This is a genomic window from Nonomuraea glycinis (assembly GCF_014646515.1).
GTDB lineage: Bacteria > Actinomycetota > Actinomycetes > Streptosporangiales > Streptosporangiaceae > Nonomuraea > Nonomuraea glycinis.
This window is the reverse complement of record NZ_BMNK01000015.1, coordinates 111,154-223,335: the sequence shown is the minus strand read 5'-3', so window position 1 is coordinate 223,335 and position 112,182 is coordinate 111,154. Positions and strand designations below refer to the sequence as shown.

Below are 112,182 nucleotides of genomic sequence, written 5' to 3'. Positions count from 1 at the left end.
CGGCAACAGCGCCCCCACCCTGCCGCAGGAACGCCTGCTGGCCGAAGCCGTCCACAACGAGATCTTCGCCCTGGGCCGCCTCCAGCCGTTCGTCGACGACCCCGAAGTGGAGAACATCGACGTCAACGGCTGCGACCAGGTGTGGATCACCTACTCCGACGGCCGCAAGGTGCTCGGCCCGCCCATCGCCGACAGCGACGAGGACCTGGTGGCCAACGTCCGCCGCTGGGCCGCCTACCAAGGCCAGACCGCCCGGGACTTCTCCATCGCCCGCCCCCGCCTGCACCTGTCCGTCGGCCGGACGCGCATCGCCGCCCTGATGGGCGTCACACCACGCCCGTCCCTGTCGATCCGCAGACACGGCATGCTCCACGCCGACCTGGACGACCTGATGGCCTCCGACACCCTGGACAAGAGCTGCCGCGCGTTCCTGGCCGCCGCCGTACGCGCCCACAAGGACATCGTGATCACCGGCGGGATGGGCGACGGCAAGACCACCTTCGCCCGAGCCCTGGCGGCCGAGATCGACCCCGACGAGCGGATCGCCACCGTGGAGAAGGAGTACGAGCTCTTCCTCCACGCCCAGCCCGACCGCCACCGAGACGTACTCGCCCTGGAGGCCCGCGAGGGCAACACCGAAGGCTTCGGCGCGCTCACCCTCCACCAGCTGATCGAGGACGCCCTGCGCTTCAACGCCCGCCGCATCATCGTCGGCGAGGTCCGCGGCGACGAGCTGGTCCCGATGCTGGAGGCGATGAACACCGGCGGTGCCGGCTCCATCTGCACCATGCACGCCGACTCCGCCGACCAGGTGTTCTCCCGCATGCTCATCCTGGCCGGATCGGGCGGCCTGTCGATCGCCCCGGAGACGCTGTTCCGCACCATCGGCATGGCCGTGGACTTCGTCATCCACCTGCGCCACGAACTCCGCCACGACCTGGACGGCCTGGTCAACCGCCGCTACGTCGCCGAGATCCACGAAGTCCTGCCTCCCGCCGATGGCCTCGAACCGGCGGTCAACCGCGTCTACGTCCCCGGCCCCGACGGCCGCGCGGTGCCGAACACCATCCCGCAGTGCATGAACGAGCTGGTCGCAGCCGGCTTCGACCCCAGCCTGTTCACTGGAGGCTGGGCATGACCGGCTGGCTCGCCGCCCTCTCCGGAGCCGCGCTGATCGCCGGACCCCTCCTGACCGCCGCCGGATCACGCCAGGTTCCGGTACAGCCACCCCGCCCACCAAAGCGCCGGATACCTCGCTCTGCGGCCATGCCGGTGGCGTACGGACTGGGAGCGTTCTGCGTGATGTGGTGGCTGACCGGCTGGCCGGTCGCTGCCGCCGGGGCCGCGGTCGGCGCCGTCGCGCTGCCCCGCATGCTGACCAGCCGCGACACCGTCCAGCGGATCGAACAGCTCGAAGCATTGGAAGCCTGGATCCGCCACCTGGCCGACGTGCTCGGCGGCAGTGCGGGCATCGAGGAGGCACTACGCTCCAGCGCCGACCACCCACCCGCGCCGATCGCCACCGAGGTCCGGGCCCTGGCCCGGCGCCTCACCTACCGCACCCCCACCGAGCAGGCCCTACGAGCGTTCGCCGACGACCTGGCCGACCCCACCGGCGACATGATCGCCGGTGCGCTGATCCTGGCCTGCCGGGCCCGCGGCCAAGGGCTGCGCGAGGTGCTGCAACGCCTGGCCCGTACGGTCGCCAAGGACGTCGCCGCCCGCCGGGAGATCAACGCAGAACGCGCCACCCACCGCGTCACCGCCCGTTGGGTCGTCGGCGCGCTGCTCGGCTACACCGCCTTCGCCCTGCTCAACACCACCTACGTCGCCCCGTTCGGCACGATCGGCGGGCAGCTCGTGCTCGCGATCGTGATCGGCCTGTACGCGGGCGCGTTCGCCTGGCTGCACCGCCTGGCCCGGCCGCCCAAAGGGCACCGCTTCCTCAACACCGCAGGTGAACGTACATGATCGAGATCGTGCTGGCCTGCGGCGCGGTCAGCGGCCTCGGCGTCGCCCTCGCCCTGTCCACCGCCTTTCCCTCCCCTCCGGCGCTCGCCCCCGCGATGGAACGTCTGCGGCCCGGCGCACGGGCCGAACCCGCGCAAGACTGGAAATCACGCCTGGTCACGAGACTCTCCGGGACGGAGATCGGCGCGCGGGTCCCGCACTCCGATCTGGCCTTGCTCGGCAAGACGTCCCACGACTACCTCGCCCAGAAGGCGTTGATGATCGCCCTAGGAGCGGCGGGGCCGTTCGTGTTCTGGGCGTGGTGCGCGCTGCTCGGCGTCGTCCTGCCCTGGCCGGTCTCGTGGGCGGGGTGCCTGGCGTTTGCCGTCGCGGTGTTCTTCGCCCCCGATGCCGCCGTCCGCGGCCAGGCGGCCGAGGCGCGTACGGCGTTCCGGCAGGCCATTGTCGCCTACCTCGACCTGGTCGCGCTCGCCCGCGCCGCGGGAGCGGGCCCGGCCGAGGCGCTGGAATCCGCGGCGAAGATCGGCCATGGGTGGACCTTCCAGCGGCTGGCGCAAGCCCTGGACCCGGCGCGCCGGGGCACCGGCAGCGCGTGGGACGAGCTCACTCGGCTGTCTCAGGAGGTCGACGTCCCCGAGCTGGCGGACCTGGCAGCCATCGCCCAGCTCGCCGGGACGCGGGGAGCGAGCATCCTCGACACCCTGATGGCCAAGGCCCAGTCCCTGCGCGAGGCCGACCTGTCGGCCGAGGTCGCCAAGGCCCGCTCCCGTACCGAGACCATGACCGTCCCGATGGCCCTGTCGGTCCTCGGATTCCTGCTGCTGCTCGGCTATCCCGCCTTCGCGCGGATGACCGGCGGCTGACCCCTTTTCCGGAGGTACCCATGATCCGTAATCGCGTGCTCTCCCTCGCCGTGCGGCTGGTCAACCGCTGTGCCGTACGACGAGGGCTGGACCCCGAACGCGGCGCGTCGACCGTGGAATGGGTGATCATCGCGGCGGTGGTCTTCCTGCTGGCCATCACCGTCGGCACGAAGATCACCTCCGTTGTCAACGAACAGCTCGCCAAGATCAAATGAGTAGACGCGAGCGGGGATCGGCGACGCTGGAGGCTGCCCTGGTCTATCCGGCGGTGCTCCTGCTCGTCATGCTCACCATGAACACCGCGCTGTGGTATCACGCCAGAACCCTCGCCATGGCCGCCGCCCAGGAGGGACTACGCGCCGGCCGTGCCCACGGCTCCAGCCTGGCGGCAGGGCAGGCGACCGCCGAACGGTTCATCCGCGAAGCGGGCGGATCGTTCCTCACCCATGCCAAGGTCGCCATCAGCCGCGACGCGAACACCCTCGAAGTGTCGGTCAGCGGCCAGGCCATCACCCTGGTCCCTCTACTCACGCTCCCCGTGACCCAGGTCGCCTGCGCTCCCATCGAGCAATGGACCACCCGATGACGCGCGAGCGCGGATCCATGGCCCTGGAGATGGCGATCGTCGCACCGGCGCTGATCGCCCTGCTGGTGATGGTCATCGGGCTGGGACGCGTCTCCTTCGCCCACAACGCCCTCGACGCCGCCGCCCGAGACGCCGCCCGCCAAGCCTCCATCGCCCGCGACCCGGCCACCGCGCGATCGGCCGCCGTGACCAGCGCACGGGCGGCGCTCGCCCGCGAAGGGCTGGCCTGCGCGCCGTCGGTGACCGTGGACACCACGGGCCTGTCCGCCCCGCTCGGCAGGCCGGCCGTGGTGGTCGCCCGCGTCTCCTGCGAGGTGAACCTGGCCGACCTCGCCGTACCGGGCATCCCTGGCACCAAGAACATCACCAGCAGCTTCACCAGCCCGATCGACCCATACCGCGCCAGAAAGCTCGGACTCGCGCCATCAAAAGGCTTCTCGGCAGTGAATTTGAAGCGCTCAGGCGAGGCGCAGCTGTGAGGAGGCACGTGGGCCGGCGAACCGGAGCTTGGCCGGATCGGAATAGCCGTGACTCAGCGAGTGGCCTCGAGGTGGCGGCGGGCACGATGCCAAACGCTCTCGAAGTCGCTCAAGGTCAGGCGCTGGGGATCGTAGCCGTCCCATTCTTGGACCGGAGACTCGGCAGTCAGACCATAGATCGCCTCGTACTGCCTGAGACGTCCTGCGCTCTGGGCCTCCTGCCATTCGGCCAGCGATGCCGCGGCGACAGGCGTGCTGTCGAGACCGCGGAGCTCGATCTGCCGGATAACCCAGCCCTCGGAGTCGACCTCGAAGTAGAACCAGATGTCCTCTTCGTCCCAGTAGGCGCGAAACCAATGCGTCACCTACCCATGATGCCTGCACCAGCCGGAACATCAGAGCCCAGGTGCCATTCGGCCGGAATGATCGAGGATGCCGAGTCGCGGCCGGTCGTGGACGATGAGCGAGGTTCGATCACGGTCTTCACCGCTGTGATCGCGTTCGCGCTGCTGCTGTGCGCCGGGCTCATGGTGGACGGCGGCGCCAAGATCCGTGCCTTCCGCGAGGCGTACGCCGCCGCCGAGGAGGCGGCCCGTGCCGGAGCCGGACAGATGGACACCGCACGCGCTTATGCCGGCGGCCGGTTCGAGGTCGACACTACCCAGGCGCCCGCCGCCGCCCGCGCGTACCTGTCGGCCGCCGGCCACACCGGCACCGTCTCCACGACCGGCAACCAGGTACGGGTCACCGTCACCGTGTCCCGGCCCACCTTCCTGATCTCCCTGATCGGCATCGACACCGTTACCGCCACGGCTACCGCCACCGCGCGGATGTTCCACGGCATCGAACAAGGACAACCATGACGATGTACGGGCTGCGTCATCCACTGCTCGCCAGAACCGCCGCCGGCACGGCACTCACCGCCCTGCTGGCCGGCATCCCTGCCGTCCTGTTGATCTTCTTCTGGCCGATCGACCTGCCCACGCTCGACGATCTGGCCACCCCGGGCGAGCCCATCGTCATCCGAACCTTGCTGCTGGCCACGGTGTGGATCTGCTGGGCGCTGTTCGCCTTCGCGGTGACGGTGGAGTTGGTGGGCACCGTCCGTGCCCAGCGCAGTCAGGTACGGCTGCCGTTCCAACGGCTGGCCGCGTACCTGATCACCACGATCACCGTCGCCGCGACCGCCCCCATCGCCGCACCCCGAGCCCTGATCCCGGCCGCAGCGGTCACCCTGGACGTATCCGATCACGCTCCGGCCGCCGAGCCCGACCAGCAGGAGGGCAGGCAACCGTATGTGACCTACGTGGTCCAGCCTCGGGACACCCTCTGGACGATCGCCGAACAGCAGCTCGGGGACCCGATGCGCTACCGCGACATCATCGCCCTCAACCAGGGCCGCACCCTGACCGACGGGCAACCCTTCACCCGAGGCGAGTGGCTGCAGCCCGGATGCGTCCTGCGGCTGCCCGCCGACGCCGGCAAGCCCGAGCACGCCCGGCCACGGACCCATACTGTCGCCTCCGGCGAAACCCTGTGGGGGATCTCCGAACAGCACCTCGGGAAGGGCACCCGCTACAAGAAGATCTTCAAGCTGAACAGGGGGCGTCCGCAACCGGGCGGGGCCCGGCTGACCGACCCGGACGTGCTGGAACCGGGCTGGCGACTGATCCTGCCCCGACATGGGCATGACGCTCAGAAGGCCAAGCCGGTCCACCGCCGCACCCTTACCCAGCATGTGATCAAGACGGCGCTGTACCCAGCCGATCACCACCCCGCGCACCCGGCCACCACCGGGGCCAGCTCGCCCCGTCCCGTCGCCGAGCCGGGTTCGTGCCGCTCTACCCCCAGCCCCGCTCCCCCAGCGCCAGCGCCGGCCGCCGCTGACGTGGTCGTCCTGCCCCAGGGCGGGATGATGGCGCTCTCCTTCGCCTCCGGCGTCGCCGTCGCCCTCGCCGCCACCCGCCTGCACCGCCGACGCCGCCTGCCCGCCCCGTCCATCGACGAACCCATCAGCGTGCTCACCCCCGAGCCACAACATCCAGCCGTACGGGCACTGGAACAGGCACACCGCCAGGCCAACCCAGAAACGGAACCAGACTTCGACCTGGTCAGCTCCGCGTTCGAGATCGACCCACCTGTCACCCTCAAAGCCGGAACCCGCGACGACAAGCCCGTTTACCTCACCCTGTCCGGGCTGAACCTGGCCCTCACCGGCCCAGGAGCCGACGACTGCATCCGCGCCACCGTCCTCGACCTGCTCACCCAGGCCGACGCCTACCGCGCCGACGTCATCATCCCCATCCCAGACGCCGAACGCTGGTTCGGCGACACCATCACCACCCTGATCGACCACCTACCGGGGCTCCGGCTGACCACCACCCTCGACGAAGCCATCAACCACCTCGAAGAACAGCTCCTCAGCCGCCGGGTGATCCTCCAGGACTACGAAGCCGACGACATCCACCAACTCCGCCAAGCCGAACCCGGCGAACCCCTGCCCGCGCTCCTGCTGGCCGCCTCCTCCCCCGACGGCCACCCCTACCTGAGCAACCTCCTGACCATGGCCACCAACCTGGGGATCGGCGCCGTCCTGGCAGGCCACTCCCCCTCAGGAACCACCTGCGAACTCGACCAGACCCACCACATCACCGAAGCGACCGGCCCACTGGCCGCAGACCTCCGCGACGCCACGCTCTTCCACCTCCCGCCCGAAGCCGCCACCTCGGTGCTCCACACCCTCGCCACCGGCAACGGCCTGCCCACCGACCACCCCGAACAGCCCGCTGACCTCCCCATCCCCTCGCCCAGCACGACGCCCCAGCCCGTGCGCTTCACCCTCCTGGGAGAACCCGCCATCGATGTTCGCGGCACACCCGTCGACCTGTCCAAACGCACCAAAGCACTCGAACTGTTCGTCCTGCTCGCCCTCCACCCCAAGGGCCTGGACCGCGAGGAGATCTGCGAACACCTCTGGCCCGACCTAGAGGAAACCCTGGCCGGCTACCGCTTCCACGCCGCACTCAAAGACCTGCGCATCGCCCTGCGCGACGCCTCCGCCCCCGACGACAAGAAAGCCCACTTCATCGAACGCGCCGGCAAGACCTACCGCATCGAAGCCCAGCACATCCACATCGACCTGTGGACCTTCCACCAAGCCCTCGCCGACGCCCGCACCGCCACCACCGAACAGGCCAAACTCGCCGCCCTGGAAACCGCCGCAACCCTATGCCGCGGACCACTCACCCGAGGCCTCAAATACGACTGGCTCGACCAGGACCACCGCTGGCCCCTCACCATCGCCAGCGTCAAGGCCCTCCTCCAACTCGGCGCCCTCCACGAACGCGCCGGCCACCACGAACGCGCCCTGGAGACCTACGACCAGGCCTGCGCCCTCGACCCCGATATGGAAAGCGCCACCCGATCCGCCATCCGCCTCCTGACCACCCTCGGCCGCACCGACGAAGCCCGCCAACACGCCCGCCACCTCAAAACCCGCCTCAACGCCCTCGGCGCCACCCCGTCACCCGAAACCCAAACTGTCCTGCAGCAACTGAACGCCCCTCGAAACGCGCCACGCATGCTTTAGTACGCCCACCCCAGGAACCGCTTCATGATCACCGACCAACAGCGGCCGCAACCGAAATCGCGTTGCAATCCCTCCAGGATGATGAGCGGCAGGAACAGGCGCATCGAGCCGAAGCACCACAGGTTGCGATCCCTCCAGGGTGACGAGCGGCCGCCACCACCACCAGTGGGCCAGCACGGAGCACGCGTTGCGATCCCTCCAGGGTGATGAGCGGCGTGTCAAGCCTAATTGGCAGACCATGTGGGACATGGCGTTGCGATCCCTCCAGGGTGATGAGCGGCTGGGGCATGGGGCGGGACCTGATCGGCGTGTACGCGTTGCGATCCCTCCAGGGTGATGAGCGGCCGTCCTGCGGCCCGGAGTGCAAGCCGGTCAAGGCGTTGCGATCCCTCCAGGGTGATGAGCGGCTGGCACGTTATGGCCCTCGTTCCCATCCGTCTGGGTTGCGATCCCTCCAGGGTGATGAGCGGCGGCACTGGCCGCCGCAGCCCGGCGACGTGTGGGAGTTGCGATCCCTCCAGGGTGATGAGCGGCCCGCGGCCCTCGAACACCTTGCCGTGCGGGCACGCCCGTTGCGATCCCTCCAGGGTGATGAGCGGCACCAAGCTGAACACGCTGTTCTCGGAGGCGGGCATCAGGTTGCGATCCCTCCAGGGTGATGAGCGGCCGGAGATGGGCAGCGAGTAGCCCACCTTCCTGACCTGTTGCGATCCCTCCAGGGTGATGAGCGGCCCGAGGAGCGTGCCCGATGAGCGCCACCATGGAGCCGACGTTGCGATCCCTCCAGGGTGATGAGCGGCCCGAGGAGCGTGCCCGATGAGCGCCACCATGGAGCCGACGTTGCGATCCCTCCAGGGTGATGAGCGGCGTCAGCCGGTCCTCGTCCAGCCGCCGCCACAACCGTTGCGATCCCTCCAGGGTGATGAGCGGCGGGCTCCACGCCGTGGTGGCTGGCAGCTCGCCTAAGTGTTGCGATCCCTCCAGGGTGATGAGCGGCTGCCGGGGCCACGACCCCGAACTCTGGTTCCCCGTCAGGTTGCGATCCCTCCAGGGTGATGAGCGGCCAGATCGCCAAGCAGAATCCCGGCAACCTGATCGTGTTGCGATCCCTCCAGGGTGATGAGCGGCCCCCAGGCTGCGCCTAGGGCAGTTGATGCGAGGTTGCGTCCACGGAAGTGGTGTACGAGTTTGACCTGGTCAGCAGGTGTGGCGCCGTGAAATGAGAACGGTCATCGCGTGATCCTTCGTAGCAACGATTCCAAGAAGGAGAACGGCGATGACCGCAGACAACAGTGTGACGCCTGCCCGGTGGCTGGCGCAGCAGATCGAGACCGGCGACCCTGACATGTTGCGATCCATGGTGAAGACCATGGCCGAGACGTTGATGTCGGCCGAGGCCGACAGCCTGTGCGGGGCCGGCTACGGCGAGCGCAGCAGCGAGCGGACCAACTCCCGCAACGGCTACCGCAACCGTGAGTGGGACACCCGCACCGGCACCATCGACCTCGCCATCCCCAAGCTCCGCACTGGCTCCTACTACCCGGACTGGCTGCTGGAGCGCCGCCGTCGAGCCGAGCAGGCGCTGATCAGCGTGGTCGCCACCTCCTATCTCCTCGGGGTCTCGACCCGGCGGGTGGACAAACTGGTCGAGCAGCTCGGCATCAAGCACATCTCCAAAAGCCAGGTCTCGCAGATGGCCAAGACGCTGGATGAGCAGGTCGAGGCGTTCCGCACCCGCGCCTTGGACGCCGGCCCGTACACCTTCGTCTGGATCGACGCCCTGACGCAGAAGGTGCGCGAGAGCGGCCGCACGATCAACGTGCACTGCCTGCTCGCGACCGGTGTCAATGCCAACGGCCAGCGCGAGGTCCTCGGCCTGGACGTCACCAGCGCCGAAGACGGCGCCGGCTGGCTGGCCTTCCTACGCGCTCTCGTCGCGCGCGGCCTGTCCGGCGTCCAACTCGTCGTCTCCGATGCCCACCGCGGCCTGGTCGAGGCCATCGGCGCCAGCCTGCCGGGCGCGGCCTGGCAGCGCTGCCGCACCCACTACCTGCGCAATCTGCTCACCACGGTGCCCAAATCGGCGCAGCCGTGGGTGGCCACGCTGGTGCGCACCATCTTCGACCAGCCCACCACCGACGCCGTCCGCACCCAGCATGCCTGGGTCATCGACGCCCTGGAAGCCAAATACCCGGCCGCGTGCGAACATCTCGACGCCGCCCGCGAAGACCTGCTCGCCTTCGCCACCTTCCCCCGCGAGACCTGGCGCCAAATCTGGTCCAACAACCCCCAAGAACGGCTGAACAAGGAGATCCGCCGCCGCACCGACGTGGTCGGCATCTTCCCCGACCGCGCCGCGATCATCCGGCTGGTCGGCGCGGTACTGGCCGAACAGACCGACGAATGGACCGAAGCCCGCCGCTACATGGGCCTGGACATCCTCGCCAAAGCCCGCGTCCGGCTCATCACCGGCGACACACCGGCCCACAACCCGCTCCCGCAGACACTCACCGCTTAACCTGCAGAAACAGGATCACGCGAAGATCGATTCATACACCACATCCGTGGACGTGACCTGATGCGATGCGTTGCGATCCCTCCAGGGTGATGAGCGGCCCTCGTATTCACACTGCCACTGATGGCGAGGGTTCTGGTTGCGATCCCTCCAGGGTGATGAGCGGCCTGCTCGAAACTCTGGCCACCGAGCAGGAGATTCTGTTGCGATCCCTCCAGGGTGATGAGCGGCCGTCGTCGAGGGCATGACCCTTGAACACCTGGTGTTGTTGCGATCCCTCCAGGGTGATGAGCGGCCTGATACCCGGCGTGGTCATCCCCGTGACGTCGTCGTTGCGATCCCTCCAGGGTGATGAGCGGCCCGAGAGTAAAGCCGCAGGTCAGAGGCATGTGATGGCGCTTCCACGTGAGGTGTTTTGCAGCAGTCCGCCGGTAGTGCAGATGCCCAGGTCAGAAGGGTAGTCACAGGACGGGATCGGTGTTACCGAGGGCCTGGCCGATGAGGTCGGTCTGGATGTTGTGGGGACCCTGGGCACGGTAGATGAGGATGCTGTCGTAGCTCGGGTCGATCTGGCCTTTGATGGCACTGATGAACTTACGGTGTTGCGCGGTGGAGAGCTCGCCCTGGAAGACGCTCCGTTGAACCCAGTGCAGGTACTGGCGGCAGGTTCGCAGGACTGCGGGATTACGTTCGGCAAGGGTGTCGTAGACGACGATGACGAACATGATCACCACCAGGGCCGGAACGGCTTGTATGCGGCGTCCTCAAGGCAGAGCCGCACCAGTTTGAGGGCTTCGAGGTGGATGAGTTCCTCGTACGAGACTTTCCGACGTAGCGCCCGATGGTAGACAGTCGTGGCCAGTTCGGCGCGGATGAGTTCGGAGACCTTCTTGCGGCCATCCTTGCTAAGGGAAGCATTGCCGACATCGGTTTCAAAATCACTGGGACGTAGCGTCTTCTGGGCCGCGGCGCGCTTGAGCAAGCGTTCGGCGAACAACGGCTTGAAGGGTTCCGCGAGGTCCAGCGCGAGGGTGTTGCGGCGTCGGTCGGTGTCAGCGTGAAGGAAACCGACGGCCGGATGCAGAGGTGTGCAGCGGAGCGCAGTCAGGACACGAGCGTACGTGATCGCGTTGGCGTAGCTGATGAAGGCGTTGCCGGCGTTCGCGGGCGGGCGGCGGCTGCGTCCTTCGAGGCGGAGCCACGTGGGGAGAATGGTGTCCAGCACGCCCCACGCAGTGCGGCGGAAGTTACCCTCGGCGCCCATGAGCTGCTCGCTTGTCTGGCAGGTGGCGAGTTGCTCGGTCAGCCGGGCGAGCGGGGCGTCGAGGAGGTCCGTGTCCAGCGCCCAGCGAATGTTGGCGGCGGTGGCGGCGATGAGGGCCCGGCCGACCTCCAGGCGTTTGTCGTCCGTTCCGGCAAGGGTGACCTGGCGGCGCAGCACGTGAGCTGAGCTGGTGTCTTCTGCGGGGGCGATGGCGCCGGCGTAGTTTCCGTAGTGGTCGAGGATGTGCACCATGACGCCATGGCGGCTGAGCAGCGAGATCGCCGAGGTGTTGATGTCGACATGGTCGAAGACGACCAGATCGCGGATGTCGGTGATGGGAACCCGTACGGGTGTCCGGTCGGGGCGTTCGATGCGGACGCTGTTGTCTTCGCGGCGGATACGGCAGGGCTGGGTGAGCCAGTAGGTTCGGGAGGCGGCGGTCATGAGTCTCCCCAGCAGTAGTCGATGTACGAGCAGCCGCGGCAGCGTGGACGGTCCAGCCGGGGCGGCGTCTCCGGCTGACTGACCACGGCCTGGGCCTGGCGTTCGGTGTCCTCGGCAAGGGCCCGGGCTTGCGAGTTCCAGGCGACGGTCGCAGTACGGCGGACGAGCGGATAGTGGATGACACCGTGCTGAACGGTCACGCCTCGCCGTTCCAGCAGCAGGCAATAGTGACGGACCTGGGCCTCGTGCTGTTCCGACGGCGCTCGGGACGACTTCGTCTCATGGATGACAGCTCCGGTCGTGACCCAGTCGATCTTCGCCTCACCGAGATCGATATCCCGTCGTCGCGTGTAGGTCGTGTCGTCAATGGCCTCGCCGTAGGCGACTGCGTCGCTGCGCTGCTCGGGACGGTAGCCGCGCATGTACAGCCAGAGCTGACGAGGGCAGTGCAGCAGGTACTTGATATGAACCCCACCGATGTCGCTCACAGGACGGTCTCCGGTACAGCTGCGGGCCGAAGGCTCAGATCCAGTCCCAGGACGGGATCGTAATCAGCGTCAATGACCCAGAGACGTAGATCGCGTTTAATGAATTCCGCTCGTCCTGCAGCACGTAATGCGGCGAGCTGGGTGTAGCGGACCGGGATGAGGAAGCCCGCGGCCAGTAGGGGATCCTTCTCGGCCTCGATCCGGTACTCGTCCACGTCGGCCCGGCGCAGCACTTCAACGGTGTCGAAGGCCGCGTCAAGCTTGTCGGCGAACTCGCTGCGGTCGTGAAAAGGGTCGGGAAAGGTGAGGAAGTCCCTGCTGAATTCGTCCCTGTGGCGTTCGGCCTCAACCGCCCAGTTGAGGCCCCATTCGGTGCTGTAGGCGATGTCGAGCCAGATTTCGATCGTCTCTTCTGAGAGCTCCGGCCCAGGTGCGGTCATCAACGCGGTCAGCGAGGCATTCAGCGCGCCCTCGTCGTACGGCCGGTTGGGGATGACCTCGGTGTGGACGCGGAACTCGACCAGCCCATCAGGGTGCCGACCTCGCCGGTTGATGCGGCCGGCTCGTTGAGCGATCGCTTCGATCGGCGCCAGCTCGGTGGCCCCTCGATCGAAATCCAGACAGAGCGAGACCTCTACGGCTTGTGTGGCCACGACCAGCCCGCCTCGCGGCGCTGTCTCCCCCGGCTCCCGTTCCGGGTACCGCTGCAGAATGCGGCGTTCGATCTCGGCGCGGTCCCGGGAGCGAAAGCGCGAGTGCAGCAGCAGCGCGCCGGGATGGTCGAGCCTCTTGAACAGCTCCTGCGCCATGGCGACCGTATTGGCGATCACCAGGACGCTCTGCCCCTCGTCCAGCCACCCAAGAATGCGCCCCAGGCTGGCATCAGAGTCGATCGGATCTTCGTCGAGTGTGAGCCGATGTCGAGCAGGCGCTGTGCCTGCCGGGGCGCGACGGACCTCAACCGAGCCGAGCGTGTCTCGGATCAGTTCGATCATCGGCTTGGCGAGAGTGGCGGACAGGACCGCTACCCGGCTGCCAAGCCGCTGCCACAGCCGCATGCACGCGCAGATCCGGCCGAAGGTCGCGGGATCGTAGGCGTGCAGTTCGTCCAGCACCATCAAGGCGTTGGCCTGTTCGAGCAAGACGCTGGAGTAGCGCGTCCCGGCGATGGCCGCACGCAGGAGCTGGTGGGGAGTGGCGACCCTGACGCGCTGGCTGAACAGGCGCATCGCACCGGCTCGGGCACGAGCTCTGCGAGCGTCGACAGGGCCGGGCGTACAGTCGTCGGCGATCGCCCGCGCCAGCAGCGTACGGGCCGCGGTGGCATGGAGCACGCCGATGTCCGGGTGTTCCTGTCCAGGGGCAGGGTCGAGATGCTTGATGAAGCGATCACGGGCCGCGTCGATGGAGGCTCGGTATGGCAGAAGCCAGACCAGACGCGGCTGGCCGGGCAGATCGTCGAGCTGACGCGAGGCCCAGGACAGTCCTGCTTCGGTCTTGCCGCTCCCCGTCGGAGCCACCAGGACGAGATGTTCTGCTATGTCGGCGGCCTGTCGTTGATGCGGGTACGGCGTCGGTAGCCGACCCAAGAAATCCCGCGGCAGCGGCATGTGCGTCTGCAAAGGCACGTGCGCGGATCCGGAGTGGTCCGCGAGGGTGACCGCGCCTTGCAGCAGTACGGCGACAAGACCGTCCTCGTCGTCAACAGGATTGATCCATTCGGCGGACAGCCAGGCGAAGACGTCTCGGGCGAGCTCCCACAGACGGCGGTCGTTAGCGGGCACCGGGGTATCCAGCTGATGCGCGAGCCAGCCCAGCCAGGCGCGATGGCGGGCAGCCGGCACCTGTATGCGGGGACGCCCGAGAACCGGAGATGGATCGCGGCCGAACTTACGCTCCCATGCTGCCACCGGCGGGTACATGGAGCGCAGATCACCGCTGCGGTGCGAGGTCAGCGGCCGGTGGTGGAAGGCCACACCAGCAGCGATCATCTTTCGCTCTTGGACGTCCAGCTCGCGGGTGAGCAGGTCGACGTAGGCCAGAGAGAGCACCTCGTGCCGTTCACCCCAGCTTTCTCCGCCAGGACGGAGCTGACGTTGGAAACCCTCGGCGACCTTCCCGGCGTCGTGCAGCAGGGCGGCCGTCTCCACCCAGGACCAGAACCTCGGATGGGATGCCAGAACCCCGGGAGAGCCGATCCGGCACGCGATCGTACGGGTGGCATCCCGGACTGCGAGGCTGTGCTCCGTCAGCAGTTCCGGCCGGCCCAGCCCTGATCCGCTGGCGGACTTGGCCAGCACCTGGGACAGTTCCGCGTCGTGCTCATCTGCCGAGGCAGGTGAGCTCAGCCAGACCGCCTGATCGCCGTCACGGTACGCCCCCACGACGGCGTGCTCGCCGGCCGGTTCGGAACACCACTGGTAGCTGCGGTATTCGGTACGGCCGCGGTCCAGGCTGATCGATTCCGCCAGCCGCAGCGTGCTGGCCAGCGGTGCCTCGTGACCCCCCACCGGCGCTAGAGCGTGCCCTACCCTGGCCCGCTCGGTCGGGTGCAAGGTGACCTCGCGGATGGAAACGACATGTACGAGATCTTGCGAGCGTCCCAGCCGCAGCCCCCACACGGGGCGGCGCAGCGCCTGTGCGATCCGGTCCCCCTCGGGAGCGGGTATCCAGATCGTCAGCCGAACGCCGATGAGGAAGGGCCTGTCCCGGATGGTCATTCCGCCCTTTCCGGGCGCTACTCGTCCTGCGACCGCGGGGTTGGAGCCGTCGGCAGCGATGGGGTGATAGGTCTCGGCGTCCAGGCCGCGTCCTTCGGCGAAAGCTGCCAGACCGAGCTGGATCGGCTCGCTGGCGCGACCGGTAGCCGCAGCCAGCATGCCGCGCACGGTGGAGGGCGGCGGCACCGGCAGGCACCGACTGACACCGGGGAACATCGGATCGCGGAAGGAGGCGACGGGCGCGTACAGATCAACCCGGACCGCCTGAACCGGGCCGGGCACGCTGCTCATCAGGCTCACCGGGCCGGGTCGTCGAACCAGGCGTCGTGCTGCCCGGTACGGATCTCCTCCGCCAGACCTCGGAGCATCGAGCGCGGGTGGTCGATGACGACCTGCCCTTCGTCGATCAGGCCGGCGACGTCGTGATCGAACTCTTTCCGGGCTCTCTCCTGGAAGCCGGGCCGCCAGCCCAGCCGCACGGGCGCCTCCCACTGGCCTTCCCAGGCGTGCAGTTCTTGCCGCAGGGCTTTGCCGCTCACCAGTAGGCCACTGCCGTCGGGAGCACCGTCGATCACGAATGTCAGGGGGTTCACCCCGCCTGCCATCGGCAGCGCAGCCACCAGAGCCGGCGTGCGATCGCCGTAATGCAGCGCCTTCTTCGCCCCGCCGGTCAGCTCGGCGAGCGCGTCCAGCAGCATCGCGACTCGTTCCCGGCGTACCTCCAGCGGCAGCCGGACTGCTGGGTGACCGCGGAAGGTGATCGCCTCGGCGCCCATGCTGACCGCCTGCGCCACGCTCATCGCCGCATCCGACGACAGGTAGTTGGCCCGTCCGCTGCCGTTCTTGGCCGGAAGGGTGAAGGTGCCCACTCGGGGAAGATCGAGCAGGAACGGCGCGACCAGGTCAGCGGTGTAGAACTCGTGCCCGTGCAGGACTGGGTCTTCGATGCCCCGGGACATCACGCCGAAGTCCTCGGTCGGGCGGGCCGGCTCGACCGACATGAACGTACCCACCATGAACGGCGTGTCCCGCAGGGTCGTGGCCTCGTCGGCGCTCTTGGCTCCCGCCTTCATGTAGCCGAACAGGTCGTCATCGGCGTACCGGATGGGATCGGCCGCCGTGTTCGCCTTCTGGGCCTTGCCCTGCGCCTTGCCCACTCGCTCGGTCGGGGAGGCGACCATGCCCATGCCGGTCATGGTGTCGCGCAGCCACCGGCGAAACGCCTGGGCCGACACGTACGGGTACCACTGGCCTCGGATACGAGCCTTCTTGACCGGCGTCGTCGTGGTGTTCTCGCCGCGTCCGTTGTTCGGTGCGCCCGCGTTGACGGCCAGCGCGATCTTCCCTGCCAGATAAGTCATCAGGCGTACTCCTCGACCTCATCGTCGCTTGTCTTGCCGAACCCGATCTCGCCCTCCGATTCGTCATCGCTGTCGTTCTTTTTGGCGCCAATCGGCACCCGCTTCGCGTCCAGCTTCGCGCTGACCTCGAAGAAGAGCAGCGCGCGATCAAGCCAACCCTTCGAGCCGTTCGCCAGCAGGTCGGTCAGCGTTGTGGCGTCCAACGCCTTCTGCGGCACACCGCGCAGACGCAAGCTGGCGCTCGTCGTCATCAGCAGCCGGTGTAGTTGATATCCGCTGCCGGCGGCGCGGCAGTAGTCGTTGAACCTGCCACGATGTGATTCTTGGGCGATCCAGCTCGCCAGCAGTTCCGCGACAGGCTCGAGCCGATCGGGGTCCATCTCGTACATCACCTCCGCATACAGGCGGCACAAGGCCCGCCACCTCACCCGCGTGAGCCGTGAAACCTTCTCCCAATCCCCCGACTGCGCCCACAACTCTCTAGGCAGGCGATCCGGCTGCTCCCCCTCGCGGTCGAACAGCAGCCGAGCAGCTACTGTCGCCCCGTCCACCGCCGTTCTGCCTTGCCGGTCGCGGCGCTTCAGCACCCGGCATAGATCCCGCCAGCCCTTCGCACAGTCAGGGTCAGCCAGCATTCGATGCACGAACCGGGCCACACCCGTCCGTGTCCCGGACACCCGAAGCCACGGCTCCTGGTTGTCGTTCTTGAACATCCACAAGCTGGTCGCCGCCGGTGTGTCCGCGGCGTATTCCCGCAGTGCCTCCAACGTCACCGCCTCGGGCCCAGCCATCGCGGGCAGCCCGTTGAAGCCCAACTGTCGGATCTGGCCTGCTCGCCGTACGTTCCGGGCCGTGAACTGCCGCTCGACCTGCGGGATATCACACATCAGCACCGTCGCCGAGCCCGCCGTCAGCCCCGCGCCGTACGGGAGCGCCCACAGCGCCACGCGGCATCCTCGGCACACGGGCCACCCCGTCGTCCCAGGCGGCAACGTGTTCAGCGACCGGATCGAATCGAACATCGGAAGCGTCGACTTCGCCCACAACATGGCGCACTGCTGTCCACAGAACGTGCAGGTTCGTTCGGCACCCTCGGCGTCGTCTGGCAGGAACAGCTGGACCATCTCGCGGGTCAGTGCCGTGCGGTCTTTCTCACGCTTGGCGTGAGTAGGCTTCGAGTTCGGATAGAGCGCGAACAGGACCTTCCACCAGTCGTAGGCGCCCGTGTCCGGGCGGGCGATCGCCGCCTCGACCACGTCGCCCACGATTTGCCGGACCACGCCGTCGAGTAGTTCGGCTGTGACATCCTCAACCCGGTCGCATCCGGCAAGTGCTGCCGCCGCCCATGCCCCGCACCGCTGCAACGGGTGCTCGGTAAGGCGTAACGACGATGCCGGAGCCTGGACGGTGCTTACCTGATCCACCCGAATCCCTCCACAGTGGATAGGCCGAGCCCCCATTCGTACAGGGCATCCAGCAACTGTGGCGCCGCCGCAACCCGAATCCGTGCGGTGGCTCCAATGCGAAACCCTTTCGCCACATCGAAGCGGCGTCGAGGGCCGGAATTCAGCACCTCCACTTCTACTTCATTCGACAGGCCGAGAAGGTCCGCCTTGTGTCGAAGGTTATGCGTCAACCCTGTCTGAAAATTAGCGTCTTCCGGAAGAATGTACCTGTCGTCATATTTAACCAGTACCGGCGAAACCGTATCAAAAACCGCAACCCCGTCTGAATGACTCACGACGCTATCCAATTGGATACCTTTGACCGACAGAACCACCGATCCCCACCGGATCTCACCGCGTCCCGCCAGCGCTGCCAGCAGGCACGCCGCGATCCGGGGCACCGGAGAGCCCATCGAGATCACGCCATTCGGCGAGGTCGAATACATGCGTGGACGCGGTGGTGCCCCTGGAAACAGCGGTGGAGAAACCCCCACCGGCCGAAGAGAACTGCCCTGCCAGCCGACATCGTGAAGCTCTTCAGCCACCCCTGCGTCCTGACCATCAATCAGGCCATAAACCACTGCCCTGGCCGGACCGTGAACATCTCCCCAGGGCATAACCGGTACATCTGGGGTGACATCAACACGAAACCGCACTAAACCTCTCCTCATTGTCCGTGTCGAACGTGGACCTAGTAGTAGCAGCAGACCCTGACGATTTCTGAGTTACCGCCAAAGTGATACCGATATGGCTGGAGGCAGCCAAGGTCTACGCTTCGTCGGTTGATCCCTCCAGCGTGATAAACGACCCATCGACGAGTCTGCTGCCGCTGCGGTCCCGCAGGCCTTGCGGTCCTTCCACGGGAATGAGCGGCATCTGTGCTATCCCTTCTGCTTGGTACAGATGGACGAGCTACGATCCCTGCAAAGTGATCAGCAGCGCGATCATGGTCGGCGGCAGCACCGCGTCGATCACGTTGCGATCCCTCCAGGGTGATGAGCAACTCCCGGGCTGCCCCGGCTGGTGAACGGTCAATCCGTGTTGCGATCCCTCCAGGGTGATGAGCAACACATACGCGCTGATCGTGACCACGCCGAACAAGGCGTTGCGATCCCTCCAGGGTGATGAGCAACTGGGGTGATTCCGGGACAGGAATCGTGGAAATGGCAGTTGCGATCCCTCCAGGGTGATGAGCAACTCCTGGGACTGCCGGAGTTCCGGTCGCACACGATCGTTGCGATCCCTCCAGGGTGATGAGCAACTCTGTGATCACTTCTACCAACGCGACCTATCACGGTTGCGATCCCTCCAGGGTGATGAGCAACCTGGTGGCCGGACAGGTGTTGGTCGCGCACCGGCACAACGGGTTGCGATCCCTCCAGGGTGATGAGCAACGCTGGCCTTCGCCGTCGACGGGCCGCTTGTCTTCGGGTTGCGATCCCTCCAGGGTGATGAGCAACTTGATCTTGAGGGTCTTGCGGACGGTCAACGTCACGTTGCGATCCCTCCAGGGTGATGAGCAACTTGGCCGTGAGTGCGGGGCGGCGGCCGGTTCACCCCATGTTGCGATCCCTCCAGGGTGATGAGCAACGCCAAGGTAAAGCTGCAGGTCAAAGGAATGATTCAGCTGGCTCCGAGCATGTATTTTGCAGCAGTCCGCCGGTAGTGCAGGAGGCCAGGTCAGAAGGGGTGTCGTCACTGGATCCTCCGCAGTATGAACGGCACTCTAGCTCCGGACAGCCACCTGGGCGAGGGCAGCCTCGTCCGGTCCAAGCCCGGTGAGGATTAAGACGTGTTCGCGGTGAACGCGCGTGGCAACGATCGAATCGATCGAACATCGCGCCTCAGACCAGTCCGGACCTGCGGCGGCGACCAGAGAGACCAGCGTTCGGACTAGCCGTCGCGCGGAAGGGCGCGCGAGGTCCATAGATGCCATAGCGAGACCGACAGGGTCTGCGCAGTCCCCGTGTCCGGCTGCGCAGATGCCGGCGATAACAGCCTCGTAGGCGCGACGGCACGTACGGCCAGGCGTGGTGAGTTGACGCAGCGTCTCTTGCGCGGCTTCTCTTTCGAGGCCGTGAGCCGAGTGCGCGTACCCGGCTGCCCAGGGAATCCCGGTGAAGGGTTCGACGTCGAGGTTGGCGGTGTAGAAGGCGGGGTTGAGGATACGCAGGCGCAGGAGGGCAGCGTCCATCTGTCTGCGGGCTTCGTACGGACTCAGGCCATGACGTTCGCACAGGTCGGCGGGAATGTCGCGACGCGATGCGCCCCGCCGCGCCCGGAAGACCGCGAAGATCAGCATGTCCAACGTGGCCGGGTCGGTACGGAGAGGCGTGGCCCAGACCGCCTGGCGGAGGTCTCGATCGGGCCGGGCAGCGGCACCACGGCGTACCGCGTCGTCGCGGCGGATCCTCTCCTCCAGGTGCGACAGCGGGTAGTGGATGAGCTGGGCGCGCGCGGCTCGTAGCCACGACTCTTCTCCTTCAGCGGCCGGCCCACGCAGGACGTGGGCAAGAGCGGCTGTGTCCTCGTACGCGGCCTGCGGGGAGATCAGGTGCTCACGTACGAGGGCCAGTTCCCGGACCGGCTCGCCCGAGCGGGTCGTGGGAAGCGGGCCGCGTAGGCGGGCGAAGCTGTTCAGGATCAGGTCGTCGACGGTGGCCTCGCATTCGGCGCATCCGCCCGGTCCCACGGGCGCATGGCAGGCGGCGCCGACGTGCCGGGCTCGGTGCAGGGGGCCACGCGCGATGGCACGGATTGCGGGTGCGGTGAGGGCGTAGAACGCGGGGAACGCGATCGCGTCGTCCGGGTCAGCCAGGTGGGCGAGGGGCCGCACAGAACCTCCTGAGGCAGGAAAGATCAGGCCACCCGCTGGGCGGCCTCCTCAGGAGGCGATGACGCCTCGTCGATGCTCTTCGGCACAGCCGTCGAACAACCTTCAGCATAAGCGATGCGCCGCTGCGAACGCCTGGAGTTCTCGGCACACCCGCTGATAGCGGGCGAAGATCATGTCGTCCATGCCGCCCAGGTCGTTGACGGCGTGGGCCAGCAGGGCTCGCACAACGTCCGGCTCGGGCGGTACGACGCGCTGTCGTCGGCGCTGACGCAGTCGATCAAGCAGGTGCGCGTACGGTGAGGAGTTGCGCAGCCGCTCCAGCTCCTCCAACGCCGGCGAACGGGCGGTGACGGCAGTCCAAGCACCCCAGTTGAACAGCGCCGGGCGCAGCACCTCGATGGCCAGGTGACAGGCCGGCCACGGCTGGTCGGAGAGGACGCGCCCGATCAGAGTGAGGCGTTGCCGGGCCGACTCGTACCGGCGGTCCGTGCCTGCGTAGAGATCGCGATGCAGGCTGTCGACGGACTCACGTATCGGGTCGAGGGCGGATGAGCCGTGCCCCAGCAGTGTCCAGGCGGTGCGTAGGTCCAGCCGGCGCAACGCACAGCCGGCGAGTTCGGCCAGCAACGGGTCGGGGCCGAGCCGGCGCAACACTCTGCCAGCGTCGCGAGCCACAGGGCGTATCCCCTGGTCGCGGGTGAGTTCCACGACGCGCAGCGGGCAGGCCGCAGTCAGCGACCAGGCGACGCCGGCCGTGATCATCGCGTTCCCGATGCCGGGCTTTCCAGGATTGATGATCAGGACAGTCTCGTCGACGTCCCGCAGGCTGCCCGATCCGGATCTGCCTGTCGGGGGTCCGGCGGCCTCCAGCGCGCGGTGGATCTCATCGCCGGCTCGCGCCACGTCCGCGACAGGCAACGGACCGACCGTCTCGGTCTCTGCTCGCGTACACGCCCAGGTGGCCAGCGCCTCAGCCCGGGCGGTGGTTTCCGCACTCGCCAGCAACCGAAGCCGGACCCGCCCCGGATTGTCGCGGTGCTGCTCAACCCAGTCGATCACTTGTAGCAGGGCCTGCTTGCCTTGTACGTCCGGTGCGTCGTCCCGGCCGACACCTACGCACATCAGGACGAGCACATCGCCGCTGCCGAGGACGGGCCAGGGGGTCATGCCGCGGCTCTTGAGCAGGTCGACGGCCAGGTCGCCACGCTCCCAGACCTCGGCCTGATCGATCACTGTCGTCGGCAGGTGGGGGCGCTGCTCCCTCAGGTGGGCGGTGTGCGTGGCCGCGTCGGCGTAGAACTGGGTGAGTTGATGGTCGCGGAGGATCGCCGCGCACTCCCCTGTCTGGGACTCCGGGATCCGCCGTCCCACCTGGCGGACGAGGGTCCCGCAGCCCTGCCGCGGGTCACGTACGGTCAGCTTCTCCACCAGACCCGTGACCAGCGTTCGTACGGGCGCGGACAGAGTGTCGCGCTCGCGTTCCAGTCTTCCGGCAAGGTGCCGTACGTACCAGGCCCGCAGCAGGGACTGATCGATCGCCTCACCGCGAGCGACCCGCTCGAAGAACGCCGCCTGGACTGACGGCCACAGCTCGGTCAGCTTCTCCACCTGGCCGTCGCTCAGGCCTCGTACGCCTTCGTGGCGGGCGCGGCGGGCGAGGCTGACATCGGCGCGCTGTCGCGCGTCCAGCAGCCGCCAGATGTGCGCACCGGACGGATCGAACTGGGCGAGTTCGGCCCAGAAGCGGTGACGCAGCAGCCAGTTCCGTAGCGCCCCGGCGGGCGTGATCAGGTCTTCCAGCCGGTACGGCGTCGTCGCGTCGTCGACGGGCAGCAGGCTCACCGGAATCCTGGCGTCCAGCGCGGCCAGCAGTGCTCCGGCGCCCAGCGCGTACGAGCCCGAGCCGGACGTCACGAGGCATTCGCGCGGCGTGAAGTGAGCTAGAGCCGCGGCAGCCGGGCCCGTGCAATGTCGCGCGGTCGGCTCCGCCACCTCCACCACCCGTACGTGCTCCGCAGAGAACCTCCGCCCGAACATGCCCTGCGGCGAGCAGAGCCCTTCGCGCAGGAGCTGCCCGTATTCGGCGAACGTCGCCGCACCCGGCCGGTGAGCGTTCACGGTGGCCAGGAGCACTACCGCGTCCGCCTCGACACCCGTCGTGAATATCTTGCGCAATGGCCGCCGTTCCAGCCCGGTCGCGTTCGGATCTCCTTCGAGATCCACCGGCTTGATCGCCTGGCTCCGCGGCAGGAAGCCCAGGTCACCGGCGCCAAGGGGGTGGAACAGCAGCGTCTTGACTGGGCGGCTCATCATCCTCCCCTTCCTGGATCGCTGGACAGGATGATGCTCGTCCATCAGACATAAGGGGGCGTGCCTCGAAACAGCCATGCCCGCAGGAACGACGATCACGAGAGCTTGTCCGACGACGATCTAGGAGTGGTACGCATGACGGTAGAAGGTGTGAAGCACCCAGCCGCCCCGCGCATGACTGTAGTCGGCGCCGGCGCCGGTTCGCGGGCCCCTGCCAGTTGGCGGCAGGCGGTGTCGGACGGCACGGCGGCGGTCGGCCTCGGCGGCATGGTCGCGGGCGGCTTCGTGATCGAAGCCGCCAAATCGGTGATGACGGGAGCGGCCGCCGGTCGCTGGTGGTTCGTCCTCGGCTGCGCGCTCGGGCTGGCCATCGTCCGGCTGGGATTGTGGCAGCGTCAACGGTCAAGGCGCAGGCTCCAGATCGGCATCGTGGTGACCGCCACCGACACCCGTCGGGACGGCGCCTCCGGAAGCCGCCACGACAAACAGGCCGAGGATCACAGCCTCTCCACCTGCTCACTCACCTTGAAGACCAGCGTGGAACTGGCCGACGTCGGCCATCAGACCAGAGCGCTGATCGAGGGCCTGGCCGACGAGACCCTGACCACCATCACGATCGCCGAACGTCTCTCCCCCGACGCCGCCCGGATCAATCTGATCCCGACCATGCCGCTGCACATCGCGTTCTACTTCGGCGCCAGGATGCGCCAGACTCACGCCCGCGAGATCGTGGTGCACGCCATTCGCCTCGACGGTAACCCCTCCTATTTCCCGGCGACCTCCCTGCGCGTAACGGAATCCAGCGTCCGCCCCCTCACCGTCGACCGGCTCGAAGTCCTCGAAGGGGATCCCACCAAGACGGCTGTGGCCCTCGATCTGCAAGGACGGGGGGACCAGTTCTTCGACCCGGTCCTCGAAAGCTGCCGAGCGCAGGGGATCGGCCATCTCTTGCGTATCCGCAGCAAAGGTCCCCTCCTCACAGCAGACCGGCAGACCTTCACCGGTGTTGTGGAGCAGATCTGCCATGCCTGGGGCACTGCCCCGCTTCCCGCGACCGCCCGCACCGGCCACCACGTCATCTTCCTCAGCGGCCCGGTCGCCATCTCCCTCGCCCTCGGCGCACGCCTCGCCGGCGCAGACCAAGGCCGCTGGACCGCCTTCTCCTTCAACAGCGCCGACGGCGCTTACGAACCGTTTCCGCCTCCTCCTTCCTCCTGACGGGATGTCCTGGTGTCCGGCTGGTGCGAAAGCGCTATGCGGCCGGTTCCCGGTGGTTAAGGTGCCATACCTACCCCCTGGCCCGATGGCCCCTCGGCTGCGCTTCGTCCATCAGTCAGGAGTGGAGATGGGACGCGACGACGGGAGGGCGATCAAATGAGGCTTGGTGCTGTCGCGGGCGGGAGGCGACCGGCATGAAGGTGCACCCCGTGGTGATCGGTACGTCCGGCACGCAGCGCTTCATCTTCGAGTCCACGAAGCGGCGGGAGAACGTAGGAGCCTCGCACCTGGTCACCCGGATCGAGGAAGCATGGCTCAACGATGCGCTGCTGGAGCTCGAAGCCGATCGTACGGCCCGTATACGCACTGGACCGCTGGAGATCGTGACCGCCAACGCCGGCGGGATCACCGCGCTGGTGCGTGATCCTGGCCTCGGCCGCACGCTGGTGGCGGCGATCACCGGCAGGGCTCTACGGGACGCTCCCGGCCTGGATGTATGCGGGGCCGTCGGTCCGCCGTTCGACTGGGACGGAGCGGACGTCCTCGCCGAGGCGCTGCACCGCACCCGCGCCAAGCTCCCAACCGTGCGTCTGGCTCACCCTGGACCGCAATCACGTTTCCCCGGCCTGCCGATCGCCGCTCTGTGCACGTCGAGCGGACTGCCGGCGCAGTCGGTCGTCCGTCCGGCTCCGGGCGAGTCGCCGCAGCCCCGCTCTGCTGCCAGTCTCGCGAAGTTGAAGGCCTTCGAGCCTGCTCTCGGGCGTCTGGCAGAGAAGATGGGCCCGCTGCGCGGGGAGACGGATCGGACGCGGGCCGGGTTGCGCGTGGTTGTCGAGTATCTCGGTGAACGAGCCGACTGGGTAGCCGTCGTCCACGTGGACGGCAACGGGTTGGGACGGGTCTTCCAGAACCTCCCCATGGTCATGCGGCACCAGGGAAGGACCACCGCCGAGGAGTACGCCGACGGCCTCCGCGATCTGTCCCGAGGGGTGGACGAATGCGTGGAGAAAGCGTTCAGTAGGACTGTAGCCGAGCTGGAAGCGCACGGGGATTCCCTGGTCGACGGGTATCTGCCGCTGCTGCCGCTGGTACTGGGTGGCGACGACCTGACCGTGATCTGCGACGGCGCGGTGGCGCTGGCGTTCACCGAGCGCTACCTCGCCCTGTTCAAGGAGTGCGCCCAGGATGACGAACGGGTCGGGGGCTTGCTGCTGAAAGCGGGGGAACCGGCTCTCGGCGCCTGCGCCGGAGTGGCGATCGTCAAACGGCAGTACCCCTTCCGCAGCGCCGTCACCCTGGCCGAGGCGCTGACCCAGGAGGCCAAGTCCGTCAAGACCAAGCTGGGCCCGGACCGCTGCGCCCTGTCGTTCCACGTCCTGTACGAGAGCGCGTTCGCGGACCTCTCGCGGCTGCGCGCCGGTACGACGCTGCCGGACGGCACCCGGCTCACCGCCCAGCCCTACGTAGTGGGCAACCCCGGCCATGACCCGGAAGGCTGGTCCCGTCATCGGCATTGGAGCGATCTGCGCCGCCGGGCCGGCGCTCTGAGCCGTACGAACACCGACGGGGACAGGGTCCTCGCCGGCGGCCAGACCCATGACCTGCGTGCCGGGCTATTCGTCGGCAAGGACGTCGCCGACAGCCGGTTCTCGCTGCTGACCACACGTCTCGGAGGCGCCACCGTAACGGATCTGGTGGGCGAGGAACGCTCGCTGTTCTGGACGCACGACGGCGTGGCACACACCGGTCTGCTGGACGCCATGGACGCCGTCGGGTTCCTCGCCGGCGAAGGAGGAGGAGAGTGATGGATCTCCGTCTCCGCATGCTCAGCGACTGGCACATTGGCACGGGCACGGCCGCCCGGGGGCGTGCTGCCCGCCAGGTGCAACGTGATGTGGACGGCCTGCCCTACGTCCCCGCCAAGACGCTGATCGGGGTGTGGCGCGACGCCTGCGAGGTGGCCGCGAGAGCCTTGGGTAGCTTCTGGTACGACTGGGTGGAGTACCTGTTCGGCAGTCAACGGTCCCACTTCGAGTCGGAAACCTCGCAGCCACCGCGCGCAGGCATGGCGAGCCCTCGCCCCGCGGCCCTGCTGCTGAACGGTCCGCTGCGCGTGCCGGGACCGCTCGGCCAGATGCTCACGGCCCGCCCTCGCCTGCGTGAGGCGGTGATCTTCATCAAGCCCGGTGTCGCACTCGACCCGCGGACCCGCACCACCGTGGAGCGGAAGTTCCGGTACGAGGAGATGGCTCGCGGCGGGATGACCTTGGAAGGCTCCGCGGAGCTGGCAGACGAGCTCGACGAGGACCAGCTCGCGTGCGCGCTCGCTCTGTTGTGGGCCGGGGCGATGCTGGTGGAAACCATCGGCGGCAAGCGACGCCGGGGCGCTGGGCGCTGCCAGTTGGAACTGTCCGGGCCCGGCCTGCCTCCGGACATCGACCGTCTGAGCCTTCCTCCGGCGAAACCACCCAGGCGCTCCGATCCGGAACCCGCACATGAGGCGGAAGCGCGTACGGGAGAAGGCTGGGAGCGGGCGCTGCTGACACTCCGGCTTCTCGACCCGCTGCTCGCCCATGATCGTACGGTCGGCAACCTGGTCATCGGGCTCGACCATGCCCCCGGATGGATCTTGCTTCCCGAGGTACTCTCCCGCCTGCGGTCGAACGCCGCGGCGGCAGCGGCCAGACGCGGCGACCTCGTCGTCTCCCCGGCGACCCCGCTGGTCGACGGTCGGCGCACTCTGCCCGCGCCCCGGGTGCTGGCCCGGCCGAAGGACAAGCCGGATCTGATCGTCAACCGCATGACGTCATCCGGTGACCCCGGCCAGACCCTCAAGCGGCTCCGCGGCGGATATGTCGGGCAAGGACTGCGGATTCACCGTCCCGGTTTCACCACCAGGATGCACAACACGATCAACGACACAACACAGCGGCCGACCCGAGATCTCGGAGGCGTGTACGTCTACTCCGCGCTGGAACCCGGCACCGTGCTGGCCGCCGAGGTCCGCGTCAGGGCCGGACTGCTGGCCGAGGGCTGGCAGAAGTCCCTGGCAGGGACGTGGCGGCTGGGACGTTCCCGCAAGGATGACTACGGACGGGTGTCGGTCACCGTACAACCTGAGCCTGCCAACCCCGCCTCCGGCCCTTCGCTGCGTGAAGGGGACCTGCTCCGGGTCTGGCTGCTCTCGGACGCCCTGGTGCACAATGCGCGGCTGTCCTTCAGCTCCGATCCGGCGGATCTGGGCCGGGCGCTGACCGAGGCTTTCACAGCCGCCGGCACGCCCGGCGTGCAGGTGGAGCCCGTACTCGAAGACGAAGACCGCATACCCACCTCCTACGAAGTGAGGCGGACGGAGTCATGGCACCGGAAATGGGGCCTGCCCCGGCCCAGTCTGCTGGGTCCGGCCGCTGGCGGCTGCCTGACCTTCAGAATCGCTTCCGGGCAGATCGCCCCGGACGCCCTCGCCGAGGTCGAACTCACCGGCGTGGGCATGCGACGCGGCGAGGGCTTCGGCCAGGTCCGCTTCAACGATCCCCTGCTCACCGAGCAGGTTCGAAGCTCCAGCCCCGCCTCCTCACCCACACCGTCCACTGCGACCGAACCGCTTGCTCCCGGAGATGCCGGTTACGCCGAAGCCCGGCTCATCGAGCGTGCCGCCTGGCGCGGGGAGATCCGGCGCACGGCCGAGAGACTCGCGGCGGAATCCGACGTGCTCGCTGACTTGAACGAGCTGAGCATCAGCCGGCTCAACAACATCCGGAACCTGCTCCCCCGTTTGAGAGAGGATCGCGGAGTCCTCCATCAGCGGATCGCGCGGCTCACCGCCCGCTGGCCAGACCCGTCCAAAGCCCGGAAAGTGCTGGAGGAACGGCTCGTCTCGGAGACCTGGGTGTGGCGGACGCTCGATCTTCCCGAAGCCGAACTCTCCCTCACCTCGGACGCCACCCCCAAACTCCGGTCGGAACTACGGGCAGAGGCTGTATCGACGGTGCTCATCGCCTGTCTGGCGGCACGAGCCCGCCGCGAGGCCGCGGGCGCAGGAGAGCAGGAGGCACGCCCGTGACGATCGGACGACCGATGAACCTGCGGCTCCGCCTGCGCGGATGGCTACAAGTACGTACGCCCCTGCACGTCGGAGGCATCGCGCTGGACCCCGCCGAGGCGTTGCCCGTGGCCCTCGACGGACGCGACCGGCCCTACGTCCCCGGTACGAGCCTGGCCGGGGCACTGCGTGCCTGGATGCGCGGCGTCGACACCAGCCCTGAGGCGCTCGGAGACTTGTGGGGCTTCGTCCCGGACGGCAAGTCCGACGCCGGCCAGGCCAGCCGCGTCGTTGTCCACGACGCGCTCATCACCACCTCGACCACTCTCGGCGCCGACGGAACGCCGGTGGACCTGATCGACCCGCTCTCCCTGCCCTCCCGCGAGGGCGTCGGCATCGACCGTTCCACCGGAGCCGCGGCCACAGAATTCCTCTACTCCCGTACGGTCATCCCGGCCGGCAGCTACCTGCGCCTGGAGCTCGACGTTGAGTCCACCACAGGCCAGATCGAGCGTGATCGTGCCCGGTTGAGAGAGCTGCGTGCTGCCCTCGCCACTGGGCGGATCTCGCTCGGCGCGTCCACAAGCGGAGGGCTGGGCGTGGTGCGGCTGCTGAACGAGACGATCAACGAGCAGGACTTCACCACACTGCAGGGACTGCTCGCCGTGCTGCGCGGCGAGCTCTCCGAAACCGACCTCGCCAGCGCCGGTGACGCCGACCTGCCCGAGCGGCGCGATTCGCTGACGGTGGAGATCAGTTGGAAACCTCTCGCGCCGGTGATGGTCCGGGCGAGCGGCGATGCCCCCGTCATCGGAACCCTTCCCCTGTCCAGCAGGTGCGAGGGCGGCTCGTACGTCCTTAACTTGCCCGGAAGATCCATCAAGGGCGCTCTGCGGAGCCATGCCGAGTTCATCGAACGGACCGCCCGAGGAGTATGCGCCCCCGGCCGCCCGTCCGAGAGCACGTCAGCGCGGGCACACAGTGACAACTTCCGCGCCCAACTCGACCAGCTACCTGCGATCAAGGCGCTCTTCGGCACCGCGAACCGGCGCTCCGCGGACGATGACTTCGCCTGGGGCAACGGCGCGCTGACCGCTCACGAATGCGTCACCACCACCCGGATCCCCGCCGACGTGTGGGAGACGCTGACGGACGGGCTCAAAGCCGGTGACCAGGAATCACTGCCCTCGGACGAGCGAGAACGGCTCGCCAAAGCCGGGATGGACCAGGCCGACCACGTCGCGATCGACCGCTGGACCGGCGGCGCCGCGGACGAACGGCTCTACAGCGTGCTGGAGCCGCACGGCGTCGAGTGGGAGCCTCTCCGTCTCAGTGTGGATCTCACCCGCCTCGGCGATTATCGCGACACCTGTGTGGCACTACTGCTGCTCATCCTGCGCGATCTCAACGGCGGGAGGATCCCTCTGGGCGGCATGGTCACGCGGGGATTCGGCGACATCACGGTCGAGTCGATCCTGCTCACCGGATACGAGTGGCCCGGCGGCACGACCTTGGAAGGCGTGCTTGAGGACGAGTACTTGGAGCTCTTGGACCAGGAATGGCAGCTCTATCTGAAGAGGGTGAAGGTGTGAGTGTCGTCTTGTACGCCGCTTCATGGCACGACATCGGCCTCGACGAGGTTCTGCGACATGCAGCCCCCGGTAGCACCGCCTTGCTGGCCACTCCGCGGACGCACCACATCGCCCTCGTGGACGCCTCCGGCGACGTGAAGACCCGCAAGGGATCCGTCCGGCTGCAGGACGTCTTCGAAGCCCGGTTCTTCGACGAGCGCGCCGAACTGCGCTGGGTCAACATCGCCGACGGCCGCGGCACCGCCGTCTTCCTCACCGAGGACGCCGCCACGCTGCCGGCCGCCTTCGTCGATCGCCTCCCCGCCGTCGAGGCGATCGACACCCGTGCCGGTGCGTACCTGCTGTGGGGCCGCTCGGCCGGCTCGGTGAACGGCTGGACGACCCTGTCTACGGAGCGCATCGGTACCATCGACATCCCGGCGCAGATCCCCGCGGAACAGCACGCGCAGGTCCTCGTGCAGGAGTACATCGCCCAGGATCCCAACCACGGTAACGCCTACATAGCCGAAGAGCGTCTACTCCGCTTCGACCTCGCCGCCCCGGAGACTTCCACCTCATGAACAACAGCAGAAACCAGAACGGGAAAGCTCGCTCCGGCCAGAAAGACAATCAGCCCACCGAGGCAGTGCCCGACAAGGAGGCACGTTTCCTCAACCCCTACACCTTCGTTCCCACTCCACGGCGCGACGAAGTGGAAGGACCTCTCGGTGACGCCCTTCCCCGGTGTCACGACAGACTTCATGAGGGCGGATGGACCGGATCGGTCAAGGTCAGGCTCACCGTGGAGACACCGCTGCTGTTGCTCGACACCGCCAGAGCCTTTCCCGCGCCGACGGGGAAGGAGGGCCATCTCTACTATCCGATGCTGCTCCGCAACGGATCTCCGCACCTGCCCGCCACTTCCATCAAGGGCATGCTGCGCTCCGCCTTCGAGATCATCACCAACTCTCGGTTCGGCGTATTCGAAGGCGGACAGGAGCCACTCGGCTGGCGCCGGATCGTCAGCGACGCCCTGAAGATGCAACCGGTCAGGATCGTCGGCGACGGCCAGGGCGGCCTGAAGATCGAGTTTTGCAAGGCCGTCCGTCTGCCGCGCTACGTCGCAGGGAACGTCGTGAAGTACCCCGATGGCAGCCTGCCACAGCACGGTGACGAGGTCTGGGTCCGAACTCGCGGTCGTACACCAACCGTGGAGGAGATCGATAAGAGGCCGAAGGCGCCAGGAAAAGGCTGGGAACAGGGATACGTGTTCGTCAGCGGCAGGAATACCGAAGGAAAAAAGTGCGAGCGCGTTTTTATCCCCAACAATGGAAAGGAAGCAGAGCTCACTCCGGAGCTCTGCGAGCGGTGGAACAAGCTCATGCTCAACTACCGGAAGGCACACTCCGAGGAGGAGCTGAAAGGGTTCAACACCACCGCGAGCGATGAAGGTAAGAAACTTGAGTGGAGCGCGCATCTGAAGGACAGGGAGCGCGCCAAACTCCAGGAAGGCACGCTGTGCTACGCCTACATGCCCGGCAAGAAGATCACCGCCCTTTTCCCCGTAGCAGTGCCTCGTGACATCTCCAAGCTGGCGCCGGTGGACATGCTTGTAGAAAGCCTGCGTCCCGCTCCCGATCTCGGAAGCCTCTCCCCCGCAGATCGCCTGTTCGGCTGGGTTGCGCCCAGAGGTTCCAGCACCCGTCCGGCAGGTTACCGAGGCCGACTGCGGGTTGGGCCGGTCCGATGCGAGGAGAGCGCTATACCCAAGACGACGCGATTCAGCGGAGACGGCCTTCCTCTGGCCATCCTCGGCCAGCCCAAACCGAGCCAGGGCCGTTTCTATCTCTCGGAGGGGGAGCACCGTAGGAAACTGGAGAACCCACCGAGCGACGGACTTGCCAAGAGCGGGCTCTACCCGTCTGGTGAGAGCCTCCTGCGAGGCCGCAAGGTCTACTGGCACCACGCCGCTACCGCCGGCAACCCCACCTATTGGAGCGAGCCGGGGTCTTCCACCGATCCGACTCAAGAGCGGATCGGAATCGGGTATCGCGAGTTCCGGCGGCCCCGAAGTGCGAAGGAGGACGGTAAGAACCCTGTCACCACCGAAGACTTTTACTTCGACACTGGCGACGAGGAGCAGCGAGACACTCAGAACCGTTCGATCGAAGGCTGGGTAACCCCCGGGACCGAGTTCACCTTCACCCTCGACGTCCGTGACATCAGCCTCTTCGAACTCGGCGCCCTGGCCTGGCTGCTCAACCTGCCAGAGGGCCACTTCCACCGCCTCGGTCTGGGAAAGCCGCTCGGATTCGGCAGCATCCGCCTGACTTGGGACACCTCTGGCACTACTCTGCGCGGTAACAAGGACTGGGCCACCTACTACCGGAGCCTTACCGCCGAGCCGCCTACGCCGGACCCATCAGAGATTATGAAAATGGCGCTCGAAGAATTCGAGAAATCGACGCAGGACACGCCTCACAAGGAGATACGAGATGTGTTCCTGGCCACAACCACCGGACGGCCCGAACTTCCCGTCCATTATCCTCGGGTCCGGCCATTGGGAATGATAGCCAACTTGTCGATGCCGATGCCGCCCGACCCGCGTGGTCGATCCTATGAATGGTTCACCGCCAACGAAAACACCGGGAAGAACCAGAAGACGAAGAGGACTGAGGTGTTGCCCGGCCACGGACGCTCCCTACCACCGGTAAACGCAGATGACCTAGATCTCGTTCTCTACCAGGAAGTTCCGAAGGGTCAAGGAACACGCCACAAATCTTGAAGGCTCGCCTTATCTGTCGGCCAGGGTACGAGCGGCCCAGCATCCCCAAGGCCGTCGTCGGCCGGGTCTACGTGCTGCGATCCCTCCAGGGTGATGAGCAGCACGAGCAGCCCGGCCACGTCCCCGCGCTCGTGCCGTAGTTGCGATCCCTCCAGGGTGATGAGCGGCGTGCGCGATGGTCCGCCCATAAACCTGAATGGGCGTCACGTTGCGATCCCTCCAGGGTGATGAGCGGCATCCACTTCGGGTTGTTCAACTACGTGTCGGCCTTGTTGCGATCCCTCCAGGGTGATGAGCGGCCCGACGAGCCGATGCCGACCCGCACCACGCGGGAGAAGTTGCGATCCCTCCAGGGTGATGAGCGGCCCTCGGAGGAAAAGCCCTTGTTGATGGACTGCCCCTGTTGCGATCCCTCCAGGGTGATGAGCGGCCGTTTCGACGCGTAAATGCATGGCCGACTCGGCAAAGGGTTGCGATCCCTCTAGGGTGATGAGCGGCCCTCCGTGGCCTGCCGAAGAAGTTCACCTTCGGTCCGCGCGTTGCGATCCCTCTAGGGTGATGAGCGGCCCCCAAGGTAAAGCCGCAGGTCAAGAGCTGTGAGATGGTATACAGATCGCGCTATTCTGCAGCAGTCCGACGGTAGTGCAGAAGCCCAGGTCAGAGCTTCAACCATCCCTCGGACCGCAGATGAATAAGCCATGTCCTTCACTTCCTCTCCGTGATAGCAGCTACCCACCATCATGAGGCCGACCGGAAGAACCTCCCAAGCCACCGACTTTCCCTTCAGCCCCCGCTGCTTAATCCAGCGGACCATCGAGCACTCCGCGCGAACTGCTCAGCAATGACCCGGGTCAGACGGGAAGATTCAGGCCGTACTCCATTCGCGCAGCGCCTTGAACCCTCGTACACGGCTCACCGACGTCGATCACCGGCGGCATTCGGTTCCACCCACTAGCTTGAGTGCGATAGTAATTCCATACAAGTTGAATTCCTGTGACGAGAATGTCTTGGAGTGACAGACCTCTGCTACAGCGGCTCCGCTGCTTTGTTCACCGGCCTGGACGAGTAACCCCTGTCCTTGTCTGTCTGAACGACGTTGGTATTAGGTTAGCCCTGCCTACGACACGGCCGGCGGCAGGCTCGCCGAGATCGCCGGATGCACGTACCGCCACGGCTCAACAAACCCGTCCTGCGTGCACTCCAATGCCAACCTCAGCTCCATCCCGTTTACGTCCTGTTGCCAGATTTTCTCCGGGATCCCCGAGTTCAATGGGGCATGGGTCGCCTTGAGCACCAGCTTGTGCGGGTAGCCGACCACCAAGGTGAACGGCTCCACCGTGCGCCCGCCGTCGCTCTGACCTTCAAGCTTCTCCTGAAACTCGTACGGGCCACGCACATGCACGGCCAACTCCTCACGGCTCGGCCCAGCAACGACGGGGTTGGCCCACGGCTGACTGTCCTGGATCTGCAGCAGGGGCACATGCACCTCCTCTACGCCTTGTGGCCCAGTGAGTATCAGCTCCAAATAGGCGCCGCCAGTGGCGAGGATCGGCGTGCATATGATGGCGATTTGCGGGCGAGCCTCCCGGTGTTGCCGATCCTTTTCCAGCCTGCTCATGGTTTCAGCGGCCTCCGCTGCTCGACGCGCGGCCAGCCAGGAGAGGATCGAGATCGCGGTCGCGGCGATGAAAGCGATTATGGCGACCAAAGCCGACACGCCGGAGAACAGTGCGGACCACTCGTCCACTTTTGTGAGCTCCACAACACTCCTTCGATTACTGGGCTTCCACTTTCCCTCGCGGAATGTGATGCTGTACGGCGATTCGGTATTGAGAGCCGCAGCAATGAAGTCAGCACTCAGGTCCCGGGTAGCGACAGCGGAGACACCACCGCCCCAGATGGTTGCGGGTTGTACGACGGCAGCGGAGAGGGGGAGAACTGCGGCGGCGGGTCACCCTTACAGATCCGCTTCGCATGCCGCGCCTCCGCCACCTGCTCCACGGTCTTGCCGCGGTACTCGACCTGTGCATCGGTCGATAACATCATCCGCCACTGATCGTTCTCGTACACCATCTCGTAGGTGAACGCCGCGATCAGCCGTGTCACGTTCAGACGCGCCAAGTCCCCATTCAGGGTGATCGTCTTAATCTCAAATCGGATTCCCTGCACCAACGGCTGACACAACTGGTGCACCCGAATGTAGTCCTCCCGGGACACCAGTTCCCGTGAGGCCGCTGCCGTCCGGTCCCACGACCCGCCATAGTCCCCAGCCACGTAAAGATCGAAGTAGTCCGTCGCCGCCGCGCGCACCGCAGCTTCCGACCGGTCGGCCGGCGGCTGGTCATCGCCCGCAGGTTGCTCCTGAACCTGGCCAGTGCCAGAGGTCGACTGGCCGTCACCAGCCTGCGGCTGGGTGAGGATCACTACGGCGAAGACGGCAATCGCGACGATCGCCGCCACTGGCAGGACAACGATCAACACCACAGGCAGGGCGCCCGAGGCGCGGCGCATCTGGTACGGGTTGTGTAAGGCGGCTGGGACACGGGAGCGCTCCATGCGGCTAGGGGGACGCGGATAAGACGTATCCCAGGCTGCGCGGGTTGGCCTTCAATGGGTCACGATCCAGCATGGCGGCGGATCTGCCAGTCGGCCTTCTATGGCGCCGCTCACCATGCCTGGCACCGATCAGCAGAAGGAAGTACAGACGGAACTAGTGACGGCATAGTCGCACTGGCAGCGCCTCACGCGGACACCCACTTACGCCACGCAACGGGACGTGGCCCTGTGTTGCGATCCCTCCAGGGTTGATGAGCGGCCGCTAGGGGGCCTCGAGACCCAGCATGCCTCTAGACCGTTGCGATCCCTCCAGGGTGATGAGCGGCTTCGGGGATGATCTCGCCCAGGTGGATGGGGTCGTCCCGTTGCGATCCCTCCAGGGTGATGAGCGGCTCGCCTCCACCGCCTGCTCGATCACCACAGACACCAAGTTGCGATCCCTCCAGGGTGATGAGCAGCTGGCGTTGACCGGCGGGGCCGCCGACCCAGGCGGGTTGCGATCCCTCCAGGGTGATGAGCGGCCTGCAGGCGTGGTTGCACGTGGTCAGCTTCACCGGCACGTTGCGATCCCTCCAGGGTGATGAGCGGCTCCCACACGGTGCACGCCGTCGAGCACGCCGTCGCCGTGTTGCGATCCCTCCAGGGTGATGAGCGGCCTTCGGCGCGGGCGCTGGGCATGATGCTGCGCACGTTGCGATCCCTCCAGGGTGATGAGCGGCACGCGGCCGCCGGAGTCCTTGCCGGCGCCGCGGCCCTGTTGCGATCCCTCCAGGGTGATGAGCGGCCCCCGCCCGGGCGGCGCTTCTCCGGGTCGAACCCGAGTTGCGATCCCTCCAGGGTGATGAGCGGCTGACCAATCCTGCTAGTTCGGCACACGCCTCATCGTGTTGCGATCCCTCCAGGGTGATGAGCGGCCGGACGTAGGTGACGACGTCGTCGGGCAGGTCGTGTTGCGATCCCTCCAGGGTGATGAGCAGCCCTCGACTATGGAACCGACCTGCTGGCCTTCCATGTTGCGATCCCTCCAGGGTGATGAGCGGCTGGTACGTTCAGCACATGTCAAATACTGGTGATCCCGTTGCGATCCCTCCAGGGTGATGAGCGGCCGGTCAGGATGACGTCGTTCAACTCCCGCTTGACGTCGTGTTGCGATCCCTCCAGGGTGATGAGCGGCGCGAGTCGGGTCGGTTGTTTGTTTACTGACCGTACGTTGCGATCCCTCCAGGGTGATGAGCGGCCCCAAGGTAAAGCCGCAGGTCAAGAGCTGTGAGATGGCATGTAGATCGCGCTATTCTGCAGCAGTCTGGCGGTAGTGCAGAAGCCCAGGTCAGAGCTTCAACCGTCCCTCGAACCGCAGATGAGTTAGCAATGCCCTTCATTTCCTCCCCGAGACAGCAGCTACTCACCATCATGCGGACGGCCGTAAGAACCTTCTCAGAATTCACTGCGCTCAGACAGCAATGGAAGCATCCTGCTCCGTCAACTTCCCCTCCAGCCCCCGCCGCTTAATCCAGCGGCCCCATCAAGCACTCCGCGCGAACCGCTCAGCGACGACCCGGCCAGACGGGAGTGCCACGTCCGGAAGGCGATTCGCCAAGGCCCACTGCCAGGCAACCCGACGAAGATCGACCGCCTCACCCTACCGAACACCGCTTCCTCGGAGGAGTCGCAGCCATCGTCGTCACCAAGTTGCCTATCCTCTGTCACTGTGCCTTGCACGACAGCGCGCCCCTTGGACGCTGTTCGGCGAACCCGCGACATCAAGAGCTCGTAGCTGCCGATAAGGCAGCGCTCGGCCATGCCGCGAGAAGGCGGCCGACTAGGCTCGGCTCCGCGAGGGCGATGTTTCGCTCCCCGGCTGGCGAGGCTGCCGACCAGCAAGGCCCACGCCAGAAAGCCTCCTCTGGACCCGTACCGGTTGGCCAGAAGGATGGACATCGAGACGACGAAGATCATGCCGTCGACCGCGAGCGAAATATGTACCGCCGCCAAATGATCATCACCGTGACGCAGGCGCAGCTCGTGCCTGTGACGGAACGACACGATCGCCGCGATGACCGCGAGCAGGAGGACCCCCGCAATCGTTGGCCGCTGGATCCGACGTACGGCCCGAGTACTTGCCTTCATGCTCGTTCACCCCTCCCGGCCTGGGAGAACGAGCGTGGTGGAGGCGCTGAAGGATATGAATGTATCGGCGGTGCCCCCGCCGACGGGGATGCTCCCAGGCTGACCTCGGCGTTCATTTCGCTGGGTTTGTCGGCTCCGCTCCCGCAGGGATGATCCTTACGGGACCATCCTGATTCCCGGCCTCCTCCAGTCGGCCCCGCTCCTGCAGGGATGGCCCCCCGGGGCTGGTCAGCCCCGGGCACAGTCCGGATAACGGTCACCGACTTGGCAACGTTGGTACTGCCAGTGCTTGACTTCCACCTGGTCGGTCTGGCTGACCGTCAGCCAGTACCGTTGGGGCACGTACTGCGTTTTCCAGACGCATTCGTCCGAGCGGTGCCCGGCGATCGGCTCGCGGTCACAGTCCCAGCCTTTGGTGAAGATCTTGGGCTGGATCCGTTTGGCGGTGACCGGCCCCTGCGGTGTGGACATGCAGGCGGCCGTGTGGGCGAGCGCGCCGATCAGGCACAGAGCCCTGAGGAGCACGCGTGTCGTGTCTTCGTCATCATCCGGGTTCCTCCATGAACAAACACAGGGCCACCCCGGCGTTGCCGGGATGGCCCTGTTGCGATCGGATCAGTTGTCGTCGATGACTGCGGACAACTGGCTGCGGGTATGGTCCCTGCGGCGTATTCGAGCGGGGCAGCGCACAGCGTCAGCCCCACGTCCTGCGGAAATGGTCTGCTGTACGAAGACTCGGGCCGCTGGTATCGAGAGTCGGCCCCGCGCCTGTCACCCCTCGGTGTCGGCCAGCTCGCCGGTAAGCCCGGCCTTCTTGACCAGCCGGCCCCAACGCGGGCTTCGGGCGAAGGCCCGAGCGATGGTCACGCCGCTGGGCAGATCCCCGTCGTCCCGCCGGTTTTGCAGCGCCCACCGCCAAGCCTCTTGCTGCAAGGCCCGGCCGTCCCTGGCGTGCTCAACCGGCAACCCAGCCTCTTCCTCCCGGTCCACCGGGTCGGCATCCGTACCGGCGACAGGATCAGCGCCACGAGCAGGCACATCCTGATCTCGTACCCGCCCTCCGGCAGCCCGCCGGATCTGGGACATCAGCAGCTCATAGCTACCGATCAGAGCGGCGCTCGGCCAAGCGGCGATGACTCTGCCGATCAAGCTGGGTTCGGCGATGGCAACGTTCGCCCCGAGACTGGCGAGGCTGCCGACCACGAGCAGGGTCCAGGCCAGGAAGCCGCCCCGGGAGCCGTACTGGTTCGACAGCAAGATAGACATCGAAGCCACGACGATCAGCCCATCCACGGCCAGGGGGATCAGCACGGCGGCGAGCTCGTCTTCACCGTGCCGCAGGCAGAGTTCGTGCATGTGGCGAAAGGACACCATGGCCGCAATCAAGGCCAGGAATGCAACACCTACGACTGTCGTGCGTTGAATGCGCAGTACAACATGGTGGTCAGGTGCCAGTGCCGCCCATCTCCTCTCGCTCATGGAGAACAGGGCGAGCGAACACACCCAGCGGCGTGCGGTGATCGCCTGTCCGCCAGCACGACGAAGGAGTTCCGGCAAGCACAAATACCGGCACACCGCAGCCGCAGGCAGCCCGCGACGTCACGATCGGCACCGTCATAGGAGAGCCGGGAAAACGAGCGCGCATGTCACAGCTCCTTCTGTTTATCTTCATCTCACCGACCGGTTCCGGATCTTCGAGAACGCGTCCAGTGCGGTCTCGTCCGCGTCATCCAGCGTGTGCAGGTACTTCTCGGTGGTGGCGATCGAGGCGTGACCCAAGCGTTCCTTGACCACCTGCAAGTCCGCACCACCCGCGAGCAGCCAGGAGGCATGCGCATGCCGCATGTCGTGAATTCGAACGTCGATCCCCAGGTCAGCCTCCTTCAGCGCGGGCTTCCAGACCTGCCGCCGAAACCAGTCAGCGGGAATGTGGCCATCGGTCGCCCGACGCCGCGGCTCACGCGGGCTGTCCTTACCTGAGGACCTGCGGCCGGCACGGTAGATGGCGAAGGCCGCACGACAGTGCTCGCAGCGGCATTTGCCTGCGGTGTAGGCGCTCAACGAGCCATGCCGATACCTTCTCCCCTTCTCGTTCGGCTCGGTGAGGCCCAGCTTGAGCGGATCTGGAGCAAGCCGGAGTATCGGCTTGTCCTTCGATTCCTGCCTCCAGACGAACAAGAGATCGTCGGGCTCCAGCTTCTCCGCTTCGATATGCGCCTCAAGCTTCGCCATGATCTGCACGGTGAGTTTGAAACGCCGAAACTCCCGATCCTTCGGGTATTCCTTGACGATGAACCGCTCACCATCAGGATGAAACTTCGGATTCACCTCGACGACCGCACGGGAAACGGTGAGTATCCTCGACCTCTGCGCCACATCCTTGACGCGCAGCTCGGTCAGCTCTCCCCACCTCAAGCCTGTCTCGATGGCGGCCTCCACCAGCAGCCGGGAATCGGCGTCGGGCAGCGCCTGATAGAGCTCGTCGAACTGCTCAGGAGTGATGATCGTCCGGGGTTTCCTCGGCGCCGGCGGGACCTTCACGCCTCGACACGGATGCAGGTACGTCACCTGGTCGTTGAGCGCCGTCGTGAAGATCGCACTCAGCAGCACCTTGGCGTACTTGATGGTCGGCGGACGGATCCCGTTCTTCTTCATCGCCGCGACCCAGACCCGGACGTGCTCGGGCAGGATGTCGATCATCCGCATGGCGCCGAACTCGGGGATCAGGTGCCGGTGGATCGTGTACGTGTAGCTCTGCCGGGTGGTGGCCTCGATCTCGTGGTTCGGCAACCAAGTGTCGAGCACGTACCGCTCGAACGTCTGCCGCCCCCTCCGCGGATCCCCCACCCGCCCCTGCGCGACCAGACTCTCGGCGTCCCGCCACGCCCTGTCGGCCTCTTTCTTGCTGGAGAACGTACCGGCGGACTTCTCCTGACCCTTCAGGTCCAAGTAGTAGGCCGTGTATCGGGGCTTGCCGTCCTTGCCGCCGCGCTTCCGTGAGAATCCCAACCTGTCGATCACCTCCTTGATCGTTTGACCGTCATTTGACCGTGAGACCCGCTGTCACCAGTGGGCACTCGTAGTCATCGCTGGGTGCCTCAACACCTCCTTCTACCTGCGATATTACGCCCGAGAAGCGATCTGACCAGGGAGCCGTATGAACGCGTTTTCCCTGTTCGGGACGAAGAGGTCGTGGGTTCAAATCCCGCCACCCCGACAGTGCAGTAGCAGGTCGAGGGCCTGATCGCTGGAGACAGCGATCAGGCCCTTGATCGTTCGTTAGCGTGGCGTTAGTGGTTTGAACCCGATCACATAACCGTTAGCAGCACCAGAAAACCCTGAAGATCACCCGATCTTTGATCGGATTGACCTCGGCGCACTGGACCGTGCCGTGCCATCCGAGTGAGGGAGCCCAGCACCCCACCGAGCTCAATCTGAGTGGCTGATCATCCAGAGCGAACCGAAGCCGAGACAGTGTCGGCCGGCCGCAGCACCAGGTAGCAGTAGCGGAGCGGGGTCAGAACGCGGCGCCAGCACCGCGTTCAGTCGTCGTCGGAGACCAGTTCATCGCGGGTGGCCACCTTCTCGGCGGGAGGCGGCTTGATGTCGACGGCGTCGCCCCAGCCGGAGAACCGCGCATCGTCGATCGTAAGGCTACGGTCGTCGCCCTGTCCGAGAGGGTCGGGCTCGTCATACCGTGTCTGGCACCTTCGTACGAGTTGATCCGAGCCGAGCCACAGCCGCCATTTCACGGGCAATTTGCGGTAGCTCGCGTACTTTCCTGTGGGCTTTTCGAACATGCCCACCCACAGGTTCGGATCCAGCTTGTACAGTTGGCCGATGGTGGTGCTGCCCTCGTAGAGCGTGGTGCGGGTGCCGTCGTAGACGCCGGCGGGCCGCTTGACCGCCGTGGTGGCCAGCACGTGCCGGAGAGTGGTGGGATTGCTCAGCCTGATCTTCCCGCACCACAGGTACAGGTCGTTCTTCTTGGTATCCAAGATCCAGGACTTACCCGCCGGCAGGCGGTCAAGGGGTTTCTGCTCCCAGCTGTAGGAGCGGTCCGGGAAGGCGATGCTTCGAGAGGCGCCGCTGTATGAAGCCTTCGGGAGGCTGAAGTCGGTGGCCACGACCTTACCGCCGCCGAACTTGTGGACGGCTCGCGATCGGCTAGTGACGTGCTCCTTCTTCGGACCCCAGACGGTTCGGACTACCGAGCTGTACCGCACTCCGCCATGACCGTTGAGTTGCTGCTTCAGCGCCGTGATCGGACCGGGACGGATAGCGGCTTCGGCGTGCGGGACGACGGCCGGGACCGATGCTGCCAGCACGAGAGCCAACCCCATCGTCCATCGCCCCATGCTCATGCCTTCCCCTCTCGACTCCGTGCCGTCCGGAACGGAGGCTGTGGAAGATCTTCGCGAAGGAAAATCTCAACCCTGTCACGGGTGCGCTTCGACGGAGCCCAGCCGGAGCAAACCGTGGGTGACGGCGTCGCCGGACGTGCCGGTGACCTGGGACGACAGCGACCTATACCTGTGGCGGGGGGCTCGCGTCCTCCGCTACGGGTGACCGACCATTTCTGCGCTCCGTGACTGGATCACCGAGGGAGGGCCAGAGCCGTTGCTCCTCGTCGTACGGGGCTACCTGGTAAATCGTCGAGCGCAGCCGCCCAGAACCGAGCCAGCGCGGCCGAATGCCGACAGTCGACCACGATGTCGTGAATGCGCGCCATGAGACCACATGCTTCCTTGGTGAGGTCGGATCAGTAGGTCCGCTGTTTGACCCTAGGGAAGATCGACTCGTACCGATTGGGCAGCCGACCGCGTACGGGCTGCGATATCGCGTTGAGCTTGCGCCAGACGAGGGTGCTGCCGACAATCCAGCCATCCTGCTCGCGCTCGTCAGAGGCTCTGCTCCACGAGCTAAGTACGCACTCGTACTCCGACATTTCGTCCACATCGGGAAGCGCCTTGGTTCGCGACCGGGCCCGCGGGGCGTGCTTCCAAGTGAGAGCAGGTCATCGCGCTCCAACCCCCTTGACGCCGTCGTCCTTCAGCTTGGCAACCCATGCTCTGACGTGCTCCGGAAGGATATCGACCATGCGTATCGGCCCGGGCGGGTGGGTCAGCGGAACGACAGGGCGTAGTCGCGAGCGCGTTCCATGGCGGCGTCGGCGCGGCAGGCGCGGTCGCACACCTTCGAGGTCGCTTCGTTGAAGGTGAAGCCCGAGAGGTCCGCGGGGCGGCGTAGGCGGGCGAGCAGGGTGCGCATGGCACACCTCCTGAATAGAAGTTCATCGAATCAAGATGGAGTCTGCACCAGAGATTTGAAGCTTGTCAAATTAGAAACCTATCTAAGCAACTGGTAGAGGGATGCGTCCTTCGCGGGCGAGCAGCGTCTCCGTCATGACACGTTCACCATCCGAAAGGGACGATCATGACAACCCGCTGCACCCCGGAACAGCTGGCCAACTGCCGTTCGCCCGAGGTCAAGCCCACCTGTTGCGGCACGGCGGAGACCGGCGAGGCGGTGGAGGTCACCGCAGGTGCCCGCAGGCGCCCCTGCGGGCACCTGCGGCTGCTGAGGTAAGACCCCGGAGAGGCTGCGGCAGGTGGCGGCGGACTAAGGCCGACGGGTTGGGATCGGCGTTGGTCATGGGCACGCCAACGCGTTCAGGCGGGCGGTTTCGTTGTGGCGCAGCAGCATCCAGCGTGTACAGGTTTGACGTGGTGGCCGGGTGGGTGAAGGCGTTGCCGGGCGACGTCATGGCCGCCCCTTGGCCACGCCGTCGGTGGGTCAGCGGCCGGCGGCTACCTGCTCCAGCCAGCGGCGTGTCCTGGCGCGGCTGGTCAGGAACACCACCTGCTTGCCCGCGGCGAACTCGTCGATCTTCGCCAGCACTTTGGGGCGCATGCGTCGCCGGTAGGTGGCGACGTACTTGATCACGCCCCAGTGGATGCGGTTGTAGACGCCAGAGGTGTGCTGGCCGGCGCCGTGCCGTAGCTGGCGGGAGAAGATGCCCCGCAGGGCAGCCCAGGTGGGTACGTCCATCATCACGACGGTGTCGCACGCCTCCAGCCGGACGTGCAGGGAGGAGTTGTAGTTGCCGTCGATCACCCAGCACGGCTCCGCGACCAGCTCCCGCTGGGCCACCTCGAACTTCTCCGGAGGCTGCGGGTTCCAACCGTCGTCGTAGTAGACCGCGTCGAGATGGGTGACCGGCGCGTCCAGCAGGCGGCCGAGTTCGCGAGCCACGTGGGACTTGCCGCTCCCACCGGACCCGACGACAGCGACCCGGTTCATCCGCATGATGCTCCACGATAGACGGAACGGTGATGGTCAGGTGGGCTGCAACGGTCGCGTTCACCGGCACCTCCGGAGGGCGGCGAACTCGCCCAGGATGGTCTCCAGCGTCCGCAACTGGCGGCTGAGCCGGAACACGTCGAGCTTGGCCAGGCACGCCGCGATCAGGTCGGCGTGTTCAACGGAGCCGGCGTCGTACAGCAGCCGATGCACCTGCGTGATCATTTGGCTGCCGCCTCGTTGGCGTGATTGAAGCTCAACCGCCACTGGCCTGGATGCCTGCGCAAAACCTGCAGGGCAGCTGCCCGGCCCACGCCGCGGCGACGGTGGCGGCGGAGTACGAAGAACTCACTCATCTCCCGTGAGCCGTCGTCCTTCAGCCGCCGTGTCATGCCGAAGCCCGCCAGGACACCGTTGGCCGCGATGAAGCATGCTTCCCTGTCCTCTTCTGTGAAGTAGTGATCAAGGTAGGGAAAGGTAAATGTCCCGTGCGGCGTTACGTCCAGCTCACGCACCTCAGAAAAGTCGTGCAGGTAGAGCTGCAGTACCTTCATCAAAACGCTCTTGTCTTCCGGGGAGGGTCAGAGGTGTCGTCGATCGAAGAGCGTCTGGAAGCCGTGTTGGCGGCACCGGTCGGCAGCATCGTCAGCCTCGAACACCAGGTTCTGCCGTCCGCCGGAACGGTCGATGGGTGGGACCTGCCCCGGGCCGACCGCGAGGCTCTCAGCCAGCGGGGGCTGCCTGACGACCTGTTGATGATGCCGAATTTTCAGGCCGCCTCCGAGCCGATCCTGGCCCCCAACATCGCAAGCGGCGTCGAAGGCCATCTGATCGCTGCGGACCAGCGGCTCTACCAGCTCGGCAGATGGGGCAGCAGCGACCGTACGCCGATGATGGGCGCGGTCGCCGGCGACGGCCGCATCCTGGGTCTGCGCAAGGCGCCCCTGACCGTCGAGGACCTGCACCCAGGTCTACGTGACCACTACGCCGGCTACTACGCCCCGTCGGTCATCTTCATCAACACTTCGCTTTCCTGCCTGGTGGAACTGGCATGGCGCTGGCGCGCCGCAGTCCAACTGCTCCGGGAGCTCCACGAACAAGAACCGGCGGGCATCAGGCCCATCGAGGAGCACGAAGCTCACCACGAGCGCATAAGAGCATGCGAACGGACCTTCACCGAGGCCGCCGCAACGGTCGACCCGGCGATCAACCCCAACGACCCGACCGGCACCTGGGTCGAACTGGTCAACGACCTCTGAGCGCTACCGTACGCACGCACACCGAAAGGTGAACAGGCATTCCCGCAGCCCAGGACCGGCTCCCAGGGCGCACGCCTGGATGTGCCACGACTCCCGCCAGCACGCCGCAGCTTTGGCCTGGTACGACCGCTCCCACGCCTGGGCCATCGAAGCCGGCGACTCCCGCCTGGCCGCCACCACCCTGAACATGCGCGCCCATCAGGCATGGATCTTGGGTGATCCGCACCGATGCGTCCGCATCGCCCGCCTGCGGGTTTCAGGGGCGGTCGTCCTCAGGGGCTTCCCGGTGACGCTGGACCGGTGTGGGGTGGGCGCGTAGGTGGGCGCGCTCTCCTTGGCGGCCGAAGAGGGTCAGGAGTTCGACGGGGTGTTCGTCGGCGTTGCCGAACCAGTGCGGGGTGCGGGTGTCGAATTCGGCGGCCTCGCCCGGTCCCATGGTCAGGTCGTTGTCGCCCAGGACCAGGCGCAGGCGCCCGTCGAGGACGTAGAGCCATTCGTAGCCCTCGTGGCTGGACTGTTCAGGCTGGGGCGGCCGTGTCCGGGGGGAAATGATCAATTTGTAGGCTTGCAGGTTTCCGGCTCGCCTGGTCAGCGGCAGGAGCGTCATGCCGTTGCGGGTGACTGGCTTGAGGTGCAGCCGCGGGTCTCCTGTATGGGGTGCGCCGATCAGCTCGTCGATGGCCACCCGCAGATCCCGTGCGAGCGGCAGCAGCAGCTCCAGGGTGGGGCGGCGCTGTCCTGACTCCAGACGCGAGAGCGTGCTGATGGAGATGCCGGTCGTCTCGGACAGCTGGGTGAGTGTGATGCCGCGGCGGGTGCGCAGGGCCCTCAGCCGAGGACCGACGGCCGCCATCGTCGCTGCTGTGCCCTCGTCCATGACTCCAGTTTGCCACCACAGCAAGGATGTTTGCCGCATTGCCGTGCTGCCCCGACGCTGGTCGCACGCGCCCCGCCGGAGGGGCACTGCCGCAGAGCAGAGCACCGGACGACCGGAGGCAGCGTGCCCGTCATCATCCACGACACCGCTTGCACGCCCAGCGCACCCACTGAAGACCATCGAGAGCGAAAGAAGCACCACCGTGAACAAGGACCTCGCCGGCCAGACGGCCCTGGTCACCGGAGCCACCGCCGGAATCGGCCGCGCCAGTGCCCTGGCTCTGGCCGAACGCGGCGCTCACGTCATCGTCCACGGCCGTGACCGGGAACGGGCCGCCGACACCCTCCAGCGCGTCCGGGCGCTGGGCGGCTCGGCCCATTTCGAGCCCGCCGACCTTTCCCATCCCGCCGAGGTGACGGCCCTGGCCGGGCGCGCCGGAGACATCGACATCCTCGTCAACAACGCCGGCATCTTCCGCTTCGCCCGCACCGCCGACACCGACCAGGCGACCTTCGACGCACACGTCAACATCAATCTGCGTGCCCCGTACCTTCTCATCCAAGCCCTGGCACCCGCCATGGTCCGGCGCGGGCACGGCGCGATCATCAACATCAGCAGCGGAGCCGCGACCACACCGGGCCTGGGCACCGGCATCTACGGCGCGACCAAGGCCGCCCTGGAGTCCCTCACCCGTGTCTGGGCCGCGGAATTCGGCCCGGCAGGCGTCCGCGTCAACGCCGTCGCGGCCGGCCCCACCCGCACCGAAGGCACCGCCGCCTTCGGCGACGCCTTCGAAGCCGCTGGAAAGGCCGTCGCACTGCAACGCCTCGCGGATGCCGGGGAAATCGCCGAAGCCGTCGCCTTCCTCGCCTCCCAGGCTGCCGGCTACGTCAACGGCACCACCCTCAGCGCCATGGGGGGACTGCCCGCCCTCGGCTGAACGGTGCGGATCTCCATCATGCCGCCCGGGATGGTGGCATGGTCGGACAGCTCTCTTGTCTTCTGAGTGACTACCGCCCTGGGGACTATGGGCGCTGGCTACGCTCTCCTGGGTCGCCTCAGCGGCGATAGCCAAGCGTCCAGAACCTCGCAGCGACATGGATGTTCGTGAAGACATGACCATGATCCCCCAGCCCGCCGAATCCACCGCCGAGAACCTGCTGGAGATCGCCGACGCCCTGCTCCCCGGCCACTCCCTCGACGACGCCCGGATCACGGCCGGCAACCTGCACCACGTCGTGCTCCTCCCGGGAACGGCGGCCGTACGGGTGAGCAAGCGGCCGTCGTCGGCTCACGAGATGCCACGCCGCATGGAGGTGCTGCGCGAGATCGCGCGGATCGGGCTGCCCTTCGATGTGCCAGAGCCGCTCACATCCGTGACCTGGTTCGGCGAGCGTACGGCGGTGGCCGTCTCCTGGGTGGACGGCGAGGAGCAACCCGAGGGGCGGGGCGACCCCGGCCAGATGGGGATGCTGCTGCGCGCCGTACGGGAAGTCGCCGTCACTCCGCGTCTGAGGGAACTGCTGTACGCCCCGAGAGACCAGGGCTGGGCCGAGCTCCTGGCCGAGGAGGTCATTCCGCACCTGCCGGACAGGTGGCGCGACGAATGCCGCAGGCGTCTCGAAACGGCGCGCGACCTGGAACCTGTACCGGATGCGCTCGTCCACGGCGATCTGTGCGGGTCCAACGTCCACTGGAGCGGGGACGGGCAACTGGTCGGCGTCCTGGACTGGGACCAGGCCCACCTGTTCGACCCCGCCGTAGACGCCGCCCTGATGGCCTGGCACGGCTGGGACAACATCAGGAGGGCCGTGGACCACGAGACCTACCGCCGCGCCCGGACCTACGACGCCCCGTTCGGCATCGGGCATCTCGTCGGGGTCCTCGACGGCCGACCACTGACGAACGTCAAGGGGTACGTGAACAGCATCGTCGCCTGGCTTGAAAGGGACGCCTGAGGGCATACGGTTTTCGCCCTTCCCGAGGTGGTCGGGCGCGAAGGAAAATCTCAACCCTGTCACGGGTGCGCTTCGCCCAATGTCCGTTTAGATGAGAGAGACAGTTGTCCCAAATTTGCTCCGTAACGGCAACGGTGCCAAATCAGGGCTATCTGCCTATAACATGCTCGGATGAGTCGTTGGGTGGCATCCGTTGAGCGCCGTATCGCAGCGCGTGCCGATCAGCTCTACGCGCTGGTCGCCGACCCTGCACGCCATAAGGATTTCGACGGATCGGGTGGCCTTGTCGGAGTGACAGAGGTCAGCACACCCCATAGGCCGCTCGATGTCGGCGACTCGTTCAGCATGGACATGGACATGCAGTGACGCTTTTTCGTCCTCAGGCGCTCTGGGCGACTCGGTGGTTTGAAAGACAGCGATAACTTCGCAGAGGTGGCCGGTCTTGCCGGGGCTGCAGCGTAGCTTGCGGAGGATCTTCCAGCTCTCCGGCTGGGCGTTCGCTCGGGCCTGGCACCAAGTTCCTGCTGGAACGGTTCCAGCGTGCCGGATACGACGTGGTCAAGACGCCCGACGTCACGCCGCACGATTATTCCTCTGCGTATCGAAGATGCGTGATCACCGCAGTCAAGACGTCCGGTGCAGGGTTCTTCTGGCACTCCACTTATCGGATCACGTGCACACCCTTGCCGTCTGTTACTTACTTTTTTGTGTGTGCTTCCGATTGAATCGGCTTCGCCTTATGTTGATGGAACCCGGTTTCGCCGAAGGAGTCGGGCTGCTTCGCATGTCGATGAATCATCGCACCTCTAGAAAAAGGGCCAATCATGTCTTCGCTTCAAGGTAAGACGGCAGTGGCCACGGGTGGCTCGCGGGGAATCGGTGCAGGTATTGTGCGGAAATTGGCGTCGCGGGGCGCGAACGTGGGCTTGAGCTATCTCGCGAACGGGGGCGCGGCCGAGAAGATCGTGGGAGAGTTCAAGTCCTCCGGGTCTCGTGTTGTCGCCGTCAAAGCCGACGTCACTAACCAGGATGACCTCGTCGTCCCGTTGTCCATGGTGCGCCTTTCGTATGTACTGCGATTTTCGGATGTACCGTACTTGATCCCAGTAGGTCCTGGTACGACCCACAAGATCGGCGACGTCGTCAGGGCCTGCGCTGTCACCCGGACAGGGCAGCAGCAGGACAAGGGCCTGATCGCTGGAGACAGCGGTCAGGCCCTTGATCGTTTGTTGGCGTGGCGTCTTTGGGCGCAACCCTCACCGCCACGGACGAGGTGTTGCCGGCAGCTAGGGGCGCCAGTCGCCGTTCAGCTCGACGTAGGTCTCACCGCTGACCTTCTTGCCGTTGTACGTGCCGTCGAAAGCTGCGGTGGCTTCCATGTAGCCACCCTCGGGGGTCTGGCCCTTGACTTCCTGTCCCTGAGGGCCGGTTACCCGCACGGCGAGCTCCGTGCGCAGTTGGGGGATGCGGACCTTCCAGCGGGTGGGGTAGGCCTGACCCGTTTCCGGACTGACCCACAGCTTGGAGGCGTCTTGGGCAAGCGGTTCGACCTCGACCACGTCGTACGAACCGTCCCGGTGAAGAACCGTCGCCCAACTGTGCTCAGACTTCTGGCCAACCGCGTCCCAGAGGGCGACCTTGTCACCATTGGGCATGCTGAGGTTCATCCAGGTCCACCGCTTCAGGTTCTCCGGCATCTCACCCCATTGCCGGTCCAACCAGGAAGTTCCCCTGATCGCGTGCTTCTTGTCGCCGATGACGAGCGTGCCGGTCGTCCGCATCTCCGGAAGCGCGAACTCGTAGGCCGGCACATCGACCAGGTTGAAAACGCCGGTCGAGCCGTAGTTCAGGGCGGGGCCGGTGGCCACCATCTCGATATCGAGCGATCCGAAGGGCGTGGTGAGCTGTACCTTCTGGCGGGCTGAGTCACCCGTCCAGCTCAGTCCTGGTGCCTTGATGTCGAGCTTGCCCTCGGTCCACCGATAGTCGTCCGGCGCGACGACGGCTTCGTAGTCCTTGTGCCATCCGGTGGTCTTGTCGGTCACCGCGAACGTCCAGCGGTTCTCCACCTCGCCCATGTTCGGGAGAACGCGTGTGTGCACCTGAATCCCGAAGTCATGACCGTTCGCCTTCACCAGACTGGTGAAGTAGATGGAGTCGAACCACGCCTGTTCTCGTCCGGGAGCCTGCCGGCCCAGGTCGGTCGCGGGATCGATCACGGCCGCGATTCCCGACGTGGTGGAAGCCGCGGTGGGGCCGGCCTTCGGTGTCGCCGGCGGGCTTTCCGCCAGCGCCGGGTAGCTGGCAAGGATGCCGAGCACCAGCGCGCCCGCGGTGGCCAGGCCTGCCGCCCGGCGCCTGTTTCGAGACGTGGTCATGGGATTCCCCCTTGGAGCAGAGGCGAGCGAAGACGTCACTCACCCTTGGTCGTGGTCGTGTTGATCTGTGGCGCAGAGCCGACAAAGCCGCGGATCGGCGTCACACGTCTGCCGGCCATCCCGTACATTGGTTTGCAATGCCAACAACTTCATATTGGTTGGTAATACAAATAAAGTCAAGGGCTCCCGACCGGGATCCCGGCGCATAGGTTGGAGGGAAGATCCTTGGATCGGCCTTCCCCTGATGAAAGGGAGTGTCGTGACGCTGACCATCTCGGAGGAACCCTGGGACGGTGCCGACGGAGACCGCCTGCGTAGCGCGATGGAAGCGGAGCTGGCCGCCCGCTATGGCATCCCGGACCAGGAAGGTCACAAGCCCACCGCGGAGAACGTCGACGTCTACCTCATCGCCCGCGACGCCGCCGGCAACGCGGTCGGCTGCGGCGCGCTGTGGCTCCTGCCTGAAAGCACGGCCGAGATCAAGCGGATGTACGTCACGCCTCAGGCCCGTGGCACAGGCGTGGCCACCGGCATCCTGCGTGACCTGGAGGAGCACGCCCGCCGGCGCGGGCTCGACACGGTGCGACTGGCGACCGGCGACAAGCAGCCCGACGCGATCCGCTTCTACGAGCGCGAGGGCTACGTACGAACCGACGGCTACGGCCCCTATGCCGGCCATCCCATGGCCGTCTGCTTCGCCCGCCGACTCACCTGACGTGCGCACCGGCGCCGGAGCGACGCGGCCGGCCTGGTCCGCGCGGCCGAACGGTTCCGCGTGAGGTGGTCGCTACGGGCGGATCAGGACGACGCCGAGCAGCTTGACGAGTTGGTCGAGCTGCTCCGGGGTCAGGCGGCCGGTCCTGGGCGCCAGGGCGCGCCGGACCTCGCCGTCCACCCGGTGGGCCAGTTCGAGCCCGGCCGGGGTGATGTACACATCGACGACCCGGCCGTCATCGGGGTTCTTGCCGCGGGTCAGCAGCCCCCGGCGCTGGGCGCGGTCGATGAGGCCGGACATCGTGGACTTGTCCAGGCCCAGGTAGACGGCCAGGTCGGTCATGCGGGCGCGGCGGTCGCGGAGGATGCCGAGCACCCGTAGCTGGGTGAGCGACAGATCGTGCTCGCCGCCGATGCGGGTCAGCACGCCCGCCACCTCGAAGGTGGTCCGGACGAGCGAGTCCAGGACATCGTCGGTGCTGGTCATGCCGTCATGCTAGTTGGGCATGGTTGGCAATGCCAATAACCCGGCGGTCACCCGCTCCGATACGCCCGGAGGAACGCCCGTACTCCCTCGACGATGAGCGGCTGGACACGGGCGTCCCCCGCGGCGTTCGCGGAACCGAGCCTGTTGATCGCGACCCCGAAGGTCAGCGCGATGAAGTGGTCGGCCGCGAGCCGCGCGTCGGAGACTTCGAGCAGCCCGGCCCGGGCGAGGGCGGCGAACCGCTCACCGAGGGCCTCGTCGGGCGCGCTGGCCATGGCGTGTTCGTCCCGGCGCGGCAGGTGGCCGGATTCGGCCTGGACCAGCCGTTGCAGCGTGGCGTGCTCCGCCGAGTTGAGCATGTCGGTCGCGATCCTCATGGAGAACGTGATGAGGGCGCCCTCCAGCTCGGCGGGCTCGGTGAGATCGGCGAGCGTGTCGTCGAGGGTGCGCCGGATCGTGGCCACCAGTGACTGGTCGACGGCTTCGACGACGGCGCGCAGCAAGGTCTGCTTGTCACCGAAGTAGTCGTAGACCGTTCGCGTCGAGACCTTGGCCAGGGCGGCGACCGCGTCGACGCTCGACCGGTCGAAGCCGTTGGTGAGGAACAGCTCCTGGGCCGCGGTGAGGATGGCGGTCCGCTTCTGCGCGGAACCCGCACGCAGCGTCTTCTCGGTCGGCATGAAAAGAATCTTACCGGAACTACACCGCACGCTGTAGTCAACTACAGTACATCGTGTACTGTAGTCCGCAGGCACGAATCGCCCCCCGTGCGGCACGAAGCGATACAGAAATCCCTATTCGCATACGCGTCTACGCACGATTTCGACCGAGGGAGCCAGCAGTGGCAAAGCAGCAGGTGGAGCACGAACCCGCCGAAGCGACCGATTCCACCATCCGGGCGGGTGAGCTGGAAGTCGGGTACATCGACAGCGGCAGTGGGGTGCCGCTCGTCCTCGTTCATGGCGGCGAGAGCGACCGCACCCAGTACGCGACACTCCGCGCGCACCTCGGCGCGGACATACGGGCGATCTCCTACGATCAGCGCGATTCGGGGATCACCGTGAACCCGCCGCTTCCGTACACGCTGGGTGACCTCGCCGATGACCTCGTCGCGCTGCTGGACGCGCTGGGGCTCGAACGTGCGCACCTGCTGGGCACCTCCTTCGGCGGCACCATCGCGCAGCACGCCGCACTCCGGCATCCCGATCGGGTCGCCTCCCTCATCCTGGTCGCCACCACGCCGAGCTTCGCGCTGTGTCCCACGACGGTCAACGAGCTGTTCGACATGCCCCACGACGACCGGCAGAAAGCGGTCAGGGACTTCTTCGTCACGCCCAAGGGCCAGGCCGAGCTCCACACCCGGGCCGCCCAGACGCTTGTCTACCGTGACCCCGAGAAGACCGGCCGCCGCCACGATGCCGCCCGGGAGCACGAGGTCCGGGACCGCCTCGGGGAGATCACCGCACCCACCCTGATCGTCCACGGCACGGCGGACCTGCTGGCGCCCTACACCGGCGCCCTCCTGATGAAGGAGCGGATTCCGAACGCCGAACTGCGTTCGATCGAGGATGGGCGCCACGCGATCGCGATGGAGTTCGCGCCCACGATCGGCCCTTGGGTGCGCGAGTTCCTCGGAGTGACGGCAGCATGAGCGGCACGACGCACGCCCGCGTACGGCGGGCTCAGCTGCCATGAGTGACGCCGGCCGCGGGATCGCGAACCGGGCAGCCATGAGTGACGCCGGCCGCGGGGTCGCGAACCGGGCAGCCATGAGTGACGCCGGCCGCGAGGTCGCGAACCGGATGGCCGAGGCGGCCCTGGCGTGGCTGGACTCCCTGGACGCCGACCAGCGCGCGGTGGCGGTCGGACCGCCGCCGGGCGCCGGCGACGCGGCCGAGGCCGAACGCACCCGCTGGTTCTACACGCCCACCGACCACGGCGGCCTCACCTTCCACCAGCAGCGCCCCGCCCAGCACCGGCTGGTGATGCGGCTGGTCGCGAGCGGGCTGTCCGAAGCCGGGTACACCACCGTGGCCACCGTGCTCGGCCTGGAGAACGTACTCGATCACGTCGAGGGCTTCTCGGTGAACTGGGGGCGGGAACGCACCCGCGACCCCGGCATGTACTACCTGCGGGTCTTCGGCGAGCCCGGCGGGCCGCAGCCGTGGGGATGGCGGTTCGGCGGCCACCACGTCTCGCTCAACAACCTCGTGGTGGACGGGCGCGTCGCCGCCACCACGCCGTGCTTCCTGGGCGCCGACCCGGCCGCGTCACCGCTGCTGGGCGGTGCGACGCTGCGGCCGCTGGGGACGGCCGAGGACCTGGCCCGCGAGCTGGTCCGCTCCCTGCGCCCCGAGCTCGCCGCCCGCGCGGTGCTGCTGGCGCGCGCCCCGAACGACATCGTGGCGGGCAACAGCGCCCAGGTCGGCGACCGCGTGGTGCGCCGCAGCGAGCTCTGGCGCCCCGGTACGCACATCCCGGACCGTGCCGAGCACCCGGCCACCGGCCTCTACGGTGCGAGCCATCGGGCGCTGGTCCTCACCCCGACGCCCAAGGGCGTGCCGGGCGCCGAGCTCGACGCCGCACAGCGGGAGCTGCTGCGCGCGCTGCTCGGCACCTACCTCGACCGCGTCCCGGACGGGGTGTCCCCGCTGCCCCGCTACGACGACCCGGCGGCGCTGGACGCCGTGCATCTCGCCTGGGCCGGCTCCACCACGGCGGGCGAGCCGCACTACTACCGCCTGCAGGGCCCGCGGCTGCTCGTCGAGTGGACCAACATCCACCGCGGCGTCAACCACGCCCACGCCGTGTGGCGGGACCCGGAGACGGACTTCGGCGGCGACGTCCTCGCCGCCCACCACGCCGCCGACCACGTGCCATAGAACGGAATGTGAAAGACATGGCCGGTCAACAACCATCATCGACCGACGCTCTCCCCCACAAGACCCGCCCCACGCTGCGCGGATCCTTCGGCATGTGCGCGTCGACGCACTGGCTGGCCTCCGCGACGGCCCAATCCGTACTGGAGCGGGGTGGGAACGCGTTCGACGCGGCGACGGCCGGTGCCTTCGTGCTGCACGTGGCCGAACCCCACCTCAACGGGCCGGGCGGTGATCTCGTCGCCGTGCTGGCGACCGCGGCGGACCCGTCCCCGCTCGTGCTGGCGGGACAGGGCCACGCTCCGCGGGGAGCCACGATCGAGCACTTCCGAGCCGAAGGGCTGGACCACGTCCCGGGCGCGGGTGCCCTGGCCGCCGCGGTCCCGGGCGCCGTCGACTCCTGGCTCTGGCTGCTCGCCGAGTTCGGCACGTGGGAGCTCGCCGACATCCTGGCCTACGCGATCCACTACGCGGAGCACGGCGTTCCGGTCGTCCCCCAGTTGGCGCGCGTCCTGGCCACGGTCGAGGATCTCTTCCGCACGCACTGGCCGACGTCGTACGCGCAGTGGATGCCCGGAGGACGGGTCCCGCAGCCGCATGCGACTCTCGTCAACCTCGCCTACGCCCGGACCCTGCGCCGGCTGAGCACCACGGGGGGCGGCGAGACGAGAATCGCACGGATCGACGCCGCGCGGCGCGCCTGGCGAACCGGGTTCGTGGCAGCCGCCGTGGCGGAGTTCGCGGCCGAGCCGCATCGGCATTCCTCGGGCGGGGACCACGCCGGGGTGATCACCGCCGCTGACTTCGCCGACTTCCTGCCGTCCCTGGAGCCCGCGGTCACCGCGGAGTTCCGGGGGGTCACGGTGGCGAAGGCGGGCCTGTGGTCCCAGGGTCCCGTGCTGCTGCAGGCCCTCACCATGCTCGACCACTTCGACGACGAACAGATCGACCCGTCGACCGCTCGGGGAATCCACACCATCGCCGAGGCCTTGAAGCTGGCCATGGCCGACCGGGAGGCGTTCTACGGGCATCTGGATCCGGCGGACGCGAAGGCCGTGGTGTCCCGCCTGCTGTCCCCTCGATACAGCAAGGAGCGCGCCGGGCTGATCGGCGCGGTCGCGTCGACCGCGTTCCGGCCCGGTGACATCGGCGTCACACCGTTCACGCCACCGCTCGTCACCCGTCAGCACGCCGTCCAGGCCGACGGCGTGGGAGAACCCACCGTGCAGCAGACCGGGGAAACCCGGGGCGACACCTGCCACATCGACGTCGTCGACCGCTGGGGCAACATGATCTCCGCCACGCCGTCGGGAGGGTGGCTCCAGTCCTCCCCCACCGTGCCGGATCTCGGCTTCGCGCTGGGCACCCGGCTCCAGATGACCTGGCTGGACCCGGCCGCCCCGTCCCGGCTGGCGCCGGGGCGGCGGCCTCGTACGACGCTGACCCCGACGCTGCTGCTGCGCGACGGCAGTCCCATGGCCGCGCTCGGCACGCCGGGGGGTGACCAGCAGGACCAGTGGCAACTGATCTACCTGGTACGCACACTCGCTCTCGGTATGGATCCGCAGGAGGCGATCGACGCGCCCGCGTTCCACACCACCGCGCTACCGAGCTCGTTCTGGCCGCGGACCTGGACGCCGGGAGGGTTGGTGATCGAGGAACGAGCGGACGAGGCGGTCATCGACGAGCTGCGCGCACGCGGCCACGACGTGACCGTCTCCGGGCCCTGGAGCCAGGGCCGGCTGTCGGTCGTCACGCGTGATCCGGACAGCGGCGTCCTCCAGGCGGCGGCGAACCCGCGCGGCGCCCAGGGTTACGCGGCAGGACGATGAACGGCATTTCGTACGGCACCCGCACCCGTACCAGCAGCCGGGTCGTGCGATGGCGTGTCACGCCGGTGGGTTTGATGCTCGCCCTCACCTTCGCGACGGGCGTCGTCGACGCTGTCGGATATCTGCGGCTGGACCAGGTGTTCGCGGGCAACATGACGGGCAACGTGGTCATCCTCGGTATGGCGGCCACGGGCGGGACGGGGCTGCCCGTGCTCGGTCCGGTCATGGCGCTGGTGTTCTTTCTCGTCGGCGCGGCCGTGGCCGGGCGGGTGCTGCGCACCGCCCTCCCGGGCTGGAGCCGCCGGTGCACGGGACTGCTGGGCGGCGTCGGACTGGTCCTGGCCGCCACGGCGCTCGGCCTGGCCGTGACCGGGGTGGGCGCCCCCGCCGCCCGCGTGTCGATGGCGTCGTCGCTCGCCCTGGCCATGGGGGTGCAGGCGGCGACGGCCCGCCACCTGGGGGTGAAGGACGTCACCACCGTGGTCGTCACCTCCACGCTGACCGGTCTCGCGGCGGACTCCCGGCTGGGAGCGGCGCGCGGTCAAGGGGCCCTGCGCCGAGGCGCGGCCGTGACGCTCATCATCGTCGGAGCGGCCACCGGCGCGGCGCTGTGCCAGGTGCACGCAGGTCTCGCGGTGCTGGCGGCGGCGTTCGTCGTGCTGGCCGTGACCGGCCTCGGTCATTTGTCCGCCCGCTCCGCCGACCCTGTGGCGGCGGCCACGACCAGATCGACCACATCCCCGACGAGCAGGTCCTTGGCCCCGGCCATGGCACCGTCCCCGGCCTCGGCCCCGGCCACGGCCCCGACCCGACCGCCCTCGGCTTCGGCGCGATGACGCCGCCCGCCGACGACGAGTACCGCATGCCCGACACCGCCGGCCTGACGGCGCTCGCGGCATGCGTACTCCCCGCGAGGCGGCAGCGCTACGCGCGCGGCCGACCCCGCACCAGCACGGCAACGAGGAAAGGACGTCCATGACCACACCATCCCTGGCTCCCCCGGTCCGCATCGGGAAGGCCGCTGTGGGGGCTCTCGGCATGCTGGCCGCCGCAACCGGCGTCCTGGAAGCGGTGGTGTCACCGACGCTCCCGCTGTTGCAACGCGAGTTGTCGATAAGTCGCGCCGAAGGGGCGCTCCTCAGCATCGCGATGCTCATCACCGGCGCCATCTTCGCGCCCATCGCGGGCAATCTCGGCGACCGTCACGGCGGGAAATGGGTCATCACCCGGCTGATGACGGTGGTCGTGGCCGGTGGTCTGGTGTCCGCCGTGGCACCGAACCTGCCGGTGATGCTGCTCGGTCAGGTGCTGCAGGGCGCGATGGTGGGCGCGATGCCACTCTCGTTCATCCTGGTACGCAAATACCTCCCACCGGGCGAGTCCGGGGTGGCCATCGGGGTGGTCAGCGGGTTGTTCCTGGGCGGCGGCATGCTGGGCACGCTGATAGCCGGGCCCATCGCGGAAGGGCTGTCCCGGCACTGGATGTTCGCGATACCGACGTTCACGATCATCGTGGCGACCCTGTTCGTGCACCGGCTGATGCCGAACGATCCGCCGGCCCGGACCGGCGCGAAGATGGACTGGCCCGGCCTGGTTCTCCTGAGCGGCATTCTGCTGACGCTCATGTTCGTGCTCGCGATGGTGCCCGACGCCGGCGGCCAGCCACTCGTGTTCGGCGCCGTCGTCGTGTTCCTGGCCGCCCTCGTGGCCGGGTGGGTCTACGTGGAACGCCGCTCACCCACGCCGATGGTCGATCTGCGGATGCTCGCCAAGCCGGCGATCTGGAGCTCGTACGTGATCACGTTCGCCGTCTGCTTAGGCACCTCGTCGTCGATGTTCCTCGTTCCGCAGCTGTTCGAGGTGCCCGCCGAAGCGTACGGTTTCGGGGCCAGCGCCACCGACATCGGGCGGTACCTGTTGCCCGGGGCCGTCGCGGCGGCGATCAGCGGGCCGCTCAGCGGGGTCCTGGCGCGGCGCTTCGGTGCGAGTGCCGTGGTCGCCACCGGAATCGGCTTCCTGTCGGCCACGTTGGTCGGCATGGCGTTCATCCACACCGAGGTCTGGCACCTGGTCATCGGCAAGGTGCTGGTCGCTCTGGCCAGTGGTATCTGCGTCACGGCGATGGTCGTCAAGACCGCCACCTCTGTCGATCACGGCGACACCGGCACCGCGACCAGCCTGGTCCTGGTGATCCGCGTGATCGCCTACGCCGCGGGCGCACAGCTCGGCGGTGCCTTCCTCACCGCCGCGACCCCTGCCGGGTCGAACATTCCGGCCGAATCGGCCTTCGTCACCGTTTTCGTCATCGCCGGCGTCGTCACGGCGCTGTCCCTGCTTGTCGTCCGTACCCTGAGCAAAGGAGTCAAGGAATGACGATCTCTACCACGCCGAAGCGCAAGGTCCTGATCTCCGGGGCCAGCATCGCGGGTCCTGCCCTCGCGTTCTGGCTGAACCGCCACGGCTTCGAAGTCACGGTGGTGGAGAAGGCGGGCGCGCTTCGTGCCGGTGGCTATCCCATCGACGTACGCGGCACCGCGCTGAAGGTCGTCGAGAGGATGGGAATCCTGCCGCGACTGCAGGAGGCGCACATCGACCTGCGCCAGATCACCTTCCTCGACGCGGACGGCAGCGAGGTGGTCTCGGTCAGCCCGTACGCCGTCACCGGCGGGGTCGCGGGACGGGACCTGGAGGTGCGGCGCGGGGATCTGAGCGAAGCTCTGTACGCGGCGGTCCGTGACGACGTGGAGTTCGTGTTCGACGACTCCATCGACACCCTCGACCAGTCCGGAGACGCGGTCGACGTCACCTTCCACGGGGGCGGCAGGCGTACGTTCGACCTGGTGTTCGGGGCGGACGGTATGCACTCACGGACGCGCGAGATGCTGTTCGGCCCCGAAGAGCAGTTCCACCGCTACCTCGGGTACTGCTTCGCCGTGTTCACCATGCCCAACACCTTCGGGCTCGCCAACGAGACCGTGATGTGGAGCACCCCGGGCAGGGCCGCGGCGTTCTACGCCGTGGGGGACGACGACGAGGTGCACGCCTTCCTGAACTTCGCCCACCCCCAGCCGCCGTTCGACGCGTTCCCGAACGCGGAAGCCCAGCGGGATCTGGTCGCCACGGTCTTCGCCGACGCGGGATGGGAGGTCCCGGGCATGCTGGCCGCCCTGCGCGACACCGATGACCTGTTCTTCGACGCGGTCAGCCAGATCCGCATGCCCCGCTGGTCCAGCGGCCGGGTCGCGCTGGTGGGCGACGCCGCGCACGCGCCCTCGTTCCTCACCGGACAGGGCACCAGCCTCGCGCTCGTCGGCGCGTACATGCTCGCCCATTCCCTGGCCGACGGGGACCACGCCGCGGGCTTCGCCGCCTACGAACGCGACACCCGCGAGTTCGTGACCGTGAACCAGGGGCTGGTCGGCGAGGGCAGCGCCAGCCTGTTCCCGACCACCGCCGAGGCCCTGGAGCAGCGCAACAACAGGCTGCGCAAGCTCAGCGTCATGCCCGCCGCGGAGGGACGACCGGCCCATTCGGCCCTCACCCTGCCCGCCCTCATGTCCATGACCTGAGCGCAGCGCTCAGATAGTCGTCTCATTCAAGTCATTCAAGAATGGAGTCCTACTGTGTTCATCCATGCGGCGACGGACAGCGTGTCCATCGCTTCGAGCTGGGATCGGTTATCAGCGGAGGAGACCCGCCGGCTGGGGGAGGTGCCGGCCGCCAACGTCGGCGACGCGCTGCAGCGGATGACCGTCATGGACGGCGGCATCCGGCTGTTCACCGGGCACACCTCGCTGCTGGGGAACGCCCTGACGGTGGACGTGCGGTCGGGTGACAACCTGGCCATCCACCGGGCGCTCGACGAAGCCCGGCCGGGCGACGTCCTGGTCGTCAACGGACACGGGGACGTGACCCGGGCGCTGATCGGCGACCTCATCGGCGAGATCATGGTGAACGCCGGGGTCACCGGCGCGGTGGTCGACGGCGCCGTCCGCGACGTACAGGCGCTGTCCGAGATGGGCCTCGCCGTCTACGCGCGGGCGATCACCCCCGCCGGGCCTTTCAAGGACGGGCCCGGCGCCATCGGCGCGCCGGTGGCGGTCGGCGGCCTGGTCGTGGCGCCGGGTGACGTGCTCGTCGGTGACGCCGACGGCGTCGTCGTCGTGCCACGGCTACGCGTGCGGGAGGTCGTGGACGCGGTCGACGGGATCGTCGAGAAGGAGGAGACGCTGCGGCGGCGCATCCTCGCCGCGCGCTCCGGCCATGCGGCGGCGGCCCGATGACCGCCTTCCGGATCGAGGAGCTGCGCCGCCTCTCCCGGCGCCCGGCCCTGGCCCCGGCCCCGCCGGGGGCCGTCTCCCTCGCCATGGGTGAGCCGGACTTCCCGACGCCGCCGCCGGTGATCGAGGCCGCCGTGGCCGCCTTGCGCGCGGGGCACACCCACTACGCCGACCAGAAGGGCCTGCGGCAGCTGCGCGCCGCGCTCGCGTCCAGGTTGCCGGCGCACCCCGGCCGTACGTGGACCGCGGACGACGTCGTGATCACCCACGGCGCCACCGCCGCGCTGGCGGCCGTCGTGCTCGCGATGGTCGGCCCCGGCGACCGCGTGGTCATCCCGGAGCCCGCCTACTCGCTGTACGCCGACCTGGTCGTCCTGGCCGGGGGCACCGTGGACTTCGTCCCGCTCGCCCCGGACCTGCACTGGGACCTCGACGCGCTGGCCGCCGCGCTTCCCGGCGCCAGGATGATGATCTTCTCGAATCCCTCGAACCCGACCGGGATCGTGCACCGCGAGCAGGAGCTCCAGGCTCTCGGGAAGCTCCTCGACGGCTCCGACGTCCTGGTCGTCAGCGATGAGGCTTACCACCGGCTGGTCTACCCGGGGCATGCGCTGACCTCGGCGCTGGAGATCGAATCGCTGCGCGACCGGACGGTGTACGTACAGACGTTCTCCAAGACGTACGCGATGACCGGCTGGCGGGTGGGGTATCTGACCGGGCCGCGCGAGGTGGTGGACGCGGCCGCCCACGTGCACCGGACCTCCAACGGCTCGTTGAACACGGCGGTCCAGTACGCGGCCCTCGCCGCCCTTGAGCTGCCGGACGGCGTCGTGGATGCCATGGTCGGCACATATCGGCAGCGTCGCGAGCTCGTGGTCGCGCACCTGTCCGGCATTCCGGGCCTGCACCTGGTTCCGCCGGAGGGGGCGTTTTACGGGTTCCTCCGCTACGACGCCGACCTGCCCTCGGAGGCGGTCGCCCGCGAGCTCGCCGAGCGGAAGGTGATGGTCCGGGCCGGCGCCGAGTACGGACCCTCGGGCGAGGGGCACATCCGGATCTCGTTCGCGGCCTCAGAGGACGACCTGCGGACCGGGCTGACCCGCATCGTCCGCCACCTCGGCGCTGGGCGATCCTGACGGAAGCCGTCGGCGAGCCCGGCCGGCCCACCTAGGCGACGTCGGGCCGGGTCATCAGCGGCGACCGTAGATGCAGTTCCAGGCTGGGGCCGGTCAGGGGCACGGTGGTCCACGTCGCCACGGCTGTCCCCGCGTTGGCGTCGAGCACCAGGCGGACCCGGTGCGGGGTGGTGATGACGTACAGGTCCGCGACGAACGTGTCGCCCTGCCAGGCGCCGGTGGCGACGACCGGGCGGCCGAGCGGCGAGCTTTCCCGCCAGTCGCCGTGGCCGACGGCGAGCTTGAGGGACGACCCGAGTCGCAGGCGCCATCCGCCGTCCACCGGCTCGACGGCCACCGTGGTTCCGTCGGGCAGGGCCGAGCCCTCGGCGGAGGCGTCGATCCTCGCCGTACCGGAGCGGGAAGGGGCCGCCGAACCCGGCACCGGCGCGAGGGACAGCCGCCGCAGCCGATCGGCGAGGATCTCGTCGTCCTGGGGACTTCCCGCGTCATCCAGGCCGGGCAGGAGGCAGTCCCAGAAGGCCCCGGGCAGCTCGTGTGTCTGCTCGATGTTGGCGGTCACGACGATCACGAGATCATGGGACGGGACGACCATGCAGTGCTGGCCGAAAGCGCCGTTACCGTGGTAGCCGTGACGTGACATCCAGAACTGGTAGCCGTACCCGCAGAGAAAGTCGGGGCCGGCCGAGTCGTCCTCGAGTTGCCGGGTCTCGATGTGCCGTCCGGTCGCGAGCTCCACCCATGCGCGCGGTACGAGCCGGCGGTCACCCCAGACGCCGCCGCGCAGCAGCAGCTCGCCGAACGCGGCGACGGCCTCGGTCGTGAGGTGCAGCCCGTGGAATCCGAAGGCGGCACCGCTCGCCACCCGATCCCATTCGGCGTGCTCGATGCCCATCGGCCGGAACAGCCGCTCGTCGAGCAGCTCCGGCAGGCCGCGGCCGGTGACCCGTTCCACCATCCGGGCCAGGACGTACGTGGTCGCGTTGTCGTAGGTGTGCAGGCTTCCCTCAGGCTCGGGGAACGGCACGCGCAGGAAGCCCTTCACCAGGTCGTCCGGTTCCAGCTCCCAGGCCTCGGCGAGGCTGTCCGTGCCGTGCCCGGCCGTCATGGACAGCAGGTGGTGCACGGTGATGCGGCGTCCCTGCTCGGAGATGTCGGCCGGAACGTGCTCGGGCAACACGTCCACCACCCGGTCGTCCAGCGAGAGCAGTCCGTCGGCGATCACGAGCCCCACCGCGACCGAGGTGAACGACTTGGTCAGCGAGTAGAGCAGCTGCGGGCGCTCGGCCGAGTACGGCGCCCACCAGCCCTCGGCCACCACGTGACCGTGACGGACGACCATGAGGGAGTGAAGCTCGACGGACTGCGCTTCGAGCCGGTCCAGCAAGGCGGCGATCGAGCGGGCCGAGACCCCCGAAGCCGCCGGTGTCGAGCGCGGTAGCAAGGGCAACTGAGAGGGCATGGCGGCACCCTAACAAGGCGAACTGCCCGGTTTCACCGGGATTTTCGTCAGGCGCGGCGATGAGTGGACCGGCGGGAGCTCGGCGCGGTGGGTGGGTGGGCCCGCTGGAGCTCGGCGGCGAGGACCCTCCGGCTCGCGGACCCGGCCCACCACGCGGTCAGCGGATGGTGTAGCCGCCGTCCACGACGATGTCCGCGCCGTTGATCATGTCGGCGCCGTCCGAGGCGAGGAACAGCGCCGTCGCGGCGATCTCCCCCGGGTACGCGAAACGGCCGGTGGGGATCTGAGCCTTCAGCGCGTCGCCCTTGGGACCAGCCCACGCCTTACGGCCCAGGTCGGTGAGGACGACGGTCGGGGAGAGCGTGTTGACGGTCACGCCCCGGCCGGCCCATTCGGAGGCGAGCACCTTCGACAGGCCGACCACGCCGAACTTGGAGGCGCAGTACGCCACGTGCTCGTCCAGCGCGACCGTGGCGGCCTGGGACGCCAGGTTGATGATCTTCCCGCCGCCGGCGTCGAGCATGTGCCGGCCGACCTCCTGGCACACCAGGAAGGTGCCCTTCAGGTTGATCGCGATCGTCCGGTCGAACGCGCTGACCTCCAGGTCCTCGGCCGGGGCCAGGATCGCGACACCCGCGCTGTTCACCAGGATGTCGATCCGGCCGAACGCCTCCAGGACCGCGCCGACCGCCTCCTGCACGGCGGCGGGGTCGGACACGTCACAGGCGAACCCGGCGTGCGTCTCCCCCAGCTCGGCCGCCTTCTTCCTGGCCGCCTCACCGTCGATGTCGACCACGGCGACCCGGGCGCCCTTCGCCGCGTACGTGTCCGCGATCGCCGCGCCGATCCCCGACGCGCCGCCGGTCACCAGCGCCACCTTGCCGGTGAGCCCGAAGCTCAGATCGGGTGCCTTCTCCGCTGCCGTCATGTCCTCTACTCCTCGCCGTCGATCTGGGCGCTCATCCGGGAGCGCGGTTCGGTGCTCAGCAGGGCCGTACGCACCAGCTCCTCACCCTGCCGCAAGGTCTCCGCCTGGTCGGCCTGGTCGCGCCCGGCCTCGTAGTTCGACAGGGTCCGTACCTTGGCCGCGGAGCTGGAGTTCTGGTCGAAGCGATAGTCGAGCCATTCGGCGGCCAGGCGGCGGGCCAGCTCCAGGCCGACGACGCGCTGCCCGAAGCACAGGATCTGGGCGTTGTTGCTCAGCACGGACCGCTCGACGGAGAAGCTGTCGTGGGCCGTCACCGCGCGAATCCCCGGCACCTTGTTGGCACTGATCGCGACCCCCAGTCCGGTGCCGCACACCAGCAGCGCGCGGTCCGCCTCGCCGGCGGCCACCATCCGCGCCGCCATGACCGCGATGTGCGGATACGGGGTCGTCTCCTCGGCCCCTACCCCGATGTCGACGACCTTCTCCACCCGGTCGTCGTCCTCCAGGTCGGCCCGCAGGACGTTCTTGTACTCCAGACCGGCGTCGTCGCAACCGACGATGATCCGCCACTTGTGATCCATGGCCCCCCATCCCTTCCTGACATGCGATTCAGCGGGCGTGCGACAGCACGCCCGCGACAGCGTGGGCGCACAGGGCGAGAGAGGTCGCCCCCGCGTCCGGAGTGCCGACGCTGCGTTCGGCGAGCGGGCGCGCCCGGCCGACCCGTGGACGCAGCGCCGCGGTCGCGCGCGCCGCGGCCTCACACACCTCGGCGGCCTCGCGCCAGGCGGCGGCGAGCTCCGTCCCGCCCCGGACCCGCTCGGCGAGCGCGTCGGCGAACGGCGCGAACGCGTCGATCATGGTCTTGTCCCCCGGCCGCGCGCCGCCGAGGCGCTGGAGCGCGTCCAGCCCGGCCCGTACGGCGTCCGTCACGTCGGCGCCCGCGATCTCGTCGCGGTCGTCGCCCAGCCGCTCCCCGATGGCGCAGAGCGCGGCGCCCCACAGGACGCCGGACGTGCCACCCGCCTTGGCGGCCCACGCCTCGCCCGCCGCGACCAGGACCGACCGTGCGCCGGCCCCGGCGCCGGCCGCGTCCCGGGCGGCGGCGAGCGCCGCGGCCGAGCCCTTGACCATGCCCCGTCCGTGGTCGCCGTCGCCGGCGACCGCGTCGATCCGGCCCAGCTCCCCCTCGGCCTCGGCCATGGCCGTCGCGACGGCTTCCAGCCCTTCGACGACGACCCGGCCGCAGGCGCGCGACCCCGGCGTGCTCGGGCTGACCACCGCGGCGGCCTCCTCCTGCGCGGACGACTGCGCCGACGACTGCGCGGACGCGGTACGGGCCGGCGCCGCCGTACGCGGCTCGACCCGCCCCCTCCGGTACGCCGGCGTGTCCGCGGGGGCGCACCACAGCCGCTCCAGCTCCTCGTCGAGGAAGACCAGGGTCAGCGAGCACCCGGCCATGTCCAGGCTGGTCACCAGCTCGCCCACCTCCGGGGCGACGACCTCGAGCCCTTCTTCGGCCAGGAGCGCGGCCACGGTGCGCCAGACGACGAACAGCTCCTCGTACTTGGTGGTGCCGAGGCCGTTCAGGATCGCGGCGACCCTGGCGCCGGACCCGGCGGGCTTCTCCGCCAGGACGCCGGACACCAGCCGCCGCGCCAGGTCCGCCGCCCGTGGCAGCTCGTCCTCGCCCACCCCCGGCTCGCCGTGGATGCCCAGGCCGACGCCCATCCGCCCCGGGGGGACGGTGAACAGCGGCTCGGCCCCGCCGGGCATGGTGCACCCGCCGAAGGCGACCCCCAGGGTGCGGGTGCGGTCGTTGGCGTGCCGGGCGACCCGTTCGACCGCGTCCAGGTCGTAGCCCGCCTCGGCGGCGGCGCCCGCGACCTTGAACACGACGAAGTCGCCGGCGATCCCCCGGCGGGCGTGGACGTCCGACGGCGGCGCGCTGGCGATGTCGTCGGTGACGAACACGACCCGGGTGTCGATGCCCTCCTGGCACAGCCGCTGCTGGGCCAGGGTGAAGTTCATGACGTCGCCGGCGTAGTTGCCGGTGGAGAAGATCAGGCCGGCGTCGCTCGCCGCCGCCTTGCCCACCGAGTACGCGTCCTGCGCCGACGGGGAGGTGAAGATGTTGCCGACGACGGCGCCGTCGGCGAACCCGGGCCCGACCACGCCGCAGAAGGCGGGGTAGTGCCCGGAACCGCCGCCGACCACGACCGCGACCTTGCCCGGCGGCGTCTCGGTGGCCCGTACGACACCGCCAGGCACTCCCGCGACGCTGCCCCGGTGAACGTCCAGGAAGCCGGCGAGCATGTCCTCGGTGAAGGCGCTGGGATCGTCGTACAGACGAGTCATGATGGTTGTCCCTTCGGTCGCCAGGTCAGCGCTGCGGGTTGATCACCGATTTGACGGCGAGGGGGTCGCGCTCGGCGGCGAGCAGGGCGGCCTCGGAGTCGGCCAGTGCGAAGTGGCCGGTGACGAGGGCGTCCACGTCGACCCGCCCGGACGCGGCGAGCGCGATGGCCGTGGGCCAGGTGTTCGCGTAGCGGAACGTGCCGGTGATCTCGATCTCGCGGCTCTGGATGTGGGTGAGCGGCAGCGGCAGCCCGTCGTCGCCCATCCCCACCAGCACCGCGCGGCCCGCCCTGGCCAGGGTGCGGATGCCGTCGCCGGTGGCGCCGGGGTGGCCGGAGCACTCCAGCAGCACGGTGGGTTCGAAGCCCGCATCGCGCAGCGAGGTGTCGCCGACGTTGACGGTCGCGGTCGCGCCCAGGTCCGCGGCGAGCTTGAGGCGGTGCGGGTTGAGGTCGGCGACCACGATCTCGGTGGCGCCGAACGCGCGGGCGCACTGCGTGGCGACCAGCCCGATCGGGCCGGCGCCGGTGATCAGGACCCGGCTGCCCGCGCTGACCTGCCCCTTGCGGTTGGCCCAGACGCCGACGGACAGCGGTTCGAGCAGCGCCGCCGCGTCGTCCGAGATCGTGTCCGGCACCGGGTGCGCGAACGCCGCGTGCACGGTGACGAACTCGGCGAGGGAGCCGTCGTACGGCGGCGTGGCGAAGAACCGCATGTCCGGGCAGAGGTTGTAGCGCCCGGCGAGGCACTCGGCGCAGGTCAGGTCGGGCACGCCCGGCTCGACGGAGACCCGCTGGCCGACCCGGGAGGCGTCCACGCCGGCGCCCACGCCGACGATGACGCCCCCGGACTCGTGGCCGAGCACCATGGGCTGTTCCACCACGAAGTCGCCGATCCGGCCGTGCTGGTAGTAGTGCACGTCGGAGCCGCAGACTCCCACCGCCGTGATCCGCACCAGCACCTCGCCGGGCGCCGGTTCCGGTACGGGGCGCTCCTCGATGGCCAGCTGCTGGATTCCACGCAGGACCGCTGCCTGCATCGTGGTCATGATGTTCTCCTCGGCTCCATGCTGCTCGGGCTGGTACGGGGGGTGCGGGCGGGCGCCCGCACCCCGCCTATCCGGCCAGTTCTTCGTTGGCGATGTCGCCGGTCTTGAGGTTCGCCTCGATCAGCGCGGGCAGCTGGGCCAGGAACTCGTCCTTCTTGGTGACGACGTGCTCCATGTAGGTGTCCACGTTCTCGGGGGTGACCTGGGGCATCAGGTAGACCGGGTTCTTGTTGACCTCCTCGCCCTTGGCGATCTTGGCAGCCACGGCGAGTCCGGTGGCCAGCTCGACGGTGCCGTGCTGGAGGTTGGTGCCGATGAAGTCACCGCTCTTGACGGCGTTCAGGCCGTCCTCGATGCCGTCGACCCCGACGATCGGGATCTTGACGCCCGCCTCGCGGGTCGCCTGGAGGGCGCCGAGGCCCATGTCGTCGTTCTCCGCGACGATGCCGTCGATCTTGCCGCCGAAGCTGGACAGCCAGTTCTTCATCTTGTTGACGGCCTCGTCGCGCTTCCAGTTGGCCGTGTCCTTGGCCAGGATCTTGATCCCGGGGTTCTTGGCCAGCACGTTCTCGATGCCCTTGGTACGGTCCAACTCGCCCGACTGGCCCAGGGGGCCCTGCAGGACGACGATGTTGCCCTTGCCGCCGAGCTTGTCGGCCATCATCTGCATTTCCTGCTCGCCGGCCTTGACGTCGTCGGGCAGCACGGTGCCGGCGAGGTCGGCGCTGGCGAGCCCGGCGTTCACGGCCAGGAAGGGGATGTTCTTCCCCTTGGCCGCGGCGACCTGCGGGCCGAGCGAGTCCGCCTGCACCGGCACGACCATGATCGCGTCGACGCCGGCGTTGATGAACTGGTCGACCTGGTTGGCCTGCGTGGCGACGTCCAGGTTGGCCGAGTTCCACAGGACTTCGATGTTGTTCGTCTTGGCGTAGGCGTCGATGCCCGCCTTGCCGGCGGTGATGAAGGACGACATGTCGTAGACGCTGATGCCGACGCGGACGCTGCCCGTGTCCGCCGCCCCGGTCGCACTGGTGTTGACGCTGGTATCTCCTGCTCCACAGGCGGAGGTGGCCAGCATGGCCACGCTCACCGCCGCGGCGGCGACTGCACTCTTGATGCGCATGGAAAGCTCCTTCGTACGGGGGGTTGTTCGCTGGGTCGAGGTGTAGGGGGGCCTGACCGTGGTCAGACCCTGCGTTTGGCCGACCAGACGTCGACGGTGACGGCGGCGACGATCAGGGTGCCCTTGATGACGCTCTGCCAGTACGCCGGCACCAAGAGGATGTCCAAGCCGTTGTTGAGGGTCTGGATGAGGAACAGGCCGAGCGCGGTGCCGATGATGCTGCCCCGGCCGCCGAGCAGGCTGGCGCCGCCGATGACGACGGCGGCGATGGCGTCCAGTTCGTAGCCCTGGCCCAGGTTGGGCGGGCCGGAGATGACCCGGGAGGCGAGCATCACGCCGGACAGACCGGCGAGCAGGCCGCTCAGGGCGTAGACGCTGAACAGGATCCGGGTGGTCTTGACGCCCGCGATCTGCGCGGCGACGGGGTTGCCGCCCACCGCGTAGACGCGCATGCCGTACGAGGTCCGCTTCATGATCAGAGCCAGGGCGACGATGCCGACGATCATGACGATCACCGGGATCTGCAGGCCGAGGATCTGGTTGTTGGCGATCTCACCGAAGTTCTGCGGCAGGCCGTTGATCGGGGCGCCCTGGCCCACGACGTACGCCAGCCCGGATGCCGTGGTGAGCATGCCGAGTGTGGCGATGAAGGGCGGCACGTTCACCTTGGAGACCAGGAAGCCGTTGATCGCGCCGGCGGCCAGCCCGACGAGCATGGCGACCACGAGCGACAGCCACAGGCGTTCGGGATGGTCCTTGACCGTCGCCGCCGCCGCCATCGCGCTGAGCGCGATCACGCTGCCCACGGACAGGTCGATGCCGCCGGTGAGGATGACCAGCGTCTGGCCCAGCGCGATGAGGGCGAAGGGGGCCGCGGCGATGGCGATCGTCTGCAGGTTGTCCGGCGTGCCGAAGCGCGCGCTCCGGTAGCTGAAGTACGCGATGATCAGCAGCATCACCCACACCATGGCGTGGCGGATCAACTGGTCGCGGACCCACGGTCCGGTGGGGCGCCAGGCCAGGAGCCCCGCGGCCGTTCCTCGGTCCGGCGCTGACTCCTGGGGGGTCATCGGCCGTCCTCCTTGCTTGCTGTCGGGGTGGGTTGGGGGTCCGGCTCGCTCGCCGTCGGGGTGGGCTGGAGGTCCGGGGGCGGTTGGCCGGCCGTACCGGGGCTCAGGCCCGCGGCCAGCCGGAAGATCGAGTCCTGGACGTGCGGCGAGGACAGGTCGTCGCGGCTCAGCTCGCCCGCGACCGCCCCGCCGCGCATGACGAGCGCGCGGTGCGCGAGGCTGAGGATCTCCGGCATGTCGGAGGAGGCCATGACCACGGCCATCCCGGAGGCCGCCAGCTCGGTGATGATGCGGTAGATCTCGCTGCGGGCGCCGACGTCCACGCCCCGGGTGGGCTCGTCGAGCAGCAGGACGTTCACGTGGCCGGTCAGCCAGCGCGCCAGGACCACCTTCTGCTGGTTGCCGCCGGACAGGGTGCCGACCTGCTGGGACAGGCCGCGGCTGCGCAGTTTGACCGAGTCCATCGCGGCGCCGACCTTCTTGGTGCGCTCGCGTTGCCGCAGCCAGCCGCCCAGGGTGAAGCCCGACAGGCGCGGCAGCGAGCCGTTGTCCAGCACGTTCATGGACAGCACGGCCCCGGCGCCCTTGCGGTCCTCGGGGACCAGGGCCATGCCGTGGGTGATCGCGGCGGCGGGGTTGTTGCGCTTGACCGGCTTGCCGGCGACGGTGACGGTGCCCTCGGTGCTCTTGCGTACACCGAAGATCGCCTCAAGCAGCTCGGTCCGGCCGGCGCCGACGAGCCCGGCCAGTCCCAGGATCTCGCCGCGGCGCACGGTCAGGTCCACCGGCCGCGCGTAGCCGCTGACGTGCAGCCCGCTGACCTTCAGGGCGACCTCGTCACCCGGCGGGTGCAGCGTGGGGAAGAAGTCCTGCAGCTCGCGGCCGATCATCGCGTGCACGATGTCGTCGTCGCTGACCTCGCCGATCGGCTGGTCCAGGACCAGCCCGCCGTCACGCAGGACGACGACCCGGTCGGCCAGGGCGCGGATCTCCTCCATCTTGTGGGTGGTGTAGAGCATCGCCACGCCCTGCTCACGCAGCTTGGCCACCACGCCGTACAGGCGCTCGACCTCGCGCTCGGAGATGGCGGAGCTGGGCTCGTCCAGGAGCAGGACCTTCGCGCCGCCGGTCGTGCTCTTGGCGATCTCCACGAGCTGGCGCAGGCCGACCGGCAGCCGCCGCATCGTGGCCTGCGGATCGATCTCGACGCCGAAGACGTCCAGGATCTCGCGCGCCTTGCGGGCCATCGCGCGCCGGTCGAGCAGCCCGGCCCGGGTGCGGATCTCCCGCCCGATGAACAGGTTCTCGTACACCTTCATGTCCATGATCGGCGCGAGTTCCTGCGGGATGATCGCGACCCCCTGCCGGTGGGCCGCCTGCGGGTCCGCCTGGGGCAACGGCTCGCCGCCGACCAGGACCTGACCCCGGTCGGGCTTCACCTGACCGGACGCGATCTTCATCATCGTCGACTTGCCGGCGCCGTTCTCACCCGCCAGCGCGGTCACGGAACCGGCCGTGAGGGTCAGGGAGACGCCCTTCAGTACGGGCACGCCGCCAAATGCCTTGGCCAGGTCCCGGCACTCCAAAGCGACATCTTCCACGACTGATCTCCAGACCCCGGCCTCGCGGCTCGGTGTGCGGTAGGGCCCGTTCCTCGGACAGCGGCCGTCCAGGCTCCTGAGCGGAACCCCTTGTTTGTTGTTTCGTGTGAACATCACACGAAGCGACACCCCCACGTCAAGAGTACGTTGCCCACTTGTTACATCTGACAGACGCTGCGACGACCGCCACATCAGCCTGGTCGAGACCGAAAAACCCCTGGTGGGCAAGCCTTGTAGTCTCCCGGCGCATCATCTATCGTTCACACGCCGACAGGCGGATGCTGTCTTCAGCCGAAACCACCTGTGTGACAATTGACAAGATTGAACACCGAAGGAGACTGAGGCGGCATGGTCGTCAGGAGCACCGTCAATCTCGAGAGCAGACGTCAGGCGCTCGCCGACCTGCTCTCGTCCAGCGGCAGCCTGCGCATCGAGGACCTGGCCGCCCGCTTCGAGGTCAGCACCATGACGATCCGCCGGGATCTGCAGGCGCTGGAGGACGAGGGCCTGGTCCGCCGGGTGCGCGGCGGCGCGGTCAGCTCGGCGCAGCCCTTCGAGGCGCGCCGGACCCGGGCGGGGCGGGCGAAGGAGGAGATCGCGCGCAAGCTGACCAGCCTGGTGCCCTCAGGCGGGGTGGGGATCTGCATGGACGCCTCCTCCACGCTGTGCGTCCTCGCCGGTTCGATGCCCCGCTCGGAGAACCTGTCCGTGGTCACCGACGGCATCGAGACCTTCCTGGCCCTGACCCGAGACCCCCTCGTGCACGCCTATTTGACCGGCGGCCAGAAGGACCCCAACGCCGGCAGCCTCATCGGCCCGGTCGCCTCCCTGGCGCTGAAGCAGTTCTCCTTCGCGCGGGCGTTCCTGTCCGCCGCCGCGGTGGACCCGCACTTCGGCACCAGCGAGTTCAGCGCCGAGGAGTGCGAGATCAAGCGGCTCATGGCCGAGCTGTCGGACCACGTCGTCATGGCCGTGGACTCACAGAAGCTCGGCACCGGCGCCGCCGCCCGCTGCCTGCCCTGGGACGGCATCGACCTGATGGTCACCGAACTCGACGCCTCCGACGACCGTCTCGACCCCTACCGCGACCACGTCGAGCTCCTCTGACGCCGCGCGGGGAGCAATGATCTGAAACGCGGCTGTCGAAGTGACGGCCAGCCCTGCGACAAGCAGCATGATCTTGCCTGCCCGCCCGTAGTAGAGCATCTTCCAGCCGAACACTTCCATGTCCGTGGTCTGCCGCCCGTCCCACCATGCGGCGACGACGTTCAAGAGACACGGTCCCATCTGACGGCGGAGCCCGAGGTCGTCGCGCAATTCGGGAGGTACCGGTACGGAGCCGCCCGCCGCACGGGCCGATCAGCCGGTGCAGGTGCCGCCGGGGTCGATGGCGTGGTTGATGCGCCGGGTGATCTCGGTGAGCTGGCGGAGCTGGGTCCTGGTCAGGGGATCGACGACCAGGGCGCGGACCGCCTCGACATGGCCGGGGGCACTGGCCACGACCTTGTCCCAGCCGTCGTCGGTCAGGACCGCCAGGGTGTAGCGGCCGTCGGCCGGATCGGGCGTGCGGTGCACCCAGCCGCGCTTCTCCAGCCGGGAGATCACATGGGACAGCCGCGACAGCGACCCGTCGGACATCTGGGCCAGCTCGCTCATGCGCAGGGTGCGCTCGGCGCTCATCGACAGCCCGGACAGCACCTGATATTCGAAGTGGCTGATGCCCGCATCGCGCTGCAGTTGGGCGTCCAGGGCGGCCGGCAGCCGGACCATCGCGCTGACCAGGCCCAGCCAGGCCAGCTTTTCCTCCTCGGTCAGCCAGCGGGGCGATGGTGAGTCCATGCCCCCACGATATCTTGACGCAGCACGCTGGTTCACTTGACGCTTCAACTCAGCGTCCCTACATTGGACTTGAATCTTCAAGTTACTTATTGTGAGGAACCCCCCTGATGAACATCGCCCTGTGGATCGTCGCCGGCCTGCTCGCCCTCCTTTTCCTCGGCGCCGGCGCGATGAAGCTCACCCAGCCCAAGGCCAAGCTCGCCGCCTCCGGCCTGAGCTGGACCGAGGACTTCTCCGACAACACCGTCAAGGTGATCGGCGGCCTGGAGGCGCTGGCCGGGCTCGGGCTGATCCTTCCCGCGGCGCTCGGCATCCTCCCCGTCCTCACACCGCTGGCGGCCACCGGCCTGGTCCTGGTCATGATCGGGGCCGCGATCACCCACGTCCGCCGCAAGGAGTACCCGGTGATCGCCGCCAACGTGGTGCTGCTCGTCGCGGCCGCGTTCGTGGCCTGGGGCCGTTTCGGCCCCTACGCCTTCTGACCCACCCCGCGCGTCAGAGGGCGGCGACCCATGCGCTGGTGATGTGACAGCCATTGGCGCTGCCGCTGACCCTGGACTCGGGTCCGGGAGCGTTCACTGACTTGCTCACCACAGGGCCGTGGATCTCGCGCGTGTAGGGCCAGTGCGCCGAGGCGCACGAAACGCGCACCTGATAGGGGCCGAATCCGGCTTCGCAGAGGCCGACGCCCACGTTCTGCTCGATATAGGACCGGCAGTTCCATACCTCGGCGTGCGCGGGTGCGGCGCCGACCATGACCCCGGATGACACGACCATGGCCATCGAGGCGCCGATCATCGCCTTTTTGACGATTTTCATCTCTTCCTCTCGTGGCAAAGCCCTTTGAATTCCGTACGCGAAAGGTCGCGGGAATCCACGACTAGTAGATGGTGATGTCTTCGACCGTGACCGGGTGGTCCCAGAAACCCTGAGAATCCCATCTGTCCAGGGTGACGCTTCCCCAGCCGCCTCGATCGTTGTATCTGACCATTACTCTGTTGTTGCCGGCGAAGACGAAGTTGACGTTCGTGATGTAGACGTCGAGGTAACCCGCATTGGCGAAGCAGTGCACCGCGTCGCTGTTGTAGATTCGCATGAATCCGTCTTGGTTGCAGGCCACCGCATTGGCCGCCAGGGCCGGCGTGGCGGTGACGCCTACCAGGCCGAGCGAGATGACTGAGGCGGAGAGAGCGGACACAAGTGCCTTGCGCATACGACTCCCATCGAACGGACCGCCTGAGCGGTCGTCGTTACTGTTGCCTCGACATTACAGACGGAGTCGTTGTCGCTGACCTGTGTTATCTGCCAACCATCGCTTACATCCTGCCATTCATTGACGCGATCAAAGGGCGCCGGCTGAATGCTCCGGAATCCCCGATGTCCACGTTGCCGAACCGGGCTGGTGACAGATGCACCGGTCACCAGCCCGGCCTATGGGTGGGGCCTCCTGGACGAGGTCCTGAGGTCGGCTAGCGAACGGAGACGAAAATGGGGTTGGAGTAGAACCACAGGTCTTCCCACGGACTCTCCAGACCGTCGGCCTGCGGCTCCATCTCGTCGGTGCCGGTGCCGCGCACCCGCAGGTAACTGTCCTGGCCCACGTCACGCAGGGTGTGCGTGATGACGTGGTCGTGGCCCTGCCGGCGCCAGTCGCCCGGGCCGAACCGCGCCACCACCTTGGTCGTGGGGTTGGTGGCGGCATCGAGGTCGGCCTGTACGCCGGTGACCTGACCGACGATCAGGTCGACCCGCCGCACCTGCGGGCGGTCGCCGTTGCCGTTCTTCCCGTCGAGCGGGCGGAACCGGATCTCGACCTCGACGTCCGTGCGGTTGCGACGCTCGACGACGAGCGTCTCGCTCACCGTGGCCCGGCGGCCCCGGTTGCTCGCGGTGACGTCGAGAGCGGTGATCAGGTCGCCGGTGGTGACGAAGATCCGGCCGTTGCGCAGGGCGTCCATGACATCGCCGTAGTCCTGCCGCGCCGCCACGTAGGTCTTGCTGTACTCACCCGGCCAGAAGTCCGAGCCGCCGCGCGTCCAGTGCACGTGCGAGTCGGAGGTGGCGGTGATCCACCAGTGCCGCCCCTCGCCCAGCAGCGAGTCCCACAGGCCGCCGACCCGGGCCGTCATCTGGTCGAACCCGCCATAGGTCGGGTGGTTGCCGTACCCGCCACGGGCGCCGCCCCTCAGCGGGCCCGCCTGGTGACCTGGGGAGCCCTCGAAACCGACGTAGATGTCGGGGGCGGCGTTGTTGCCGTTACGGAACTCGCGCGGGGTGTCCTGACCCCACACGCCCAGGCCGGTCGCCGACCGGGCCGCGTGGTGGGCGATCACCAGCGGCTTCTGCCGCATGTCGCGGGCGGCCTTGAGGAACTCCACCATCTTGGCCTCGGTGTCCCGGCCCAGGTCGGCGGGGAAGGCGTCGTGCTTGGCGAAGCGGCTCTCCAGCTCGAACAACTGCTGCGCCTCGTCGGCGTGGTGCGGGATCATCAGGGTGTGGTGGTCCAGCGCCGGGGCGTCGAACTCCATGCCCCAGAACTGCAGCACCTCCGGCACGAGCACGCGCGAGCGCAGCAGGTCAGGGTAGGCCTGCTCCAGGTTCACCTTCGAATGCGTCGGCCCGCCGTGGTCGGTGCACATCGCCCACGTCAAGCCGAAGTGCTTCGCCATGATCGCGTTGGTGACGATCGGGTAGACCGCGTCCGCGCCCTTGTGGAAGGTCGGCGGGTTGGTCTTGGTGTCGAACTCGCCGCTGTACTCGGAGTGGATGTGGTGGTCGCCGGCACGCCACATGCGTCCCTTGCCGCCGCCGTTGCCGAACTTGCGCTCGTCGTCCGCCTGCGCCGGCGTGCCGCCCAGCAGAGGGGCGGCCGCGGCCAGCGTCGCGCCGACACCGGCGTACTTGACCAGCCGGCGCCGTGAAAGCCCGGAGTGCTCGGACTCCTCAGCCTTCTTGTTCTTCACAGTGATGCCTTTCGTGCTGCCGTGAGGGAGGGGGCTAACCGGCGAGTGTTCAGGGGATCGCTGAACGCACCATGAACGGCAAAGGGGACAATGAAGAACAAAATCCACCAAAGGGCAGCAACGGCGGCCAGGTGATCGCCGCTCCTGGTGGGGTACGGGGGTCAGTGGGACCGTACGGCCTAGAACGGCAGCGCCTTAGGGCACGCAGGAGCCAAGGGTCGCTCCAAGCTTTTGTTCAGGTTGATATCTTATCGTGACCCGATGTTTATCAACTTGGTCTCACGAGAGGGCGCGGCCGGGCTGCGCACCGCGGCCCAGCCACAGCGGCCTCCGCCGGCCCCCCGGCAGGCCTGGCTGGACGCCCTGCGAGGTGTCGCCGTGCTCGTCGTGGTCTTCGAGCACCTGCTGGACCCCCTGTTTCCCGAGGTGCGGGCGAACATCAGCCCATGGTTCAACTTCGGGCAGTACGGCGTCATGCTGTTCTTCCTCGTCAGCGGCTACGTGGTGCCGGTCTCGCTCGAACGGCGCGGCAACGTCGCCGAGTTCTGGATCAACCGATTGTTCCGCCTCTACCCCTTGTGGATCGTCACGGCGATCATCGGCACCGCCTTCGGCCTCATGCAGGTGTACGCGTCCCTGCCCGGCCAGTTGAGTGACCGTCCGGTCGTGGCCACGATCGCGCACCTGACGATGGTGCAGGATCTTCTCCAGGTGGTCAGCGTGGTCAATGTGTTCTGGACGTTGTCGTACGAGATGGTGTTCTACCTGCTGGTGACCGCGATGTTCGTCTTCGGGTGGCAGCGCGCGAGCGCCGGCACCGCGCTCACCTTCGCGACGGCGGGCGTGCTCGTCGGTGGGGTGCTGCCGGCCGGCGCGCTGTCGAGCGGTCTCGGCGGTGACGCCGTCGTGCTGATCGCGGGCGTCGTGCTGGCGGTGGGGATGGCCGCGATCCTCGGTGGCGGTCATCGCGTACGGCTGTGCGGCGCGGCCGCCGTGGCGGTCCTGGTCGTCGTGCTGCTGGGGGGCAACAGCCGGATCGGGGCCTGGCAGAGCCTGGCCATCGTGGCCACCATGTTCGCCGGCACCGCGCTCTATCGGCTGGACCAGGGGCAGGTCGACCGGGCCAGGACGGGCTGGGCGATCGCCCTGGTGCCCGTCGCGGCCATCACCGCCGCCGTCTGCTTCGGGCCTGGGTGGGGGATGTCCGCCCAGGAGGCGCTGGAGTTCACCTGGAGCTGGTCCACCGCCGTCGCGGCGGCCTGGGTGACCTTCCTGATCGGCCGCCTGCTGCGGTCCGCCTCTTTTCCTGACGCTCTCGTACAACTCGGACTGATCAGTTACGCGGTCTACCTGCTGCACCCCCTCGCGATCCAGGTGCTGCGGCGGTTCGTCACCGACGGCTCCCCGATCGCCTGGCCGGAACGGCTGCTGTGGGGTGCGGTGCTGCTGGGAGCGGTGCTCGTCTGCGCCACCGTGAGCTACCGGTTCATCGAGCGACCGGCCCAGCGGCTCGGCCGCCGCCTGGCCCACGCGGCCGCACGTGATCCAAGGGCCCCGCGGCAGGGGACGGAGCCGCTGGTGGACTGGCGGCCGCCCGCGCCCTGAGGGGACGCGGGCGACCGTTGCTCAGCTGACGGGCGGCCCCGCGATCGGGGTGTAGCCGCCGAACTTGTGCGGCGGCAGGACACTGGGCATGGGCTCCACGTTCAGGCCCAGGGATCCGCCCGCGAGACGGGCAAGCAGGAACCCGGTGCCCGGCGCGTTGGGACCGGTGCCGAACGCCGCCGGGTTGCCGGTGACCGTGCCGTCGATCCGTTCGAAGCCGCGGTAGACCGCATCGGGAGAGGTCGCCTTGTTGACGTACAGGGCGTTGTCGGTGCCCCGGACGTAGAGGGCGGCGACGTTGGGCTGGGCGCTGTAGGCGATGTCGCTGGTGACGGTGCCGCCGAGGGACTTCCAGGTGTACGGAAGGGTGAACAGGTTGAGCGTCCAGAGGGCGTTGTCCGCGCCCCGGGCGGCGATGAAGCCGCCGCCGAAGATGGCGTCCTCGGCGACGGCGATGTTGCTGCTGACCTGCAGGTCGCCGAGCGGCTCGAAGCCGGTGGCGCCGCCGGTGGTCACCCTGTTGACGTAGACGCGGTGGTCGGCCCCCCGGACGAACACCCGGACGGTGTCGTTCGGGAAGGCGAAGGTGCGGGCGGCGGTGATGTCGCTGGTGGCGGTGCCGCCGAGGCTGCTCCAGCCACTCCACGCGCCGCTGTTGAGGGTGTTGGCCCACACGGCGCCGTCCGCGCCGCGGGCGAAGATCCGAAGGCTGCCCGCCGGTGCGAGGTTGGGCACGATCGCCTCGACGTCGCCGGTGACCGTCAGGCCGGGCACCGTCGAGTAGCCGGAGACGGCGCCGGACGGGGTGATCGTGTTGGTGTACACCTGGTCGTCGGTGCCACGGACGAAGAAGTGGGTGCCGGTGGAGGTCACCACCACCGACGGGTCGCCGACGATCACTCCGCCGAGCGACTGGAGAGGGCCGAAGGCAGCGCCCGAGCGGGCGCCGTACAGCAGCGAGCCGTCGGCGCCGCGGACCGCGACGCCGGTCGCGGTGGGCTGGAAGGAGCGGTCGTAGGCCACGGCGGGGGTGCCGAGGTCGGGCAGGTCGGCGGCGTAGGGCGGCGGCGCGGCGGAGGCGGAGGACGCGGGCGCCAGAACGCCTACGGCGACGGCCAGGACGACGCCTGCTGTCAGGGTCCTGCGTAACCAGTGGGGCCGAGTCATCGAAGTCCCTTCGTGGAGAGGTAACCTCCATTCGTTACCGGACCGTACGCGGATCACTGACAGCGTGAAAAAATCGTGGTCATCCCTCGGCGGGGCCCGAGCGCACACTGAAGACGCGGGAACACCGCCCTGCCCGCGCTCAGCCCCGCCGGCCGGGACGGTCGACGATCGCCGACGACAGCAGGGCCCTGCTCCAGACCGTCCCCTTGCGGGCGATGGGCTCGTCCCGGCCGGGCCGCACCTCATCGCGCAGCCAGACCATCCGGCTGCCCAGGTAGCGGTAGGTGACCGGATCCAGGATCTTGTACTCGCGGGTGGGCCACGCATTGTCGGCAAGCTCCAGCCAGACGCCCAGCCCGCTGCGGCCGGCGGCGTCGCTCACACCCTGCTCGATCCGGACGCCGGGAATGAGCGTCAGGGCGCGGAACATGGCCGCCTCCAGTCGCGGTGGCATGGTGCCGTACTTGCTCAGGTAGAGCATGATCACGTTGTAGGCACGGATGTTGGCAGGTGCGACGGTGTGGGGAACGCCCTCCTCGCGTGCCCCCCTGATCCAGTGGCGATCGCCAGTGACCTTGGCCAGCAGCTTCCTCGGGTCGGTCGGCAGCTCACGGAGCTTGGCGTCGTACTGCTGCGGCGTCAGGTCGTCATCGCCGGGATCCAGAGGATTGCTCTCGGGACTGACGCGCAGTTCACCGTCCTCGCCGAAGTGGGCGGCCTGCATGCCGTCGTAGCGCAGCCAGCTCTCGCGGGTCCTGACCGTGTCCGAGTTCGGCTGCTTGTCCAGGGTCTTGGTGTAGTGCCACTGCTTCGGCGAAGGCACCTGGGCGCCCCTCCGCCTGCCGGCCACCTCGGCGGCGTCGGCCAGCACCACGCTGGAGTCGAGCCGGACGACCGGCGGCGTGCTCTCCGGGCCTGGGGTGGGCGGTTGCGGCCACAGCGTGGTCACGGCGAGCGCGGCGGCGGACCCCAGGGCCCCGATCACGAGCAGGCGGCGCCCCAGTGCCCGCCCGCGCCCCCGGATCCGCGTCAGCAGCCGCCGCCGCCCGGAGATGATCCACTCCTGGCCCGGCTCGGGGACCTCGGCCCGCCACTCGCGCAGCGATCGCAGGTCATCCATCGAAAGACTCCTCTCGGGTCGTCGCAGGGTGGGATCCGCCGAGCGCCAGGCGGGTCCTGGCTCTGGCCCGGTGCAAGCGGGATCTGACGGTGCCGACCGGGATGTCGAGCGCGCGGGCCACGTCCTCGTACGACATGTCGGCCCAGGCGATGAGCAACAGCACCTCCCGGTCACCGGGTGACAGCTGCGCCAGAGCCGCCGCCAGCCCGGCCTGCTGCGCGGCGACCCGGTCGTCGACGCGCTCGGCGTACGGCTCGGCGATCTCGTCGACGCCGCTGCGGACCAGCGCCCGGTAGAGCCGGACCTCCACGCGCCGGTGCCGGCTGATGAGCCGGGCGGCGATGCCGTACAACCAGGGCCGTGCGTCGGGATGGCTCGTGTCGTAGTGGCCACGGCGCCGGAAAGCGGTCAGGAAGGCGTCGGAGACGATGTCGTCGGCCAGGGAGGGGCCCAGCCGCCGGGCCACGTAACGCCGCAAGGCGGGCGCGTGTCGATCGAAGAGGTCGGCGAACGCCTCCGGGACACGCTCCGAGCGCCGGATCAGCTCGGCGTCGTCGGTTCTGCCGAATTCTTCGGCGATCACATGGTGCTCCCGTCCCTACGGAGTGGTTCGTCAGCTTTCGCCCGGACGGACAGCGCGAGTTCACGGTAGCGAAGGTGACCTGTGTCACAGAGCGGCTCGATCGACCGATCAACGCGATGAGCATAAAAGCCGTCACTACTTGTGTCCGGAAGTGGCGGCGAGGTGGACGGGTCTGGCCGAGTCCGTCCGCGCCCCTGTTGGACAGCACGACCGCACCGTTGTGCTGATGCCACGGGGAACGCGACCTCCCGGTCTCCCCGGTTCCCACCTCATGCACGAAGGACACGAAGGAGCAGCACGATGCGCAACCAGAACCGCCGGCCCTCGCTTCGCGGAACGCTCGCCGCACTCGCCGCCACCGCCACGGCCGCCGTCACCCTGTCGGCCGGAGCCGCCCTCGCCTCCACGGGGCAGCACCAGGTCAGGGCGGTGGACTGTCCGTCCGGCAACGTGTGCGTCTACCCGGACGCCACACAGAACGGCCAGCCGGCGAAGTACTACCGTTACGGGGCCTACAACCTCAGCAACGTGTTCGGCACCCGGCTCGTCATCAACAACCAGACCGGCGGAGCCGGCTTCCGCACCTGCACGGCCTACGGCGGCCAGAACTGCGGCGCCCGCCTGAACCCCGGTAGATACCTCATCAACCTCTCACCGATCAACTCCATCCTCCTGGAGCCGTAACCTCCCGGCGACCCGGTCAGGCGGCCCCGAGGGGCTCCGCCTGACCGGGCACCCGTACGATCACCGGCTTTCAGGACCGACCCACTCACCTGGGGGTGAGGACCTCTCGCCAGCCGCCGCTCTCGTCGCGGTCGGCGGAGAGCTGGGTCATTCTCGAACCGTCCACGCTGACGAGCACCAGGCCGTTGTTGAACTCGTCCTCGCACCTGCCCCCACAGCCGAGCGCGATGACGTCGTCGTCGTCCGCCCAGGCGTGCAACTGCAGCACCCTCTGGCTGCCGGCGACCTTGCCGGTCCCCACCTCGGTGATCTTCGTCGGCAGCCCGTCCGGCCCGAGCGCCAGGCGGCCGTCGGGCGAGATCGCCGACAGCCTCGACCCCCTGGGGTACCGCTGCCCCTCGGGCGCCTTCCGGGGCTCGCCGTCGAGGCTGTAGAAGACCCTGTCGGGCGTGGTCGACGTGGGCGCCCAGATCAACGTGCCGTCCAGACTCCAGTTGAGGTCCTGACGGCCGTTCGCGTTGGTGAGCCGCTCGTCGCTCTCGAGGCCGGGCAGCGGCGGCAGCTCGTGGTAGTCCACCGTGCCGCCCTCGACGTCCACGACGTAGTAGCCGGTACGCGGGCTGTGGCCGAGCGGGAACGCCTGGTCGCCCCTGCCCTGCAGGACGTCGGGATAGCTGGAGTAGGCGGTGGCCAGGATCCGCTTGCCGTCCGGGGACCAGGCGACGGACGCCACCTGATGCTCCAGGTCGATCCAGGTCAGGACCTCACGGGTGTTCAGGTCGAGCACGCCCAGCCGCCTGCTGAGCAGGTCGCCTTCGAGCACGGCCGCGACCTGCAACCCGGGGGCGACGTCCACCCAGACGTACGGGGTCCGCTCGTACCCGCCGGTACGCGGGTCGTACAGGGACCAGGTCCGCCGGATCCGCTCCCGGTCCGCCGAGAGCGCCTCCCGCCGGTTCGAGTAGTAGGCGGACACCGCCAGGCGGCCCGCGGCGATCAACCGGGCCGGCGGGCTGTTCTCCGCGTCGGCCCGCACGTCCGTCGGGGCGGGTGACGGCCGGGCCGGCAGCGTCACCCCGGTGGCCGGCAGCACGACGGGCGCGGGCCCGCGCTGGACGGAGACGAACAGGGCGATCCCCGCCACCATCGCCATCACGAGCACCGCCGCGCCGACGGGCTTCCAGACGCGCCTGCGTAGCGCCCGGTCGGCCAGGTCACGGGGCACCCTGGCCTCACCGGCCCACTCCTCCAACGTGTCACGCAGCAGTCGGGTCATCTGGTCACCTCCATGACCTGGGCCAGTTCTGGGGCGATCACGCGCAGGCGGGCCAGCGACCGGTGCACGGTGCTCCTGACCGTGCCGACGGAGCAGCCCAGCACCCGGGCGATCTCCTGCTCGGGCAGGTCCTCGAAGTACCTCAGCACCAGCATCGCGCGCTGCCGGGCGGTGAGCCTGGACAGAGCGGACCGCAGCACCAGGCGCAGCTCGCTCTGATGATGAAGGTCTCGGTCGGCCAGCTCGGGCGGGCTCGCCTGCACCACCTCACCGCGCCGTCCGCTCGCCCGCCACCGGCTGACCTGCTGCCGGTACATGATCTGCTTCACGTACGCCTCCGGCGCCTCCACCTTCCGCCACCTGGTCACCAGCTTCGCCAGCGCGGTCTGCACCAGATCCTCGGCCGCATGCTGGTCACCACCGGTGAGCAGGAAGCCGAGCCGCATCAGGGCGGGAGAGCGCGCAGAGACGAACTCGCGGAAACGCTGCTCGTCCGCGGCGTCCACGACCACCTCCAGAAGGATCGACATCACCCTTCCAGACGCTCCCGGCGCCCCCCGCTATGCGACCCGACCGAAAACTAGGGCGGTCTCCGCGTGAACTGAACGTCCTGGGGTCTGTGCGCGTACCTCCTGGCGGCAGGTCATTTCGGTCAGCTACAGGGACTTACGAGGAGGCGTGGCCGTGCCGGTGAGGCTTGGGCAGGCAGCAATGGCAGCGGTGTTGGCCCTGGCGGTGTCGGTCTCCGCCCCCGGTGCCGCCGCAGCCGACCCGTCGCCCGCCAAGGCCAGGGCCAAGCTGGTGAAGCTGAACGAGCGAGCGGACGACCTCGTGGAGAAGTTCAACCAGGCGACCGAGACCCATAAGAAGGCCGACAAGAAGTACGACACTCTCAACGCCGAGCTCAAGAGGAAGAACAAGCAGGCCGACACGCTACGCGAGGACCTCGTCGAGACGGCGGTCAGCAGTTACCGGTCGGGCCCGTCGACGGGCTTGGAGAGGCTCGTCGCCGAGGGCGATCCTGCGACGCTGCTGGGCAGCATGGCCGCCTTCGACCAGATCGCGCAGAACAGGGCGGCCAAACTGCGCGCCTTCGAGGCTGCCACCAAAGAGCTGCGCGATCGGCACGACGCCGCCCAGCAGGTGCTGGCCGAGGCCGAGCAGGCGCGCGACAAGGTGCGCGGGGAAAAGGCCAAGGTCGACAAGCTGGTCGCCGAACAGACCAAGCTCCTGCGCAGACTCGGCGCCTTCCGGACCGGCGATCCCAACAGCAAGGGCGTCGTGTACACCGGTCCCGCCTCCGGCAACGCCGGGCAGGCGCTGAGGTTCGCCTTCTCCCAGATCGGCAAGCCCTACCAGTACGGCGGTACGGGACCGGGCTCCTTTGACTGCTCCGGCCTCACCCAGGCAGCCTGGCGCAGCGCCGGGGTCAAGTTACCCCGCACCACATGGACCCAATGGAGCTGGGGCGCCGGCCGCCGGGTGCCTTTGGACGATCTGGAGCCCGGCGATCTGCTCTTCAGCAAGGGGCTGGGACACATGGGGATGTACGTGGGCAACGGAAAGATGCTCCACGCACCCCAGACCGGAGACATCGTCAAGGTGAGCGACCTCGACGGCTACTGGCGCACCCGCCTCCTCGGTGCGATCCGCCCCTGACGCGCCGTTCCTTCCTTCACCGGCCACGCCCCCCATGGTGGGTGCCTGTCGCATGAAGCCGAAGCCGAAGGGTGACGCTTGAGCCCATGCGGGCGTGATGATGTGCCAACATGACCGGTATGACGATCTTCGTCCAGGAGAGCGGCCCGGCCGACGCGCCGGCCGTGGTGCTGCTGCACGGTGTGGGCACGAGCGGCTGGATGTGGACCAGGCAGGTCTCCGCGCTGGCGACCGACCTGCGGGTCCTGGTTCCCGACCTGCCGGGACATGGGCGGAGCAACACGCTCCCATGGGTCTCGATCGCCGATACCGCCCGTCTGGTAGGCGAGATCATCGCCGCGCGGGCGCCGGCGGGCCGGGCGCACGTCGTCGGGCTTTCGCTGGGCGGCTACGTGGGGGCGCAGCTGGCCGCGACGGCTCCCGAAGTGGTCATCAGCGCGATCGTGAGCGGGGTGAACGTGCTGCCGTTCCCCAACCTGGGCACCATGCGGCTGATGGGCGCGCTGATGGCACCGGTCATGAAATGGGGGCCGATGCTGCGGGCCAACGCTCGCGCGCTCAACGTCCCCGCGGCCGACATCGACGGCTACCAGAGCGCCGCGCGCGCCACCACCCGGCAGGCCTTCCGCAAGGTCGGCGACGAAGCCCTCGGCTTCCGGCTGCCGCCCCAGGCCAAGGACGCCCCGTGCCGGATCCTGGCCGTCGCCGGCGAGAACGAACACGATCTCACCAAGCGGTCCCTGACGGCCATCGCCGGAGCCTTTCCTCAGGGTGAGGCCTGCCTGGCCCCCGGGGTGGGACACGCGTGGAGCGGCGAGAAGCCTGAGCTGTTCACCTCCATGATCCGTGCGCGGGTCACCGGCGATCAGCTGCCCGAAGAGCTCATCCCGGTGCCCACGGGAGACGGTCCCGGCCCTCATGGCGCGCCCCAGCGTCCGTCAGGCACGGAGGAGCGCTGAGAATCGTCTGCGTGACGTCGGCGGAGCCGCGCGGACGTCCATCGACGATCAGCAGACTCCGGGCAGCGCGCATACCTTCGCCGTCATCTTGGCGGCCTTGCCACGCAGGGTCTTGACGGCTCGCTTCTGCGGGTAGCCGAGGGAATCCTGATCTCCGGTGTAGAGCATCAGCGCGCGCCCCTTGCGCGCCACTAGGCCCGACGTCAGGGGCGACCATTCCTTGTTGAGCTTGTCGTACATCATGAGGTGCGTCAGCGCGGCCTCGTTCGCGAGTCGCGTGCGGCTCACCACCCACCGGGTCTTCCCATCGCCGTTCCAGCTGTACGGTTTGCCGCTCGAATCGGTCGCGCATCGCCTGGCGTCGGCCAACAGCTTGGTCATGGCCGCCTTGGCCGCCTTGGCGTTCCGGTAGATCACCAGTTGCTCGGCCGCGTACGACGGGGCGCTGGTTTCGTGGGTGATGGTGCGCGCGGCCGACCGGTCCGCCGTCGGAGCGCCCTTGCGCCCGCACGGATTCACCAGCAAAGGCGCGTTCGTCTTGTCGCTGATCTTCCACCACACCTCGTCTTTCTCGATCCCCTCCAGCGGTGTACGAGCGGTCTTCTCACTCAGCAGGAAATTCTGGGGAATCTGGACGGGGGCAAGGGCGAGAGACACTGCGAGGATGAGGATCATGCGAAGTTAGATGCCTGGCGGCTCGCCCGGGTTCACCCGATCAGTCCGGTGGGCCGGGCACCAGGTCGAGGACGCTGTCCTCGTGTGCCGGCGCGGGTGCGGGCCAGTGGTGGGCGAGTCCGGTGCAGTGGATGTCCACGGTGTCCCCTACCGCGAGGTGGGCGGTGCCGGGCAGGGTGGCGAGCACCGTCGTGCCGCCGTCCGGATCACCGGACCGGCCCTCGACGTGCAGGGTCAGCCGCCAGTCGCGCCCGTGGAAACGCAGGTCCGTGACAGTCACCCGGACGCCCGCCCGGCCGTCCGGCGCCGGGCCGAGGCCGATCTGCTCCGGGCGGACCAGCACGGTGACCGGCGTCCCCTCCCCGGAAGGGGGCTCGGCGAGGGGGATCGGGCCCAGCGCGGTGCCGGCCGTACCGGCCCGGGTGGTGCCGGGCAGGAGGTTGGCCTCGCCGACGAACCCGGCCACCCAGGAGTCGACCGGGCGGCGGTACACCGAGGTGGGCGGGCCGGACTGCACCGTAACTGCCACCAGAGGGTGGCAGCACCCCGGCGCACCTCCACAGCGTCCGTCAGGAACGGAGAAGCGCTGCTCACTGGGCCACGGCTAACGTGACGGCCATGGACATCACCATCCACACCACCGCCCTCCCGCATGACGATCCGGACGCCTCGCTGGTCTTCTACCGCGACGCCCTCGGCTTCGAGGTCCGCAGCGACGTCGGGCAGGGCAAGATGCGCTGGATCACGGTCGGTCCCGCCGACCAGCCCGGCACGTCCATCCTCCTGGCGCCGCCGGCCGCCGACCCCGGCATCACCGAGGACGAGCGCCGCACCATCCTCGAGATGATGGCCAAGGGCACCTACGGCTGGATCCTGCTGGCCACCCGAGACCTCGACGCCACCTTCGAGCGGGTACGGGCCGGCGCGGGCGAGGTCGTCCAGGAGCCGACCGAGCAGCCGTACGGCATCCGCGACTGCGCCTTCCGCGATCCTGCGGGCAACCTGATCCGCATCCAGGAGCTGCGCTGACATGTGCCATCCCGCATGGGCGCGCGCCCTCACCGCAGCGCACCACCTGAACGAACTCGCCCGGCTGCGCCGCGTCCGCGACCGGATCGACCGGGAGTACGCCCAGCCGCTGGACGTCGTGGCGCTCGCCCGCGGCGCGGGCATGCCACCGGGGCACCTCAGCCGCCAGTTCCGGCTCGCCTACGGCCAGTCGCCGTACGCCTATGTGATGGCGCGGCGCAGCGAGCGCGACGGCTCTGCGGCTCTTGCCGCACATCTCTCCCAATTGGGGTGCAACCACGACTAAAGCGGCCTGCAGGCAGGCGCATAGGCGGCGTAAGTGGCTGGCAGGCGGGTGCGTCTATCAATGGTGATGCACACCCCGAAAAGCACAAGAGGACCTTGGGGGCCACCCAGAAGTCCTCACCCTCAAGGAGTCATCATGCGTCGCTCGATTCGTACCCTGCTCACCCTCGCCGCCGCCACCGCCGCCACCGCCGTGGTCGTCGCCGCCCCCGCCGCCGCCTCCACCGACCCCGACCCGCAGCCGCTGGTCGCCGGCCCGACCGTGCAGAGCTGGGGACCGCACTACTCCAGCAACTTCAGGGCCAAGGCCGAGGGCACCACGCGGGTCCACTGGAACCCCTCCCACACGTCCAACAACGTCCGGGTCCAGGGCCGGCTGTACGACCTGGACTTCCGCACCCTCGCCCAGGGCGGCAAGTGCGCCTTCGTCCAGATCAGGGTCCACCACATCTACCAGCCGAACTGGAAGTGGGACAACGGCCAGTCCTACAAGCTGTGCAACGCCGGCACCGTGAAGCACTTCACCTCCTGGAACCACAACGTGGACAAGGTCCGCATCCGGGTCAGCCAGGTCGGCCAGTACAGCGACAACGTCGTCAGGCAGGGCGACTGGCACCAGGTCAACATCTGATCAGCACCCCGCACGAAGGCCCGCTCGCCTGAACCGCGAGCGGGCCTTCACGCATGCTCAGGAGAAGCGCTCGATCGTCACCGGGATCAGCCCCTCGGCCCGCATCACCACGGTCAGCTCGCGCAGCAGCGGCCTGACGGCGGCGTCGGACCCGCTCCCCAACCGGGCGGTCACATCCAGGCACCAAGCCGTGCCGGGGCCGATCCGGCGTACGTCCCAGGTGAACCAGTCGCCGGCCACCCGCGACTCGGCCGTGCCGACGACGCGCTCCCGGGGATCGGCGAGCGCCATACGCCAGACCTCCCGCAGCCGCGGCAGGCTGTCCTGGCCCAGGTCGCCGGCGAACAGCACGCGGTAGACCCGTACCTCATGAAAGCCGTCGGGGGGCTGCGGCGAGGTGAGCACCAGCGGCGGCGAGCCGGCCAGTGGCAGCCGGTCGTGGAAGAAGGTGCGCAGCGTCGCCTCGTCGGGCAGCTCGGCTCCGGCGAGCCGGCGGTAGACGCTCTCGGCTTCGCGACGACGCACCGCGACGACCCGCCCGCGCAGCCCGGCGTCGGTGCGCAGCTCGCGCGCGTACGCGGCCGAACTCCACCAGCCACCCCCGTCTGCACGCCAGCCGGCGCTGTCCAGACCGGTCGCGGTGCCGTCGCCGGCGAGCACGAGCTCCTCGACGAGGATCCCGTCCGCCTCGGGCAGGAGGATGTAGTCCAGAAATCCCGGCATGCCGGAAACCTTAACCCGTCGAGGGCGAGTAGGTTTTCGGCATGGACGACCGGATCCCTCCCCTTTACGACGGCGACGAGCGAGCCATCCTCTACAGCTGGCTCGACTGGCATCGCGGGACTCTCGCGGCCAAGTGCGCCGGACTGTCGGAGGAGCAGCTGCGCCGCCGCGCCGTGCCGCCGTCGGGCATGTCCCTGCTCGGGCTGGTACGGCACATGGCGCACGTGGAGCGGGCCTGGTTCCGCCGGATGCTGGACGACGAGGACGTGCCCCTGCTGTACGACAAGGAGCAGCGGCAGGACGCCGACTTCGAGGAGGTCGACGGCGCGTCGGCCGGCGAGGCCATCGCCATCTGGCAGGAGGAGATCGGGCGGGCGCGCAAGGTGTCGGCCGGGCTGCCGCTGGACGCGGTCGCCAAGCGGCAGCGCGACGGCCACGACGTGTCCCACCGGCGGATTCTGGTGCACGTCATCCAGGAGTACGCCCGCCACAACGGCCACGCCGACCTGCTGCGCGAGCGAATCGATGGCAGGACCGGCGAATAGAGCACATGATCGGCGGATGGACCGTCTGCAGATCGTCGACGTGCTGGCCCGCTACACCTACGCCATCGACTCGGGGCGGTGGGACGACCTCGACGAGGTGTTCACGCCCGACGCGGTGATCGACTACCGCTCGGCGGGCGGCATCCGGGGGACGCTGCCGGAGGTCAAGTCCTGGCTGGCCACCGTGCTGTCCCACTGGCCGGGGCGGCTGCACCTGGTGGGCGCCGCCGTGATCAGCTTCGAGGACGGCCAGGCCGTCGTGCACGCGCCGTTCACCGACACCCTCGCGCCGTCGCGGGAGCTGATCCCGGCCGAGACCAAGGGCCTGTTACAGGGCGGCGGCTGGTACCACCACCGGATGGTGCGCGCCGGGGACGGCTGGCGCAGCCGGGAGCTGGTGGAGGAGCAGACCTGGCGCACCGCCCGCTAGAACCGCCCCCGCGGAACCGTGCGGGAGAACCGCTTGGGAGATCTGCGGATCACGTTCGCCTGAACCCGGGCGAACCGCAAGAATGGCGCGATGAGCGTGGCTGACAGCACGGAAACCGACTGGGTATCCAGGTTCGCGGACGAGGTGATCTCCGAGGCGGAGCGTCGCGCGCCGGGCGAACCCATCGTGTGCGCGTCCGGGCTGAGCCCGTCAGGGCCGATCCATCTGGGCAACCTGCGCGAGGTGATGACCCCGCACCTGGTCGCCGACGAGATCAGGCGGCGCGGGCACGAGTGCGTCCACCTGCTGTCCTGGGACGACTACGACCGCTTCCGCCGGGTCCCCGCGGGCGTCGACCCGTCGTGGGCCGAGCACATCGGCAAGCCGCTGACCTCGGTGCCCGCGCCTCCGGGCAGCGCGCACGACTCCTGGGCGGCGCACTTCAAGGCCCCGATGGAGGCCGCGCTGAACGAGCTGGGCGTCCAATACCGGGGCATCAGCCAGACCGAGCAGTACACCTCCGGCGCCTACCGGGAGCAGATCCTCGTCGCCATGCGGGAGCGTGACCGGATCGACGCCGTCCTGGCGCGTTACCGGACGAAGGAGACGGTCCAGGAGAGCGCCGCCTACTTCCCGTACAAGCCCTACTGCGAGCTGTGCGAGCGCGATCTGACCACGGTCACCGCCTACGACGACGACAGCACCGAGCTGGCCTACACGTGCGCCTGCGGGTTCGGGGAGACGGTGCGGCTGGCCGGGCACGACCGCGGCAAGCTGGTGTGGAAGGTCGACTGGCCGATGCGCTGGGCGTACGAAGGGGTGGTCTTCGAGCCTTCGGGGGTGGACCACCACTCGCCGGGGTCGGCCTGGATCGTCGGCGGGCAGCTGGTCGGCGAGGTGTTCGGCGGCGAGCAGCCGATCGGGCCGATGTACGCCTTCGTCGGGATCACCGGCATGGCCAAGATGAGCAGCTCCAAGGGTGATGTGCCGACTCCGGCCGACGCGCTGGAGATCATGGAGGCGCCGGTGCTGCGCTGGCTGTACGCGCGCCGCAAGCCGTCCCAGTCGTTCAAGATCGCTTTCGATCAGGAGATCCAGCGGCTCTACGACGAGTGGGACGCCCTGGGCCGCAAGGTCGCGGACGGGACCCGCCAGCCGTCGGAGCTGGCCGCCTACAACCGGGCCGTGCGGACGGCGGAGGGGCCGCTGCCGGAGACCCCGCGGCCGGTGCCCTACCGCACGCTGGCCTCCATCGTGGACGTCACGACCGGGGACGAGGACCAGACGCTGCGGATCCTGGGCGACCTCGACGCGATCACCTCGCTGGAGGACGCCCGGCCGAGGCTGGACCGGGCGCAGCGGTGGATCGACACCCAGGTCGCCGCCGACCAGCGCACCCGGGTGCGCGAGGAGCCTGACGCGGAGTTGCTCGACTCGCTCGGCGACGATGATCGTGACTCGCTGCGGCTGCTGGTCGAAGGGCTGGACGAGCACTGGTCGCTCGACGGGCTCACCACGCTGGTGTACGGCGTGCCGAAGGTGCGCGCCGGGCTGGCGGCGGACGCCAAGCCGACGCCCGAGGTGAAGACGGCGCAGCGGGCCTTCTTCGCGCTGCTCTACCGGCTGCTGGTCGGCCGCGACACCGGCCCCCGGCTGCCCACGCTGCTGCTGGCGGTGGGCGCGGACCGGGTACGCAAGCTGGTCGGAGCCTGACCCCAGCGCGACGGTCGGAGCCCGGCTTCAGCGGGACTTGCGGCCGGTGCGCGGTCTGGCGGCGCGTGCGGGAGGCAGCACCTCGACGGAGGTCTTGCGGATGTGGTCGTAGACCAGTGAGGTGCGCACGTCGGCGATGTTGCGGTGCCGCGCGACGTGGTCGAGGACGAAGTCGCGCAGGTGCGTGGTGTCCCGTACGGCCACCTGGATGATGAAGTCGTCGCCGCCGGACACCACGAAGACCGCGAGCGTCTCGGGCAGCGCGGCCACGTAGTCGCGGAACCCCTCCACCGCCTCACGGATCTTCGGGTGCAGCCGGACGTGGATGAGCGCCTGCACCGGCCGGCCGATGGCGTCCAGGTTGACCTCGGCGTGGAAGCCCTCGATCACGCCGTCGCCGCGCAGCGAGCGCACCCGTTCGAGGCAGGTGGAGGCGGCGATGCCGATGCGCTCGGCGAGCTCGCGGTTGGTCTGGCGGCCGTCACGCTGAAGCTCGCCCAGAATGGCCGTATCAAGTTCGTCCACAAGCCCATGCTCTCACGATGTTCCGAACATCCTTCGGAATCGGCTGGTTGACATTGCTCCATCCCCGATGCAAGCACGAGTCTTCCTTAGCAAGTTCGGACAGAGGGGACCTTGAGCATGGAGATCGAACGTCGCAGCGACCTGCCTACGAAGAAGCTGGCGGTCAAATGGGTGATCGTGGTGGATCGTGACCTGCCCCGCGGGCTGCAGGCGAACGCGGCGGCGTGCCTGGCCGCGTCGATGAGCCAGGCCGCGCCGTCGATCCTCGGCTCCGGCGGGCTCGACGCCTCCGGCCAGGCCCACGCGGGCCTGCCGTGGACCGGCTGCACGGTGCTGGCCGCCCCGGCGGCGATCGTCAAGCGGGTCAGGGACGACGCGGCGGCCGATCCGGAGCTGCTCGTCACGGACATGGCGGCCATCGCGCAGCGGGCCGAGGTCTACGACGACTATCTGGCCGAGCTCGCCGGCACCGCCGTGGCGGACCTGTCGTACTTCGCGGTGAGCCTGCTCGGACCGCGCGCCGAGGTGGAGCGGCACACGGGCAGACTGTCCCTGCTGCGCTAGGTCCGCATATTTGACCTATCGGGTCAAGTCGGACAACAGTTCACTCCAGCCACATGTGACTCCAGGTCACAGGAAGAAAACGCCCCTGGTCGGGCCCAATAAACACATAGGACCGCCATGCCTGCAAGGAGTAGTCAAGTGACTTGCATGTGTGATGGTGGACCTTTGCCACATGAACAGGCAGCCCTTCTCCGTCAGCGTAAGCGTCATCGTCCCCGCGATGAACGAGGCCGACAATCTGCCCCACGTCTTCGCGACCCTCCCCACCTGGATCGACGAGGTCATCCTCGTCGACGGCAACTCCAGCGACGACACCGTCGCGGTGGCGCGCACCCTCCGCCCCGACCTGCACGTGGTCACGCAGTCCAGACGCGGGAAGGGCAACGCGCTCATCGAGGGCTTCGCCGCGGCGAAGGGCGACATCATCGTCATGATCGACGCTGACGGATCCACGGACGGCAGAGAGATCTTCTCCTTCGTCACCGCCCTCGTCGAAGGCGCCGACTTCGCCAAGGGCTCCCGCTACGCGCCGGGCGGGGGCTCCGACGACCTCAGCCGGCTGCGCTCCTTCGGCAACAGGGCCCTGACGGGCCTGACGAACCTGCTGTACGGCACCTCGTACACCGACCTGTGCTACGGCTACAACGCCTTCTGGGCCCACCACCTGCACGCCCTCGACCTCGACTGCGACGGCTTCGAGATCGAGACCCTGATGAACGTCCGCGCCGTCCAGGCCGGGCTGACCATCCACGAGGTGCCCAGCCACGAGCGCTGCCGCATCCACGGTGAGAGCAACCTGCACGCCGTCCGCGACGGCCTGCGCGTGCTCAGGACCATCCTGCGCGAACGATTTCGCCAGGTGGACGCATCCCGGACCCAGGTGGCACTCGTGAAAGGAGAAGTGACATCCTCTGAATCATGCGCTACATCGTGATCGGAGCGGGGGCGATCGGCGGCACCATCGGAGCCCGGTTGCACCAGAGCGGGCACGAGGTGCTGCTGATCGCCCGGGGGCCCCATTACGAGGCGTTGCGGAGTGACGGCCTGCGCCTGATCACCCCGCACGACGACCTCAGGATGGACATCCCCGTGGCGGCCGGCCCGGTGCCGGTCCGCGAGGACGACGTGCTGATCCTGGCGACCAAGTCCCAGGACACCGTGGGTGCGCTCGACCCGTGGCCGAGGCACCTGCCCGTGGTCTGCGCGCAGAACGGCGTCGAGAACGAACGCGTCGCCCTGCGCAGGTTCGACCGGGTCTACGGCATGTGCGTGTGGCTGCCGGCCTCGCACACCGAGCCAGGCGTCGTGGCCTGCTACGGATCCCCGCGCTCGGGCCTGCTGCACATCGGCGGCTATCCGCACGGCGCCGACGAGACGGCCAAGCAGATCGCCACCGACCTCGACGGCAGCTCCTTCGTCGCGCTGTCCTCGCCCGAGGTGATGCGCTGGAAGTACGGCAAGCTGCTGGGCAATCTGAACAACGCCGTCGAGGCCCTGGTCGGCCACGGCGCCGGCGTGGAAGAGATCATGGAACATGCCAGGACCGAGGGCATGGCGGTGCTCGAAGAGGCCGGCCTGCCCTACTCCACGCGCCGCGAGGAGCGCGAACTGCGCCGCGACAAGGTGGAGGTGGTGCCGATCGGCGGCAAGACGCGCGACGGCGGATCGTCCTGGCAGAGCCTCGCCAGAGGCACCGGCTCGATCGAGGCCGACTACCTCAACGGCGAGATCGTCCTGCTCGGCCGCGAGCTCGGCATCCCCACCCCGGCCAACGAGGTGCTGCAGCGCGAGGCCAACAGGTTCGCGCTCGAGCGACGGCGGCCGGGCTCGATGGAGCTGGAGACGCTGTCCGCGCTCATCGACGAGCGTTCCGCAGCCGGATCCCACTGAACTCCAGTGTGCTCGCCGTCACCTGGCCCCAGAAGGGCCAGAGGTTGTCCAGCACCCGGAGCTGGATCCCGGCCTGCTCATGCAGCTCCAGCAGGTCGCTGACCGGCTCCGCCGGGCCGAGCGGCCGCACCGGCACCCGCGCGACGACGGCGTGCGCGAACTCCCCGATGGGCGCGAAGTGCTCGGCGGGCAGCCGGTACGCGTACAACCGGACATCCATGATCGCCCTGAGCCAGCCGTACTCGACCGCGTGCACCCGATCCCCACTCCCGGCCCCGATGATCCGCCCGGCGTCCTCCTCGGTGGTTCTCGGGCCCTTCCAGGCCATGGCTCGCGGGCAGGCACGGGGGAACCAGTAGTCGGGGCAGCGGTCGGCGGTGACCGCCCAGACGTACGGCTCGCGTAGCTGCGAGGTGGGCGCGACGTGCGGGACGAACCGCTCGATGGTCGGGTCTTCGGAGAAGTGCAGCACCTGACCCGGCTCCGGTCTCATGAACGCCATCATCTCCGCAAGCCCCTGTCCCACAGGGCATACCGCGCCGGTGTGTGGGCAGTTGAGTCTCGCCTGAGACAAGGGGTGAGTTCAAATGATCTTTTTGGGTCTGTTACTGGTTCTGCTCGCCGGGGCCGCGATCGTGCTGATCGCCACCGAGGAGAGCGCCAGGTACGTCCTGTTCGGCACGACCTTCGAGCCGAACCACATCGAGATGTTCCTCGCGGGCGCGGCCACGGCGGCCGCCCTGCTGGCGGGGATCTGGCTGATCACACTGGCTTCGCGCAGGTCGGCGCAGCGCCGGCGGCGGCTGCGCACGGTCCGGGCCGACGCCTCCGACCGGGTGGCCAAGCTCGAGGAGGAGAAGCGGGAGCTGGAGCGCAAGCTCGAACACGAGCGCACCACCGACACCACCGACGACCGGCTGGTCGCCGGCAGCCAGGAGAAAACCGCGCGGTGACCTCACCGGCGCGAGGGCCGACCGCCCTCGCGCCAGAGGTCCGGCGGGAGATCGCGAGAGGATCCGCCGGGAGATTCGCGGCTTTCGGGCATTGGGGGTGTAATCTGCGAGGCGCTCTCATCATGCACCCGGAGGTCGCATGCCCCCCACACGTGGCCGCCCTATCGCGATCAAGCTCCTCATCCTCCTCCTCGTCCCGCTGACCTCGCTGGTCGGTCTGTGGGCGTTCGCCGCCGCGCTGACCGCGGGCGACGGATTGCGCATGCTGGAGATCGACGAGCTGGCGACCAACCTCGCGGCCCCCTCCGAACAGCTCACCACCCACCTGCAGAACGAGCGCCTGTCCTCGGTGCAGTACGTGACCGCGCGCCGCAACAACACCCAGCTGATCGTGCAGCGCGACATCACCGACAACGCGGTGCGATCCTTCCGCGAGCTGGCCGGCGCGCAGCGCAACCTCAGCCCGGAGATGACCGCGCAGCTCACCCACCTCTACCGCAGGCTCGACCAGCTCCCGCAGATCAGGCGCGACGTCGACAGCCTCAGCTCCACCCCGCTCGACCTGATCAACGGCTACAGCCAGATCGCGGACGCGTCCTTCCGCCTGTACGACGCGATGATCCTGGTGCCCGAGATGACGCTCTACCGCAACGTCAAGGCGCTGGCCATGCTGGCCGAGGCCAAGGAGCTGCTGTCCCGCGAACGGGCCATGATCACCCTGATCGTCAGCCGGGGCCGGATGGGCACCGGCGAGCGCGAGGCCTTCGCCGACATGGTCGCCACCCGCCGCCTGCTCTGGTCCCAGGCGCTGTCCCAGCTCGACGACGACCTGCGCACGCCGTACCAACGGCTCGTCGTCTCGCCGATCTACACCGAGTTCGTCGAGACCGAGGACGCCATGAAGGGTCAGGCCATCATGAACGGCCTGCCCACCTCCGCGGCCACCTGGCCGGTCGACGCCAACAACCTGTGGAAGGCCGCCGAGCGCAACCAGCGCGACTCCAACCAGGCCATCGCCGAGCGCATCACGCCCGCGGCCGCCGGCATCCTCGCCAAGATCGGCGTTGCGGGCGGCGCCGGGCTGCTCGCCGTGATCGCCTCCATCCTGCTGTCGCTGCGCTTCCGCAAGCGCCTGGTACGCGAGCTCGCCGGACTGCGCGACGCCGCCACCGAACTGGCCGAGGTACGGCTGGTCCAACTGGTCGAACGGCTGCGTACGACCGCGAACCCCAGCACGTCGGCCGAGGTCGAGCCGCTGGAGGTCAAGGCCGAGACGTCCGAGGTACGCGACATCGTCCGGGCCTTCAACAACGTGCAGTCCACGGCCGTGGAGGCCGCGGTGAGCCAGGCTCGGCTGCGCCACGGCGTCAACCAGGTCTTCGTCAACCTGGCCCGGCGCAACCAGTCGCTGCTGCACCGCCAGTTGCTGCAGCTCGACGGCATGGAGCGGGGCACCGAGGACCCGACGGCGCTGGAGGACCTGTTCAAGCTCGACCACCTCACCACCCGCATGCGCAGGCACGCGGAGAGCCTGATCATCCTGTCGGACCAGACGCCGGGCCGCGGCTGGCGCAACCCGGTGCCGATCATGGACGTGCTGCGGGCCGCCGTGGCCGAGGTGGAGGAGTATCAGCGGGTGGAGGTGCTGCAGCCGCCGCCCGTGGCGCTGACCGGCTCCGCCGTCACCGACGTCGCGCACCTGATGGCCGAGCTGGTGGAGAACGCCACGCTGTTCTCGCCGCCGCGGACCCGGGTGGACCTGCGCACCACGACCACTCCGCACGGGCTCACCGTCGAGGTGGAGGACCGCGGTCTGGGCCTGCCCCGGACCGAGCTCGACGAGCTCAACACCCGGCTCGCCGAGAAGCCGGAGTTCGACCTGGCGCAGAGCGACCGGCTGGGCCTGTTCGTGGTCGGCAGACTGGCGGCCAGGCACGGCATCAAGGTCTCGCTCAGCCCGTCGCCCTACGGCGGCCTGACCGCGAGCGTGTCACTGCCCGCTTCCCTGCTGACGGACCTGGCGGTTCCGGCCGGACGCTAGAGCCGGCCGGACGCTGGAACGAACCGGCCGGACGGTGCGCTAGAGCCGCAGGAACGGCTCGCTGAAGTGGGCGGTGGCGAGGATGGCGTGCTCGGCCCGCAACTCGGCGAGCACCTCGGCGCGGGTGGCGGCGGCCAGGTCCTGGTCGTCGTCGTAGACGTAGCGCACGGCCGGGTCGTCGAGCTGCACGGGGTGGAGCACGAGGTCGCCGGTCATGGCGAGGTCGCCGACCCGGGCGATCTGGTGCCCGGGCGTGTGTCCGGGCGCCAGGTGGACGCGCACGCCCGGCGCGATCTCCGCATCGCCCTCGACGACCTGCAACTGCCCCTTGAGCGGGGTGACGACCTGGTCGAGCATCGGGCCGCGGGCCGCGTCGAACTCGGCCTGCTGGAGCACGTAGCGGGCGTTCTCGAACAGCGGCCGCCCGTCGGCGACGGCGCCACCGGCGTGGTCGCTGTGCAGGTGCGTGAGGATCACGGTGCCGATCTCGGCGGGCGTGACGCCCGCGGCGGCCAGCTCACCCGCGAGGGAGCCGGGAACCGGCGCCCAACTCGACGCCGGTGAGTCGACGCCACCGATGCCCGTGTCGACGAGCGTCAGCCGACCGGCGGGATCGCGGAGCAGGTAGCAGTGGAAATGGAGCGTCCACGGCGCCTCGGCGAGGTTCCCTCCCGGGAACATCTCGGCCAGCGGACGGCGGATCGTCTCCCCCATGGGGCCCACGGCGTCACACAGCGGCGTCACTTCGACGCCGGCGATGACCTTCGGCTGATGCGGCATGCGCCCAGACTAGGCGGCCACGGGGTGGCGCGGAACGTACTCGTTCTCCAGGTCCGCGGCGAAGACGGCGCGGCGGCAGTGCGCGCACCTGTACATGATCGGGCCCTCGTCGAGCTCGTTGTGGCAACGTGGGCAGTGGGTGGTGTTCATGTCATCCCCCTAGGATTCTTCTTGTCTCATCGAAGCCGCTGCGCATTGCAAATGTCCTGCAGAACGCTTGAGGGCTCCATGTCCTTCTTCACACCCGGCGCGGTCGTTCCTGGCGCACGGCGGTGAGAAGAACATTGTTACGGACTGCTGCCCCAGGCGCGGGTAAAGACACGGGAACGGCCCGGGAATAGCCCAACCGGGCTAGGCGTTACCTAGGCAGCGACGTGTGATACGTTGCGTCCAGCGTTGAGCCAAGGCTCCGCTGTTTCCTCCCCGAGCCCCCCTTTCCGAGGCCGGCACGGGCTTCACTTTCACCCGCCGACTCCGTTCGGCGCACCCTCAAGGGGTCACCATGTCTGTCACCACCATCCCCCGTCCGCGTGCCCACACCTCCGACGCCAGCCAGGTCGCGGGCCTGCTGGACGTACAGGACCGGGCCGCCTTCATCCGCACCGGCGACCTGCCCGCGCCCGACGACGTCCGGCTGCATCCGGACAAGGCCAAGCAGCTCGGCCTGCGCCCCGGCGACCACGTCGTCGCCACGGCGAGCGGCGGCAAGCTCGTCGGCGTCGAGGTCGTCAACGGCCGGACCGAATGGCGGCACCGGCCGCACTTCGGCGACCTGACGCCCGTACATCCGCGTGAACGCCTCCGCCTGGAGACCGAGTCGCTCAGCACCCGCGTCATCGACCTGTTCGCGCCCATCGGCAAGGGCCAGCGCGGCCTCATCGTCGCCCCGCCCAAGGCCGGCAAGACCATGGTCCTGCAGGCCATGGCGGCCGCCATCACGCGCAACCACCCCGAGGTTCACCTCATGCTCGTCCTGGTCGGCGAGCGGCCCGAGGAGGTCACCGACATGCGCGCCTCCGTACGCGGCGAGGTCTTCTCCTCCACCTTCGACCATCCCGACCGCGACCACGCCCGCATCGCCGAGCTCGCCATCGAGCGGGCCAAGCGCCTGGTCGAGAACGGCGAGGACGTCGTCCTGCTGCTCGACTCCCTGACGCGGCTCGGCCGCGCCTACAACAACCTCGCGCCCGGCGGCGGGCGCGTGCTCACCGGCGGCCTCGACGCCACCGCGCTGTACCCGCCCAAGCGCTTCTTCGGCGCCGCGCGCAACGTGGAGGGCGGCGGCTCGCTCACCGTCCTCGCCACCGCGCTGATCGACACCGGCTCACGGATGGACAACAGTCTGTACGAGGAGTTCAAGGGCACCGGCAACATGGAGCTGCACCTGGTGCGCGACCTGGCCGAGCGCCGCCTCTACCCGGCCGTCGACCTCGACGCCTCCGGCACCCGGCGTGAGGAGATCCTGCTGCACCCGCAGGAGCGCCAGGCCGTGTGGCGGCTGCGCCGCATGCTGGGCACCCAGGGCAAGCAGCAGGCCCTGGAGATGCTCATCGGCAAGCTCCGCGAGACCACGTCCAACGCCGAGTTCCTGCTGCGCGCCAGCATGTGACCGACAATGAACACATGCTTGCCGATATCGTCGAACACCTCGCCTGCCCCGTCTGCCGCCGCCCGCTGCGGCCGGCGCCCCGCGCGCTCACGTGCGCGAACGGGCACGGCTACGACGTCGCCAAGCAGGGGTACGTCAGCCTGCTGGTCGGCTCCCGGCCGCCGGGCACGGCCGACAGTACGGCCATGGTCGCCGCCCGCGCCGACTTCCTGAACGCGGGCCACTACGCCCCGCTCGCGCGAGCCCTCGCCGAGGCCGTGAGCGCCAGGGTCAGGTCTACGTTTTCTACCGAATCGTTCGCACGCTCGGCTGACGACAGCGCCGTGGAGGCGTACGGTGGGGCGGAAGTGAGCACGAGTCATGAAAGGCGACGGGTGTGGCTGGGAAGGCAGCCGGTCATCGTCGACGCGGGCACCGGGACCGGCTATTACCTGGCGGCCGTGCTCGAAGCGACGACGCAGGGCATCGGGCTGGCGTTCGACGTGTCCAAACATGCTGTACGGCGGGCCGCGCGGGCGCATCCCCGGCTGGGGGCGTTCGTGGCGGACGTATGGCGGCCACTGCCGATCCTGGACGAGACGGCGGACGTGGTGATCAACGTGTTCGCGCCCAGGAACGGGCCCGAGTTCCGCAGGATTCTGCGGCCCGGTGGCGCGGTGATCGTCGTGACCCCCGCGCGGGAGCACCTGAGTCCGCTGGTCGACGAGCTGGGGCTGCTCTCGGTGGACGCCGAGAAGGAGAGCCGGCTGGCCCGCAGCCTGGACGGATTCACCGAGGCGGAGCGGCGGGAGGTGGCGTTCGACATGGAACTCGGACCCGCTGACATCCTGGGAGTGGTGGGGATGGGGCCCAGCGCGTGGCACACTGACACAGCCCAGCTGGAACAACGAATTTCATCCCTTTTCTCCCGTAATGACGGCAGAAGTCAGGAAAAAGTAGTCGCGAGGGCAAGATTTCACCTATCTACCTTCGAGGTGACATCTGAGTCAAGGGATGTCGCTTGACGGACGCATGAGGCACATGTTACTGATGGGGCATTTAGTCCGAAATTCCCCCACATTCCTGGAGTATTTCCGCGACGCAGGCGCAATACTGGACGGCAGCCCACGCCCTGAAGGGCACGGGTCGGCAGAGGGAGGGGGCGCGACCGGATGAAGGCCGAGGAACGCTGGCACGCCAGGTTCCGGGCGTCGCGCATGTCGCTGCCATCCTGGGCACGTCTGGCCCCCAGCCGCTCGATCTACCGCTCGAACGTCACCGGGACGTGGGAGGTCTACGCCTGGGACCGCGCGACCGGCGCCACCCGCCAGGTCACCGACAGGCCCCGCGGCACCGTTCATGCCGCCATCGACCCCACCGGTCAGTGGATCTACTGGTTCGCCGACACCGAGGGCGAAGAGGTCGGCGTGTGGCAGCGCCAGCCGTTCAACGGCGGCCCCGACGAGCCGGCCGCGCCCGACCTCGCGCCGGGCCAGCCGACCGGGATCGCCCTGTCCGCCACCGGCGTCACCGCGATCAGCCTGGCCGGCGACGGCGTCTTCACCATCCACCTGGTCTCCAAGGGCCAGCCCTCCCGCCTGCTCTACGAGCACGCGGAGGCCTGCTGGGTCGCCGACATGTCCCTGGACGGCGAGGTCGTCGCGATCAACCACGGCGAGTACGGCGACTTCCGCCACCCGGCGCTCCGCGTCGTACGACAGTCCGGCGAGGTCGTCGGCGAGCTCCACGACGGCCCCGGCAAGGGCGTGGCCGGCCTCACCTTCGCCCCCGTGCCCGGCGACCACCGCATGCTCGCCCTGCACGAACGCCGCAACCGTTCGGAGCCCCTGGTCTGGGACCCGGAGACCGGCGAGCAGCGCGAGATCTGGCTGCGCGACTCCGGCGACCTGACCGCCAGCTGGTACCACGACGGCCGCGGCCTGCTGCTGCGCCGCGACGACCGGGCGCGCACCTATTTGCACCGCTACGACCTGGCAGGCGGCGGGCTGTTCCCGATCGAGACCCCGCTCGGCGTGATCGAGGACGCGACGCCCCGCCCCGGCGGCTACGTCGAATACTCCTGGTCGAGCGCCTCCCGCCCGCCCGTCATCCGCTCGACCAACGGCCAGGTCGTGCTGAACGCCGGCGGCCCCCCGGCGCCGCCCAGCGTCCCGGTCGAGGACCTCGACGTCGACGGCCCCGGCGGGCGCATCCACGCGCTCGTCTCCAGGCCGGAGAACGCCGTCGCGCCCTACCCCGCCGTCTTCCTCCTGCACGGCGGCCCGTCCAAGCACGACCGTGACTCCTTCTCCCCCGAGGTGGCGGCCTGGGTCGACGCCGGCTTCGCCGTCGTCCGGGTCAACTACCGCGGCTCGACCGGCTACGGCTCCCAATGGCGCGACGCCCTGTACGGCGAGGTCGGGCACATCGAGCTCGCCGACGTCGCGGCGGTGCGCCAGTACGTGGTCGACCGCGGCATCGTCGACCCCGGGCGGCTCATCCTGGCCGGCACCGCCTGGGGCGGCTATCTGACGTTGCTCGGCCTCGGCACCCAGCCGGGCCTGTGGGCCGCCGGCATCGCGGCGGTCCCGATCGCCTGCCACCGCACCTCCTACGAGGACGAGACCGGCAGCCTGCGCGCGCACCACCGGGCACTGTTCGGCGGCTCGCCCGACGAGCAACCCGAGCGCTACGCCGCCAGCTCCGCGATCACGTACGTGGACCAGGTCAAGAGCCCCGTCCTGATCCTGTCCGGCGAGAACGACCTGCGCTGCCCCCTGCGCCAGATCAACAAGTACGTCACCCAACTGGCCGAGCACGGCCGCGAACACGAGGTCTACACCTACGACGCCGTACGGGAGAGCCTGGTGGTCGCCGAGCGCCTCGCGCAGACGACGCTGCAACTGGAGTTCGCCCGCAAACACGTGAACGGCCGCTGACGGTCAGGCCGGATGGCCGGCAGCTGACCACCGGCCGCTGACGGCCGGCGGGCGCGCAGGACCAAGATGACCGGCCGCTCTGACGGTCAGCGGGCGCGTAGGACCAGGATGGCCAGGTCGTCGGCGCTGGGCTCGACCGCGAAGTCCGCGGCCCCCCGGCGGATCCGCTCGGCCACGGCCCTGGCCGACAGCCCCGCGCACTCGGCGAGCATCTTGGCCAGGCCGCCGTCGTCGTCCAGCAGGCGCCCGCCCGACCGCCGCTCGGTCACCCCATCGGTGACCGCGAGCAGCACGTCGCCATGGTCGAGGTGGATGGTGTCGGCCTCGAACACCACTTCCTGGAAGACGCCGAGCAGCGACTGCGGGCTGGTCACCGCCTCCACCACGCCGTTCGCCTTGAGGCGCAGCGCCTCGGGGTGACCGGCGGACACCAGCCGCACCTCCAGGCCCGACTCCACCGGCGTGATGTCGCCGTGCAGCAGGGTCAGGAACCTGGCCCGCTCCCCCTCTTCGAGGATCGCCTGGTTGAGGCGGCCGAGCACGGCGGCCACGCCGTAGCCCTCCCGGGCGAGCAGCCGCAGCGTGTGCCGGGCCAGGCCGGTGACGGCCGCGGCCTCGGGGCCGGTGCCGCAGACGTCGCCGATCGCGAACCGCCAGCAGTCGTCGCCGGCCTTGAACAGGTCGTAGAAGTCGCCGCCGACCTCGTTGACCTCGCCCGCGGGCTCGTAGACGACGCCGTAGTCGAGGCCGGGCACCTCCGGCTCGCTCGGCGGCAGCAGGCTGCGCTGCAGGGCGCGGTTGGCGGCGGCCTGCTGGGCGTACACCCTGGCGTTGTCGGTGGCGAGCGCGGCGCGCCTGCCGATGTCCTCGGCGAGCTGGATGACCTCGTCGGTGAAGCGGTCGGGCCGGCCCAGGCACATCACGCCGAGGCCGCGGCCCCTGGCGGTCAGCGGGACGGCGAGCACCTGGGAGTCGGCCAGGTGGAAGGTGGAGGCGGCGCGGGTGCCGACGGCGCTGACGTCCATCTCGGCGAGCTGCTCGCGCAGCCCGTCGATCCTGGCCTCGTCGGCGTGCCAGAGGTAGACCAGGCGCAGCGGCCCGGACGCGCTGTCGGCGGTGTAGACGCCGCACCAGCTGCTCAGCCGGGGCACCACGATCTGGGCGATGATGGCGGGCACCATGTCGGGATCGAGCGTGCCGGCCAGCAGGTCACTGGCGTCGGCGAGAAATCCCAGCCAGTGTGGTCCCCTGGAGGTGTGCTCCAGCCATTCGGAGCCCACCTGGTCCTGAGAGCCGGGTAGCGTGAGTCTGGCCCAGTGGACACGGGAATCGCCCGCGAAGGTGATCCCCCACTCCTCCACGTTGACGGAAGGAGCCTTCGGATCGCCCTGTGACGTGCTTCGCTGCCTCACCTCGACCTGGACAGCATCCCCATAATGCTTCCACATCATCTCAAACGGCTCATCAACGACCTGTGCCGCGAGATCACCGGCGACCTGCTCAGCGAGATGGAGCATGCCTCCAGTGGCCCACGCGGTCATCACCTCGCGCGTGAACCTCATCGCATCCGTCACAGCGGTCTCGTCGGGCGCGAACGTAGCCGCGAGCACCGCATGAGGAGAAGCAGTCATCCCACCGTGCCTACCACATCTCCCGCAGACTTGGGGTAAATCCAAGGACAGGACTACGAGCTACTCATCGTGACAGACTTGAATCACTCGTTGGAGTCACCCACGAGTGAAGGAGGCCCCATGACATCGGCCAAGACCGTGCCAACCGTTGAGGAGAGGACCTACACCGAGGCGGATCTCGTCCCCATTCTGGAGACCCTGTTCTCCTGGCGTGACGGGGACTTCCGGCGACGGGTCCCACACGCGCCTGACGGCGTGCTCAGCGAGGTACGGTTGCTGCTCAACGAGGTCGCGGACCGCCGTGAGCACCTCGCCAACGAGCTGAGCAGAGTGCGCCGAGAGGTTGTCAAGGAAGGCCGGTTCGGCGAGCGGCTGACACCGGGGCCGGGCGTGGGGGCCTGGGCCGAGAGCGTCGAATCGGTCAACGTACTGATCGACGCCCTGGTGAGCCCGGTGAGCGGCGCCGCCGACGTCATCGACGCGGTTGCGAAGGGTGACCTCTCGCGCCGGATCGACCTCGACCGCTCGGCCCGCGGCGAGGTACGCCGGCTCGGCAAGGCCATCAACGGCATGGTGGACCAGCTCGCCCTGTTCAACTCCGAGGTGACCAGGGTGGCCAGGGAGGCCGGCACCGAGGGGCGCCTCGGCGGCAGCGCCAACCTGCGGGGCATGTCCGGGAGCTGGCGCGATCTCACCGAGGCGGTCAACACCATGTCGTCCCGCGTGGCCGCGCAGGTGCGCGACATCGCGGTGGTGACCACCGCGGTGGCCAAGGGCGACCTGAGCCGCAAGGTGACGGTCGACGCGGTGGGCGAGATGTTCGAGCTGAAGAACACCGTCAACACCATGGTCGACCAGCTGTCCGCCTTCGCCGAGGAGGTGACCCGAGTCGCCCGCGAGGTCGGCACCGAGGGTCAGCTCGGCGGCCAGGCCCAGGTGACGGGCGTGTCGGGCGTCTGGAAGGACCTCACCGACAACGTCAACTTCATGGCCAACAACCTGACCTCACAGGTGCGCAGCATCGCCACCGTGGCGACCGCGGTGGCCCAGGGCAACCTGTCGAAGAAGATCACCGTCGACGCGCAGGGCGAGATCCTCCAGCTCAAGGACACCCTCAACACGATGGTGGACCAGCTGTCCTCCTTCGCCGACGAGGTGACCCGGGTCGCCCGCGAGGTGGGCACCGAGGGCAAGCTGGGCGGGCGCGCGGAGGTCAAGGGCGTGTCGGGGGTCTGGAAGGACCTCACCGACAACGTCAACTCGATGGCCGCCAACCTGACGTACCAGGTCCGCAACATCGCCCAGGTGACCACCGCGGTCGCCAACGGCGACCTCACCCGCAAGATCGACGTGGACGCGCAGGGCGAGATCCTGGAGCTCAAGTCGACCATGAACACGATGGTCGACCAGCTGTCCTCCTTCGCCTCCGAGGTCACCCGAGTGGCCCGCGAGGTCGGCACCGAGGGCCAGCTCGGCGGCCAGGCGCAGGTGCGCGGCGTCTCCGGGGTCTGGAAGGACCTCACCGAGAACGTCAACTCGATGGCCAACAACCTGACCTCACAGGTGCGCCAGATCGCGGCGGTCTCGTCGGCGGTGGCGCAGGGCAACCTGTCGAAGAAGATCACCGTCGACGCCCAGGGCGAGATCCTCCAGCTCAAGGACACCCTCAACACGATGGTGGACCAGCTGTCCTCCTTCGCCGACGAGGTGACCCGAGTCGCCCGGGAGGTCGGCACGCAGGGTCAGCTCGGCGGCCAGGCGCGGGTGCAGGGTGTGTCGGGCGTCTGGAAGGACCTCACCGACAACGTCAACTTCATGGCCAACAACCTGACGTACCAGGTCCGCAACATCGCCGAAGTGACCACCGCGGTCGCCAACGGCGACCTCACCCGCAAGATCGACGTGGACGCGCAGGGCGAGATCCTGGCGCTGAAGACCACCATCAACCGGATGGTCGACCAGCTGTCGTCCTTCGCCTCCGAGGTCACCCGGGTGGCCCGCGAGGTCGGCTCCGAGGGCCAGCTCGGCGGCCAGGCCCGCGTCGAAGGCGTCGAAGGCACCTGGAAGCGGCTGACCGAGAGCGTCAACGAGCTGGCGGGCAACCTCACCACGCAGGTCCGCGCCATCGCCACCGTGACCAGCGCCGTGGCGCGCGGCGACCTGACCCGCTCGATCGCCGTCGAGGCGCAGGGCGAGCTGGCGGAGCTCAAGGACTACATCAACTCGATGGTGGCCAACCTCCGCGAGACCACCCAGGCCAACCAGGAGCAGGACTGGCTCAAGTCCAACCTGGCCCGCATCTCCCGGCTCATGCAGGGCCACCGCGACCTGTTCGAGGTCGCCAAGCTGACGATGAGCGAGCTGACGCCGCTGGTGTCGGCCCGCTACGGCGCCTTCTACGGTGTCGATCCCGAGGGCGAGCACGAGCTGCTGCTGATCGGCGGCTACGGGGTGCGGCCCGAGCGGGGCCCGCGCCAGCGCTTCGCCATCGGCGAGGGCATCGTCGGCCAGGCGGCCGCGGAGGGCCGGCACATCATCCTCGACGACGTGCCGCCGAAGTTCATCACCATCGACAGCGGGCTCAGCCAGTCGACCCCCGCGCAGATCGTGGTGCTGCCGATCCTGTTCGAGAGCCGCGTGCTCGGCGTGCTGGAGCTGGCCTCCTTCAGCCCGTTCGGCGAGGTCCACCTGGACTTCCTGACGCAGCTCGTGGAGACCATCGGCGTCACCATGAACACGATCATCGCGAACTCGCGTACCGAGGACCTGCTGACCGAGTCGCAGCGCCTCACCCGCGAGCTGCAGGAGCGCTCCGACGAGCTGCAGCGCCAGCAGGAGGAGCTGCGCAGGTCCAACGCCGAGCTGGAGGACAAGGCGGCCCTGCTCGCCAAGCAGAACCGCGCGATCGAGATCCAGAACTTCCAGATCGAGCAGGCCCGCCGGACCCTGGAGGAGCGCGCCGAGCAGCTCGCGGTCTCCTCCCGCTACAAGTCCGAGTTCCTCGCCAACATGTCGCACGAGCTGCGCACGCCGCTCAACAGCCTGCTGGTGCTGGCCAAGCTGCTGACCGAGAACGCCGAGGGCAACCTGACCTCGCAGCAGGTCGAGTTCGCCCGCACCATCCACGGCGCCGGCTCGGCACTGCTCCAGCTCATCAACGACATGCTCGACCTGTCCAAGGTCGAGGCGGGCCGGATGGACATCCACCCGATCGGGGTGTCGCTGCCGAAGCTGGTCGACCTGCTGGAGGCGGCCTTCGCCCCGCTGGCGGCCGACAAGGGGCTGGCGCTCACCGTGGCCGTCGACCCGGACGTGCCGCAGGAGCTGTTCGCCGATGAGCAGCGCCTGCAGCAGGTGCTGCGCAACCTGCTGTCCAACGCGGTGAAGTTCACCCCGAAGGGCGAGGTGAAGCTGCGGGTGGTGCCGGCCTCCGACGACGTCGACTTCGACGACGAGACCCTGCACGCCGCCCACAACCTGCTCGCCTTCCAGGTGATCGACACCGGCATCGGCATCGCGCCCGACAAGCGCGAGGTCATCTTCGAGGCGTTCCGGCAGGCCGACGGCACCACCAGCCGCAAGTACGGCGGCACGGGCCTGGGCCTGGCGATCTGCCGGGACATCGCCCGGCTGCTCGGCGGCGAGATCCACGTGGACAGCGAGCTGGGCAAGGGCAGCACGTTCACCCTCTACCTGCCCGCCTCCTACATCGGCCCGCTGGCGGCCACCGACGGCGGCGCGCCCCGCAGGCAGCTCATGACCGCCTCCATCGAGGAGCCCCAAGCGCCGGAGCCGTCGATGCCGCTGGACATGTCGCTGCCCGAGCTGGTCGAGGCGCCGATCGAGGGCAGCCAGTGGCAGGGCGACGACCCGCTCAGCGGCGCGAAGATCCTCATCGTCGACGACGACATCCGCAACGTGTTCGCGCTGACCAGCGTGCTGGAGCGGCACGGCTCCACGATCGTCTACGCTGAAAACGGACGTGAGGGGATCGAGCAGCTCGAACGGAACGAGGATGTCGCGCTCGTGCTGATGGACATCATGATGCCGGAGATGGATGGCTGGGCGACGACGTCCGCCATCCGGCGTATGCCGCAGTTCGCCGACCTGCCGATCATCGCGCTGACCGCCAAGGTCATGCGAGGCGACCGGGAGAAGAGCATCGCCTCGGGCGCGTCGGACTATGTGCCCAAGCCGGTCGATGTGGATCGTCTGCTCGAAAGGCTGCGCGGCTGGCTCAGCCGAGGGCGGACCCCCGCGACCGACTCGTCACCCGAAGGGTCGTGATCGATGTCCGATCGAGCGAAGATCCTCCTGGTCGATGACCGCGAGGAGAACCTGATCGCGCTTGAGGCCATCCTCAGCTCGCTCGACCTGGTGCCGGTGCGCGCCAGGTCCGGCGAGGAGGCGCTCAAGAAGCTGCTGAACACCGAGTTCGCGCTCATCCTGCTCGACGTGCGGATGCCCGGCATGGACGGGTTCGAGACCGCCGCGCACATCAAGCGGCGGGAGCGTACCCGCAACATTCCGATCATCTTCCTGACGGTGGTCGACAGCGCGCCCGACTACGCCTTTCGCGGCTACGCGGCGGGCGCGGTCGACTACCTCACCAAGCCGTTCGACCCGTGGGTGCTGCGGGCCAAGGTGTCGGTGTTCAGCGAGCTGTACAACATGAACAAGCGCCTGGCCGAGCAGGCCTCCCTGCTGCGCGAGCGCGTCGCCGGCGAGTTGCCGCCCGGCGCCGGCGAACAGGGCGCGGTGCTGCCGGAGCTGTCGCGGCGGCTCACGGCGGTGGAGGAGGAGCTCGCCCGGGTGCGCGAGCTCGCCCGCAAGTCCCAGGACCCGGCCCTCGCCGCCCCCCTCACCGACCTCGCCGACCGCCTCGCCCACCTGCGCTCCGGCTTCGACGCACTCGCGTAGCGGCCTTCCGAGGAGACCGCGTCACCATCAGTTCCAGGTGGGCATGGCGTTGTCGGAGCCTTCAAGCGTGCTGGGTACGCAGGATCTGGGGCTGGGCGTCTTGCGGGTGTCTCTAGATGCCGGACAGGACGGTGGGGTCGCCTTCGGTCCAGGCGTTGTCGACGGTGACGCGCTGGATGACCCACACCTCGCCCTGCCTTACCAGGTCGACGTCATACCGGTTCGTCATGAGGACGTGGCGCGAGTGGTCGTCTTCAGGCAGATGCTGGCACGCCACGATCGCTTCCAGGTGCGCCTTGTCGCCGTCGAGGCTTACCCGCGGGTTGCTCAAGGAGTGCGTCGTGTCCAGGTGACTGAGTGAGCCCGACAGGGCTGCGGCGATGGTCTCCTTACCTTCCACCGGAGGATACTCCTGGCCGGCTTTTCTCGTGGCCGGACCGAAATCGGCCACCGCGTCATCCGCGAACGCGGACGCCAGAAGGGCCCTGTCACGCAGGTCAAGGCCGGCGGCGTATCGGTAGAGGGTCTCCACCACGGCGAGCTTGTCCGCGGTAGGTGTGGAAGAGGTGCTGCTGTCGATTCTCGACATGGTGCTTCGCTTCCTTGCTTGGCGATTCGTGGTAGCACTGACCGTATACCCGAGTTCGACACCTGTCGAATAGTGGTAGCGTCGGAAGCGAACCCATCGAAGGAGGGTCATGTTCGAAGCGGAACTCGGTGGCCGAGTGGCGATCCTTGAGGGAGCCAGGCGAAGTCAGGGCCCGCGAAGCCGGTTGACCTCTCCCGGAGTAGTGTGCGGTCATGGTGAGTGATCAGTCCTCGACAGTTGGAGCGGACCCGCGCTTCACTCGCTCGCGACGGGCGATCGCGGATGCGCTGACCGACCTCATGCTGCGAACGCAGTCGTGCCCTTCGGTCTCCGCCTTGGCAGAAGCCGCCGGCATCCACCGCGCCACTTTCTACAACCACTTCGACTCCATTGAAGAGGTTGCGGTGTACGTGATCGCAGAAGATTTCCGCGCCCTTCGGACCCTGGACCTCAGCGATCGGCAGATGGGTGCGGATCCGACCACCGTGGCACTGGCAACACTGAACGCCATGCTCGACAGTCTCCGGCAGCGCAGAAACCTTTTTCTGCTGGCTTCGACCTGGCAGTCGCCAAGTGGCCTGCCAGGTATCGGTGATCTCCTTCTGGACCAGGTCCGCAGTCTGCGGCGCGACTTCGGCGGTGGCGAGCGAGAGTCCGGCGCGCGCCACTCGCTTGAGGACATCTACACAGCTTCTGGGGTGGCTGGAGTGTTCTCGGCCGCCGTCGGGGGAAGTCTCGACGGCGAGCCGGAGGAGATCGCTGTCCGTCTGTACACTCTTCTGCCCGAGTGGATTCGTCAGCCACCAGAGTCGTTGACGACCTGAGCTGTTGACTCGGGCAGTCTTGACGTCGAGCAGTGTCACTGACATCAGCAGAGGTTCAAGGCCGACGCGGTGGCGTTGGTGCTGCTCAGGCGGGATCAGGTGGGAGTGTCGGTGCGCCTCAGTCGCTCCTGCCGCGCAGGGTCTGCCGCAAGCCGGCGCTGATGCCGCTCATCGTGGCTTCGTAGGCTTCCGGCAGGTCGACGTCTAGTTTGTCGGCGAGTACAAAGATCCACCACATGCACTCGGCCAGCTTGTGCCGCAGTTCGGCGTCCACGTCGCCGTCGATGTCCCATGTGCGTTCGGCGGCGAGCACCAGGCGCCCCACGTAGGCGGCGTCATTGGTGAAGCCGACCGCGAGCTCCGGCAGCGTCCATGTCCTGTCCAGTAGGCGCTGTTCGAGCTGCTCGTAGAGGGCTCGTACGCGCAGCGCCTCTTTGCCTGCCGCAGCCAGACCACCCTTGCGATCGTGCTGTCGTTCCTCGCTCATTTGAGGCTCCTCCTGACCTTGACCTGGGTTCTTTCCATGACATGACGCTATACAGAGATGTGGACATCAACGGTCCCGGCTTGTCTGGCGGTGATCGTGTCTTATCGGGGAGGCCGGCTTCAGCCCTCCTGCCAGGTCTGGCGCGACAGCCGGCCAGGCGGGCACGTAGCGATCGACCCAACCCGTGAGCTGCTCGATCGAGACCGCCGTCAGCGGACGAAGGCCTGGGCGGCCAGGCCGTTGACGGTGGTGTCGCCCTGCTGGAAGCCGACCATCGACTCGATCATGTTGTGGGGGTAGTCGAGGCTGGGCGCGGTCAGGGCGTCGAGCCGGGCGATCTGCTCGGCGGTGAGGGTGACGTCGAGGGAGGCGAGGTTGGCCTCAAGTTGCTCGGGGGTGCGGGCGCCGATCAGGGTGGCGGTGACCTCGGGCCGCTGCCGTACCCAGGCCAGCGCGATGGCGGCCACGTTCGTGTCGTGGTCGTCGGCGATCTCCAGGAGCGTGTCGAGCAGGACGAAGGTGGATTCGGTCAGGTGCGGAGCGGCGTAGGCGGTGCGGCCGGAGCCAGGGCTCGTGGTGGTGGTGCGTGAGTACTTGCCGGACAGGGCTCCGCTGGCCAGCGGGCTCCATGGGGTGACGCCCAGGCCGAAGCGTCGTGCCGCGCCGAAGGTCTCGCCTTCGACGGTGCGGGCGAGCAGGGAGTATTCGACCTGCAGCGCGGCGATCGGCTCCCAGTCCCGCAAGCGGGCGGTGGTGGCGGCCTCGGCCACCCACCAGGCCGGCACGTTGGACAGGCCGATCGCGTGGATCTTCCCGGCGTGTACCAGGTCGCTGAGGGTGGACAGGGTCTCCTCGATGGGAGTGTGCCGGTCCCACTGGTGCAGCCAGTACAGGTCGACGTAGTCGGTGTTCAGCCGGCGCAGGGAGGCGTCGAGCTGGGCGCGGATCGCCTTGCGGCCGGCGCCGCCGGAGTTCGGGTCGTCGGGCGCCGTGTTGCCGCCGAACTTGGTGGCCAGCACCACGCGGTCGCGGCCGCCGGGGCGCTTGCCGAAGTAGGCGCCGAGCGTGTTCTCCGAGGCGCCGCCGTTGTACATGTTGGCGGTGTCGATGAAGTTGCCGCCCGCGTCGAGGTAGCGGTCGAGGATGGCGAAGGAGGTGTCGGGGCCGGAGCCCCAGCTGCCGTCGTCGAAGGTCATGGAGCCGAGGGCCAGCGGGCTGACCCGCAGGCCGGAGGTGCCGAGCGTGCGGTACGAGGTGAGGGACATGGCGTTCCTTGCGCGTGTGGGGCGGTTGTTCCACCCACCACCTTCGTCGCTCGGGCGCGGGTGAAGAAGGCCGCGCGAGAGGGGGTGTACGACACCTAGGAACGGCTTCGCGTCGAGACGAGATAGACCAGGGCCTCGGCGCTGCGACTGCCGGGCTCGGGCGTGCCGACCAGGAGCTGCTGACCGGGGGCGTCGTGGACGTCGAAGGTCTGGTAGGTGAGCTCCACCCGTCCGACCGCGGGATGGACGAAGACCTTGAAGGCGCGGGTGAGCCCGCCCACCGACTGGTCGCGCCACAGGTCACGGAACGCCGAAGACGTCTCCAGCAGTTCCTCCACCAGCGCCTTGATCCGTGGGTCGCCGGGGAACCGCCCGGCGTGCAGGCGCAGCGCGCGCACGGTCTTGGGCACGACCTCGTCCCAGTTGGCGAACACGAC

General features: G+C 68.4%; 105 protein-coding genes, 2 pseudogenes and 4 CRISPR repeat arrays (2 of these 111 cut by a window edge). Of the genes and pseudogenes, 53 read left to right on the top strand and 54 right to left on the bottom strand.

The window, feature by feature from the left end; all coding sequences use genetic code 11:
- The 6 genes from IEY87_RS33895 to IEY87_RS33870 all read left to right on the top strand — a co-directional run.
- Positions 1-1,138: the 3' portion of a TadA family conjugal transfer-associated ATPase gene (locus IEY87_RS33895; RefSeq protein ID WP_189142916.1), read on the top strand. 158 nt of this gene lie to the left of the window's left edge; 1,138 of the gene's 1,296 nt are visible here — the last part of the coding sequence; its start codon lies off the left edge, out of view; it ends in the stop codon at positions 1,136-1,138.
- Between the two features lie 128 nt (positions 1,139-1,266).
- Positions 1,267-1,971: a type II secretion system F family protein gene (locus tag IEY87_RS33890; protein ID WP_189142915.1), complete on the top strand. Its 705-nt coding sequence runs from the start codon at positions 1,267-1,269 to the stop codon at positions 1,969-1,971.
- The gene (locus IEY87_RS33885; protein WP_189142914.1) at positions 1,968-2,834 is read left to right on the top strand and encodes a type II secretion system F family protein; all 867 of its coding nucleotides are present in this window, start codon (positions 1,968-1,970) and stop codon (positions 2,832-2,834) included. The genes IEY87_RS33890 and IEY87_RS33885 overlap by 4 nt, the downstream gene beginning before the upstream one ends.
- Before the next feature lie 20 nt (positions 2,835-2,854).
- Entirely contained in the window at positions 2,855-3,049 is a 195-nt protein-coding gene (locus tag IEY87_RS33880; protein ID WP_189142913.1) for a hypothetical protein, read from the top strand.
- A complete protein-coding gene (locus tag IEY87_RS33875) occupies positions 3,046-3,420 on the top strand; it encodes a TadE/TadG family type IV pilus assembly protein (RefSeq protein ID WP_189142912.1) in 375 nt (124 codons plus the stop codon). The genes IEY87_RS33880 and IEY87_RS33875 overlap by 4 nt, the downstream gene beginning before the upstream one ends.
- A complete protein-coding gene (locus tag IEY87_RS33870; protein WP_225277411.1) occupies positions 3,417-3,899 on the top strand; it encodes a TadE/TadG family type IV pilus assembly protein in 483 nt (160 codons plus the stop codon). Before IEY87_RS33875 ends, IEY87_RS33870 begins: the two co-directional genes overlap by 4 nt.
- A gap of 53 nt (positions 3,900-3,952) precedes the next feature.
- Here IEY87_RS33870 and IEY87_RS33865 read toward each other — a convergent pair whose 3' ends face one another.
- On the bottom strand, positions 3,953-4,264 hold the full coding sequence (locus tag IEY87_RS33865) for a hypothetical protein (protein ID WP_189142910.1): 312 nt from the start codon (positions 4,262-4,264) through the stop codon (positions 3,953-3,955).
- Between the two features lie 57 nt (positions 4,265-4,321).
- Between IEY87_RS33865 and IEY87_RS33860 the strand changes: the two genes are divergently transcribed.
- The 3 genes from IEY87_RS33860 (at position 4,322) to IEY87_RS33850 (ending at position 10,006) form a co-directional block, all read left to right on the top strand.
- Positions 4,322-4,762: a TadG family pilus assembly protein gene (locus tag IEY87_RS33860; RefSeq protein ID WP_189142909.1), complete on the top strand. Its 441-nt coding sequence runs from the start codon at positions 4,322-4,324 to the stop codon at positions 4,760-4,762.
- Positions 4,759-7,488: an AfsR/SARP family transcriptional regulator gene (locus IEY87_RS33855; RefSeq protein ID WP_189142908.1), complete on the top strand. Its 2,730-nt coding sequence runs from the start codon at positions 4,759-4,761 to the stop codon at positions 7,486-7,488. Before IEY87_RS33860 ends, IEY87_RS33855 begins: the two co-directional genes overlap by 4 nt.
- Positions 7,489-7,549: 61 nt before the next feature.
- Positions 7,550-8,616: a CRISPR direct-repeat array (repeat unit 29 nt; unit sequence GTTGCGATCCCTCCAGGGTGATGAGCGGC).
- Positions 8,617-8,764: 148 nt separating this feature from the next.
- Positions 8,765-10,006 carry an IS256 family transposase gene (locus IEY87_RS33850; RefSeq protein WP_189142907.1) on the top strand — a complete coding sequence of 414 codons (1,242 nt, stop codon included), beginning with the start codon at positions 8,765-8,767 and terminating at the stop codon, positions 10,004-10,006.
- A 458-nt stretch (positions 10,007-10,464) separates the two neighbouring features.
- On the opposite strand, the gene cas2 is transcribed toward IEY87_RS33850, so the two are convergent.
- From cas2 to IEY87_RS33805, 9 genes are all read right to left on the bottom strand, one after another.
- Positions 10,465-10,728 carry a CRISPR-associated endonuclease Cas2 gene (cas2, locus tag IEY87_RS33845; RefSeq protein ID WP_189142906.1) on the bottom strand — a complete coding sequence of 88 codons (264 nt, stop codon included), beginning with the start codon at positions 10,726-10,728 and terminating at the stop codon, positions 10,465-10,467.
- Between the two features lie 2 nt (positions 10,729-10,730).
- Complete coding sequence (gene cas1b, locus IEY87_RS33840; protein ID WP_189142905.1) at positions 10,731-11,711, bottom strand: type I-B CRISPR-associated endonuclease Cas1b; 981 nt, start codon at positions 11,709-11,711, stop codon at positions 10,731-10,733.
- Positions 11,708-12,199 carry a CRISPR-associated protein Cas4 gene (locus IEY87_RS33835; RefSeq protein ID WP_225277412.1) on the bottom strand — a complete coding sequence of 164 codons (492 nt, stop codon included), beginning with the start codon at positions 12,197-12,199 and terminating at the stop codon, positions 11,708-11,710. The genes cas1b and IEY87_RS33835 overlap by 4 nt, the downstream gene beginning before the upstream one ends.
- Positions 12,196-15,210, bottom strand: coding sequence for a CRISPR-associated helicase Cas3' (gene cas3 / locus IEY87_RS33830; protein WP_189142904.1), 3,015 nt, complete (start codon positions 15,208-15,210; stop codon positions 12,196-12,198). Before cas3 ends, IEY87_RS33835 begins: the two co-directional genes overlap by 4 nt.
- Positions 15,211-15,215: 5 nt before the next feature.
- A complete protein-coding gene (cas7i, locus tag IEY87_RS33825; RefSeq protein WP_189142903.1) occupies positions 15,216-16,280 on the bottom strand; it encodes a type I-B CRISPR-associated protein Cas7/Cst2/DevR in 1,065 nt (354 codons plus the stop codon).
- A complete protein-coding gene (locus tag IEY87_RS33820) occupies positions 16,280-17,704 on the bottom strand; it encodes a hypothetical protein (RefSeq protein ID WP_189142902.1) in 1,425 nt (474 codons plus the stop codon). Before IEY87_RS33820 ends, cas7i begins: the two co-directional genes overlap by 1 nt.
- The gene (gene cas6, locus IEY87_RS33815) at positions 17,692-18,381 is read right to left on the bottom strand and encodes a CRISPR-associated endoribonuclease Cas6 (RefSeq protein ID WP_225277413.1); all 690 of its coding nucleotides are present in this window, start codon (positions 18,379-18,381) and stop codon (positions 17,692-17,694) included. The genes IEY87_RS33820 and cas6 overlap by 13 nt, the downstream gene beginning before the upstream one ends.
- A 319-nt stretch (positions 18,382-18,700) precedes the next feature.
- Positions 18,701-19,316: a CRISPR direct-repeat array (repeat unit 29 nt; unit sequence GTTGCGATCCCTCCAGGGTGATGAGCAAC).
- Between the two features lie 135 nt (positions 19,317-19,451).
- Entirely contained in the window at positions 19,452-20,561 is a 1,110-nt protein-coding gene (locus tag IEY87_RS33810) for a hypothetical protein (protein WP_189142901.1), read from the bottom strand.
- A 102-nt stretch (positions 20,562-20,663) separates the two neighbouring features.
- A complete protein-coding gene (locus IEY87_RS33805; protein WP_189142900.1) occupies positions 20,664-22,874 on the bottom strand; it encodes a hypothetical protein in 2,211 nt (736 codons plus the stop codon).
- Between the two features lie 132 nt (positions 22,875-23,006).
- Here IEY87_RS33805 and IEY87_RS33800 point away from each other — a divergent pair, with 132 nt between their 5' ends.
- The 6 genes from IEY87_RS33800 to IEY87_RS33775 all read left to right on the top strand — a co-directional run bounded on the left by IEY87_RS33800 (position 23,007) and on the right by IEY87_RS33775 (position 32,487).
- Positions 23,007-24,089, top strand: a complete 1,083-nt coding sequence (locus IEY87_RS33800) for an SAVED domain-containing protein (RefSeq protein WP_189142899.1) — start codon at positions 23,007-23,009, stop codon at positions 24,087-24,089.
- Between the two features lie 194 nt (positions 24,090-24,283).
- Positions 24,284-25,894 (top strand): Cas10/Cmr2 second palm domain-containing protein, encoded by a 1,611-nt coding sequence (locus IEY87_RS33795; protein ID WP_189142898.1) that lies wholly within the window; start codon positions 24,284-24,286, stop codon positions 25,892-25,894.
- Complete coding sequence (locus IEY87_RS33790) at positions 25,894-28,152, top strand: RAMP superfamily CRISPR-associated protein (protein ID WP_189142897.1); 2,259 nt, start codon at positions 25,894-25,896, stop codon at positions 28,150-28,152. Before IEY87_RS33795 ends, IEY87_RS33790 begins: the two co-directional genes overlap by 1 nt.
- Positions 28,149-29,723, top strand: coding sequence for an RAMP superfamily CRISPR-associated protein (locus IEY87_RS33785; protein ID WP_189142896.1), 1,575 nt, complete (start codon positions 28,149-28,151; stop codon positions 29,721-29,723). The genes IEY87_RS33790 and IEY87_RS33785 overlap by 4 nt, the downstream gene beginning before the upstream one ends.
- On the top strand, positions 29,720-30,283 hold the full coding sequence (gene csx19, locus IEY87_RS33780; protein ID WP_189142895.1) for a type III-D CRISPR-associated protein Csx19: 564 nt from the start codon (positions 29,720-29,722) through the stop codon (positions 30,281-30,283). Before IEY87_RS33785 ends, csx19 begins: the two co-directional genes overlap by 4 nt.
- Positions 30,280-32,487, top strand: coding sequence for a TIGR03986 family type III CRISPR-associated RAMP protein (locus IEY87_RS33775; protein WP_189142894.1), 2,208 nt, complete (start codon positions 30,280-30,282; stop codon positions 32,485-32,487). The genes csx19 and IEY87_RS33775 overlap by 4 nt, the downstream gene beginning before the upstream one ends.
- 73 nt (positions 32,488-32,560) lie before the next feature.
- Positions 32,561-33,054: a CRISPR direct-repeat array (repeat unit 29 nt; unit sequence GTTGCGATCCCTCCAGGGTGATGAGCGGC).
- 550 nt (positions 33,055-33,604) lie between these two features.
- Here the strand turns inward: IEY87_RS33775 and IEY87_RS33770 are convergent.
- The 8 genes from IEY87_RS33770 to IEY87_RS33735 form a co-directional block, all read right to left on the bottom strand.
- Positions 33,605-34,249: a hypothetical protein gene (locus IEY87_RS33770; RefSeq protein ID WP_189142893.1), complete on the bottom strand. Its 645-nt coding sequence runs from the start codon at positions 34,247-34,249 to the stop codon at positions 33,605-33,607.
- Positions 34,250-34,344: 95 nt separating this feature from the next.
- Complete coding sequence (locus IEY87_RS33765) at positions 34,345-34,998, bottom strand: nuclear transport factor 2 family protein (protein ID WP_189142892.1); 654 nt, start codon at positions 34,996-34,998, stop codon at positions 34,345-34,347.
- 342 nt (positions 34,999-35,340) lie between these two features.
- Positions 35,341-36,281: a CRISPR direct-repeat array (repeat unit 29 nt; unit sequence GTTGCGATCCCTCCAGGGTGATGAGCGGC).
- A 241-nt stretch (positions 36,282-36,522) separates the two neighbouring features.
- Complete coding sequence (locus IEY87_RS47290; protein WP_189142891.1) at positions 36,523-37,170, bottom strand: DUF2637 domain-containing protein; 648 nt, start codon at positions 37,168-37,170, stop codon at positions 36,523-36,525.
- Between the two features lie 228 nt (positions 37,171-37,398).
- Positions 37,399-37,695 (bottom strand): hypothetical protein, encoded by a 297-nt coding sequence (locus tag IEY87_RS33755; protein ID WP_189142890.1) that lies wholly within the window; start codon positions 37,693-37,695, stop codon positions 37,399-37,401.
- 246 nt (positions 37,696-37,941) lie between these two features.
- On the bottom strand, positions 37,942-38,727 hold the full coding sequence (locus tag IEY87_RS33750) for a DUF2637 domain-containing protein (RefSeq protein WP_225277414.1): 786 nt from the start codon (positions 38,725-38,727) through the stop codon (positions 37,942-37,944).
- A gap of 111 nt (positions 38,728-38,838) precedes the next feature.
- The gene (locus tag IEY87_RS46830) at positions 38,839-40,191 is read right to left on the bottom strand and encodes a tyrosine-type recombinase/integrase (RefSeq protein WP_372462260.1); all 1,353 of its coding nucleotides are present in this window, start codon (positions 40,189-40,191) and stop codon (positions 38,839-38,841) included.
- Positions 40,192-40,712: 521 nt separating this feature from the next.
- Positions 40,713-41,507: a hypothetical protein gene (locus IEY87_RS33740; protein WP_189142889.1), complete on the bottom strand. Its 795-nt coding sequence runs from the start codon at positions 41,505-41,507 to the stop codon at positions 40,713-40,715.
- A 787-nt stretch (positions 41,508-42,294) separates the two neighbouring features.
- A complete protein-coding gene (locus tag IEY87_RS33735; protein WP_189142888.1) occupies positions 42,295-42,441 on the bottom strand; it encodes a hypothetical protein in 147 nt (48 codons plus the stop codon).
- A 165-nt stretch (positions 42,442-42,606) separates the two neighbouring features.
- Here IEY87_RS33735 and IEY87_RS33730 point away from each other — a divergent pair, with 165 nt between their 5' ends.
- Positions 42,607-42,759: a hypothetical protein gene (locus IEY87_RS33730; RefSeq protein WP_189142887.1), complete on the top strand. Its 153-nt coding sequence runs from the start codon at positions 42,607-42,609 to the stop codon at positions 42,757-42,759.
- Positions 42,760-42,966: 207 nt separating this feature from the next.
- On the opposite strand, the gene IEY87_RS33725 is transcribed toward IEY87_RS33730, so the two are convergent.
- The 3 genes from IEY87_RS33725 to IEY87_RS33715 are packed head-to-tail and all read right to left on the bottom strand — an operon-like array spanning position 42,967 to position 44,027.
- Complete coding sequence (locus IEY87_RS33725) at positions 42,967-43,473, bottom strand: P-loop NTPase family protein (RefSeq protein ID WP_189142886.1); 507 nt, start codon at positions 43,471-43,473, stop codon at positions 42,967-42,969.
- Between the two features lie 60 nt (positions 43,474-43,533).
- Positions 43,534-43,698 carry a hypothetical protein gene (locus IEY87_RS33720; RefSeq protein WP_189142885.1) on the bottom strand — a complete coding sequence of 55 codons (165 nt, stop codon included), beginning with the start codon at positions 43,696-43,698 and terminating at the stop codon, positions 43,534-43,536.
- Positions 43,695-44,027: a GNAT family N-acetyltransferase gene (locus IEY87_RS33715; RefSeq protein ID WP_189142884.1), complete on the bottom strand. Its 333-nt coding sequence runs from the start codon at positions 44,025-44,027 to the stop codon at positions 43,695-43,697. Before IEY87_RS33715 ends, IEY87_RS33720 begins: the two co-directional genes overlap by 4 nt.
- Here IEY87_RS33715 and IEY87_RS33710 point away from each other — a divergent pair.
- A complete protein-coding gene (locus IEY87_RS33710) occupies positions 44,001-44,732 on the top strand; it encodes an SUKH-4 family immunity protein (protein ID WP_194511350.1) in 732 nt (243 codons plus the stop codon). The genes IEY87_RS33715 and IEY87_RS33710 overlap by 27 nt on opposite strands.
- A gap of 256 nt (positions 44,733-44,988) precedes the next feature.
- On the opposite strand, the gene IEY87_RS33705 is transcribed toward IEY87_RS33710, so the two are convergent.
- The gene (locus tag IEY87_RS33705; protein WP_189142882.1) at positions 44,989-45,609 is read right to left on the bottom strand and encodes a helix-turn-helix domain-containing protein; all 621 of its coding nucleotides are present in this window, start codon (positions 45,607-45,609) and stop codon (positions 44,989-44,991) included.
- Positions 45,610-45,811: 202 nt separating this feature from the next.
- On the opposite strand from IEY87_RS33705, the gene IEY87_RS33700 reads away from it, so the two are divergent.
- From IEY87_RS33700 to IEY87_RS47285, 4 genes and pseudogenes are all read left to right on the top strand, one after another.
- Entirely contained in the window at positions 45,812-46,549 is a 738-nt protein-coding gene (locus IEY87_RS33700) for an SDR family NAD(P)-dependent oxidoreductase (protein WP_189142881.1), read from the top strand.
- Positions 46,550-46,724: 175 nt separating this feature from the next.
- The gene (locus IEY87_RS33695) at positions 46,725-47,567 is read left to right on the top strand and encodes a phosphotransferase family protein (protein ID WP_225277416.1); all 843 of its coding nucleotides are present in this window, start codon (positions 46,725-46,727) and stop codon (positions 47,565-47,567) included.
- Between the two features lie 171 nt (positions 47,568-47,738).
- Positions 47,739-47,933, top strand: a complete 195-nt coding sequence (locus IEY87_RS33690) for an SRPBCC family protein (RefSeq protein ID WP_189142880.1) — start codon at positions 47,739-47,741, stop codon at positions 47,931-47,933.
- 458 nt (positions 47,934-48,391) lie between these two features.
- A pseudogene (locus IEY87_RS47285) lies at positions 48,392-48,592 on the top strand (SDR family NAD(P)-dependent oxidoreductase); the annotation flags it as partial.
- Between the two features lie 261 nt (positions 48,593-48,853).
- Here the strand turns inward: IEY87_RS47285 and IEY87_RS33680 are convergent.
- Positions 48,854-49,945 (bottom strand): lipocalin-like domain-containing protein, encoded by a 1,092-nt coding sequence (locus tag IEY87_RS33680; protein WP_189142879.1) that lies wholly within the window; start codon positions 49,943-49,945, stop codon positions 48,854-48,856.
- A 259-nt stretch (positions 49,946-50,204) separates the two neighbouring features.
- Here IEY87_RS33680 and IEY87_RS33675 point away from each other — a divergent pair, with 259 nt between their 5' ends.
- A complete protein-coding gene (locus tag IEY87_RS33675; protein ID WP_225277417.1) occupies positions 50,205-50,660 on the top strand; it encodes a GNAT family N-acetyltransferase in 456 nt (151 codons plus the stop codon).
- Positions 50,661-50,732: 72 nt separating this feature from the next.
- Here the strand turns inward: IEY87_RS33675 and IEY87_RS33670 are convergent, their stop codons facing one another.
- Complete coding sequence (locus IEY87_RS33670; RefSeq protein ID WP_189142877.1) at positions 50,733-51,146, bottom strand: MarR family winged helix-turn-helix transcriptional regulator; 414 nt, start codon at positions 51,144-51,146, stop codon at positions 50,733-50,735.
- A gap of 47 nt (positions 51,147-51,193) precedes the next feature.
- On the bottom strand, positions 51,194-51,826 hold the full coding sequence (locus IEY87_RS33665) for a TetR/AcrR family transcriptional regulator (protein WP_189142876.1): 633 nt from the start codon (positions 51,824-51,826) through the stop codon (positions 51,194-51,196).
- A gap of 161 nt (positions 51,827-51,987) precedes the next feature.
- Between IEY87_RS33665 and IEY87_RS33660 the strand changes: the two genes are divergently transcribed.
- From IEY87_RS33660 to IEY87_RS33625, 8 genes are all read left to right on the top strand, one after another.
- Positions 51,988-52,797 (top strand): alpha/beta fold hydrolase, encoded by an 810-nt coding sequence (locus tag IEY87_RS33660; protein ID WP_189142875.1) that lies wholly within the window; start codon positions 51,988-51,990, stop codon positions 52,795-52,797.
- Positions 52,798-52,915: 118 nt separating this feature from the next.
- Positions 52,916-54,028 (top strand): DUF3500 domain-containing protein, encoded by a 1,113-nt coding sequence (locus IEY87_RS33655; protein ID WP_189142874.1) that lies wholly within the window; start codon positions 52,916-52,918, stop codon positions 54,026-54,028.
- A 17-nt stretch (positions 54,029-54,045) separates the two neighbouring features.
- Positions 54,046-55,857, top strand: a complete 1,812-nt coding sequence (locus IEY87_RS33650; protein WP_189142873.1) for a gamma-glutamyltransferase family protein — start codon at positions 54,046-54,048, stop codon at positions 55,855-55,857.
- Positions 55,854-56,693: a YoaK family protein gene (locus tag IEY87_RS33645; RefSeq protein WP_189142872.1), complete on the top strand. Its 840-nt coding sequence runs from the start codon at positions 55,854-55,856 to the stop codon at positions 56,691-56,693. The genes IEY87_RS33650 and IEY87_RS33645 overlap by 4 nt, the downstream gene beginning before the upstream one ends.
- 139 nt (positions 56,694-56,832) lie before the next feature.
- Positions 56,833-58,230, top strand: coding sequence for an MFS transporter (locus IEY87_RS33640; RefSeq protein ID WP_189142871.1), 1,398 nt, complete (start codon positions 56,833-56,835; stop codon positions 58,228-58,230).
- Positions 58,227-59,426, top strand: a complete 1,200-nt coding sequence (locus tag IEY87_RS33635) for an FAD-dependent monooxygenase (protein ID WP_189142870.1) — start codon at positions 58,227-58,229, stop codon at positions 59,424-59,426. The genes IEY87_RS33640 and IEY87_RS33635 overlap by 4 nt, the downstream gene beginning before the upstream one ends.
- Positions 59,427-59,480: 54 nt before the next feature.
- On the top strand, positions 59,481-60,140 hold the full coding sequence (locus IEY87_RS33630; protein ID WP_189142869.1) for an RraA family protein: 660 nt from the start codon (positions 59,481-59,483) through the stop codon (positions 60,138-60,140).
- Positions 60,137-61,273 (top strand): pyridoxal phosphate-dependent aminotransferase, encoded by a 1,137-nt coding sequence (locus IEY87_RS33625; protein ID WP_189142868.1) that lies wholly within the window; start codon positions 60,137-60,139, stop codon positions 61,271-61,273. Before IEY87_RS33630 ends, IEY87_RS33625 begins: the two co-directional genes overlap by 4 nt.
- A 31-nt stretch (positions 61,274-61,304) precedes the next feature.
- Here the strand turns inward: IEY87_RS33625 and IEY87_RS33620 are convergent, their stop codons facing one another.
- From IEY87_RS33620 to IEY87_RS33585, 8 genes are all read right to left on the bottom strand, one after another.
- Positions 61,305-62,735 carry a serine hydrolase domain-containing protein gene (locus tag IEY87_RS33620; RefSeq protein ID WP_189142867.1) on the bottom strand — a complete coding sequence of 477 codons (1,431 nt, stop codon included), beginning with the start codon at positions 62,733-62,735 and terminating at the stop codon, positions 61,305-61,307.
- A 157-nt stretch (positions 62,736-62,892) separates the two neighbouring features.
- Positions 62,893-63,663 (bottom strand): SDR family oxidoreductase, encoded by a 771-nt coding sequence (locus IEY87_RS33615; protein ID WP_189142866.1) that lies wholly within the window; start codon positions 63,661-63,663, stop codon positions 62,893-62,895.
- A 5-nt stretch (positions 63,664-63,668) separates the two neighbouring features.
- Positions 63,669-64,244, bottom strand: coding sequence for a ribose-5-phosphate isomerase (locus tag IEY87_RS33610; RefSeq protein ID WP_189142865.1), 576 nt, complete (start codon positions 64,242-64,244; stop codon positions 63,669-63,671).
- A gap of 28 nt (positions 64,245-64,272) precedes the next feature.
- Positions 64,273-66,021, bottom strand: a complete 1,749-nt coding sequence (locus tag IEY87_RS33605; RefSeq protein WP_189142864.1) for a dihydroxyacetone kinase family protein — start codon at positions 66,019-66,021, stop codon at positions 64,273-64,275.
- A gap of 25 nt (positions 66,022-66,046) precedes the next feature.
- The gene (locus tag IEY87_RS33600; RefSeq protein ID WP_225277418.1) at positions 66,047-67,069 is read right to left on the bottom strand and encodes an NAD(P)-dependent alcohol dehydrogenase; all 1,023 of its coding nucleotides are present in this window, start codon (positions 67,067-67,069) and stop codon (positions 66,047-66,049) included.
- Between the two features lie 67 nt (positions 67,070-67,136).
- Entirely contained in the window at positions 67,137-68,192 is a 1,056-nt protein-coding gene (locus IEY87_RS33595; protein WP_189142863.1) for a substrate-binding domain-containing protein, read from the bottom strand.
- A 62-nt stretch (positions 68,193-68,254) separates the two neighbouring features.
- The gene (locus IEY87_RS33590; RefSeq protein WP_225277419.1) at positions 68,255-69,262 is read right to left on the bottom strand and encodes an ABC transporter permease; all 1,008 of its coding nucleotides are present in this window, start codon (positions 69,260-69,262) and stop codon (positions 68,255-68,257) included.
- On the bottom strand, positions 69,259-70,863 hold the full coding sequence (locus IEY87_RS33585; RefSeq protein WP_225277420.1) for a sugar ABC transporter ATP-binding protein: 1,605 nt from the start codon (positions 70,861-70,863) through the stop codon (positions 69,259-69,261). Before IEY87_RS33585 ends, IEY87_RS33590 begins: the two co-directional genes overlap by 4 nt.
- Positions 70,864-71,211: 348 nt before the next feature.
- Here IEY87_RS33585 and IEY87_RS33580 point away from each other — a divergent pair, with 348 nt between their 5' ends.
- Positions 71,212-71,970 (top strand): DeoR/GlpR family DNA-binding transcription regulator, encoded by a 759-nt coding sequence (locus tag IEY87_RS33580; RefSeq protein WP_189142862.1) that lies wholly within the window; start codon positions 71,212-71,214, stop codon positions 71,968-71,970.
- A gap of 252 nt (positions 71,971-72,222) precedes the next feature.
- Here IEY87_RS33580 and IEY87_RS33575 read toward each other — a convergent pair whose 3' ends face one another.
- Positions 72,223-72,702 carry a MarR family winged helix-turn-helix transcriptional regulator gene (locus IEY87_RS33575; RefSeq protein WP_189142861.1) on the bottom strand — a complete coding sequence of 160 codons (480 nt, stop codon included), beginning with the start codon at positions 72,700-72,702 and terminating at the stop codon, positions 72,223-72,225.
- A gap of 107 nt (positions 72,703-72,809) precedes the next feature.
- On the opposite strand from IEY87_RS33575, the gene IEY87_RS33570 reads away from it, so the two are divergent.
- Positions 72,810-73,184, top strand: coding sequence for a DoxX family protein (locus IEY87_RS33570; protein WP_189142860.1), 375 nt, complete (start codon positions 72,810-72,812; stop codon positions 73,182-73,184).
- 13 nt (positions 73,185-73,197) lie between these two features.
- On the opposite strand, the gene IEY87_RS33565 is transcribed toward IEY87_RS33570, so the two are convergent.
- The 3 genes from IEY87_RS33565 to IEY87_RS33555 all read right to left on the bottom strand — a co-directional run bounded on the left by IEY87_RS33565 (position 73,198) and on the right by IEY87_RS33555 (position 75,665).
- Entirely contained in the window at positions 73,198-73,521 is a 324-nt protein-coding gene (locus tag IEY87_RS33565; protein ID WP_189142859.1) for a hypothetical protein, read from the bottom strand.
- Between the two features lie 61 nt (positions 73,522-73,582).
- The gene (locus IEY87_RS33560; RefSeq protein ID WP_189142858.1) at positions 73,583-73,915 is read right to left on the bottom strand and encodes a beta/gamma crystallin domain-containing protein; all 333 of its coding nucleotides are present in this window, start codon (positions 73,913-73,915) and stop codon (positions 73,583-73,585) included.
- A gap of 256 nt (positions 73,916-74,171) precedes the next feature.
- Positions 74,172-75,665, bottom strand: coding sequence for a CehA/McbA family metallohydrolase domain-containing protein (locus IEY87_RS33555; protein WP_189142857.1), 1,494 nt, complete (start codon positions 75,663-75,665; stop codon positions 74,172-74,174).
- A gap of 261 nt (positions 75,666-75,926) precedes the next feature.
- Here IEY87_RS33555 and IEY87_RS33550 point away from each other — a divergent pair, with 261 nt between their 5' ends.
- The gene (locus IEY87_RS33550) at positions 75,927-77,270 is read left to right on the top strand and encodes an acyltransferase family protein (protein ID WP_189142856.1); all 1,344 of its coding nucleotides are present in this window, start codon (positions 75,927-75,929) and stop codon (positions 77,268-77,270) included.
- 21 nt (positions 77,271-77,291) lie between these two features.
- Here the strand turns inward: IEY87_RS33550 and IEY87_RS33545 are convergent, their stop codons facing one another.
- From IEY87_RS33545 to IEY87_RS33535, 3 genes are all read right to left on the bottom strand, one after another.
- Positions 77,292-78,437: a DUF8189 domain-containing protein gene (locus IEY87_RS33545; protein ID WP_189142855.1), complete on the bottom strand. Its 1,146-nt coding sequence runs from the start codon at positions 78,435-78,437 to the stop codon at positions 77,292-77,294.
- 139 nt (positions 78,438-78,576) lie between these two features.
- Positions 78,577-79,557 carry a CU044_5270 family protein gene (locus tag IEY87_RS33540; RefSeq protein ID WP_189142854.1) on the bottom strand — a complete coding sequence of 327 codons (981 nt, stop codon included), beginning with the start codon at positions 79,555-79,557 and terminating at the stop codon, positions 78,577-78,579.
- Positions 79,550-80,140: an RNA polymerase sigma factor gene (locus IEY87_RS33535; protein ID WP_189142853.1), complete on the bottom strand. Its 591-nt coding sequence runs from the start codon at positions 80,138-80,140 to the stop codon at positions 79,550-79,552. Before IEY87_RS33535 ends, IEY87_RS33540 begins: the two co-directional genes overlap by 8 nt.
- Positions 80,141-80,440: 300 nt before the next feature.
- Here IEY87_RS33535 and IEY87_RS33530 point away from each other — a divergent pair, with 300 nt between their 5' ends.
- Entirely contained in the window at positions 80,441-80,824 is a 384-nt protein-coding gene (locus tag IEY87_RS33530) for a hypothetical protein (protein ID WP_225277421.1), read from the top strand.
- A gap of 85 nt (positions 80,825-80,909) precedes the next feature.
- On the opposite strand, the gene IEY87_RS33525 is transcribed toward IEY87_RS33530, so the two are convergent.
- Positions 80,910-82,100, bottom strand: coding sequence for a hypothetical protein (locus tag IEY87_RS33525; protein ID WP_189142852.1), 1,191 nt, complete (start codon positions 82,098-82,100; stop codon positions 80,910-80,912).
- Positions 82,097-82,630: a SigE family RNA polymerase sigma factor gene (locus IEY87_RS33520; RefSeq protein WP_225277422.1), complete on the bottom strand. Its 534-nt coding sequence runs from the start codon at positions 82,628-82,630 to the stop codon at positions 82,097-82,099. Before IEY87_RS33520 ends, IEY87_RS33525 begins: the two co-directional genes overlap by 4 nt.
- A 181-nt stretch (positions 82,631-82,811) precedes the next feature.
- On the opposite strand from IEY87_RS33520, the gene IEY87_RS33515 reads away from it, so the two are divergent.
- Complete coding sequence (locus tag IEY87_RS33515; protein ID WP_189142851.1) at positions 82,812-83,759, top strand: C40 family peptidase; 948 nt, start codon at positions 82,812-82,814, stop codon at positions 83,757-83,759.
- Positions 83,760-83,878: 119 nt separating this feature from the next.
- Positions 83,879-84,718 (top strand): alpha/beta fold hydrolase, encoded by an 840-nt coding sequence (locus tag IEY87_RS33510; RefSeq protein WP_189142850.1) that lies wholly within the window; start codon positions 83,879-83,881, stop codon positions 84,716-84,718.
- A 48-nt stretch (positions 84,719-84,766) separates the two neighbouring features.
- Here IEY87_RS33510 and IEY87_RS33505 read toward each other — a convergent pair whose 3' ends face one another.
- Together IEY87_RS33505 and IEY87_RS33500 are read right to left on the bottom strand one after the other, a co-directional pair.
- A complete protein-coding gene (locus IEY87_RS33505) occupies positions 84,767-85,393 on the bottom strand; it encodes a hypothetical protein (protein ID WP_189142849.1) in 627 nt (208 codons plus the stop codon).
- A 40-nt stretch (positions 85,394-85,433) separates the two neighbouring features.
- Positions 85,434-85,922, bottom strand: a complete 489-nt coding sequence (locus tag IEY87_RS33500; protein ID WP_225277423.1) for a TOBE domain-containing protein — start codon at positions 85,920-85,922, stop codon at positions 85,434-85,436.
- A gap of 89 nt (positions 85,923-86,011) precedes the next feature.
- Here IEY87_RS33500 and IEY87_RS33495 point away from each other — a divergent pair, with 89 nt between their 5' ends.
- The 3 genes and pseudogenes from IEY87_RS33495 to IEY87_RS33485 all read left to right on the top strand — a co-directional run bounded on the left by IEY87_RS33495 (position 86,012) and on the right by IEY87_RS33485 (position 87,338).
- Positions 86,012-86,422: a VOC family protein gene (locus tag IEY87_RS33495; protein WP_189142848.1), complete on the top strand. Its 411-nt coding sequence runs from the start codon at positions 86,012-86,014 to the stop codon at positions 86,420-86,422.
- Position 86,423: 1 nt separating this feature from the next.
- A pseudogene (locus tag IEY87_RS33490) lies at positions 86,424-86,651 on the top strand (AraC family transcriptional regulator); the annotation flags it as partial.
- Between the two features lie 192 nt (positions 86,652-86,843).
- Entirely contained in the window at positions 86,844-87,338 is a 495-nt protein-coding gene (locus tag IEY87_RS33485) for a hypothetical protein (protein WP_189142847.1), read from the top strand.
- Positions 87,339-87,395: 57 nt separating this feature from the next.
- Here IEY87_RS33485 and IEY87_RS33480 read toward each other — a convergent pair whose 3' ends face one another.
- Positions 87,396-88,061, bottom strand: coding sequence for a hypothetical protein (locus IEY87_RS33480; protein WP_189142846.1), 666 nt, complete (start codon positions 88,059-88,061; stop codon positions 87,396-87,398).
- A 41-nt stretch (positions 88,062-88,102) separates the two neighbouring features.
- Between IEY87_RS33480 and IEY87_RS33475 the strand changes: the two genes are divergently transcribed.
- From IEY87_RS33475 to lysS, 3 genes are all read left to right on the top strand, one after another.
- A complete protein-coding gene (locus IEY87_RS33475; protein ID WP_189142845.1) occupies positions 88,103-88,606 on the top strand; it encodes a DinB family protein in 504 nt (167 codons plus the stop codon).
- 16 nt (positions 88,607-88,622) lie between these two features.
- On the top strand, positions 88,623-89,036 hold the full coding sequence (locus IEY87_RS33470) for a nuclear transport factor 2 family protein (protein ID WP_189142844.1): 414 nt from the start codon (positions 88,623-88,625) through the stop codon (positions 89,034-89,036).
- A 90-nt stretch (positions 89,037-89,126) separates the two neighbouring features.
- Entirely contained in the window at positions 89,127-90,749 is a 1,623-nt protein-coding gene (lysS, locus tag IEY87_RS33465) for a lysine--tRNA ligase (RefSeq protein ID WP_189142843.1), read from the top strand.
- A gap of 27 nt (positions 90,750-90,776) precedes the next feature.
- Here the strand turns inward: lysS and IEY87_RS33460 are convergent, their stop codons facing one another.
- Positions 90,777-91,274 carry an Lrp/AsnC family transcriptional regulator gene (locus tag IEY87_RS33460; protein ID WP_189142842.1) on the bottom strand — a complete coding sequence of 166 codons (498 nt, stop codon included), beginning with the start codon at positions 91,272-91,274 and terminating at the stop codon, positions 90,777-90,779.
- 117 nt (positions 91,275-91,391) lie between these two features.
- On the opposite strand from IEY87_RS33460, the gene IEY87_RS33455 reads away from it, so the two are divergent.
- The 3 genes from IEY87_RS33455 (at position 91,392) to IEY87_RS33445 (ending at position 93,728) form a co-directional block, all read left to right on the top strand.
- The gene (locus IEY87_RS33455) at positions 91,392-91,838 is read left to right on the top strand and encodes a DUF2000 domain-containing protein (RefSeq protein ID WP_189142841.1); all 447 of its coding nucleotides are present in this window, start codon (positions 91,392-91,394) and stop codon (positions 91,836-91,838) included.
- A gap of 172 nt (positions 91,839-92,010) precedes the next feature.
- Positions 92,011-92,772, top strand: a complete 762-nt coding sequence (locus tag IEY87_RS33450; RefSeq protein WP_189142840.1) for a glycosyltransferase family 2 protein — start codon at positions 92,011-92,013, stop codon at positions 92,770-92,772.
- Positions 92,757-93,728 (top strand): ketopantoate reductase family protein, encoded by a 972-nt coding sequence (locus tag IEY87_RS33445; protein ID WP_189142839.1) that lies wholly within the window; start codon positions 92,757-92,759, stop codon positions 93,726-93,728. The genes IEY87_RS33450 and IEY87_RS33445 overlap by 16 nt, the downstream gene beginning before the upstream one ends.
- On the opposite strand, the gene IEY87_RS33440 is transcribed toward IEY87_RS33445, so the two are convergent.
- A complete protein-coding gene (locus IEY87_RS33440; RefSeq protein WP_189142838.1) occupies positions 93,694-94,221 on the bottom strand; it encodes a DUF6886 family protein in 528 nt (175 codons plus the stop codon). The genes IEY87_RS33445 and IEY87_RS33440 overlap by 35 nt on opposite strands.
- Positions 94,222-94,315: 94 nt before the next feature.
- Between IEY87_RS33440 and IEY87_RS33435 the strand changes: the two genes are divergently transcribed.
- Together IEY87_RS33435 and IEY87_RS33430 are read left to right on the top strand one after the other, a co-directional pair.
- Positions 94,316-94,681, top strand: a complete 366-nt coding sequence (locus tag IEY87_RS33435; RefSeq protein ID WP_189142837.1) for a hypothetical protein — start codon at positions 94,316-94,318, stop codon at positions 94,679-94,681.
- A gap of 139 nt (positions 94,682-94,820) precedes the next feature.
- Positions 94,821-96,722 carry a sensor histidine kinase gene (locus tag IEY87_RS33430; protein ID WP_189142836.1) on the top strand — a complete coding sequence of 634 codons (1,902 nt, stop codon included), beginning with the start codon at positions 94,821-94,823 and terminating at the stop codon, positions 96,720-96,722.
- A 39-nt stretch (positions 96,723-96,761) separates the two neighbouring features.
- Here the strand turns inward: IEY87_RS33430 and IEY87_RS33425 are convergent, their stop codons facing one another.
- Together IEY87_RS33425 and IEY87_RS33420 are read right to left on the bottom strand one after the other, a co-directional pair.
- Positions 96,762-97,502 carry an MBL fold metallo-hydrolase gene (locus tag IEY87_RS33425; RefSeq protein WP_225277424.1) on the bottom strand — a complete coding sequence of 247 codons (741 nt, stop codon included), beginning with the start codon at positions 97,500-97,502 and terminating at the stop codon, positions 96,762-96,764.
- 9 nt (positions 97,503-97,511) lie between these two features.
- Positions 97,512-97,652 carry a hypothetical protein gene (locus tag IEY87_RS33420; RefSeq protein ID WP_189142835.1) on the bottom strand — a complete coding sequence of 47 codons (141 nt, stop codon included), beginning with the start codon at positions 97,650-97,652 and terminating at the stop codon, positions 97,512-97,514.
- A gap of 352 nt (positions 97,653-98,004) precedes the next feature.
- Here IEY87_RS33420 and rho point away from each other — a divergent pair, with 352 nt between their 5' ends.
- From rho to IEY87_RS33405, 3 genes are all read left to right on the top strand, one after another.
- Positions 98,005-99,111 (top strand): transcription termination factor Rho, encoded by a 1,107-nt coding sequence (gene rho / locus IEY87_RS33415; RefSeq protein WP_189142834.1) that lies wholly within the window; start codon positions 98,005-98,007, stop codon positions 99,109-99,111.
- A gap of 14 nt (positions 99,112-99,125) precedes the next feature.
- Positions 99,126-100,115 carry a putative RNA methyltransferase gene (locus tag IEY87_RS33410; RefSeq protein ID WP_189142833.1) on the top strand — a complete coding sequence of 330 codons (990 nt, stop codon included), beginning with the start codon at positions 99,126-99,128 and terminating at the stop codon, positions 100,113-100,115.
- Between the two features lie 147 nt (positions 100,116-100,262).
- A complete protein-coding gene (locus IEY87_RS33405; protein ID WP_189142832.1) occupies positions 100,263-102,029 on the top strand; it encodes a prolyl oligopeptidase family serine peptidase in 1,767 nt (588 codons plus the stop codon).
- An 86-nt stretch (positions 102,030-102,115) separates the two neighbouring features.
- Here IEY87_RS33405 and IEY87_RS33400 read toward each other — a convergent pair whose 3' ends face one another.
- The gene (locus IEY87_RS33400) at positions 102,116-103,441 is read right to left on the bottom strand and encodes a PP2C family protein-serine/threonine phosphatase (RefSeq protein ID WP_225277425.1); all 1,326 of its coding nucleotides are present in this window, start codon (positions 103,439-103,441) and stop codon (positions 102,116-102,118) included.
- A gap of 339 nt (positions 103,442-103,780) precedes the next feature.
- Between IEY87_RS33400 and IEY87_RS33395 the strand changes: the two genes are divergently transcribed.
- Positions 103,781-107,947: a HAMP domain-containing protein gene (locus IEY87_RS33395; protein WP_189142831.1), complete on the top strand. Its 4,167-nt coding sequence runs from the start codon at positions 103,781-103,783 to the stop codon at positions 107,945-107,947.
- Positions 107,948-107,950: 3 nt separating this feature from the next.
- On the top strand, positions 107,951-108,580 hold the full coding sequence (locus tag IEY87_RS33390) for a response regulator (protein WP_189142830.1): 630 nt from the start codon (positions 107,951-107,953) through the stop codon (positions 108,578-108,580).
- 112 nt (positions 108,581-108,692) lie between these two features.
- Here the strand turns inward: IEY87_RS33390 and IEY87_RS33385 are convergent, their stop codons facing one another.
- Positions 108,693-109,169, bottom strand: coding sequence for a nuclear transport factor 2 family protein (locus IEY87_RS33385; RefSeq protein WP_189142829.1), 477 nt, complete (start codon positions 109,167-109,169; stop codon positions 108,693-108,695).
- A 212-nt stretch (positions 109,170-109,381) separates the two neighbouring features.
- Between IEY87_RS33385 and IEY87_RS33380 the strand changes: the two genes are divergently transcribed.
- Positions 109,382-109,993 (top strand): TetR/AcrR family transcriptional regulator, encoded by a 612-nt coding sequence (locus IEY87_RS33380; protein WP_189142828.1) that lies wholly within the window; start codon positions 109,382-109,384, stop codon positions 109,991-109,993.
- Between the two features lie 118 nt (positions 109,994-110,111).
- Here the strand turns inward: IEY87_RS33380 and IEY87_RS33375 are convergent, their stop codons facing one another.
- The 3 genes from IEY87_RS33375 to IEY87_RS33365 all read right to left on the bottom strand — a co-directional run.
- Positions 110,112-110,480 (bottom strand): nucleoside triphosphate pyrophosphohydrolase family protein, encoded by a 369-nt coding sequence (locus IEY87_RS33375; protein ID WP_189142827.1) that lies wholly within the window; start codon positions 110,478-110,480, stop codon positions 110,112-110,114.
- Between the two features lie 209 nt (positions 110,481-110,689).
- Positions 110,690-111,745, bottom strand: a complete 1,056-nt coding sequence (locus tag IEY87_RS33370) for an aldo/keto reductase (RefSeq protein WP_189142826.1) — start codon at positions 111,743-111,745, stop codon at positions 110,690-110,692.
- A 95-nt stretch (positions 111,746-111,840) separates the two neighbouring features.
- Positions 111,841-112,182, bottom strand: the 3' end of a protein-coding gene (locus IEY87_RS33365; RefSeq protein WP_189142825.1) for a helix-turn-helix transcriptional regulator. Its footprint extends 477 nt past the window's final position; the window shows 342 of its 819 coding nt (coding positions 478-819); its start codon lies beyond the right edge, outside the window; the stop codon is at positions 111,841-111,843.

Coding starts and splice junctions, on each gene's coding strand:
- IEY87_RS33595 (WP_189142863.1), bottom strand. CDS start 68,192: ATGCGCATCAAGAGTGCAGTCGCCGCCGCGGCGGTGAGCGTGGCCATG.
- IEY87_RS33695 (WP_225277416.1), top strand. CDS start 46,725: ATGACCATGATCCCCCAGCCCGCCGAATCCACCGCCGAGAACCTGCTG.
- IEY87_RS33575 (WP_189142861.1), bottom strand. CDS start 72,702: ATGGACTCACCATCGCCCCGCTGGCTGACCGAGGAGGAAAAGCTGGCC.
- IEY87_RS33875 (WP_189142912.1), top strand. CDS start 3,046: ATGAGTAGACGCGAGCGGGGATCGGCGACGCTGGAGGCTGCCCTGGTC.
- IEY87_RS33665 (WP_189142876.1), bottom strand. CDS start 51,826: ATGCCGACCGAGAAGACGCTGCGTGCGGGTTCCGCGCAGAAGCGGACC.
- IEY87_RS33850 (WP_189142907.1), top strand. CDS start 8,765: ATGACCGCAGACAACAGTGTGACGCCTGCCCGGTGGCTGGCGCAGCAG.
- IEY87_RS33765 (WP_189142892.1), bottom strand. CDS start 34,998: ATGCGCCGCGCCTCGGGCGCCCTGCCTGTGGTGTTGATCGTTGTCCTG.
- cas2 (WP_189142906.1), bottom strand. CDS start 10,728: ATGTTCGTCATCGTCGTCTACGACACCCTTGCCGAACGTAATCCCGCA.
- IEY87_RS33730 (WP_189142887.1), top strand. CDS start 42,607: ATGACAACCCGCTGCACCCCGGAACAGCTGGCCAACTGCCGTTCGCCC.
- IEY87_RS33580 (WP_189142862.1), top strand. CDS start 71,212: ATGGTCGTCAGGAGCACCGTCAATCTCGAGAGCAGACGTCAGGCGCTC.
- IEY87_RS33800 (WP_189142899.1), top strand. CDS start 23,007: ATGACGGTAGAAGGTGTGAAGCACCCAGCCGCCCCGCGCATGACTGTA.
- IEY87_RS33860 (WP_189142909.1), top strand. CDS start 4,322: ATGATCGAGGATGCCGAGTCGCGGCCGGTCGTGGACGATGAGCGAGGT.
- IEY87_RS33890 (WP_189142915.1), top strand. CDS start 1,267: ATGCCGGTGGCGTACGGACTGGGAGCGTTCTGCGTGATGTGGTGGCTG.
- IEY87_RS33605 (WP_189142864.1), bottom strand. CDS start 66,021: ATGACTCGTCTGTACGACGATCCCAGCGCCTTCACCGAGGACATGCTC.
- IEY87_RS33790 (WP_189142897.1), top strand. CDS start 25,894: ATGGATCTCCGTCTCCGCATGCTCAGCGACTGGCACATTGGCACGGGC.
- IEY87_RS33370 (WP_189142826.1), bottom strand. CDS start 111,745: ATGTCCCTCACCTCGTACCGCACGCTCGGCACCTCCGGCCTGCGGGTC.
- IEY87_RS33625 (WP_189142868.1), top strand. CDS start 60,137: ATGACCGCCTTCCGGATCGAGGAGCTGCGCCGCCTCTCCCGGCGCCCG.
- IEY87_RS33610 (WP_189142865.1), bottom strand. CDS start 64,244: ATGGATCACAAGTGGCGGATCATCGTCGGTTGCGACGACGCCGGTCTG.
- IEY87_RS33680 (WP_189142879.1), bottom strand. CDS start 49,945: ATGACCACGTCTCGAAACAGGCGCCGGGCGGCAGGCCTGGCCACCGCG.
- IEY87_RS33435 (WP_189142837.1), top strand. CDS start 94,316: ATGATCTTTTTGGGTCTGTTACTGGTTCTGCTCGCCGGGGCCGCGATC.
- IEY87_RS33540 (WP_189142854.1), bottom strand. CDS start 79,557: ATGGATGACCTGCGATCGCTGCGCGAGTGGCGGGCCGAGGTCCCCGAG.
- IEY87_RS33525 (WP_189142852.1), bottom strand. CDS start 82,100: ATGACCCGACTGCTGCGTGACACGTTGGAGGAGTGGGCCGGTGAGGCC.
- IEY87_RS33600 (WP_225277418.1), bottom strand. CDS start 67,069: ATGACCACGATGCAGGCAGCGGTCCTGCGTGGAATCCAGCAGCTGGCC.
- IEY87_RS33590 (WP_225277419.1), bottom strand. CDS start 69,262: ATGACCCCCCAGGAGTCAGCGCCGGACCGAGGAACGGCCGCGGGGCTC.
- IEY87_RS33395 (WP_189142831.1), top strand. CDS start 103,781: ATGACATCGGCCAAGACCGTGCCAACCGTTGAGGAGAGGACCTACACC.
- IEY87_RS33795 (WP_189142898.1), top strand. CDS start 24,284: ATGAAGGTGCACCCCGTGGTGATCGGTACGTCCGGCACGCAGCGCTTC.
- IEY87_RS33515 (WP_189142851.1), top strand. CDS start 82,812: ATGGCAGCGGTGTTGGCCCTGGCGGTGTCGGTCTCCGCCCCCGGTGCC.
- IEY87_RS33545 (WP_189142855.1), bottom strand. CDS start 78,437: ATGACTCGGCCCCACTGGTTACGCAGGACCCTGACAGCAGGCGTCGTC.
- IEY87_RS33405 (WP_189142832.1), top strand. CDS start 100,263: ATGAAGGCCGAGGAACGCTGGCACGCCAGGTTCCGGGCGTCGCGCATG.
- IEY87_RS33375 (WP_189142827.1), bottom strand. CDS start 110,480: ATGAGCGAGGAACGACAGCACGATCGCAAGGGTGGTCTGGCTGCGGCA.
- IEY87_RS33620 (WP_189142867.1), bottom strand. CDS start 62,735: ATGCCCTCTCAGTTGCCCTTGCTACCGCGCTCGACACCGGCGGCTTCG.
- IEY87_RS33650 (WP_189142873.1), top strand. CDS start 54,046: ATGGCCGGTCAACAACCATCATCGACCGACGCTCTCCCCCACAAGACC.
- IEY87_RS33640 (WP_189142871.1), top strand. CDS start 56,833: ATGACCACACCATCCCTGGCTCCCCCGGTCCGCATCGGGAAGGCCGCT.
- IEY87_RS33690 (WP_189142880.1), top strand. CDS start 47,739: ATGAGTCGTTGGGTGGCATCCGTTGAGCGCCGTATCGCAGCGCGTGCC.
- IEY87_RS33880 (WP_189142913.1), top strand. CDS start 2,855: ATGATCCGTAATCGCGTGCTCTCCCTCGCCGTGCGGCTGGTCAACCGC.
- IEY87_RS33805 (WP_189142900.1), bottom strand. CDS start 22,874: ATGATGAGCCGCCCAGTCAAGACGCTGCTGTTCCACCCCCTTGGCGCC.
- IEY87_RS33720 (WP_189142885.1), bottom strand. CDS start 43,698: ATGATCACGCAGGTGCATCGGCTGCTGTACGACGCCGGCTCCGTTGAA.
- IEY87_RS33560 (WP_189142858.1), bottom strand. CDS start 73,915: ATGCGCAAGGCACTTGTGTCCGCTCTCTCCGCCTCAGTCATCTCGCTC.
- IEY87_RS33470 (WP_189142844.1), top strand. CDS start 88,623: ATGGACCGTCTGCAGATCGTCGACGTGCTGGCCCGCTACACCTACGCC.
- IEY87_RS33645 (WP_189142872.1), top strand. CDS start 55,854: ATGAACGGCATTTCGTACGGCACCCGCACCCGTACCAGCAGCCGGGTC.
- IEY87_RS33655 (WP_189142874.1), top strand. CDS start 52,916: ATGAGTGACGCCGGCCGCGAGGTCGCGAACCGGATGGCCGAGGCGGCC.
- IEY87_RS33380 (WP_189142828.1), top strand. CDS start 109,382: ATGGTGAGTGATCAGTCCTCGACAGTTGGAGCGGACCCGCGCTTCACT.
- cas1b (WP_189142905.1), bottom strand. CDS start 11,711: ATGACCGCCGCCTCCCGAACCTACTGGCTCACCCAGCCCTGCCGTATC.
- IEY87_RS33430 (WP_189142836.1), top strand. CDS start 94,821: ATGCCCCCCACACGTGGCCGCCCTATCGCGATCAAGCTCCTCATCCTC.
- IEY87_RS33635 (WP_189142870.1), top strand. CDS start 58,227: ATGACGATCTCTACCACGCCGAAGCGCAAGGTCCTGATCTCCGGGGCC.
- IEY87_RS33420 (WP_189142835.1), bottom strand. CDS start 97,652: ATGAACACCACCCACTGCCCACGTTGCCACAACGAGCTCGACGAGGGC.
- IEY87_RS33510 (WP_189142850.1), top strand. CDS start 83,879: ATGACGATCTTCGTCCAGGAGAGCGGCCCGGCCGACGCGCCGGCCGTG.
- cas7i (WP_189142903.1), bottom strand. CDS start 16,280: ATGACTTATCTGGCAGGGAAGATCGCGCTGGCCGTCAACGCGGGCGCA.
- IEY87_RS33775 (WP_189142894.1), top strand. CDS start 30,280: ATGAACAACAGCAGAAACCAGAACGGGAAAGCTCGCTCCGGCCAGAAA.
- IEY87_RS33550 (WP_189142856.1), top strand. CDS start 75,927: ATGTTTATCAACTTGGTCTCACGAGAGGGCGCGGCCGGGCTGCGCACC.
- IEY87_RS33670 (WP_189142877.1), bottom strand. CDS start 51,146: ATGACCAGCACCGACGATGTCCTGGACTCGCTCGTCCGGACCACCTTC.
- IEY87_RS33475 (WP_189142845.1), top strand. CDS start 88,103: ATGGACGACCGGATCCCTCCCCTTTACGACGGCGACGAGCGAGCCATC.
- IEY87_RS33570 (WP_189142860.1), top strand. CDS start 72,810: ATGAACATCGCCCTGTGGATCGTCGCCGGCCTGCTCGCCCTCCTTTTC.
- IEY87_RS33885 (WP_189142914.1), top strand. CDS start 1,968: ATGATCGAGATCGTGCTGGCCTGCGGCGCGGTCAGCGGCCTCGGCGTC.
- rho (WP_189142834.1), top strand. CDS start 98,005: ATGTCTGTCACCACCATCCCCCGTCCGCGTGCCCACACCTCCGACGCC.
- IEY87_RS33390 (WP_189142830.1), top strand. CDS start 107,951: ATGTCCGATCGAGCGAAGATCCTCCTGGTCGATGACCGCGAGGAGAAC.
- IEY87_RS33715 (WP_189142884.1), bottom strand. CDS start 44,027: ATGAAGGTACTGCAGCTCTACCTGCACGACTTTTCTGAGGTGCGTGAG.
- IEY87_RS33855 (WP_189142908.1), top strand. CDS start 4,759: ATGACGATGTACGGGCTGCGTCATCCACTGCTCGCCAGAACCGCCGCC.
- IEY87_RS33440 (WP_189142838.1), bottom strand. CDS start 94,221: ATGAGACCGGAGCCGGGTCAGGTGCTGCACTTCTCCGAAGACCCGACC.
- IEY87_RS33520 (WP_225277422.1), bottom strand. CDS start 82,630: ATGTCGATCCTTCTGGAGGTGGTCGTGGACGCCGCGGACGAGCAGCGT.
- IEY87_RS33385 (WP_189142829.1), bottom strand. CDS start 109,169: ATGTCGAGAATCGACAGCAGCACCTCTTCCACACCTACCGCGGACAAG.
- IEY87_RS33530 (WP_225277421.1), top strand. CDS start 80,441: ATGCGCAACCAGAACCGCCGGCCCTCGCTTCGCGGAACGCTCGCCGCA.
- IEY87_RS33495 (WP_189142848.1), top strand. CDS start 86,012: ATGGACATCACCATCCACACCACCGCCCTCCCGCATGACGATCCGGAC.
- IEY87_RS33445 (WP_189142839.1), top strand. CDS start 92,757: ATGCGCTACATCGTGATCGGAGCGGGGGCGATCGGCGGCACCATCGGA.
- IEY87_RS33735 (WP_189142888.1), bottom strand. CDS start 42,441: ATGCGCACCCTGCTCGCCCGCCTACGCCGCCCCGCGGACCTCTCGGGC.
- IEY87_RS33870 (WP_225277411.1), top strand. CDS start 3,417: ATGACGCGCGAGCGCGGATCCATGGCCCTGGAGATGGCGATCGTCGCA.
- IEY87_RS47290 (WP_189142891.1), bottom strand. CDS start 37,170: ATGAAGGCAAGTACTCGGGCCGTACGTCGGATCCAGCGGCCAACGATT.
- IEY87_RS33565 (WP_189142859.1), bottom strand. CDS start 73,521: ATGAAAATCGTCAAAAAGGCGATGATCGGCGCCTCGATGGCCATGGTC.
- IEY87_RS33505 (WP_189142849.1), bottom strand. CDS start 85,393: ATGATCCTCATCCTCGCAGTGTCTCTCGCCCTTGCCCCCGTCCAGATT.
- IEY87_RS33705 (WP_189142882.1), bottom strand. CDS start 45,609: ATGGACGAGGGCACAGCAGCGACGATGGCGGCCGTCGGTCCTCGGCTG.
- lysS (WP_189142843.1), top strand. CDS start 89,127: ATGAGCGTGGCTGACAGCACGGAAACCGACTGGGTATCCAGGTTCGCG.
- IEY87_RS33480 (WP_189142846.1), bottom strand. CDS start 88,061: ATGCCGGGATTTCTGGACTACATCCTCCTGCCCGAGGCGGACGGGATC.
- IEY87_RS33410 (WP_189142833.1), top strand. CDS start 99,126: ATGCTTGCCGATATCGTCGAACACCTCGCCTGCCCCGTCTGCCGCCGC.
- cas3 (WP_189142904.1), bottom strand. CDS start 15,210: ATGAGCAGCGTGCCCGGCCCGGTTCAGGCGGTCCGGGTTGATCTGTAC.
- IEY87_RS33485 (WP_189142847.1), top strand. CDS start 86,844: ATGCGTCGCTCGATTCGTACCCTGCTCACCCTCGCCGCCGCCACCGCC.
- IEY87_RS33725 (WP_189142886.1), bottom strand. CDS start 43,473: ATGAACCGGGTCGCTGTCGTCGGGTCCGGTGGGAGCGGCAAGTCCCAC.
- IEY87_RS33450 (WP_189142840.1), top strand. CDS start 92,011: ATGAACAGGCAGCCCTTCTCCGTCAGCGTAAGCGTCATCGTCCCCGCG.
- IEY87_RS33455 (WP_189142841.1), top strand. CDS start 91,392: ATGGAGATCGAACGTCGCAGCGACCTGCCTACGAAGAAGCTGGCGGTC.
- IEY87_RS33615 (WP_189142866.1), bottom strand. CDS start 63,663: ATGACGGCAGCGGAGAAGGCACCCGATCTGAGCTTCGGGCTCACCGGC.
- IEY87_RS33425 (WP_225277424.1), bottom strand. CDS start 97,502: ATGCCGCATCAGCCGAAGGTCATCGCCGGCGTCGAAGTGACGCCGCTG.